Origin of the sequence: Pseudomonas sp. T8, assembly GCF_024610635.1 — a bacterium.
Lineage (GTDB): Bacteria > Pseudomonadota > Gammaproteobacteria > Pseudomonadales > Pseudomonadaceae > Aquipseudomonas > Aquipseudomonas chlororaphis_I.
In genome coordinates, this window is sequence record NZ_CP102374.1 from 1,023,904 (window position 1) to 1,139,246 (window position 115,343).

Annotated in this window: 97 protein-coding genes (2 of these 97 only partly in view); 65 read left to right on the forward strand and 32 right to left on the reverse strand. The window is 63.3% G+C overall.

Going from position 1 to position 115,343, the window contains the following annotated elements; translation table 11 throughout:
• A protein-coding gene (ligD, locus tag NRG23_RS04405; RefSeq protein ID WP_257373831.1) for a DNA ligase D crosses the window boundary here: on the forward strand, window positions 1-1,748 show its 3' portion. Its footprint begins 787 nt before the window's first position; only the last 1,748 of its 2,535 coding nucleotides appear in the window; the start codon falls outside the window, past its left edge; its stop codon occupies window positions 1,746-1,748.
• A gap of 86 nt (window positions 1,749-1,834) precedes the next feature.
• Here the strand turns inward: ligD and lpxO are convergent, their stop codons facing one another.
• Entirely contained in the window at window positions 1,835-2,734 is a 900-nt protein-coding gene (gene lpxO / locus NRG23_RS04410) for a lipid A hydroxylase LpxO (RefSeq protein WP_009048901.1), read from the reverse strand.
• Window positions 2,735-3,271: 537 nt separating this feature from the next.
• Here lpxO and NRG23_RS04415 point away from each other — a divergent pair.
• Together NRG23_RS04415 and NRG23_RS04420 are read left to right on the forward strand one after the other, a co-directional pair.
• Window positions 3,272-4,858 carry an ABC-F family ATPase gene (locus NRG23_RS04415; protein ID WP_009043780.1) on the forward strand — a complete coding sequence of 529 codons (1,587 nt, stop codon included), beginning with the start codon at window positions 3,272-3,274 and terminating at the stop codon, window positions 4,856-4,858.
• A 242-nt stretch (window positions 4,859-5,100) separates the two neighbouring features.
• Window positions 5,101-6,288: an MFS transporter gene (locus tag NRG23_RS04420; protein WP_009048900.1), complete on the forward strand. Its 1,188-nt coding sequence runs from the start codon at window positions 5,101-5,103 to the stop codon at window positions 6,286-6,288.
• A 1-nt stretch (window position 6,289) separates the two neighbouring features.
• On the opposite strand, the gene NRG23_RS04425 is transcribed toward NRG23_RS04420, so the two are convergent.
• Window positions 6,290-7,327 (reverse strand): dienelactone hydrolase, encoded by a 1,038-nt coding sequence (locus NRG23_RS04425; protein ID WP_009048899.1) that lies wholly within the window; start codon window positions 7,325-7,327, stop codon window positions 6,290-6,292.
• A 243-nt stretch (window positions 7,328-7,570) separates the two neighbouring features.
• The gene (locus NRG23_RS04430) at window positions 7,571-8,182 is read right to left on the reverse strand and encodes an FMN-dependent NADH-azoreductase (protein ID WP_009048898.1); all 612 of its coding nucleotides are present in this window, start codon (window positions 8,180-8,182) and stop codon (window positions 7,571-7,573) included.
• A 129-nt stretch (window positions 8,183-8,311) separates the two neighbouring features.
• Here NRG23_RS04430 and NRG23_RS04435 point away from each other — a divergent pair, with 129 nt between their 5' ends.
• A complete protein-coding gene (locus NRG23_RS04435; protein WP_009048897.1) occupies window positions 8,312-9,220 on the forward strand; it encodes a LysR substrate-binding domain-containing protein in 909 nt (302 codons plus the stop codon).
• A gap of 23 nt (window positions 9,221-9,243) precedes the next feature.
• A complete protein-coding gene (locus tag NRG23_RS04440) occupies window positions 9,244-9,588 on the forward strand; it encodes an MmcQ/YjbR family DNA-binding protein (RefSeq protein ID WP_025809028.1) in 345 nt (114 codons plus the stop codon).
• Here the strand turns inward: NRG23_RS04440 and NRG23_RS04445 are convergent.
• Together NRG23_RS04445 and NRG23_RS04450 are read right to left on the reverse strand one after the other, a co-directional pair.
• Complete coding sequence (locus NRG23_RS04445) at window positions 9,585-10,010, reverse strand: DUF1294 domain-containing protein (protein WP_009048895.1); 426 nt, start codon at window positions 10,008-10,010, stop codon at window positions 9,585-9,587. The genes NRG23_RS04440 and NRG23_RS04445 overlap by 4 nt on opposite strands.
• On the reverse strand, window positions 10,010-10,840 hold the full coding sequence (locus tag NRG23_RS04450) for an undecaprenyl-diphosphate phosphatase (protein ID WP_009048894.1): 831 nt from the start codon (window positions 10,838-10,840) through the stop codon (window positions 10,010-10,012). The genes NRG23_RS04445 and NRG23_RS04450 overlap by 1 nt, the downstream gene beginning before the upstream one ends.
• A 285-nt stretch (window positions 10,841-11,125) precedes the next feature.
• Between NRG23_RS04450 and NRG23_RS04455 the strand changes: the two genes are divergently transcribed.
• From NRG23_RS04455 to NRG23_RS04495, 9 genes are all read left to right on the forward strand, one after another.
• The gene (locus NRG23_RS04455; RefSeq protein WP_038632252.1) at window positions 11,126-12,760 is read left to right on the forward strand and encodes a methyl-accepting chemotaxis protein; all 1,635 of its coding nucleotides are present in this window, start codon (window positions 11,126-11,128) and stop codon (window positions 12,758-12,760) included.
• Between the two features lie 107 nt (window positions 12,761-12,867).
• Entirely contained in the window at window positions 12,868-13,434 is a 567-nt protein-coding gene (gene pnuC, locus NRG23_RS04460; RefSeq protein WP_009048892.1) for a nicotinamide riboside transporter PnuC, read from the forward strand.
• Complete coding sequence (locus tag NRG23_RS04465; RefSeq protein WP_009048891.1) at window positions 13,431-13,955, forward strand: AAA family ATPase; 525 nt, start codon at window positions 13,431-13,433, stop codon at window positions 13,953-13,955. The genes pnuC and NRG23_RS04465 overlap by 4 nt, the downstream gene beginning before the upstream one ends.
• A 357-nt stretch (window positions 13,956-14,312) precedes the next feature.
• The gene (locus tag NRG23_RS04470; RefSeq protein ID WP_009048890.1) at window positions 14,313-14,774 is read left to right on the forward strand and encodes a hypothetical protein; all 462 of its coding nucleotides are present in this window, start codon (window positions 14,313-14,315) and stop codon (window positions 14,772-14,774) included.
• Window position 14,775: 1 nt separating this feature from the next.
• Entirely contained in the window at window positions 14,776-15,354 is a 579-nt protein-coding gene (locus NRG23_RS04475; RefSeq protein ID WP_009048889.1) for a hypothetical protein, read from the forward strand.
• Window positions 15,355-15,417: 63 nt separating this feature from the next.
• Window positions 15,418-16,473, forward strand: coding sequence for a hypothetical protein (locus tag NRG23_RS04480; protein ID WP_009048888.1), 1,056 nt, complete (start codon window positions 15,418-15,420; stop codon window positions 16,471-16,473).
• Window positions 16,474-16,536: 63 nt separating this feature from the next.
• Entirely contained in the window at window positions 16,537-17,217 is a 681-nt protein-coding gene (locus NRG23_RS04485) for a C39 family peptidase (protein ID WP_009048887.1), read from the forward strand.
• Window positions 17,218-17,261: 44 nt separating this feature from the next.
• The gene (locus tag NRG23_RS04490; protein ID WP_041984085.1) at window positions 17,262-18,008 is read left to right on the forward strand and encodes a hypothetical protein; all 747 of its coding nucleotides are present in this window, start codon (window positions 17,262-17,264) and stop codon (window positions 18,006-18,008) included.
• Between the two features lie 45 nt (window positions 18,009-18,053).
• Entirely contained in the window at window positions 18,054-19,346 is a 1,293-nt protein-coding gene (locus tag NRG23_RS04495) for a transporter (RefSeq protein ID WP_009048885.1), read from the forward strand.
• Between the two features lie 61 nt (window positions 19,347-19,407).
• On the opposite strand, the gene NRG23_RS04500 is transcribed toward NRG23_RS04495, so the two are convergent.
• Window positions 19,408-20,733 carry a sigma-54 dependent transcriptional regulator gene (locus tag NRG23_RS04500; RefSeq protein ID WP_009048884.1) on the reverse strand — a complete coding sequence of 442 codons (1,326 nt, stop codon included), beginning with the start codon at window positions 20,731-20,733 and terminating at the stop codon, window positions 19,408-19,410.
• A gap of 352 nt (window positions 20,734-21,085) precedes the next feature.
• Here NRG23_RS04500 and NRG23_RS04505 point away from each other — a divergent pair, with 352 nt between their 5' ends.
• Window positions 21,086-21,352 carry a hypothetical protein gene (locus NRG23_RS04505; RefSeq protein ID WP_009048883.1) on the forward strand — a complete coding sequence of 89 codons (267 nt, stop codon included), beginning with the start codon at window positions 21,086-21,088 and terminating at the stop codon, window positions 21,350-21,352.
• Window positions 21,353-21,456: 104 nt separating this feature from the next.
• Here NRG23_RS04505 and NRG23_RS04510 read toward each other — a convergent pair whose 3' ends face one another.
• The 4 genes from NRG23_RS04510 to paaY all read right to left on the reverse strand — a co-directional run bounded on the left by NRG23_RS04510 (window position 21,457) and on the right by paaY (window position 34,678).
• Window positions 21,457-22,164, reverse strand: coding sequence for a 4'-phosphopantetheinyl transferase (locus tag NRG23_RS04510; protein WP_257373834.1), 708 nt, complete (start codon window positions 22,162-22,164; stop codon window positions 21,457-21,459).
• Between the two features lie 65 nt (window positions 22,165-22,229).
• Window positions 22,230-32,282 carry a non-ribosomal peptide synthetase gene (locus tag NRG23_RS04515; protein WP_257373836.1) on the reverse strand — a complete coding sequence of 3,351 codons (10,053 nt, stop codon included), beginning with the start codon at window positions 32,280-32,282 and terminating at the stop codon, window positions 22,230-22,232.
• A gap of 788 nt (window positions 32,283-33,070) precedes the next feature.
• Window positions 33,071-33,994, reverse strand: coding sequence for a phenylacetic acid degradation operon negative regulatory protein PaaX (paaX, locus tag NRG23_RS04520; protein ID WP_009043762.1), 924 nt, complete (start codon window positions 33,992-33,994; stop codon window positions 33,071-33,073).
• 87 nt (window positions 33,995-34,081) lie between these two features.
• Window positions 34,082-34,678: a phenylacetic acid degradation protein PaaY gene (paaY, locus tag NRG23_RS04525; RefSeq protein ID WP_007926481.1), complete on the reverse strand. Its 597-nt coding sequence runs from the start codon at window positions 34,676-34,678 to the stop codon at window positions 34,082-34,084.
• Window positions 34,679-35,035: 357 nt separating this feature from the next.
• Here paaY and paaF point away from each other — a divergent pair, with 357 nt between their 5' ends.
• From paaF to nhaB, 16 genes are all read left to right on the forward strand, one after another.
• Window positions 35,036-35,809, forward strand: coding sequence for a 2,3-dehydroadipyl-CoA hydratase PaaF (paaF, locus tag NRG23_RS04530; protein WP_198918832.1), 774 nt, complete (start codon window positions 35,036-35,038; stop codon window positions 35,807-35,809).
• Window positions 35,810-35,860: 51 nt separating this feature from the next.
• Entirely contained in the window at window positions 35,861-36,652 is a 792-nt protein-coding gene (gene paaG / locus NRG23_RS04535; RefSeq protein ID WP_198918831.1) for a 2-(1,2-epoxy-1,2-dihydrophenyl)acetyl-CoA isomerase PaaG, read from the forward strand.
• Between the two features lie 2 nt (window positions 36,653-36,654).
• Complete coding sequence (gene paaH, locus NRG23_RS04540) at window positions 36,655-38,172, forward strand: 3-hydroxyacyl-CoA dehydrogenase PaaH (RefSeq protein ID WP_257373837.1); 1,518 nt, start codon at window positions 36,655-36,657, stop codon at window positions 38,170-38,172.
• Entirely contained in the window at window positions 38,165-38,614 is a 450-nt protein-coding gene (gene paaI / locus NRG23_RS04545; protein WP_257373838.1) for a hydroxyphenylacetyl-CoA thioesterase PaaI, read from the forward strand. Before paaH ends, paaI begins: the two co-directional genes overlap by 8 nt.
• Window positions 38,607-39,812 carry a 3-oxoadipyl-CoA thiolase gene (gene pcaF / locus NRG23_RS04550; protein WP_257373839.1) on the forward strand — a complete coding sequence of 402 codons (1,206 nt, stop codon included), beginning with the start codon at window positions 38,607-38,609 and terminating at the stop codon, window positions 39,810-39,812. Before paaI ends, pcaF begins: the two co-directional genes overlap by 8 nt.
• 102 nt (window positions 39,813-39,914) lie before the next feature.
• A complete protein-coding gene (paaK, locus tag NRG23_RS04555; RefSeq protein ID WP_257373840.1) occupies window positions 39,915-41,237 on the forward strand; it encodes a phenylacetate--CoA ligase PaaK in 1,323 nt (440 codons plus the stop codon).
• A 177-nt stretch (window positions 41,238-41,414) separates the two neighbouring features.
• Window positions 41,415-42,404, forward strand: coding sequence for a 1,2-phenylacetyl-CoA epoxidase subunit PaaA (gene paaA / locus NRG23_RS04560; RefSeq protein ID WP_016704782.1), 990 nt, complete (start codon window positions 41,415-41,417; stop codon window positions 42,402-42,404).
• A 65-nt stretch (window positions 42,405-42,469) separates the two neighbouring features.
• Window positions 42,470-42,751 (forward strand): 1,2-phenylacetyl-CoA epoxidase subunit PaaB, encoded by a 282-nt coding sequence (gene paaB / locus NRG23_RS04565; protein ID WP_007926505.1) that lies wholly within the window; start codon window positions 42,470-42,472, stop codon window positions 42,749-42,751.
• An 8-nt stretch (window positions 42,752-42,759) separates the two neighbouring features.
• Window positions 42,760-43,521: a 1,2-phenylacetyl-CoA epoxidase subunit PaaC gene (paaC, locus tag NRG23_RS04570; RefSeq protein ID WP_028682385.1), complete on the forward strand. Its 762-nt coding sequence runs from the start codon at window positions 42,760-42,762 to the stop codon at window positions 43,519-43,521.
• A complete protein-coding gene (gene paaD, locus NRG23_RS04575; protein ID WP_028682386.1) occupies window positions 43,508-44,041 on the forward strand; it encodes a 1,2-phenylacetyl-CoA epoxidase subunit PaaD in 534 nt (177 codons plus the stop codon). Before paaC ends, paaD begins: the two co-directional genes overlap by 14 nt.
• Before the next feature lie 24 nt (window positions 44,042-44,065).
• The gene (gene paaE / locus NRG23_RS04580; RefSeq protein ID WP_257373842.1) at window positions 44,066-45,142 is read left to right on the forward strand and encodes a 1,2-phenylacetyl-CoA epoxidase subunit PaaE; all 1,077 of its coding nucleotides are present in this window, start codon (window positions 44,066-44,068) and stop codon (window positions 45,140-45,142) included.
• Between the two features lie 164 nt (window positions 45,143-45,306).
• Window positions 45,307-45,615: a DUF485 domain-containing protein gene (locus NRG23_RS04585; RefSeq protein ID WP_009048869.1), complete on the forward strand. Its 309-nt coding sequence runs from the start codon at window positions 45,307-45,309 to the stop codon at window positions 45,613-45,615.
• Window positions 45,612-47,258 carry a cation acetate symporter gene (locus tag NRG23_RS04590; protein WP_009048868.1) on the forward strand — a complete coding sequence of 549 codons (1,647 nt, stop codon included), beginning with the start codon at window positions 45,612-45,614 and terminating at the stop codon, window positions 47,256-47,258. Before NRG23_RS04585 ends, NRG23_RS04590 begins: the two co-directional genes overlap by 4 nt.
• 33 nt (window positions 47,259-47,291) lie before the next feature.
• A complete protein-coding gene (locus NRG23_RS04595) occupies window positions 47,292-48,545 on the forward strand; it encodes an OprD family porin (protein ID WP_257373844.1) in 1,254 nt (417 codons plus the stop codon).
• Window positions 48,546-48,603: 58 nt separating this feature from the next.
• Window positions 48,604-50,658: a phenylacetic acid degradation bifunctional protein PaaZ gene (gene paaZ / locus NRG23_RS04600; RefSeq protein ID WP_257373845.1), complete on the forward strand. Its 2,055-nt coding sequence runs from the start codon at window positions 48,604-48,606 to the stop codon at window positions 50,656-50,658.
• A gap of 138 nt (window positions 50,659-50,796) precedes the next feature.
• Window positions 50,797-52,299, forward strand: coding sequence for a sodium/proton antiporter NhaB (gene nhaB / locus NRG23_RS04605; RefSeq protein ID WP_038632226.1), 1,503 nt, complete (start codon window positions 50,797-50,799; stop codon window positions 52,297-52,299).
• Window positions 52,300-52,452: 153 nt separating this feature from the next.
• Here the strand turns inward: nhaB and NRG23_RS04610 are convergent, their stop codons facing one another.
• The 3 genes from NRG23_RS04610 to gnd are packed head-to-tail and all read right to left on the reverse strand — an operon-like array spanning window position 52,453 to window position 55,768.
• Window positions 52,453-53,274: an HAD family hydrolase gene (locus NRG23_RS04610; protein ID WP_257375128.1), complete on the reverse strand. Its 822-nt coding sequence runs from the start codon at window positions 53,272-53,274 to the stop codon at window positions 52,453-52,455.
• A complete protein-coding gene (gene zwf / locus NRG23_RS04615) occupies window positions 53,271-54,791 on the reverse strand; it encodes a glucose-6-phosphate dehydrogenase (RefSeq protein WP_041984033.1) in 1,521 nt (506 codons plus the stop codon). The genes NRG23_RS04610 and zwf overlap by 4 nt, the downstream gene beginning before the upstream one ends.
• A complete protein-coding gene (gnd, locus tag NRG23_RS04620) occupies window positions 54,788-55,768 on the reverse strand; it encodes a phosphogluconate dehydrogenase (NAD(+)-dependent, decarboxylating) (protein ID WP_009048862.1) in 981 nt (326 codons plus the stop codon). The genes zwf and gnd overlap by 4 nt, the downstream gene beginning before the upstream one ends.
• Window positions 55,769-56,046: 278 nt before the next feature.
• Here gnd and NRG23_RS04625 point away from each other — a divergent pair, with 278 nt between their 5' ends.
• From NRG23_RS04625 to NRG23_RS04650, 6 genes are all read left to right on the forward strand, one after another.
• On the forward strand, window positions 56,047-56,220 hold the full coding sequence (locus NRG23_RS04625; RefSeq protein WP_007922719.1) for a DUF6026 family protein: 174 nt from the start codon (window positions 56,047-56,049) through the stop codon (window positions 56,218-56,220).
• 284 nt (window positions 56,221-56,504) lie between these two features.
• Window positions 56,505-58,247: a phosphoethanolamine transferase CptA gene (locus NRG23_RS04630; protein WP_009048861.1), complete on the forward strand. Its 1,743-nt coding sequence runs from the start codon at window positions 56,505-56,507 to the stop codon at window positions 58,245-58,247.
• 202 nt (window positions 58,248-58,449) lie between these two features.
• Entirely contained in the window at window positions 58,450-60,696 is a 2,247-nt protein-coding gene (locus NRG23_RS04635) for a TonB-dependent siderophore receptor (RefSeq protein ID WP_257373847.1), read from the forward strand.
• 186 nt (window positions 60,697-60,882) lie between these two features.
• Window positions 60,883-61,104 carry a hypothetical protein gene (locus NRG23_RS04640; RefSeq protein WP_009048859.1) on the forward strand — a complete coding sequence of 74 codons (222 nt, stop codon included), beginning with the start codon at window positions 60,883-60,885 and terminating at the stop codon, window positions 61,102-61,104.
• A 592-nt stretch (window positions 61,105-61,696) separates the two neighbouring features.
• The gene (locus NRG23_RS04645) at window positions 61,697-62,371 is read left to right on the forward strand and encodes a heavy metal response regulator transcription factor (RefSeq protein ID WP_009048858.1); all 675 of its coding nucleotides are present in this window, start codon (window positions 61,697-61,699) and stop codon (window positions 62,369-62,371) included.
• Window positions 62,368-63,786 carry a heavy metal sensor histidine kinase gene (locus NRG23_RS04650; RefSeq protein ID WP_198918819.1) on the forward strand — a complete coding sequence of 473 codons (1,419 nt, stop codon included), beginning with the start codon at window positions 62,368-62,370 and terminating at the stop codon, window positions 63,784-63,786. The genes NRG23_RS04645 and NRG23_RS04650 overlap by 4 nt, the downstream gene beginning before the upstream one ends.
• Window positions 63,787-63,811: 25 nt before the next feature.
• Here the strand turns inward: NRG23_RS04650 and chrA are convergent, their stop codons facing one another.
• The 6 genes from chrA to NRG23_RS04680 all read right to left on the reverse strand — a co-directional run bounded on the left by chrA (window position 63,812) and on the right by NRG23_RS04680 (window position 68,766).
• Window positions 63,812-65,014, reverse strand: coding sequence for a chromate efflux transporter (gene chrA, locus NRG23_RS04655; RefSeq protein ID WP_103331874.1), 1,203 nt, complete (start codon window positions 65,012-65,014; stop codon window positions 63,812-63,814).
• 21 nt (window positions 65,015-65,035) lie between these two features.
• The gene (locus NRG23_RS04660; RefSeq protein ID WP_009048855.1) at window positions 65,036-65,527 is read right to left on the reverse strand and encodes a GNAT family N-acetyltransferase; all 492 of its coding nucleotides are present in this window, start codon (window positions 65,525-65,527) and stop codon (window positions 65,036-65,038) included.
• Window positions 65,528-65,621: 94 nt separating this feature from the next.
• Window positions 65,622-66,227: a DinB family protein gene (locus tag NRG23_RS04665; protein WP_009048854.1), complete on the reverse strand. Its 606-nt coding sequence runs from the start codon at window positions 66,225-66,227 to the stop codon at window positions 65,622-65,624.
• Window positions 66,228-66,259: 32 nt separating this feature from the next.
• Window positions 66,260-67,372, reverse strand: coding sequence for a cell division protein ZapE (zapE, locus tag NRG23_RS04670; RefSeq protein ID WP_257373850.1), 1,113 nt, complete (start codon window positions 67,370-67,372; stop codon window positions 66,260-66,262).
• A gap of 281 nt (window positions 67,373-67,653) precedes the next feature.
• On the reverse strand, window positions 67,654-67,995 hold the full coding sequence (locus NRG23_RS04675; RefSeq protein WP_009043734.1) for a nuclear transport factor 2 family protein: 342 nt from the start codon (window positions 67,993-67,995) through the stop codon (window positions 67,654-67,656).
• A 54-nt stretch (window positions 67,996-68,049) separates the two neighbouring features.
• Window positions 68,050-68,766 carry a YafY family protein gene (locus NRG23_RS04680; RefSeq protein ID WP_009048852.1) on the reverse strand — a complete coding sequence of 239 codons (717 nt, stop codon included), beginning with the start codon at window positions 68,764-68,766 and terminating at the stop codon, window positions 68,050-68,052.
• A 460-nt stretch (window positions 68,767-69,226) separates the two neighbouring features.
• Here NRG23_RS04680 and NRG23_RS04685 point away from each other — a divergent pair, with 460 nt between their 5' ends.
• Window positions 69,227-70,666 (forward strand): nucleobase:cation symporter-2 family protein, encoded by a 1,440-nt coding sequence (locus NRG23_RS04685; RefSeq protein WP_009048851.1) that lies wholly within the window; start codon window positions 69,227-69,229, stop codon window positions 70,664-70,666.
• A gap of 219 nt (window positions 70,667-70,885) precedes the next feature.
• The gene (locus NRG23_RS04690) at window positions 70,886-71,359 is read left to right on the forward strand and encodes an LEA type 2 family protein (RefSeq protein WP_081361648.1); all 474 of its coding nucleotides are present in this window, start codon (window positions 70,886-70,888) and stop codon (window positions 71,357-71,359) included.
• Between the two features lie 280 nt (window positions 71,360-71,639).
• On the opposite strand, the gene glsB is transcribed toward NRG23_RS04690, so the two are convergent.
• On the reverse strand, window positions 71,640-72,548 hold the full coding sequence (gene glsB, locus NRG23_RS04695; RefSeq protein ID WP_009048849.1) for a glutaminase B: 909 nt from the start codon (window positions 72,546-72,548) through the stop codon (window positions 71,640-71,642).
• A 246-nt stretch (window positions 72,549-72,794) separates the two neighbouring features.
• Here glsB and NRG23_RS04700 point away from each other — a divergent pair, with 246 nt between their 5' ends.
• Both NRG23_RS04700 and NRG23_RS04705 read left to right on the forward strand, forming a co-directional pair.
• Window positions 72,795-73,682 (forward strand): LysR family transcriptional regulator, encoded by an 888-nt coding sequence (locus tag NRG23_RS04700; protein WP_081361650.1) that lies wholly within the window; start codon window positions 72,795-72,797, stop codon window positions 73,680-73,682.
• Window positions 73,683-73,823: 141 nt separating this feature from the next.
• Window positions 73,824-75,077 (forward strand): ferric reductase-like transmembrane domain-containing protein, encoded by a 1,254-nt coding sequence (locus tag NRG23_RS04705; RefSeq protein WP_124313487.1) that lies wholly within the window; start codon window positions 73,824-73,826, stop codon window positions 75,075-75,077.
• A gap of 6 nt (window positions 75,078-75,083) precedes the next feature.
• Here the strand turns inward: NRG23_RS04705 and NRG23_RS04710 are convergent, their stop codons facing one another.
• Window positions 75,084-76,607 carry an MFS transporter gene (locus tag NRG23_RS04710; RefSeq protein ID WP_257373852.1) on the reverse strand — a complete coding sequence of 508 codons (1,524 nt, stop codon included), beginning with the start codon at window positions 76,605-76,607 and terminating at the stop codon, window positions 75,084-75,086.
• A 114-nt stretch (window positions 76,608-76,721) separates the two neighbouring features.
• Here NRG23_RS04710 and NRG23_RS04715 point away from each other — a divergent pair, with 114 nt between their 5' ends.
• Window positions 76,722-77,618, forward strand: a complete 897-nt coding sequence (locus NRG23_RS04715; protein ID WP_009048845.1) for a LysR family transcriptional regulator — start codon at window positions 76,722-76,724, stop codon at window positions 77,616-77,618.
• A gap of 39 nt (window positions 77,619-77,657) precedes the next feature.
• Window positions 77,658-78,203, forward strand: a complete 546-nt coding sequence (locus NRG23_RS04720) for a GNAT family N-acetyltransferase (protein WP_257373853.1) — start codon at window positions 77,658-77,660, stop codon at window positions 78,201-78,203.
• Here the strand turns inward: NRG23_RS04720 and NRG23_RS04725 are convergent.
• On the reverse strand, window positions 78,196-79,116 hold the full coding sequence (locus NRG23_RS04725) for a carbon-nitrogen hydrolase family protein (protein WP_180921511.1): 921 nt from the start codon (window positions 79,114-79,116) through the stop codon (window positions 78,196-78,198). The genes NRG23_RS04720 and NRG23_RS04725 overlap by 8 nt on opposite strands.
• Before the next feature lie 85 nt (window positions 79,117-79,201).
• Here NRG23_RS04725 and NRG23_RS04730 point away from each other — a divergent pair, with 85 nt between their 5' ends.
• Window positions 79,202-80,137, forward strand: a complete 936-nt coding sequence (locus tag NRG23_RS04730; protein ID WP_124303897.1) for a LysR family transcriptional regulator — start codon at window positions 79,202-79,204, stop codon at window positions 80,135-80,137.
• Here the strand turns inward: NRG23_RS04730 and NRG23_RS04735 are convergent.
• Window positions 80,109-80,363: a hypothetical protein gene (locus tag NRG23_RS04735; RefSeq protein WP_007928582.1), complete on the reverse strand. Its 255-nt coding sequence runs from the start codon at window positions 80,361-80,363 to the stop codon at window positions 80,109-80,111. The two genes, NRG23_RS04730 and NRG23_RS04735, sit on opposite strands and share 29 nt — an antisense overlap.
• A 155-nt stretch (window positions 80,364-80,518) precedes the next feature.
• Between NRG23_RS04735 and NRG23_RS04740 the strand changes: the two genes are divergently transcribed.
• The gene (locus NRG23_RS04740) at window positions 80,519-80,839 is read left to right on the forward strand and encodes a YqjD family protein (RefSeq protein WP_009048841.1); all 321 of its coding nucleotides are present in this window, start codon (window positions 80,519-80,521) and stop codon (window positions 80,837-80,839) included.
• 75 nt (window positions 80,840-80,914) lie between these two features.
• On the opposite strand, the gene NRG23_RS04745 is transcribed toward NRG23_RS04740, so the two are convergent.
• Entirely contained in the window at window positions 80,915-81,952 is a 1,038-nt protein-coding gene (locus NRG23_RS04745) for an Ldh family oxidoreductase (protein ID WP_257373854.1), read from the reverse strand.
• 381 nt (window positions 81,953-82,333) lie between these two features.
• Between NRG23_RS04745 and NRG23_RS04750 the strand changes: the two genes are divergently transcribed.
• On the forward strand, window positions 82,334-83,332 hold the full coding sequence (locus tag NRG23_RS04750; RefSeq protein ID WP_028682402.1) for a FecR family protein: 999 nt from the start codon (window positions 82,334-82,336) through the stop codon (window positions 83,330-83,332).
• Between the two features lie 52 nt (window positions 83,333-83,384).
• On the opposite strand, the gene NRG23_RS04755 is transcribed toward NRG23_RS04750, so the two are convergent.
• Window positions 83,385-85,733: an acylase gene (locus NRG23_RS04755; RefSeq protein WP_306674803.1), complete on the reverse strand. Its 2,349-nt coding sequence runs from the start codon at window positions 85,731-85,733 to the stop codon at window positions 83,385-83,387.
• 305 nt (window positions 85,734-86,038) lie between these two features.
• Between NRG23_RS04755 and NRG23_RS04760 the strand changes: the two genes are divergently transcribed.
• On the forward strand, window positions 86,039-86,419 hold the full coding sequence (locus tag NRG23_RS04760; protein ID WP_009048837.1) for a hypothetical protein: 381 nt from the start codon (window positions 86,039-86,041) through the stop codon (window positions 86,417-86,419).
• Between the two features lie 19 nt (window positions 86,420-86,438).
• Here the strand turns inward: NRG23_RS04760 and NRG23_RS04765 are convergent, their stop codons facing one another.
• Window positions 86,439-86,627, reverse strand: coding sequence for a hypothetical protein (locus tag NRG23_RS04765; RefSeq protein WP_007928588.1), 189 nt, complete (start codon window positions 86,625-86,627; stop codon window positions 86,439-86,441).
• Window positions 86,628-86,825: 198 nt separating this feature from the next.
• Here NRG23_RS04765 and NRG23_RS04770 point away from each other — a divergent pair, with 198 nt between their 5' ends.
• Window positions 86,826-86,957, forward strand: a complete 132-nt coding sequence (locus NRG23_RS04770; RefSeq protein ID WP_016704758.1) for a hypothetical protein — start codon at window positions 86,826-86,828, stop codon at window positions 86,955-86,957.
• Window positions 86,958-87,049: 92 nt separating this feature from the next.
• Here NRG23_RS04770 and NRG23_RS04775 read toward each other — a convergent pair whose 3' ends face one another.
• Window positions 87,050-87,967, reverse strand: a complete 918-nt coding sequence (locus NRG23_RS04775) for a LysR family transcriptional regulator (protein WP_257373855.1) — start codon at window positions 87,965-87,967, stop codon at window positions 87,050-87,052.
• 119 nt (window positions 87,968-88,086) lie between these two features.
• Between NRG23_RS04775 and NRG23_RS04780 the strand changes: the two genes are divergently transcribed.
• Window positions 88,087-89,082: an aldo/keto reductase gene (locus tag NRG23_RS04780; RefSeq protein WP_257373856.1), complete on the forward strand. Its 996-nt coding sequence runs from the start codon at window positions 88,087-88,089 to the stop codon at window positions 89,080-89,082.
• Between the two features lie 61 nt (window positions 89,083-89,143).
• Here NRG23_RS04780 and NRG23_RS04785 read toward each other — a convergent pair whose 3' ends face one another.
• Window positions 89,144-89,674, reverse strand: coding sequence for a hypothetical protein (locus tag NRG23_RS04785; RefSeq protein ID WP_009048833.1), 531 nt, complete (start codon window positions 89,672-89,674; stop codon window positions 89,144-89,146).
• Window positions 89,675-90,202: 528 nt separating this feature from the next.
• Here NRG23_RS04785 and NRG23_RS04790 point away from each other — a divergent pair.
• The 16 genes from NRG23_RS04790 to NRG23_RS04865 all read left to right on the forward strand — a co-directional run bounded on the left by NRG23_RS04790 (window position 90,203) and on the right by NRG23_RS04865 (window position 110,231).
• A complete protein-coding gene (locus NRG23_RS04790; protein WP_009048832.1) occupies window positions 90,203-90,658 on the forward strand; it encodes an SRPBCC family protein in 456 nt (151 codons plus the stop codon).
• A gap of 122 nt (window positions 90,659-90,780) precedes the next feature.
• A complete protein-coding gene (locus NRG23_RS04795) occupies window positions 90,781-92,613 on the forward strand; it encodes a copper resistance system multicopper oxidase (protein WP_257373857.1) in 1,833 nt (610 codons plus the stop codon).
• Window positions 92,610-93,539 (forward strand): copper resistance protein B, encoded by a 930-nt coding sequence (locus NRG23_RS04800; protein ID WP_124308501.1) that lies wholly within the window; start codon window positions 92,610-92,612, stop codon window positions 93,537-93,539. Before NRG23_RS04795 ends, NRG23_RS04800 begins: the two co-directional genes overlap by 4 nt.
• A gap of 57 nt (window positions 93,540-93,596) precedes the next feature.
• Entirely contained in the window at window positions 93,597-93,980 is a 384-nt protein-coding gene (copC, locus tag NRG23_RS04805) for a copper homeostasis periplasmic binding protein CopC (protein ID WP_009048829.1), read from the forward strand.
• Window positions 93,981-93,983: 3 nt separating this feature from the next.
• Window positions 93,984-94,898 carry a copper homeostasis membrane protein CopD gene (copD, locus tag NRG23_RS04810; protein ID WP_028682406.1) on the forward strand — a complete coding sequence of 305 codons (915 nt, stop codon included), beginning with the start codon at window positions 93,984-93,986 and terminating at the stop codon, window positions 94,896-94,898.
• Window positions 94,899-95,261: 363 nt separating this feature from the next.
• A complete protein-coding gene (locus NRG23_RS04815) occupies window positions 95,262-95,711 on the forward strand; it encodes a DUF411 domain-containing protein (protein ID WP_016704754.1) in 450 nt (149 codons plus the stop codon).
• On the forward strand, window positions 95,708-96,145 hold the full coding sequence (locus NRG23_RS04820; protein ID WP_103331796.1) for a YqaA family protein: 438 nt from the start codon (window positions 95,708-95,710) through the stop codon (window positions 96,143-96,145). The genes NRG23_RS04815 and NRG23_RS04820 overlap by 4 nt, the downstream gene beginning before the upstream one ends.
• Before the next feature lie 133 nt (window positions 96,146-96,278).
• A complete protein-coding gene (locus NRG23_RS04825) occupies window positions 96,279-97,304 on the forward strand; it encodes an alpha/beta fold hydrolase (RefSeq protein ID WP_257373859.1) in 1,026 nt (341 codons plus the stop codon).
• Between the two features lie 22 nt (window positions 97,305-97,326).
• Complete coding sequence (locus tag NRG23_RS04830) at window positions 97,327-98,280, forward strand: D-2-hydroxyacid dehydrogenase family protein (protein ID WP_198918806.1); 954 nt, start codon at window positions 97,327-97,329, stop codon at window positions 98,278-98,280.
• Window positions 98,281-98,767: 487 nt separating this feature from the next.
• Window positions 98,768-100,336: a glycogen synthase GlgA gene (gene glgA, locus NRG23_RS04835; protein ID WP_257373860.1), complete on the forward strand. Its 1,569-nt coding sequence runs from the start codon at window positions 98,768-98,770 to the stop codon at window positions 100,334-100,336.
• Between the two features lie 14 nt (window positions 100,337-100,350).
• Window positions 100,351-102,147 (forward strand): malto-oligosyltrehalose trehalohydrolase, encoded by a 1,797-nt coding sequence (gene treZ / locus NRG23_RS04840; RefSeq protein WP_257373861.1) that lies wholly within the window; start codon window positions 100,351-100,353, stop codon window positions 102,145-102,147.
• Window positions 102,144-104,225 carry a 4-alpha-glucanotransferase gene (gene malQ / locus NRG23_RS04845; RefSeq protein ID WP_257373862.1) on the forward strand — a complete coding sequence of 694 codons (2,082 nt, stop codon included), beginning with the start codon at window positions 102,144-102,146 and terminating at the stop codon, window positions 104,223-104,225. The genes treZ and malQ overlap by 4 nt, the downstream gene beginning before the upstream one ends.
• A complete protein-coding gene (locus tag NRG23_RS04850) occupies window positions 104,222-107,008 on the forward strand; it encodes a malto-oligosyltrehalose synthase (RefSeq protein ID WP_257373863.1) in 2,787 nt (928 codons plus the stop codon). The genes malQ and NRG23_RS04850 overlap by 4 nt, the downstream gene beginning before the upstream one ends.
• Window positions 107,009-107,029: 21 nt before the next feature.
• Window positions 107,030-107,365 (forward strand): DUF2934 domain-containing protein, encoded by a 336-nt coding sequence (locus NRG23_RS04855; RefSeq protein WP_028682412.1) that lies wholly within the window; start codon window positions 107,030-107,032, stop codon window positions 107,363-107,365.
• Window positions 107,366-107,478: 113 nt separating this feature from the next.
• A complete protein-coding gene (gene glgX / locus NRG23_RS04860; RefSeq protein ID WP_257373864.1) occupies window positions 107,479-109,647 on the forward strand; it encodes a glycogen debranching protein GlgX in 2,169 nt (722 codons plus the stop codon).
• 320 nt (window positions 109,648-109,967) lie between these two features.
• Window positions 109,968-110,231 carry a hypothetical protein gene (locus NRG23_RS04865; protein WP_038632173.1) on the forward strand — a complete coding sequence of 88 codons (264 nt, stop codon included), beginning with the start codon at window positions 109,968-109,970 and terminating at the stop codon, window positions 110,229-110,231.
• Window positions 110,232-110,342: 111 nt separating this feature from the next.
• Here NRG23_RS04865 and NRG23_RS04870 read toward each other — a convergent pair whose 3' ends face one another.
• From NRG23_RS04870 to NRG23_RS04885, 4 genes are all read right to left on the reverse strand, one after another.
• Window positions 110,343-111,284: a PoNi-like cognate immunity protein gene (locus NRG23_RS04870; RefSeq protein ID WP_257373866.1), complete on the reverse strand. Its 942-nt coding sequence runs from the start codon at window positions 111,282-111,284 to the stop codon at window positions 110,343-110,345.
• Window positions 111,285-111,402: 118 nt separating this feature from the next.
• A complete protein-coding gene (locus tag NRG23_RS04875) occupies window positions 111,403-112,344 on the reverse strand; it encodes a PoNe immunity protein domain-containing protein (RefSeq protein ID WP_080710537.1) in 942 nt (313 codons plus the stop codon).
• A gap of 4 nt (window positions 112,345-112,348) precedes the next feature.
• On the reverse strand, window positions 112,349-113,905 hold the full coding sequence (locus NRG23_RS04880; RefSeq protein ID WP_257373868.1) for a hypothetical protein: 1,557 nt from the start codon (window positions 113,903-113,905) through the stop codon (window positions 112,349-112,351).
• On the reverse strand, window positions 113,902-115,343 hold the 3' portion of the coding sequence (locus NRG23_RS04885; RefSeq protein WP_257373869.1) for a type VI secretion system tip protein VgrG. It continues 862 nt past the right edge of the window; 1,442 of the gene's 2,304 nt are visible here — the last part of the coding sequence; its start codon lies off the right edge, out of view; its stop codon occupies window positions 113,902-113,904. The genes NRG23_RS04880 and NRG23_RS04885 overlap by 4 nt, the downstream gene beginning before the upstream one ends.

Consider the following 115,343-nt stretch of genomic DNA (forward strand, 5'->3'; position numbering starts at 1 on the left):
GTCACGACTGGACCAGCCGCCTGCCCCAGCAAGCCAAGGCCCTGGCCGCCCTGAAGCTCAAGGACAGCTGGCTGGACGGCGAAATAGTGGTGCTCAATGACCAAGGCCTGCCGGACTTCCAGGCATTGCAGAACGCCTTCGATATCGGTCGCAGCGTGGACATCATCTATTACCTGTTCGATGCGCCCTTTCTGCAGGGCGAGGACTTGCGCGAAACGCCGGTGGAACAACGCCGTCAGGCGCTCAAGCAGGCGCTCGGGCGCAAATCGAGCAAGGTCCTGCGCTTTTCCGAAGCCTTTGCCGCCCATCACCAAGACATCCTCGAAAGCGCCTGTGCCCTGTCCCTCGAGGGGCTGATCGGCAAGCGCGCCGGCAGCCCCTATGTGTCGCGCCGCAGCGCCGACTGGATCAAGCTCAAATACCGGCTGCGCCAGGAGTTCGTGGTGGTCGGCTATACCCGCCCGCAAGGTTCGCGCAGCGGCTTTGGCGCCCTGCTGCTGGGGGTCAACGACGCAAGCGGGCTGGTGTACGCCGGCCGGGTCGGCACCGGTTTCGACCAGAAGACCTTGAAGCAGCTGCATGAGCGGATGCAGGAACTTGAACGGGATTCATCGCCACTGGCCAAGCCCCTGACCGCGGCCCAGGCCCGCGGCGTGCACTGGATCGAACCGCAACTGGTGGCCGAAGCCGAGTTCGCCGAGTGGACCCGCGAACAGGTGGTGCGCCAGGCAGCCTTCATCGCCCTGCGCAGCGATAAGCCGGCCAGCGAAATCGTCCGTGAGCGGCCACAGACCTTCAAGGCCGTCGAGACCCGCAGTCGGCATACGGCCTCCCATTCGGATAAATCGGCCGCCCACAGCGTCGCCGGGGTCAGAATCACCCACCCGGAACGGGTCATCGACCAGCAGTCCGGCACCACCAAGCTGCAACTGGCGCAGTTCTACGCCAGCATCGACCAGCAGATCCTGCCGCACCTGCGCGACCGGCCGGTGTCGCTGCTGCGGGCGCCTGAAGGAGTGGAAGGCGAGCAGTTTTTCCAGAAACATGCCGAGCACCTGGCCATCCCCAATATCCGTCACCTCGACCCGGCGCTGGACCCCGGCCACGCGCGACTGATGGAAATCGACAGTACGTCGGCGCTGATCGGCGCGGTGCAGATGGGCACCATCGAGCTGCACACCTGGGGCGCGACTCACGATCAGATCGAAACCCCGGACCTGTTCGTGCTCGACCTCGACCCGGACCCGGCCCTGCCCTGGAAAAGCATGCTGGAAGCCACCCAACTGACCCTGTCGGTGCTCGATGAGCTGGGCTTGCAGGCCTTCCTGAAAACCAGCGGCGGCAAAGGCATGCACCTGATCGTGCCGCTGGCGCGCAGGGCCGACTGGGAAACGGTCAAGGGCTTCGCCAAGGCCGTCGCGCAGTTCATGGCGCAGCAGTTGCCGGAACGCATCACCGCGACCATGGGCCCGAAAAACCGGGTCGGCAGGATCTTCGTCGATTACCTGCGCAACACCCGCGGCGCCAGCACCGTGGCCGCCTATTCGGTACGGGCGCGCCCGGGACTGCCGGTCTCGGTGCCTATCGCCCGGGATGAGCTGGGCGATGTCCGGCATGCCCAGCAGTGGAATGTGGCGAACCTGAGTCAGCGCCTGGAGGCCTTGACCGAGGATCCGTGGCACGGCTACGCCCATCGGCAGCGGATCACCGCGAAGATGTGGCAGCAATTGGGGGCGGACAAGCCTTGAGGAAGTGATGGCGGACAAACCTCGTTCCTGCAGAACCCATGCAGGAGCGAGGCTTGCCCGCGATCAGCGATTCGCCGTGCGGAGAATCAGATGAAGATGAACAGCAACAACAGCGCAGCGAAGATCGCCCACTTTTCCAGGTAATAAAGCTTGCGGTTGCGCTTTTTCAGCTCTTTACCGCGCAGGCGGATCTTGTACAGCTTGGTGAAGGCGCGGTTCAGGCCCCCGGTGCGGTCGCCGGCATCGTTGGGCGCACCGGCGGCGGCCATCACGGTGCGGCTGAACCAGCGGTTGAAGGCGGCGGCCCAGCGGTACTTCATCGGCCGCTCGACATCACAGAACAGGATGATGCGGTTCTGCTCGGTGGTGTTTTCCGCGTAGTGGATGTAGGTCTCGTCGAACATCACCGCTTCGCCGTCGCGCCAGTGATACTTCTCACCGTCGACATTGATGTAGCAACCGGCGCTGTTGGGCGTTTCCAGGCCCAGGTGGTAACGATAGGAACCGGCATAAGGGTCGCGGTGGCGCACCAGCTTCGAGCCCGGCGGCAGTTCCGCGAACATCGCCGCCTTGATCGAACCGATGCTCTGCACCAGTTCGGTGGTCCGCGGGCACAGCTTCATCGCCGAAGGATGGCTGTCGCCGTACCACTTGAGGTAGAAGCGCTTCCAGCCGGTCTTGAAGAACGAGTTGAAGCCGACGTCGTCGTACTGCTCCGAACGCTTGATCTCCCCGGCCCTGAGCAGGCTCTGGCCCTCGGCGCGGATTTCTTCCCAGTGGGCCTGCAACGGGCTCAGGTCGGGAAAGTCGGCCGGATCGAGGTACGGGCGGTTGGGGATCTTCGAGAACAGATAAAGGAAGCAGTTGATGGGAGCCAGGAAGCTCGAGTGATCACTCAGCTGGCGGCCCAGTTTATGGCGCACGCGACCACGCAGGTGCACATACGCAATGGATAAAACGTAAACAGCGGCAATGATGAGTTTCACGGAAATCGTCACATGTCAGAAGAGAACATACTGCGCCCCCATATGGGCCACCTGGGCCGAGGGGTCATGTGCAGCGTCCGAAAGCGATAAGAGGTCCTGAAGGCACGTCCCTGAGCCCATGCCAATGATGGCATGTGGCAACTGGTCGGCATTTTAGCCACAGTTTGTAACCAAAGGTTAACTCCGATTTGTGAAAATGTGTCCGCCCACGGTGCCACGACCTAAGTCGCATTGCCCGGGACAAATCCGCAGCGGCGACTTTTACAACGGCTGGCGCTGAGCCGCCTGGATGAAAAATCCGTGGCTCGCCGTCATACAACTGCCGGCGCACATATGCGACAATGCGCGCCAAATTCCAACATGACCTCCCACCTTTATTGCCCAGCAACTTGGCCATAGCGTCCAGATGTTGCTGTCTACTTATGCTCGCTGGCTCGACTCTGGCGATGACCGGGGCGAAATGGAAACGCTCCAACATGCCCCAGGAATGGCCCAAGAGCCAACACGATGCTCGCAACCCCTTGATAGGTAAAGTAATTGATCTCCACAGCTAACATCACGATGCAGTTCGGCGCCAAGCCGCTATTCGAGAACGTTTCGGTCAAGTTCAACGGCGGCAACCGCTATGGCCTGATCGGCGCCAACGGTTGCGGCAAATCGACTTTCATGAAAATCCTCGGCGGCGACCTCGAGCCGTCCGGCGGCCAGGTCATGCTGGAGCCGAACGTTCGCCTGGGTAAACTGCGCCAGGACCAGTTCGCCTACGAAGAATTCACCGTGATCGACACCGTGATCATGGGTCACGAAGAGCTGTGGAAGGTCAAGGCCGAGCGCGACCGCATCTACTCGCTGCCGGAAATGAGCGAAGAAGACGGCATGGCCGTGGCCGAGCTGGAAACCGACTTCGCCGAGATGGACGGCTACACCGCCGAATCCCGCGCCGGTGAACTGCTGCTGGGCCTGGGCATTCCCCTGGAACAGCATTTCGGCCCGATGACCGAAGTCGCTCCGGGCTGGAAACTGCGGGTCCTGCTGGCCCAGGCGCTGTTCTCCGATCCGGAAGTGCTGCTGCTCGACGAACCGACCAACCACCTGGACATCAACACCATCCGCTGGCTGGAAACGATTCTGACGGCGCGTAACAGCACCATGATCATCATTTCCCACGACCGTCACTTCCTCAACAGCGTCTGCACCCACATGGCCGACCTGGACTACGGTGAGCTGCGCCTGTTCCCGGGCAACTACGACGAGTACATGACCGCGGCGACCCAGTCCCGCGAGCAACTGCTGTCGGACAACGCCAAGAAGAAAGCCCAGATCGCCGAGCTGCAGACCTTCGTCAGCCGCTTCTCGGCCAACGCCTCGAAAGCCAAGCAGGCCACCTCCCGCGCCAAGCAGATCGACAAGATCCAGCTGGCCGAGGTCAAGCCATCGAGCCGCGTCAGCCCGTTCATCCGCTTCGAACAGACCAAGAAGCTGCACCGCCAGGCCGTGACCATCGAGCAGATGTCCAAGGGCTTCGACGGCAAGACCCTGTTCAAGAACTTCAGCTTCACCGTCGAAGCCGGCGAGCGCGTGGCGATCATCGGCCCGAACGGCATCGGCAAGACCACCCTGCTGCGCACCCTGATGGGCGAGCTGACCCCGGACGCCGGTTCGGTGAAATGGACCGAAAGCGCCGAGCTGGGCTACTACGCCCAGGACCACGCCCATGACTTCGAAGACGACGTCAGCCTGTTCGACTGGATGGGCCAATGGACTCAAGGCGAGCAGATCATCCGTGGCACCCTGGGCCGCATGCTGTTCTCCAACGACGAGATCCTCAAGTCGGTGAAGGTCATCTCCGGTGGTGAGCAGGGCCGCATGCTGTTCGGCAAGCTGATCCTGCAAAAGCCCAACGTCCTGGTGATGGACGAACCGACCAACCACCTGGACATGGAATCCATCGAGGCGCTGAACCTGGCGCTGGAAAACTACCCGGGCACGCTGATCTTCGTCAGCCACGACCGTGAGTTCGTATCGTCCCTGGCCACTCGCATCATCGAGCTGAGCCCGAACGGCGTGACCGACTTCAGCGGCACCTACGACGACTACCTGCGCAGCCAGGGCGTGGTGTTCTAAGGAACGCCCGTTGCTTGTCAGTCTGAAAGCCCCGTCCTGGTGACGGGGCTTTTTTGTCCGGCTATAAAAACATCGCGGGCAAGCGTGCGCACACGTTTCTGTAGGAGCGAGGCTTGCCCGCGATGACGTCCTCCCTGCCCCCACAAATAGCCGGCCATAAAGAAATCGTTAGCCTGCTTCCTTTTATTTCCAGCCCGCGCCATGATGCAGTTCTCCAACCGCCCGCCCGCGAACGAGCCCTCATGTCTGCGCAACAAAAGCCCGTGCCCAGCTCCATGGCGATCACCCTGCAGATCGTCTCCATCGTCTTCTATACCTTTATCGCGTTTCTCTGCATCGGCCTGCCAATCGCGGTATTGCCCGGTTACGTCCACGGCGAGCTGGGCTTCAGTGCGGTGGTGGCCGGGCTGACCATCGGCGCGCAGTACCTGGCCACCCTCCTCAGCCGGCCCATGGCCGGGCGCCTGTCGGACAACCTCGGCACCAAACGTGCGATCGTCTACGGCCTGGCGGGGATTTTCCTCAGCGGGCTGCTGACCCTGGCGTCCACCCTGCTGCTGGCAATGCCGCTGCTCAGCCTGGGCATCCTGCTGCTCGGACGTTTGCTGTTGGGGGTGGCCCAGGGCCTGATCGGCGTGGGCACCATCAGCTGGTGCATGGGCCAGGTCGGCGCCGAACACACCGCGCGCTCGATTTCCTGGAACGGCATCGCCTCCTATGGCGCGATTGCCATCGGCGCGCCGATGGGGGTGGTGATGGTCGCCGACTACGGTTTCGAAAGCCTGGGGCTGGCCTTGTCGCTGCTGGCGGCCCTGGCCTTGCTGCTGATCCGCAACAAGCCGTCGGTGCCGGTGATCCGTGGCGAGCGCCTGTCATTTCGCGCGGTGTTCGGCCGTATCGCGCCGTACGGCGCCGGCCTGAGCCTGGCGTCCATCGGCTACGGCACCCTGACCACCTTTATTACCCTGTTCTACCTCAGCCGTGGCTGGACCGGCGCGGCCTATTGCCTGACGGTATTCGGCGTCTGCTTCATCCTCTCGCGCCTGCTGTTCATCTCCAGCATCAGCCGTTTTGGTGGCTATCGCGCGGCCATCGCCTGCATGAGCATCGAGACCCTGGGCCTGATCCTGCTGTGGCTGGCGCCCTCGACGGCGTTCGCCATGATCGGCGCCGGGCTCGCCGGCTTCGGCCTGTCGCTGGTGTACCCGGCGCTGGGGGTGGAAGCGATCAAGCAGGTGCCCAGCACCAGCCGTGGCGCCGGCCTGAGCGCCTACGCGGTGTTTTTTGACCTGGCGCTGGCGATTGCCGGCCCTCTGATGGGCGCGGTGGCGTTGAACCTGGGTTATTCGTGGATTTTCTTCTGCGCGGCGCTGCTGTCGCTCAGCGCCCTGGGCCTGACCCTGCTGCTCATGCGCCGGGCCGACGCCTGACTCACTGATCCGCGGTCTGCATCCCGGCCCGGCTCGGCTTGCCCAGGGCCTGGGCAAAGAAGCGGCCGGCCTCGGCAATCAGACTACGGTGGATGTCCGCGCGGTCGACGCCATCGGCGTCGGTGCACAAGGCCGGCATGCTCAGTAACTGCTCCTCGGTGCACGGCGCCATGAACACGAAGTGCCCGGCCCCGGCCAACAGCCTGAAGTCCGGCGCCACCGGCAGCTTGCGGGCCAGGGCCGCGGCGTTCTTGTCCAGGGCCACCAGCTTGTCGACGTCGCCGCTGTACAGCAGCACCGGCACATGCACGCCAGACAGGGTCTGCCGCCCGAACTTGAGGCTCAACGGCGCCATCAGCAGCAAGGCCTGGACCCGCGGGTCGGCAACCGGTTGCAAGTCGTCGCGATCGACGATCAGCTCGCCCTGGGTATTGCAGGCATCGTGATCGTCGGGGCGCTCCTGGCAATAGCGGCGCAAGCGATCCAGGTCGGGAGTCGCCCCGGACAGGATCAGCGCGGTTTCACCGCCGGCCGAGTAACCGATGACCCCGACCTGCCCGGCATTGACGAAAGGCGACAGCATCGGGTCGGCCAGGGTCGCGGTGATGGCTTCGGAAATCTGGATCGGCCGGCCATAGAGATTGCTCAGGGTGCCCAGCCGGCTGTGATCCTTGTAGTTGTCACCCGGATGAATCACCGCCACCACCACGAAGCCCTTGCGCGCCAGCGAGGTGGCCAGGTCGTGCAGGGCCAGCGGCGTGCCGGTATTGCCGTGGGACAGCATCAACAGCGGAAAGCGGCCGATGGCGATCTTCGAATCCCGGGAGGCGGCAATCTGGTAACCCTCGACCTTGCTGTGGTGCTCAATGCCGGTGGAGGGATAGAAGGCAATGGCGCGCATCGGCTGCTGGTCCAGCGGGTCGAGAAAGCTCATCTCATGGAAACCCACGCTCCAATGTGGATGGGGCGCGGGCGCGGCGTGCACGATAATCGGGCCGCCAAGCAGGCAGATCAGTGACATTGCCCAAAGACGCATCATGGATGCACCACCTTCCCTACCTGATGAAAACGCCGGTTCATTGCTTCACTGGCCAGGGTTTCGCTGGCCTGATGCCTGGGTTGTCGGCCGGATCACGCCGCTGTATGCGCTGCAATCTGCATAACCCGGGCCAGAACGAAAAAAGCACGAACACGAAAAACTCCGTATCCCGCTGCCTGGAGGACATCAGAATACAGAGTTTAAAGGGCCTTGCCTGGGGCGTAAGCGACTTTTACACAAGCCTTACGCGGCAGCGAAAAGTTGCTCGCTGATTTGCGCCTGGGCGTCGTTCAAGGCCTTGGTGCGGACTTCGTCGCCATAAGCCAGGCCGTGGGCGCGGACGAATTCGATGTCGGTGATGCCGAGGAAACCGAACAGCACTTTCAGGTAGTCCTCGTGAGCCACGCCAGTGGCCTGGCCGGCGTGCAGACCGCCGGAGGTGGAGACCACCACGACTTTCTTGCCACCGCACAGGCCTTCAGGGCCAGCTTCGGTGTAGCGGAAGGTCTGGCCGGCCACGGCGATGCGGTCGATCCAGGCCTTGAGTTGGGTCGGAATGGTGAAGTTGTACATAGGCGCAGCGATCACCACGGCGTCGGCGGCCTGGAATTCGGCGAGGGTCGAAGCGCTCAGCTCGGCTTCGTGCTGCTGGGCGGCGTTACGCACTTCGGCCGGAGTACCGGCGGCCACCAGGGTGGCGGAGCTGAAATGGCTGATGGCGTCGGCGGCCAGGTCGCGGTAGGTCACCTCAACGCTGGCGTCGGCGTTTTTCCAGGCCTTGACCACGCTTTCGCTCAACTGACGGGAAGCCGAGTTGTCACCAAGGATGCTCGAATCGATATGCAGCAGTTTCATCTGGGATTCTCCAAGTGAGGATCGCCACCGGGCGATCAATTGAGGACAATCCTACAGATGAAACCAATAGCTGATTAGTCGGCACAAATGCGATAGTTTGTCCCATCAGCAGGACAGTCGAGTCATTCTATGCAAGACCTCAACGATCTTTATTACTTCGCCAAGGTGGTGGAAGCCGGTGGTTTCGCCGCCGCCGGGCGTTTACTCGGGGTGCCCAAATCCCGTTTGTCGCGGCGTATCGCCGAGCTGGAAGAGCGGCTGCACACCCGCTTGCTGCAACGCACCACCCGCCAACTGAAGCTGACCGCGGTCGGCGAGCGTTACCTGCGCCACTGCCAGGCCATGCTGCTGGAAGCAGAAATGGCCGACGAGGCCGTGGCCAGCATGTCCAGTGAACCTCGCGGGCGCCTGCGGGTGTCCTGTCCGGTCGGCCTGGCCCATCATATGTTGCCGACTGTCATCAGTTCCTTCCTCGAGCAATACCCCCAGGTCCAGCTCGACATGCAGTTGCTCAACCGCCGGGTCGACGTGGTCGCCGAGGGCATCGACGTGGCGCTGCGGGTTCGCGAGCATGGCGACGAAGATCCGTTGCTGGTGACCCGGCGCCTGCGCCAGGCGCAGACTGTGATGGTCGCCAGCCCGGCGTTCGCCCGCGAATGGCCGATCCACAGTCCCGAAGACCTGCACAAGGTGCCGGTGCTGGGTGCCCTGGAGGCCGACCGCATGGTGCATCTGCGCATGCTCGACGCCCAGGGCGAGAAATGCGACCTGGTCCTGGAAGCACGCCTGGGCATCGATGATTTTCTGGTGCGCCGCTCCTGCGCCCTCGCCGGTCTTGGCTGTACCATCCTGCCGATGATGTATTGCGAGGAAGAACTGCAGACCGGGCAGCTGGTGCAACTGCTGCCGCAATGGTCGTTGCCTGGCGGTTGGCTGCAGGCGGTCTACCCTCACCGGCGCGGGGTATTGCCAGCGGTAAGGGCCTGGATCGAGCATGTCAGCGAAGCGTTCAAAGGCTGCGGAGACCGAACGTTATGACGGCCGCGATAAAAGGAAAAACCATGACTGAAGCGGATGTGGCGCAATTCTGCCTGGACTTGCCGGGTGCGCGCGAAGACTACAAATGGGGCGGCGTGCGGGTGTTTTCCGTGGCCGGCAACAAGATGTTCGCCCTGCAGAACCTGCGGGGCGAGTCACTGGCGTTCAAGGTGGACAAGGAGCTGTTCCTCGGCCATGTCGACCGCCCCGGCATCGCGCCGGCGCCGTACCTGGCCCGGGCGCACTGGATCATCATGCAGACGCCCTACCCGCTGGGCGCCGGCGAGCTGCGGGACTTGCTGCAGCGTTCCCACCAGTTGGTGGTGAGCAAGCTGCCCAAGCGGGTACAGGTCGGGTTGTTACTCTAGAACAGCGAGAACAGGCTGCCTTCGAGAAACAGCCGGTCGATCCAGAACACCTGGTGCAGCAGCACGATCAGCCAGAACACCAGTTGATAGGACAGCTTGCGGGTCTTGTGGCGAAAAGCCTGTTGCGCCAGCAAGGCGCCTGGCCAGCCACCGGCCAGTTCCACGGCATGCAGGACGTTTTCCGGGGTCCGCCAGCTGTCGCTGCGGGCCTTGCGCTTGTCGCTCCAGTAGAGGAAGAACGTCAGCACGCTGACCGCGCCGTAGGCCGCCAGCGGCACCCAGGAAATCCCCTTCACACCCAATAGCAGCGAGCCGCACAGGGGCAAGGCACAGAGCAGCAGGAAAACCACCGCCTTGAGCCGTGGCTGCTGGATCCGTGCCCCGGCGGCTTCGCCGGGGCGGTTCTGGTTGCGTGCGTTCATCAGGAATGGACCGCGGTCCAGTCGACCCAGCCGAACTGCCAGGTGGCGAGGATCACCAGGCCGAAGGCAATGCGATACCAGGCAAAGGCCGCGTAGCTGTGGTTGGCGATGAACTTGAGCAGGCCCCTGACCGCGATCATCGCGAAGATGAACGAGGTGATGAAACCAACGGCGAACACCGGCAGGTCGTCCGGCTGGAACAGGTTGCGGTATTTGTAGCCCGAGTAGACCGCGGCACCGACCATGGTCGGCATGGCCAGGAAGAACGAGAACTCGGTGGCGGTCTTGCGCGACAGGCCGAACAGCAGGCCGCCGATAATCGTGGAGCCCGAGCGCGAGGTACCTGGAATCATCGCCAGGCACTGGGCGAAACCGACCTTCAAGGCATCTTTCCAGCTGATTTCGTCCACGCTGTTGGCATGTATTTCATGCTGCCGGCGTTCGGCCCAGAGCATGACCAGGCCACCCACCACCAGCGCCGTGGCGACGGTGATCGGGTTGAACAGGTATTCATGGATCAGGTCGGCGAAGATCACCCCCAGGACCACGGCGGGCATGAAGGCGATCAGCAGGTTGATGGTGAAACGCTGGGCGTTGCGCTGGGTCGGCAGGCCGGTGACCACGTCAAGGATCTTGCGGCGAAACTCCCAGACCACCGCGAGAATGGCCCCCAGCTGAATGATGATGTTGAACGCCATGGCGCGCTCGCCACCGAAGTTGAGCAAGTCCGCAACGATAATCTGGTGGCCGGTACTGCTGATGGGCAGAAACTCTGTCAGCCCTTCCACAATCCCCAAAATCAATGCCTGTACGGCAGTCCAAAGCTCCATCAATCCCCCGAAGGTCATGCCGTAACATGCCTTTTTAGTTTTTCTTCAATGTTCACTGACATGTGCGTCGCGACTTCACAGCCGCAATAGGATCATCAGCACCCCTGAAAATTCCGTGAAAAATCAGCCGGATTCAGGTTTTTCGCGATGAGGCCGAAATCCTAGCAGACAGACGCGAGAAACGCTGTCGCGTTGCGAGAATCCGATGGACCTGACTGCAAGGAGCGCATGACGGATGTACAGGGTGTTTCCATTACAAGAACAACAATCGGGAGTGACAGATTCATGAACAGCTTACGCAGAATGTCGATCAGCCGCCGGCTGTGGCTGATCCTGATTGTGGCGGTACTGATGCTGATGACCCTGGGCATGCTGATGCTCAAGCAGATCAATGAGGACCTGTACCAGGCCAAGGTCCAGAAGACCCAGCATGTGGTGCAGACCGCCAACGGCGTGCTGGCTTATTTCCAGGGCCTGGAAAGCGCCGGCAGCCTCGATCGCGCGACGGCGCAGAAGCAGGCACTGAGCGCCATACGCGGCCTGCGCTACGACCAGAGCGACTACTTCTGGATCAACGACCTGACCCCGGTCATGGTCATGCACCCGACCAACCCCAAGCTCGACGGCCAGAACCTCTCGGCCATTCGCGACCCGGACGGTCTTGCCCTGTTCAACGAAATGGTGGCCATCGCCAAGGCCAAGGGCGCCGGCATGATCAACTATCGCTGGCCGAAACCGGGCGCCAGCGAGCCAGTGCAGAAGACCTCCTATGTCCAGCTGTTCCAGCCCTGGGGCTGGATCATCGGTTCGGGGGTGTACATCGATGACGTGCAGGCCGAGTTCCGCAGCCAGGTGGTGAAAGCCTCGGTCGTCGGTATCGCCATTGCCCTGCTCATGGCCCTGCTGGTGCTACTGATCGCTCGCAGCATCGTCCGCCCGTTGCAGGAAACCGTGCACGCCATGGCCAACATCGCCAGCGGCGAAAGCGACCTGACCCGCACCCTCGACACCCACGGCCAGGACGAAGTCACCGAACTGGCCCGGCACTTCAACGGCTTCACCGCCAAGCTGCGTCTTGTCGTCAGCCAGTTGCAGGTGTCGGCCAGCGCCCTGGCGCAATCCTCCGCCGACCTGGGCAGCAACGCCAGCCAGGCCCAGGAGCGCAGCCAGCAGCAGTCGCAGCAGATGGAGCTGGTGGCCACCGCCATCAACGAAGTGACCTACGGCGTACAGGACGTGGCGAAGAATGCCGAGCACGCCGCCAGCGAGATGCGCGACGCCGAGGCCCAGGCCCGGCAGGGCCAGGTGAATATCGACGGCAGCCTGCAACAGATCGACCGGCTCTCGGCCACCATCGACCAGGCCGTGGAAGTGATTCGCACCCTGGCCCAGGAAAGCACCCAGATCGGCAGCGTGCTGGAGGTGATCCACTCGATCGCCGAACAGACCAACCTGCTGGCGCTCAACGCGGCGATCGAAGCCGCGCGGGCCGGCGAACAGGGTCGTGGCTTTGCCGTGGTGGCCGATGAAGTGCGCCTGCTGGCCCAGCGGACGCAGAAGTCCACCGCCGAGATCCAGTCGATGATCGAGCGCCTGCAAGGGCACTCGGAAGCCGCGGTGAAAGTCATCGGCGACAGCAGCCGGGCTTCGCAGCAGACCATCGAGCAGGCCGGGCTGGCCGGTGAAAGCCTGAACGCCATCGGCCAGGCCCTGCGCAACCTCAATGGGCTGAACGCCTCCATCGCCAGCGCCACCCTGCAACAGGCCCATGTGGTCGAAGACATCAACCAGAACGTGACCCAGGCCGCCGGCCTGTCCCACAGCACGGCCCTGGCGGCCGAGCAGTCCAGTGCCGCCAGCCTGCACCTGAAAGAGCTGAGCGAGCAGCTCAACGGCCTGTTGCGCCAGTTCCGGGTCTGAGACGTTCCGTTGGCGGGGTTCGCCCCGCCACGGTTGCCGGCCTTCACTAACATGCAAGGCCGCTTCTGGTTACAATCCGCACCCTCCTCCGCTTCCAGGTAGTTTTCATGTCCGGGCTTGAACTGTTCGCCGCTGCACTCGGCGTGATCGCCGTCTGGCTGACAGTCAGACAGAACCCCTGGTGCTGGCCGATCGGCCTGGTCATGGTGCTGCTGTACAGCTGGATCTTCTTCGAAGTGAAGCTGTATTCGGACATGCTGCTGCAAGTGGTCTACGCCGCCCTGCAACTCTATGGCTGGTGGCAATGGACCCGTGGCGGCGCCAGCCATCAGGGGCGTCCGGTCAGCCTGCTAGGGCCCCGCTCGATGCTGTTCGGCCTGAGCCTCGGAGCCGTCGGCAGCCTGCTGCTGGGAGCGGCCATGGCCCATTGGACCGATGCCGCGCAACCCTGGCTGGACGCCGCGCTGACCGGCTTCAGCCTGGTGGCGCAATGGTGGATGGCGCAGAAGCGCGTGCAATGCTGGCCGCTGTGGATTGCCGTCGACGTGATTTTTGTCGGCCTGTTCATCTACAAGGACCTGTACCTGACAGCGGCACTGTACGGGCTGTTCACCCTGCTGGCCGTGCAGGGCTGGCGTGCCTGGCGGGCCGACCCGGCGCTGCGCCCGGCATGAAGGTCCTGGTGCTGACCGGCCCCGAGTCCAGTGGCAAAAGCTGGCTCAGCGGCCACTTGCAGGCGCGCTTCGGTGGCATCCAGGTGGGCGAGTACGTCCGCCATTTCATCGAACAGCATCGGCGCGACACCTGCCTGGCGGATATCCCGGAGATTGCCCGCGGCCAGTTGGCCTGGGAAGACCAGGCCCGGGCGCAACACCCGCCGCTGCTGATTCTCGACACGCACCTGCTGAGCAATATGCTCTGGAGCCAGGCCCTGTTCGGCGCCTGCCCGGACTGGCTGGAACCCGAGCTGCTGGCTCGCTGCTATGACCTGCACCTGCTACTCTCCCCGGAAGATGTCGGCTGGAGCAACGACGGCCAGCGCTGCCAACCCGAACTGAGCGAGCGCCTGGCCTTCTTCAAGGCCACCGGTGATTGGCTGGTGCAACACCAGCAGCCCTTCGAAGTGATTCGCGGCGATTGGGAAGCCCGTCGGCAACGGGCATTCGAGCTGGTCGAGCGCCTGCTTCAGGGTTGACCGAATACCTTTCGTGTCCGCGTTTTTTTCTCCTGCGCAAGCAGGACAAATGTCCACTCCTGAAACACCCGCCGCTGCGCAAAGCGGCCAATTCAAAGGGCTTCTCATTGCCCTTCAGCCATCTGTTAAAACGCTGATACAGCCCGACGCGAGCCTCCCGATCCAGAGCGTCGCCACGGTACTGCCGGGCTGCCGGAGGCGGCACCGGTCTCATCGTTGAAACACTCCTGTCCCTGTAACGCCCTTGGTTATTCGTAACCTGTTGAATTTTTGAAACAATCAAAAAAGCGGCACGGCTTCTGCTCTCTACCCTCGCAACGCCGGCTAGGGCCAGCGACAGAAGAAGGGAATGCTGCCGTGGAGAATCGCAATTCAGCTCTGACCCACCTCCTGCTGATCGGCTGCGCCATCGGCTCGCTGCTCAGCCTCCCGGTCCAGGCTGCCGACGACATCAGGGACGGCAGGATCGTTCTCGACCGCGACGTTCAACCTCGTAGCGTCGGCCGCCCTCCGCTGCATCCAGATCCCTACCCGACCACCGTCAATGCCAACCCTTCGGCCCGGGTCAAACAGATGACCAGCAACACCGAATTGAGCGACGGCGATTTTGCCGGGGTCAGCAGCGGTTCCACGATCAGCAGCAGCGTCATGCCCAACGGCGTCAACCTGCAGGGGCTGAACAGCGTCGCCAACCCCAACGGCATGGCCGGCATGAGCGCCGGCCACGGCGGCGGCAGCGGTGGCGCCATCTCCGGCACCATCAACCGCTCGCTGAATTCTGGCCTGGCTCCTTTGGGCAGACTGGCCGGAGGCCAATGAGATGATTCGCACCCTCGTATTGCTTGCCCTGTTCGGCTGCCCTTCGGCAATGGCCGACCCAGGCATCCAGGCGGTGGACACCGCCACCCTTCACAACTCCGGCGCCCGCTACAACGGCAACTTCAACGTCAACCAGGCCGCCGGCGACCAGCAGCAACAGACCAACACGCGCGCCATCGCCATCGGCACCGACGCCCAGGCCACCACCGTGGTCCGGCAGAAGCTCGGCACGCCGGCCAGCAGCGCGATCGACGCCACCAGCAGCATCGGCGGCAACGCTTTCAGCAACGGCAACGGGGTCCTGGGCGTGAACCAGGGAGCCGGGGCCAACAACCAGATGGTCAACGCAATGCGGGTGAGCATCAGTGCCCAGCCGCAAAGCATCGACGACAGCGTCCTGTCCCAGCAGAACGTGGCGCTGTTACCAGGCTCGGGAGCAACTGACGCTTCCAAAGGCAGCCGCCAGGTCGTTACCAGCGACCAGGCCTTCACCGGCAGCCGGGGAGTGATTCAGGTGAACCAGAGTGCCGGGGTGGGGAACCGAATGGCTAACACCCTGAGCATACGGGTCGCTGACTGACCCGCAGCAGTGCGACTGGAAGGTACCAACACTTAACCAACTAAATAAGCACGGAGAAACACCATGAAACCTACAATGGCTCTCAAGCCACTGGTTTTTGCCCTCGCCGCAGTCATGGCGATCGCCGCACATGCGGGCAACGACGACAATCACGGAGGTCACGGCGGTCATGGCGGCCACGGTGGCCATGGCGGTCACAATGGTCACCACGGTGGTCATGGCGGTCATGGCGGTCATGGAGGCCACGACGGTCTAGACCTCAAAACCAAGCTGCAAATCACCGCCGGCGCCGCGGCCAACGTAACCGATGAGCAGTTCAGCTCGGGCAACAGCGTCAGCAACCGCGGCACCAACAACAACGCCGACGCCAGCGACTCGATGAACAACTCCAACGGCAACATGGGCGCCAACGTGGCTGCCGGCGCCGGCAACCAACAAGACAACGCCGTCGCCCTGGCCACCGCCGATGAAAGCTTCATCTTCGGCAGCGCGGTAGCCACTTCCAGCGCTACCCAGACCAACACCAACAACACGGTGAAAAACTGGTCCACGCAAAACAACGCAACACTCGACAATGCTGGCAACGGCGGCTCCGGCAACATCGGCATCAACGTCACCGCCGGCGACCTCAACCAACAGAAAAACAACCTGGCAATCGCCGTATCCGGCGGACGCGTAGCGACCGCATCGGCTTCGGCCGACCAGACCGTCACTGGCCTGGACGTGGACAACAAGGGTGTGCGTACCTACAAAAAAGACACCCTTACCAGTGAGTTCAATGCCTCCGGCACCTACAAAGGCACCGGCTACGGCAAGATCCAGGGCGACGACGATCACCATGGCGGTGGTCATCATGGCTACGGCGATCGTAGTGGTGGCTACGATAACGACGATCAGAAGTTCACCTTCAAGGAACAAGGCACGATCGAACTTTCCGGCGTCTGGACGAAGCAAGTGCTGACCAAAGACGGCTGGAAAAACCCTGTGATCAACAACGCGTCGATGTCTGGCTCGATGAACGGCTTCTCCGGCAACGGCGGCGCCAACGTCTCGGCGGGTGTCGGCAACCAACAAAGCAACTCGCTGTCCATCGCTGCCGGCTGCAGAGCCTGCCTGTAATCACGAGCGTGACGAAAGCCCCGGAAACGGGGCTTTTCCACAGTCCCACAAGGCGTAGCGATCATGCGAATGGCGACCTTCTCCCTTTTGCTTTGTCTGACGGGCCTGGCTCAGGCCGCACAGATGCCAGTGGCCGTATTGCCGGGCGGAAACCTGGTGTACAAGCAGGTGCAAAGCGTGCGGGAGCGCAAATTCGCCGACCTGGTCGAGCAGAAAACCGACTTCAGTTGCGGCGCCGCCGCGCTGGCGACGGTACTGCGCCAGGCCTACTGGCTCGACGTCGATGAGGAGCAGGTCATCAAGGGCATGCTGGCCACCGCCGACCAGGACCTTGTGCGTACCCAGGGTTTCTCCATGCTGGACATGAAGCGCTACCTGGAAAGCATCGGCATGCGCGCCCGGGGCTACCGGATACCTCCCGACAAACTGCAGGCGGTCTCCATTCCGGTGGTGGTACTGATGGACATTCGTGGTTACAAGCACTTCGTGGTCATGCAGCGGGCATACAAAGACTGGGTCTATATCGGCGACCCCGTCCTCGGCCATAAACGCTACTCCCACGAAGACTTTGTCAAAGGCTGGAACGGTATCGTCTTCGCCATCGTCGGCCCCGGCTACGACAAGGCCAACGCCTTGCTCGACCCGCCCAACCCGCTGACCGCAAAGAACAAGCTGGATACCTTCAACCCGGTCAAAGACGCAGAACTGATGGAATTCGGTTTCATTCAGAGCGACTTCTTCTAGGGTCGCCCTAAGGATAAAGGGGCAGGATGCTCCGGGAGCAGCAGATGAAAAGCGCTTACTGGCTGGCCGCTGCCTGCCTGGTCACAAGTTTTCCTGCGTACGCCAACGCAGGGTTCAAGCCTATAGAAATCAAGGACCAGGAACTCTCCGAGCTCCGCGGTCGCTACGTCATGCCGGGGCGGATCATCAGCTTCGGCATTGTCATGAGCAGCACCTGGCGCAACGCCTCGGGCGATCTGATCGGCGCCACGACCTCGATGCAGATCCAGCAATCGACGATCAAGCCGGAATTCTATGTCTCCACGATCACCGAAACCGGCAACGGCTCGACGCCGACCCAGGGCTCGGGCAACGTGATCGGCGGCGCGGGCCTGGCCACCACCCAGGGTGTGACCCAGAGCGTGCGCGCGGCGGGCGACCGCAATAGCGCCTATAACAACGTTTCCATCGACGTCAAGGAAGCCAGCCATGCTCCGGCGCTGGTGCCGGCGCAAGGCCAGCTATTGATGAGCGGGCAAACCATCAGCGGCAGCAACGCCGCGGGCAGCGTGGCCGTGTCCGCCACCGGTGGCGGCATCCAGATGGCCATCCAGGCCAATAACAACCAGGGCTCGGCCGTGCAACAAGTGGCCCAGGGCGGCTTGCTGCAGAACACCCGCCTGCTGGGCGACAGCAACCTGGTCAGCAACATGACCCAACTGAACGTGGTGCTCAACAATAACGGGGCGAGTACTGGCGCGTTGGATTGCAACCTGACCCAGCTCAAGGGCCTTCGCAACCTGGGATATTGAACTACGCTGATTCTCGATCATTAGGCTCAAAGGGACGGCTTACTCATGTATCGATCAGTCTCGCTGCGCGCAGTTGTATGTTTGAGCACGCTCTTCCCGGCTGCACTGCTGCAGGCAGCGCCTGATGCCGACGTAGAGGCCCTGAAACAAGAATTACTGGAGCTCAAGCAACGTTACGAAGTGCAGCAGAAAGCCCTGGCGGTATTGGAACAACGGGTACGCCAGGTCGAGGAGCAACCGGCGGCGCCACCACCGAAACGCCTGGCCAAGTCGCCAGCGGACATGCGTGGCAACCAGCAGGTGGCCGGGACCACGAGCAAAGGCCCGACCCCGGCCGGCGGTAGCTCCTACGGGGAATCGCTCAGGGATGATTCGCAACCGGCACAGAGCGTGTCCAACCTGTACGACGAAGCCAGCGGCTTCTTCGGCGGCGGCAAGTTCAGTGTCGAGACCGGCCTGACCTACTCCCGCTACGACACCCGGCAGCTGATTCTCAACGGCTTCCTGGCGCTGGATTCGATCTTCCTCGGCAACATCAACCTGGACCGGATCAAGGCCGACAACTGGACCCTCGACCTCACGGCCCGCTACAACCTGGACAACCGCTGGCAGTTCGATGTCAACGTGCCGGTGATCTACCGCGAGTCGACCTACCAGTCCGGCGGCGCCCAGAACGGCGCGGCGGGCGTCACCAGCGAAAAAACCGTGTCCAAGGACCCGACCCTCGGCGACGTGAACTTCGGCATCGCCTACAAGTTCCTCGACGAGTCGGTCAATACCCCGGACGCGGTGTTGTCCTTGCGCGTCAAGGCGCCGACCGGCGAAGAGCCGTTCGGCATCAAGCTGCGCCAGGTCCAGGACAACACCAACCTGTTCGTCCCGGATGACCTGCCGACCGGTAACGGCGTCTGGTCGATCACCCCCGGTATCACACTGGTCAAGACCTTCGACCCGGCGGTGCTGTTCGGTACCCTCTCCTACACCCACAACCTGGAAGAATCCTTCGACGACATCAGCTCCACGGTCAACCTGAAGACCCCGGGCAAGGTCAAGCTCGGCGACAGCTTCCAGATCGGCATGGGCATCGCCTTCGCCCTGAACGAGAAGATGAGTATGTCGTTCTCCTTCTCGGACCTGGTCCAGCGCAAGAGCAAGCTCAAGGAAGACGGCGGCGACTGGCAGTCCGTGGTGTCCAGCGATGCCAACGCCGGTTACTTCAACGTCGGCATGACCGTGGCGGCCACCGACAACCTGACCATAGTGCCCAACCTGTCCATCGGCCTGACCGACGATGCGCCGGATTTCACCTTCAGCCTGAAATTCCCCTACTACTTCTAAACACCAGGCAAAAAAAGGCCCGCGGCGATCACCTCGCCGCGGGCCTTTTCGTCGCACCGCCCTAGCGGATCTGATGCTTGTGCAGCAACCGGTAGAAGGTCGGGCGCGATACGCCCAGCACCCTGGCCGCGACACTCAGGTTGTCGCTGTGCCGATTCAACACATCGCACAGGGCCTGGCGCTCGGCCCGGTGCTTGTAGTCCTCCAGCGTGCCCATGGGCGCGATGCTGGCCTGCGGACTGAGCAGCCCCAGGTCCCGGGCCTCGATCTGCCGGCCCTCGGCCAGCACCAGGCCGCGCCGCACCCGGTTGGCCAGCTCACGGACATTGCCCGGCCAGTCGTGCTTGCCCATGGCCACCAGTGCGTCCTCGCTGAAACTGCGCGGCCGGCGCCCGGTCTCCAGGCTATAGAAGTGGGAAAAATGGCTGGCCAGCATGCCGATATCGCCATGCCGTTCGCGCAATGGTGCGGTAACCACCTGCAACACGTTCAGGCGGTAATACAGGTCTTCGCGAAAGCGCCCCTTGTCGATCGCCGCCTCGAGGTCGACGTGAGTCGCCGCCAGCACCCGTACATCCACCGGGATCGGCTGGCTGCCGCCCACGCGTTCAATGTGTTTTTCCTGCAAAAAGCGCAACAGATTGGCCTGCAGCTCCAGCGGCAGGTCGCCGATTTCGTCGAGAAACAGCGTACCGCCATGGGCCGCCTCGATACGCCCGACCTTGCGTTGATGGGCGCCGGTGAACGCGCCCTTCTCATGGCCGAACAGTTCGGACTGGATCAGGTGCTCGGGGATCGCCCCACAGTTGATCGCCACGAAGGGCTTGCTGTGGCGCTGCGACTGGCGGTGCAGGGTCCTGGCCACCAGTTCCTTGCCGGTACCGCTTTCGCCGCGAATCAGCACCGGCGACTCGGTGGGCGCCAGTTTGCTCAAGAGTTTGCGCAAGTCGCGGATCGGTCGGCTGTCGCCCAGCAACTCATGCTCGGGCTGAGCGACATGGATGTGCCCCTGGCCACGCAGGCGGGCCATGCCGAAGGCCCGCCCGAGGGTCACCTGGACCCGCGAGACATCGAACGGCAGGGTGTGGAAATCGAAAAACCACTCGCAGACGAAATCGCCGACTTTCTGCAGGCGCAGCACCTCCGGGCTGAGCACCGCGATCCACTCGGTGCCGCTGCGGCTGATCAGGTCCTTGACCGCTTCCGGTCGCTCCAGGTGAAAAGCCTGCAAACGCAGCAAGCCGACGTCACAGCCGCGATCGACGGCCGCCTCCAGGTCACAACTGTCGACATCCCAGCCCGCCGTGCGTAATCCAGGCAGCAGACGATGGCAATCGTCGCACGGGTCAACCACTAAAAGGCGGCGTAAGGCGGTCGCTTCAAGCATGACTGTTCCTTGGCGCCAAAAAGAGGAAAAGTTATTAGAAACAGTAGTTTGGCAAACCTGGCTGTAACATTAGCAATTACTTGACGGGGGTCTTGTATCGATTGTTTATAGCGCCAATCACCATTTGGACTAACTGTTACATGGATCCAAAAGCCTGGTTTAATTCCGTGCGCCAATCTTTCATTCAGCTTTCAAAAGAAGGCTCTGCATCGCGGGTGTGAACAAAAGTTGTAAATTCTGGTCTTTCTATGTGACCTGATCCCTGGTTCGAGACATCAGTACAAGTAACCAGCCGAACGGTAAGCCCAACCGACGGCACATCATTTGATTGGGCACATAGAGAGAAGACCCCATGAACGCCCCGCTCCGTATCAACGAAGCACTTTTGATCGCCGACCGCGCATTCCAGCCATTCCAATGCGTCGCCTGGGCCCCACAAGACGGTAACGGCGAACTGAGCCTGACCGTCATCGACCGCACCAATACCCGTATTGGCCGCAAACAGATTCCAAGCAGCGCCTACTCCGACCCGGCGCAACTGGAAGACCTGCTGAAACAGGCCCGCGCCGAACTGAGCCAGGAAGGTTACAAACTGCAATCCTGGGCCATGCCGGAATAAACGGAAAAGACGGATCACTACCCAGTGATCCGTCTTTCTTATTCATCTGATATATCCTCCGCGCTTTTAGTACCCCCCCCTGCGACATTTTGACTCACTCAGAATTAACTATCAGGATGAGTCCTGGACTTGGCGATGAGGGTAATTACATGGTTCGACTCGAACAGGTAACTCCCTCGCACCCGCCTACCCTTTCCCCAGGGCGCGCCAAGATCCTTATGAAGCTCGATGGTAAACCCGTCACTATCCATTGCCTGCAGAGACACATCCTTAAAGTCCAGACGGGCATACGTTTGTGGATGGATAAACTTATAAAACGCCTCTTTTGCGGAGAAGATCAGCGTAGCGGTTTCAAGTAAGTTCAAGTGCGATGCCTGCATCTGCAATTTATCCGTCTGGGTGAAGACCAGATGTTCCAGCGACAGGAGCATCTCTGTACCCACGATCTTTTCGATGTCGATACCCAGCCCGCTCCATTCGGACTGCCACGCCACGCAGGCAATAACCCGTTCCTCCGTATGAGACAAACTGCCCAGAACGCCCTCGGGCCAGTCGGGTGCACCATCGGCCTTGCGCCCTACTGCCCATGTAGCGGCTCCCAGCTGGCCAAGCGCTTGGCGGGCACAATAGCGGCCCGCCAGGTACTCGACTCTCCTCGTGTGCACACTATGTTGAATGTCTACAGGCAGTTCAGCACCATGTTGCAATAACTGCCCCAGATCAATACGGCCTCTGTCCAGCAGGAGACAGACCATGCCGATGCCGTCCGTAATGAAATGCGTTGCCAGCTCGATGGGGTCAAGTCCAATCATCTTGTCATACCGTGGCTCTTTTCAGGACCGGCAGCGACCCACATGGCCGCTGCCGAGCTTCCTTCTCAGATTATTGATCCGGTCATGACCCTGATGATCTCGTCGCTGGATTCCAGAATGTTGTGATGATGGCAGGCAAGCGGGACGACGCTCAGCTGCGAGCAAGCCGCGCCCAACCCGTTATCCGTGACAGCAACAAGCGACTTCATCACAGAGCCCGGCAACTGCGGATTGGCCTGCATCGCCTTGAACAACGTGACCGTCGTCGCCTGCAATTTGACGCTCAACTGCCCTTGCGACAACTGCTCCTCCACTTCGGCGACCCTCCGGGCACGTTCGGCGGCGGCTCCCGTAAGCCCCAGCACTGGCAGCAGTGCGGCAAGCGGAATCTCCGCCGTGCCCTGCTGGTAGAAGCTATCGAGCAGATAGAGCGAAACAGCGGTAGCTCCCCGTTGCTCCAACTTGGCGGCAATTTCCAGGGCAATCAACCCGCCCAGCGACCAGCCAAGGATATGCACCCTGCCGGTATCCACCTGCAGTCCATTGACAATCATTTCATCCAGGTACCGGTCAGCCAGCGCCCCAAGTGAGCTGATCGTCGGCTGGTGATAAAGGTTGTGATTATCGATGCCCTGACAGTTCATCCTGCCCTGGAACTCCTGCGCGAGGGGATAGAAGACTTCGGCCCCAACCAGGGCCGGATGAATCATCCACAACACTGGCGCGCCGCTCTCTGCCGGATTCAACGGTATCACCAGGCCACTTTCAGTGACCGCCAACAGGTTTCTCAACGTACGGCACTGGAAAAGCCTGACGACAGGGATCGAGGTTTTCAGCAACTCCGACATCTTCATGCAGACCGAGATCGCCATGAGCGAAGTGCCTCCCGACCTGAAGAAGTCATCCGCCATACCGACCTGCTCGCGCTTCAGGGTGACCTGCCACAGCTCGCACAATTGCTGTTCCAGTCCATTGGCGGGTGCGACGTAGTGGTTCTGCTCTCTCTGCCCGGGGGCGGGCAACGCCTTGCGATCCAGCTTGCCGCTGGAGTTGAAAGGCAGCGCCGGCAGGCGTATCAAGACGGTCGGGATCATGTACAGCGGTAACCGCTGACTCATGGACTCCAGCAGCTCGGACTCCACCAGCGGCTCGTCACAGACGTAGTACAACGCCAGACGCTCTTGAACTTCATCCTTGCAGACGATGGCGCAGCAGGATTTTATCGGGTCAAAGGCCAGAGCCTGGCTTTCCACCTCCCCCAACTCGACCCGGTAGCCATTGATTTTCACCTGGAAGTCCATGCGCCCCATGAACTCCAGGTTACCGTCAGGTAGATAACGTCCCGCGTCCCCGGTCCGGTAAAGCCGCTCGTCCAGTTCAGGGTGGTAGATGAATCGCTCCCGGGTTATCGGCTCATTGCGGAAATAGCCTCGGGCAACGCCTGCCCCACCGATGTACTGCTCGCCGGGCAAGCAAGGCGGCAGCAAGCGCATGTGGCTGTCCAGTACATAAAAGCGCTGATGCGCCATGGCTTTGCCATAAGGCACGCTCGGCGCCAGTATCGGAGCATCCGGAATGTCGTAGAGAATCGACCAGATGGAACTTTCCGTCGCGCCGCCGGCACTGACCACCCTGCAACCTCGGTTCCATTGGCGGATACGCGCCGGTAGCGGTTTGGCAATCACCTCCCCTACCAATACCGCCGTACGTAGCATCGGCCAGCCATTTTCATCGGCCTGGACGGATTCGAGGTACTCCACCAGCAATGTCATCACCGAAGGCGCGGAGTTCCAGAACGTCACCCCATGGGTCACCATCAAACGATGCCAGGCATCCGGTTGGTAACGCTCCGCTTCCGATGGCATCACCATGGTGCCACCCACCGACAGCAGGCCAAAAATATCAAACGCCGAAATATCAAAACTCAGAGCACTAAGGGCCAGGCCACGATCCAGGGCATTGAGATTGAGCTGTTGAATGGTGTCGACAATGCTGTTCACCGCCCCCCGATGTTCAATGGCGACGCCCTTGGGGACACCGGTAGAACCTGAAGTAAAGATGACATAGGCGAGTTCAGACGCGTCGGGGAGCATGGGTTCACCCATACTCGCGGCGGGTAACATGGCAACCGCACCGTATGGATCGATCAATAGCAGCCTGGCCTCGGGTTCCTCCTTCCATGGCTTGCTGCTGAACACCACCCGGGTTTGCGACTGCCTGAGAACATCCCGCCGCCGACCTTCCGGCCAGGAGCTGTCCAGTGGCAGGTAAGCCTTGCCGGACATCACGATCGCCAGCACCGCGATGATCTGGGCCCGACCTTTGTCGACCATGACCGCAATGGTCTCGGCGTCCATGTCCACATGCTGGCGCAGTTGCAACGACAGAGTCAGAGCAGCCTGATACAACTCACCGTAAGTCAGCTCGCCAAGGCCGTCGATAATCGCAATGGCTCGCGGCTGCTGCCGGGCATGCTGGATAAAATCGTGATGGATCGCCCGTTCGAAATCATAGGCTGGCGGGCAGGACTTCCAGGCTTCGCGCTGCCGCCGGACCTCTACAGCGGGTACCAGTTCCAGCTGATTGATCCGCAAATGCCCCTCCCCGACGATCTGTTCAAGAATGCGCAGATAGTACCGAGACAGGCAGCTCATGGTTGGGGCAGTGAAGAGCGCGGTCGCGTAGTTGAATACGGCCTGCACGCGCTCACCTTCTTTCTGTATGTTCAGGGTCAGGTCGAACTTTGCCGCCTGGTACTGCTCCATCAGGCTTTGCGGCTCCAGCCAATCAGGCAACTTCGGGGTCTGCCCGTCATCCTCCAGCACAAACAGCACCTGGAATAGCGGATGCCGCGACAGATCGCGTGGTACCTGCAGAGCATCGATCAACTGCTCCAGCGGCAGGCTCTGATACTTCTGCACCTGAAGCACAGACTTGAAGACTTCGCGCACGTACTCGGACAACGGCATCTCGTCGTTGATCTGCGTGCGCAACGGCAGGGTATTGACGAAGAAACCCACTACCGATCGGGTTTCTGTCGTCGGTCGGTTGGCTACCGGCGTACCGACCAGAACATCCTGCTGGCCGCTGAAACAGCTGAGCAGCAGATTGAATGCCGACAGGAAAAGCGCAAAAGGCGTTACGCCTTCCCGTCGAATGAACTGCTCGGCCCGAGCCATCAGCGCCTCGGGCAATACAATGCCATGGTTGGCCCCGCGGTGGTCAAACTGCGCCGGCCGCACAAAATCGAGCGGCATCTCCAGCGTTTGCCAGCCCTGCAGTTGGTGCTGCCAGAAGGTTTTCAGTTCTGACAACCGAGCCGAATCGAGGTATTCACGCTGCCAGCAAGCGTAATCTCCATATTGTAGGAGCGGGTCCGGCAATGTCGGTTGCTGACCTCGTCGGTACGACTCATAGAGGTTTTGCAACTCCTCCAGGAACAGGTTTTGTGACCAGCCATCGAAGGCCAGGTGATGCACGACAATCAGGCTGTACAAGATCGTACTGCCGTCAGGCTGGCGGACCTCATAGAGACTGGCTCTGAGGGGAATTTCCGAATCGAGAGCAAATGGCCGGTCAATGTCGCCGAGCAACTGTTGTTGCCAGCCAGCGGCATCGAGCCGCAACTGCTGCACCCGCAACTCGTTGTCGGTCAACTTCGACAATGCGGTAAGAGCCGACGGCTGGCAAATGACACTGCGCAGCACGTGATGGCGGGCAACGATGGACTTCAGGCTCTGGCGATAAGCGCTCAGATCGACCTCGGCGCTCAGGCGGAACAGCATCGGTACGTGGTACAGATTGCTGCCACCGTTGAGCTTCTCGATAAACCACAGCTGCATCTGCGAGAACGACAGTGGCCAGGTATCACGCTGCAGCGCCGGAATCAGCAAAGGCCCGGACTCATTGCCGTTAAGCTTGAGGTAACGGCACAAGGCGCGGATCGTCGGATATTGCCCCAGTTCGCCCAGGGTGACCTCCCTCCGTAACCTGCGGCTGATCTGGTAACAGGCCTGGATTGCCAGAATGGAGTTGCCGCCCAGGGAGAAGAAGTTGTCTTCCACGCTGACGCGCTCCAACCTCAACAATCCCCCCCAGATCAGGCAGCACTCGCGCTCCAGATCACTCTCGGCGGCGACCAGGGGGCGTTGTTCGCTCTCGGGGAGCGGCAGCGATTTTCGGGCGATCTTGCCGTTCTCTGTCAGCGGCATGCTGTCCAGCTGGATAAACGCCTTTGGCAGCATGTATTGCGGCAACTCACCACGCAGATACTGACTCAGCGCTTGAATGTCCACCGCCTTGGTAGCGACCAAGTAGGCCGCCAGATAAGGTTGCGGATGCTGAATCAATACCACGCAACACATGGTTATATCGGGATAGGACAGCGTGATGTTCTCGATTTCCCCCAGTTCAATGCGGTAACCGTTGATTTTGACTTGCTGGTCTATCCGCCCCATGAACTCGAGGTTGCCGTCGCTGAGGAAACGCCCGGCATCCCCGGTACGGTAGACGCGTTCCTGCAAGTGCTCATGCCAGAAGAAGCTGTCGGCGGTGCGCTGTGCATCCGCGTAATAGCCGCGCGCCAACCCTTCACCGGCGATATACATCTCGCCTTTCACCCCCACAGGCAGCGGTCGCATTTCGGTATCCAGAACATAGAAACGCTCGTGTGGCAACGGCTTGCCATACGGAATGCTGACCGACCGGACTGGCTCCGGCGGGACCTCATAAAGAATCGAGAAGACCGCCGCCTCCGTTGCGCCACCGGCGCTGCAGAAACGGCTGTGCGGGGCCCACTGCCGACAGCGTTCAGGCAATGACGTGGCAATCCAGTCCCCCCCTACCATCACCGCGCGCAACGCGGGTACCGGGCCGGAGAGAAGTCCGGCATTGCCGACATAGTCCAGCAACAGCTCCAGCAGCGCGGGCGCGCTCAGCCACACCGTAACGCGATGGTTGATGATCGATTGATACCAGGCCTGCGGGTTGACCCGATCGTTCTCGGCCGGCATGACGACCGCGCCCCCCACTGAAAGAGGGCTGAAGATGTCAAAAATGGCCAGGTCGAAACTCAGCGCGCTGAGGGCCAGGCTGCGGTCGTACGCGTCGATAGCGAAATAACGACGGGTACCTTCGAGCATATTCACCACACTGCGATGCTCGATCGCCACGCCTTTTGGCGTGCCTGTAGAACCAGAGGTAAAGATGATATAGGCCAGGCTGTCCGCAGCGGCATCGACGGCAGGCAAGAGCCGCGCCGGCGGTGGTTGCGTGAGGGCCTGCCCTGTGGCGCTCAGGCTGACGACATTGATCTGCGACGTCTCCCATGGCTCGCTGCTCAACAGGGTATTGATGCTCGCCTGGGCCATCACGCCCAGGCGGCGCTGCAACGGCCAGCCTTTATCCATCGGCAGGAAGGCTTTGCCACACATCAGCGCCGCCAGTATCGCCACAGGCTGCAGGCGTCCCTTGTCCGCGAGTATCGCAATCGCCTCACCTGTCATGCCGCCCTGCAAGCGCAACTGGGTAGACAGCGTCAGGGCCGCCAGATACAGCTCTCCATAGGTCATTTCACCCAGCTCATCGATCACCGCCACGGCCTGCGGATGCTGCTGCGCGTAACGGATGAAATCGTGCTGCAGAGTACGCTCGAACGAATACTCGAAACGCCGCTCCTCAGCCATCGCAAGCTGCGTCTGCATGTGCGCGGCGCTCGCCAGGCCAAGGCTTCTCAGCGGCTGCTCGGCCCCCTCGACCATCTGCTGCAAGACCGTGACGTAGTAGCCGGCCAGGCGACTGATCGTGTCCTGGCTGAACAGCGCGGTGGCGAAGTTAAACCGGGCATTGATCCGCCCGGCAACGGGCGTCAACGTGAGGGTCAAGTCGAACTTGGCCGTTTGCTCATACGCACTCAGATCCACCACCGAAAGCCAATCCGGGCAAGCGGCGCCCACCGTGCTTTCCAGAGCGAACATCACCTGAAACAGTGGATGCCGCGAAAAGTCCCGTGGCACTCCCAGGCGATCCACCAGTTGCTCCAGCGGAAAGCTCTGATGTTGTTGCACTTGCGCCGTATTGGCCGCGACCTGGCGGATAAACTCGCACACCGAGAGTTCGTCAGGCACCCGATTGCGCAGCGGCAAGCTATTGACGAAAAAGCCGATTAGGCTTTCCAACTCCGGCTGGCTGCGGTTGGCCAACGGTGTCCCCACCACGATGTCATCCTGGTTGGTATAACGTGCCAGTAACAGGGTGAAGCCGGCCAACAGCACGGCATGCAGCGTAACCCCTTCCTTGCGGGCCAACGACTCGAGTGCTGCCACCAAGGATGCAGTCAGCAGGACCTCGCAGTGACTGCCGCGTGCATCAAAAAACGTGGGGCGAAGGTAATCCGGAGCAATATCCAGCTGCTGGTAGCCATCCAGCGCCTGATCCCAGAATGCCAGGGCCTCGGCACTGGCCCGGTCATCGGACTGCTCACGCTGCCAAACCGCATAGTCGAGATATTGCACATCAAGCGCCGGGGGAGCTTGTTCCGTTTGCCCGAGGAAATATTGATAAAGCGCCGCCAGCTCCCGCAGCAGCACGTCCATTGACCAGCCATCGAAAGCAATGTGATGGAACACCAGAAGACTCACCGTAACCTCTGCCCCGACCTCATTCCGGTAGCGGTAGATCGCTGCCCGCAACGGCAGATCGCGCAGCAGGTCAATCGGCTGCTGCAGCGCCTGTTGCAGGCAGGCAGTGAACTGCACTTGCGTCACCGAATGGATCGGTACCGCCAGCTCCTGCTCGGTGACATGCAGATACGCCTCGCCCGTTTCATCCTGGCGAATCAGGCTCCGCAGCACCTGATGACGAGCCACCACCGCCTGTAAACTTTTGATGTAGGTCGCGCAGTCGGCATCGGCGGACAGCTGCAACAGCACCGGCGACAGGTAATGCGTGGCGCCACCCGACAGATTCTCCATAAACCACAAGCGCGACTGCTGGAAAGACAGCCGCGCCTCGCTGCGCCCGCTCCTTGCGATCGAGGGTTCCGACAGCGTCCGCTCTTGCTGGGCAAGATGCTCACTCAGCAGCGCCACCGTCGGATACCGGTTCAGTGTCAGCGCCGATACTTTTATGCCAAGGGCCTTATAGATTTCATGGCACAACCTGATCGCCAGAATCGAGTTGCCGCCCAAGCGGAAGAAGTGATGGTCAATGCCTGCGTGGCTACCAAGCAGGCGGTTGAACAACGCCAGCAACCGGCTTTCCAACTCATTGCCAGGCGCGCGGAAAGGGACACTCTGATCGATCATCGCCGGCTCGGGCAACGCTCGGTAATCCACTTTTCGACTGACCGTCAGCGGGATCCTCGGGATCGCCATCATCGCCGTTGGCACCATGTGGGCCGGCAATTGGGTACTCAACTGCCGCCACAACCCCTCGACCGTCAGATCGCTGCCGGAAGCGACGACGAACCAGGCCTGAAGCTGCGGCGCAGGCTCCTTGCGCGCCGTGACCAGTGCTTCGGCCACTCCCGGCACGGCACGCATCACACTCTCGATCTCACCCAACTCGATGCGGTAACCGTTAATTTTCACCTGCTGGTCCGCTCGGCCACAGTATTCCAGGCTGCCATCAGCCAGGCGCCGCACACGATCGCCGGTGCGATACAGCCGACGGTAGTCCGGATCCTGGCTGAAGGGGTTTTCGATAAACGCCGAGGCCGTCAGTTCCGGCAAATTGAGATAACCGCGGGCAAGGCCGACTCCCGCCAGGCAAAGCTCGCCTTCAACCCCCAATGGCAGCGGGTGAAAATGCTCATCCACCACGTAGCAGCGCATATTGGCAATGCCCAGGCCAATATTGCGGGCACCATTATTTCGATACAGGTTGATGCTCACACTGACCGAGGCTTCGGTGGGCCCATACAGGTTGGCAACCCGCAAACCCGCCGCCAGATAGTGATCGAGCACATCCTGCGAAGTCGACTCCCCGCCTACGGCAAGGCAACGCAGAGAGTCCGGCAATAGAGGACGGGGACCCAGCAGTGCGGGCGGCAGAAGGCAGAAGTTGATTTGCCACTCGCGCATCTGCGCGGTGAGCAGCTCAAGATCCAGGCGCTGGGGTTCGCTGGCGATACACAGGCGATGCCCGTTGTTAAGAGCGATGAAGACTTCGAACACATGCGCGTCGAAGGCCAGGGTGGCAAATTGCAGACAGTTCAGAACACCCTGCTCACGACTCAGCAGCCGGCGGCCATGACCCAGAATCATGTTCGCGGCACCCCGATGTTCGCACAGCGTGCCTTTGGGCTTCCCTGTTGTCCCGGAGGTATAAATGACATAAGCCAACTGCTCGCCGCTCACCTCGGGAAGCAGTATCGGCTCTTTGCCAGACACTCGGTCTCCCGGCCGATCGATCAGCAGGCAGTAGCTATCGGCCGTACTTTCCTTCAATGAGTTCTCAAGAGCCGTTTCGGTCAAGACAATGGGGCTGCCCACATCGCTCAGGATATACGCCAGCCGTTGCGCGGGGGCGTAAGGGTCCAAAGGCACATAGGCCGCGCCAGCCTTCATGATTGCCAGCATGGCCACGACTGCGTTGGCCCCCCGCTGCACATACAAGGGGATCAAGGTATCGGCCGGCATTTCCTCGCCGCAAATACGCAGATATTCCTCACGCAACCTACGCGCCAGGCCGCTGCTACGCTGCGCGAGCTCCCCATAACTGAATGCCTGCCGGCTGTCGACCAATGCCATCCGCGTGGGGTAAAGACGGGCATTTTCCTCAAAACCGGCGAACAGCGTCGTGACGTGCTCCAGCGGCACTTCACTGTCGTTATTGGATTGATTTTCTAGACGCTGCGCCTGCTCTTCGGATAAATATGGCAGCGTGGAAAGCGGCCGATCCGGCTCGCTTAGTGACGACCACAGCAAATGTTGGTATTGCTCCGCGAGTTCAGCCATTTGTACCGCGTCGAATAGATTCGCGTCATACCTGAGCCTGAACTCAAAGGCGTCTTTCGACTGCTGATACTCCAACAACAATTCAGTGCCTGCCAGGTCGTCATTGAAGCGATGATTGACCTGTGCCCGGCAACCATCAAATGTCAACGGAAAATTCTTCAGAAAACCCTGGGAAAAACTGACGTTCAATTCGGCAACCGGACTCTCGCTGAGCATGTAATGAACCGGCAACTTGGAGTGGCGCAGCCGTCCCGAGACCTTAAGTTTTTTCGTATAGTCGAGGGTCGTTTTATACAAGCTTGAAAAGTTCGAATCAGCAAGTAACGCCAAGGGAAATACCGCGGTATTCACCTGCCCGCCATAATAGACTTTTTCCCCTCCTTCCGCTGCGACAGGATAGGCGATGCAAACTTTTTCCTGCCCCGTCTGACGGGCAATCAAGATCGCCCACAACGTCTTGAATATTAGAAAATGATTGGCATATTTGATCCCGGCCTTCAGATCTCGCCAGTCGGCGAACGAGACATCAAAACGCACTTCGCCCGCTGTCTCTTGCCTCTGTCCGGAGGATATGCAGGGCAACTCGGCACGCCGCGGACAACCAGACAACAAGTCGCGCCAGAACCCGGTCGAGTCAAACCGCCCACGCAATTGAGCAACGTCATCTTCATAGCGCGCATATAAATCGAGGAGATCACTAAACGCCTCTGCCGGCGCGAGCCCAAGCGGGCCCTTGTTGTAATATTCAGATAACAAGGCATAAAACTCGTCGCCAGACAGGCCATCCAGTAGCACGTGGTGTACGACGACAAGAAAGTTGTAACGTCGTTCGCCAGTCTTGATCAGATGGAAGCGACAGAGAGGCCCTTGGCGGAGGTCAAAGGGAGTACGTACCAGGGATTGGGCATCGCAGGGTGAATCGAAATACTCGAGGGTTATGGGGTTATCGGCTTTCACCCAGAAAAGCTGTCCATCTTTTTCATCGAGAACATGATTAAACAGAATATAGTCTCGACTTATACCCTCTACGGCCAAACACAGCCTGTTTAAATCCAGATCACCTTCGATGTCCTGATCCAGAACCAGGTTATATTCGCATGACTGCGGCTTGATAATATATTCATCCCAGAAGATCCTGGTGTAAGGCGAGGCAGAAAACATACGATATCCTTAAGGTTTATTAGAGTGAGCCTTCACGTCTAAACTGATCGCCGCATTTTAACGAGAGACTCTCTCGCCACTAAAAACAAGACTACGATTAAAAATCCTTTGCCTTGGGCCAAAGCCGAAAAGCGTGCCTGTTTCTTAATTCAATTATGTTCCTCTTACCCCCAGCCCAACCCTTCATCTGCCTTTCACCAGCACAGACTCCAAGTTAAATAAATATTTATGATCACCAATCGAGAAAGATACGCACTCACGAATTCTCGCGAAATAATATATTTAACGAAAACCCAATATCTATAAGATATTTCCTTTGCACTCATAAGATAAAACTTAATTAAAAAAGAGAATCAAGCAGAATCTCCACGGCAATATCTGAACACAAGGACTGGGTCCTATCCGGGGTTATCGCTCCGATCGACAGCCGTTCGCCGCCGCCCCAACTCTGTATCGGGGCGCAAGTCTTTGATGGAGGGGGAGAAACCGGGAACAGTTTTGTCCGGCGAGCACTTCTATCCGGGAAGGTTGACGAGATCGCGGCCAGGGCTGTCGACGATCCTGAGGGTCATTTACAACAGGCAGGACATCCGGAGGTGGCTTATATCAGCGATGGCGACCAGTACGTCTGCTGCTCGTCGAATTCAAGTACGAGGGTTCGCACCACAAGTGACAAAACCGCAGCTGCCGGATCGGCAAGCGGGCTGATGCCATCCTGCACGACCGTGGCGACACCCTGCGGCCAAGAACCTGATCAGTCAGTATCCGGGGGACACTTTGCGAGCGCCTTACTTCAAACCGCCAAACCGTCGATAGAAACTTTCGCCGACGTCGGGCAACGGACCGTCGGCGTTTTCCAGCGCGTCGTTGAGCCATTCCTCGGCCTTGGCGTAGATCAGACGATAGATGTTGCGGCAGAGCTGGCGCGCCGCTCGGCCTTCCCAGTCACCAGGGAGCAGCTCGTCCGGCAGCTGCGGATCGCGCAGCAGCAGTTTGCGGTATTCGTGGATCAGCAGCAGGCGCGCCAGGAAACAATCGGCCGGCTGCAGTTGCTCCTGCTCGCGCAGCGCTTGCCACAGCGGCCGGAACAACTGGATGAACTCGCTGTAATGAGCCGCCAGCTCGTCGATATTCCAGCTTTCGCGCACCTGCAGGCGCAGCGCCTTGGAGGCCAGCACGTCCTGGGCGGTGGTCTCGAACACAATGGTGTCTTCCTGGGCGCCGAGGTCCACCAGGGTCGCGTTGATATCCGCCCGATCGCTGCGCGGACAGGCCAGCAGCACCGGCGAAATCGCGCCAAAACCTTGCCACTCCAGCTCTTCGCGCACCTGCTTGCGCTTGTCCTGGCCGAGCTGCGACAGCATCACCAGGCACCAGGAACCGTCCCAGGCCGGCACGCTGGCGTTGTAGACCCGCTTGAAGGCCTTGTCGAAACGCCGGCGGCCGGTACCGGTCAGACTGTAATAGCTGCGGCGCCCGACTTTCTCGGCGGTCAGCCAGCCTTCCTTGGTCAGGCGGAAGATCGAGGTGCGGATCAGTCGCTCGTTGATGCCGATGGGTTCGAGCAACTGGATCAGGCTGCCCAGCCATACCGTACCGCCGTGGGGTTCGATGGCATCGCCGTACAGGGTAATGATCAGGGAGCTGGCGCGAATCGGCGTCTGCTCCTGGAAACGGGTCACAAGATGATTCAACGGTGCTAGGGACGACATGGGCGTACCGGACAAAAAGGAAGAAATATACCGGGTTTCACCGGCTTGGAGTGGCCTGGAGCGCGCGACCCACTGTGCCCTGGTTGTTCACTGACCGGTATTTTTCGGGCGCAGGCCGCTGTCGGTGATGCGCGGGCGATTGGCTTCGGGTTCCGCGAGCGGCTCACAGACCTGCATCTGCTCCAGGCAGCGCCTGGCCAGCTGCTGATATTCACGGGTGCCAGCCTGCTTCCAGTGCAGCTCTTCGTCGCTGAGGCGGCGTTTGACACTGGCCGGGGCGCCCATGACCAGCGACTGCTCCGCACACTCGAAGCCGGCCTTGACGAAGGCCGCCGCGGACACGAAGCAGCGTGGCGCGATCCGGGCGTTGTCCATCACCACCGCGTTCATCCCCACCAGCGCATCGGCGCCGATCCGGCAACCGTGCAGCACCGCGCCGTGGCCGATATGGCCGTTGCGCTCGACCACCGTGTCGCTGTCGGGAAAACCGTGCATCACACAGGTGTCCTGCAGGTTGGCCCCCTCCTCCAGCACGATCCGCCCGAAATCGCCGCGCAGGCTGGCCAGCGGGCCGATGTAGCAATGGGCACCGACTATCACGTCGCCGATCAACACGGCGGACGGATGCACATAAGCACTGGGATGGACCACCGGAGTCAGGCCGTCGAGGCTGTAGCAGGTCATGAGGTACTCCTTGGCTAGGCGGCAGTCGACATAGCGCGCAAAGCGATGCCGATCAGGATTTATTTTGTATCACATAAAACTTAAACGAAAAAGCGGAAAAACAGTATCACGTCTCTACTCAGCGAAGGCCGCCAGACAAAGGCCACAAACCCCAATAAAACCTGGAAAATCACGACTTGATCGCCCCTCTTCGTCCTGGCGCAACAGACTCAAATCCTCAACATAAAGACACACTAATCATATTTTTACATTGCATTTATGTATCGCATTGGCGATATACTCGGCGAAAACCGGCTCCCCAGCCGATCCAATAATGACCCGGCCCTGCGCCGAGCGTGCACCGTGAGGGCATCCGCCATGCCTCAAACCCTTGCTGTCGAAAGCCTCGATGGCGGCGTTCGACTGATTACCCTGCAACGCCCCGCCGCCCTGAATGCCCTGACCACCGAATTGCTCGGCGAACTGGCAGCCGCCCTGGACGCCGCCCAGGCCGACAGCGAGACCCGGGTCGTGGTGCTGACCGGCAGCCGCAAGGCATTCGCCGCCGGCGCCGACATCAATGAAATGGCCGAGCGCGACCTCACTGGCATCCTCAACGACCCGCGCCAGGCTTCCTGGCAGCAGATCACCGCCTTCAGCAAACCGCTGATCGCCGCAGTCAATGGCTTTGCCCTCGGCGGCGGCTGCGAGCTGGCCATGCACGCCGACATTCTTATCGCCGGCGAGGACGCCCGTTTTGGCCAGCCGGAAATCAACCTCGGGATCATGCCCGGCGCCGGCGGCACCCAGCGCCTGCTGCGGGCGGTCGGCAAATCCCTGGCCATGCAGATGGTCCTCGGCGGCGAGTCGATCGATGCCCGCCATGCCTTGCGCGCCGGCCTGGTCAGCGAGGTCACCCAACCGGAACTCACGGTCGAGCGTGCCCTGCAGCTGGCGCGGCTGATCGCCGGCAAGGCACCGCTGGCCCTGCGCCTGGCCAAGGAGGCGCTGCTCAAGGCGCTGGACACCGACCTCGCCAGCGGCCTGCGCTTCGAGCGCCACGCCTTCACGGTGCTGGCCGGCACCCGCGACCGCGAAGAAGGCATCCGCGCCTTCCAGGAAAAACGCCGGCCCAGCTTCACCGGCCACTAGGCCGCCGCAGCGGCCAACGACTCCCACGACCCGTCAGAGAGCGCCAGAACCATGAACTTCGAACATATCCTGTTTTCCGTCGAGGCAGGCGTCGCCCTCCTCAGCCTGAACCGCCCCGAGCAGCTCAACAGCTTCAATGCGCAGATGCATGGCGAGGTCCGCGAAGCGCTCAAGCAGGTGCGCGCCAATCCCGAGGCCCGGGTGCTGCTGTTGACCAGCGAAGGCCGTGGCTTCTGTGCCGGCCAGGACCTGAGCGACCGCAACGTCGCCCCCGGCGCGGAGGTGCCGGACCTGGGCGAGTCCATCGAACGTTTCTACAACCCGCTGATCCGCCAGTTGCGCGACCTGCCGCTGCCGGTGATCTGCGCGGTGAACGGCGTGGCCGCCGGGGCCGGGGCCAACATTCCCCTGGCCTGCGACCTGGTGCTGGCCGGTCGTTCGGCGAGCTTTATCCAGGCGTTCTGCAAGATCGGCCTGATCCCCGACTCCGGCGGAACCTGGACCCTGCCGCGCCTGGTCGGCATGGCGCGGGCCAAGGCCCTGGCCCTGCTGGGCAATCGCCTGACGGCCGAACAGGCCGAGCAATGGGGCCTGATCTATCGCTGCGTCGAAGATGCCGAGTTGCGTGACGAAGCCCTCAAGCTCGCACGCCACCTGGCCACCCAGCCGACCTACGGCCTGGCGCTGATCAAGCGCAGCCTCAACGCCAGCCTGAACAACAGCTTCGACGAACAGCTGGAACTGGAAAAAGACCTGCAACGCCTGGCCGGGCGCAGCGAGGATTACCGCGAAGGCGTGAGTGCCTTCATGGACAAACGCACACCGACCTTCAAGGGGCGCTGAACATGAGCGCACTGACACTCCAGGCCCGTGTCGCGGTGATCGGCGCCGGCGCGATGGGCGCCGGCATCGCCCAGGTCGCAGCCCAGGCCGGCCACCCGGTCTGGCTGCTGGACAACCGCCCGGGCGCCGCGGCGCAAGCCATCGCCGGCATCGACCGGCAACTCGCCAGGCGCGTGGCCAACGGCAAGCTCGACGCCCAGGCGCACAGGGCAACCATGGCCCGGTTGCAGGCCGCCGAATCCATCGAGCAACTGGCCGACAGCGAGCTGATCGTCGAAGCCATCGCCGAGAACCTCGAAGCCAAGCGTGAGCTGTTTCGCCAACTGGAAAGCCTATGCCGCGACAGTTGCATCCTTGCCAGCAACACCTCTTCGCTGTCGATCACCCGCATCGCCGCTGGCCTGAAGCATCCCGAACGCCTGCTGGGCCTGCACTTTTTCAACCCGGCGCCGGTCATGCCGCTGGTTGAGGTCGTCTCGGGGCTGGCCAGCGACCGGCAACTGGCGCAGCGCCTGTACGACACCGCGACAAACTGGGGCAAGAAGCCGGTGCACACCCGCTCCACCCCGGGCTTTATCGTCAATCGCGTGGCCCGGCCGTTCTACGCCGAAAGCCTGCGCCTGTTGCAGGAAGGCGCCAGCGACTGCGCCACCCTCGACGCCCTGCTGCGCGAAGCCGGTGGTTTTGCCATGGGTGCCTTCGAGCTGACGGACCTGATCGGCCATGACGTCAACTACGCAGTGACCCGCTCGGTCTTCGAGGCCTATTACGGCGACATGCGCTTTCAGCCGTCACTGATCCAGCAGGAACTGGTGGATGCCGGGCATTTCGGCCGCAAGAGCGGCCAGGGCTTCTATTCCTATGCCGAGGGCGCCGAACGCCCAGCCCCTGTCGAGCTGCACAGCGATCAGCCCATCGAACACTGTGTGGTCGAGGGCGACCTGGGGGTTGCCCAAGGTTTGCTGCAACGCCTGCGCGAGTCCGGCGTGCGCCTGGTCGAGCGTGACGGCCCTGGCCTGTTGCGGGTCGGCGACGCGGTACTGGCCGTCAGCGACGGGCGCCTGGCCAGCGAGCGCGCCCGCGACCACGGCTTGAGCAACCTGATCCTGCTGGACCTGGCCCATGACTATGCCAGCGCCGGTCGCCTGGCCATCAGCTGCTGCGCCGGCACCAGCCCACTGGCCCGCGACCAGGCGGTGGCACTGTTGCAACGCGCCGGGTTCAAGGTCAGCCAGCTCAGCGACAGCCCGGGGCTGCTGGTCCTGCGCACCGTGGCGATGCTCGCCAACGAGGCCGCCGACGCCTTGCTGCAAGGCGTGGCCTCGGCGGTGGACATCGACCTGGCGATGCGCGCCGGGGTCAATTATCCAGAAGGCCCCCTGGCCTGGGCCGACCGCCTGGGCCTGCCATGGGTGCTCGAGGTCCTGCAAAACCTGCAGGCCGCCTACGGCGAGGAACGTTATCGACCGTCCCTGCTGTTGCGCCGCCGGGTTGCCGAAGGGAGGACGCTGCATGCTTGATCACCCTGCCATGAGCCTGGCCAGCGCGTGCGCCCAGAGCCTGTTCAAACGCGACAACGCCAGCCAGGCGCTGGGCATGCGCCTGCTGTCGGTGGCGCCCGGCGCCGCCCGGCTGGGCATGAGCGTGCGCGAAGACATGCTGCAAGGCCACGGCACTTGCCACGGTGGCTTGCTGTTCACCCTGGCGGACTCGGCCTTCGCCCTGGCCTGCAATACCTACGACGAAGCCACGGTGGCCATCGGCTGCAGCATCGACTACATCGCCCCGGCCCGCCTCGGCGACACCCTGACCGCCGACTGCATCGAGCAAAGCCGCAGCGGCCGCACCGGCAACTACGACGTGCGGATCGAAAACCAGCATGGCGTGCTGATCGCCCTGTTCCACGGCAAATCCTACAAAGTGCGCGGCCCGGTGCTGCCGCAGGAGAACCCCAATGAATGACGCCCTGATCATCGATGCAGTCCGCACCCCCATCGGCCGTTACGGCGGCGCCCTGAGCAGCGTGCGCGCCGACGACCTGGGCGCAGTGCCGTTGCGCGCCCTGATGCAGCGTAATCCCGGAGTCGACTGGAGCCGGGTCGACGAAGTGATCTACGGCTGCGCCAACCAGGCCGGCGAAGACAACCGCAACGTGGCGCGCATGTCGGCGCTGCTCGCCGGGTTGCCGGTGGAGGTCCCCGGTACCACCCTCAACCGCTTGTGCGGCTCCGGCCTGGACGCCATCGGCACCGCCGCCCGCGCCCTGCGTTGTGGCGAGGCCCGGCTGGTGCTGGCCGGCGGCGTCGAATCGATGTCCCGCGCGCCGCTGGTGATGGGCAAGGCGCAGACCGCGTTTTCCCGCCAGGCCGAGCTGTTCGACACCACCATCGGCTGGCGCTTCGTCAATCCGCTGATGGAACAAGGCTTCGGCATCGACTCGATGCCGGAAACCGCGGAAAACGTCGCCGCGCAGTTCGGCATTTCCCGCGCCGACCAGGACACCTTCGCCCTGCGCAGCCAGCAGCGGGCCGCGGCGGCGCAAGCCAGCGGACGCCTGGCCAGGGAAATAGTCGCGGTGCCCATTCCCCAGCGCAAAGGCCCGCCGACCCTGGTCGAGCAGGACGAACACCCAAGGGGCGACACCACCCTCGAACAGCTGCAGAAGCTCGGCACGCCATTCCGCCAGGGCGGCAGCGTCACCGCGGGCAACGCCTCGGGGGTCAACGACGGCGCCTGCGCCCTGTTGCTGGCCGATGCAGCAACCGCACAATGCTACGGCCTCAAGGCGCGTGGTCGGGTGGTCGCCATGGCCACCGCCGGGGTCGAGCCACGGATCATGGGCATCGGCCCGGTGCCAGCCACGCGCAAGGTGCTGGAGCTGGCCCGGCTGAGCCTGGCGGACATGGACGTGATCGAACTCAACGAAGCGTTCGCCGCCCAGGGCCTGGCGGTGCTGCGCGAGCTGGGCCTGGCGGACGACGACGAGCGGGTCAACCCCAACGGCGGCGCCATCGCCCTGGGCCACCCCCTGGGCATGAGCGGCGCGCGCCTGGTGACCACCGCGCTGCACGAACTGGAACAACGCCGGGGTCGCTACGCCTTGTGCACCATGTGCATCGGTGTGGGCCAGGGCATCGCCCTGATCGTCGAACGAGTTTAAGACCAGATACACCCGCGCCCGGAGCCCCCGAGGGTATCCTGGGCGCAGGCACTCAGGAGCCGCCCACCGGCGGCTCGACACAACAATAATTCGAGTGAAGCCATGAACATGCCAATTGCCAAAGCCGTGCTTGACCCCCTGCTGGACCCGCTGGAAACCGCCAGCGTCGACCAGTTGCGCCAGCATCAGCTGGAACGCCTGCGCTGGAGCCTGAACCACGCCTACCGGAACGTGCCGCTGTACCGTCAGCGCTTCGACGCGCTGGGCGTGCACCCCGACGATGTGCGCAGCCTGGAGGACCTGGCGAAATTCCCGTTCACCAGCAAGTCCGACCTGCGCGACAACTACCCCTACGGCATGTTCGCCGTGCCGATCCAGGACGTGGTGAGGCTGCACGCCTCCAGCGGCACCACCGGCAAGCCGACGGTGGTCGGCTACACCCAGAACGACATCGACACCTGGGCCAGGGTGGTCGCGCGCTCGATCCGCGCCGCCGGCGGCCGACGTGGCGACAAGGTCCATGTGTCCTACGGCTACGGCCTGTTCACCGGCGGTCTGGGGGCGCACTACGGCGCCGAGCGCCTGGGCTGTACGGTGATCCCGATGTCCGGTGGCCAGACCGAAAAACAGGTGCAACTGATCAAGGACTTCCAGCCGGACATCATCATGGTCACGCCCTCCTACATGCTCAACATCGCCGACGAGTTCGAGCGCCAGGGCATCGATCCGCAAAAGCTCGCCCTGCGCCTGGGGATCTTCGGCGCCGAACCCTGGACCGCCGAACTGCGCAGCGCCATCGAGCAGCGCCTGGGCATCACCGCGCTGGATATCTACGGGCTCTCGGAAATCATGGGCCCCGGCGTGGCCATGGAATGCGCCGAGACCAAGGACGGGCCGACCATCTGGGAGGACCACTTCTACCCCGAGATCATCGACCCGGTGACCGGCCAGGTGTTGCCGGATGGCCAGATGGGCGAGCTGGTGTTCACCTCGCTGAGCAAGGAAGCCCTGCCGATGATCCGCTACCGCACCCGCGACCTGACCCGCCTGCTGCCCGGTACGGCGCGGCCCATGCGGCGTATCGACAAGATCACCGGGCGCAGCGACGACATGCTGATCATTCGCGGGGTCAACGTGTTCCCCACGCAGATCGAGGAGCAGGTGCTCAAGGTCCGGCAACTCTGCGAATGCTACGAGATCCACCTGTACCGCAACGGCAACCTCGACAGCGTCGAGGTGCATGTGGAGCTCAAGAACGAGCACCGACAGCTGGGCGACGAGCAGCAGAAAGCCATCTGCGACGAACTGAGCCGGCACATCAAAACCTACATCGGCATCAGCTCGCGTATCGTTTTGCGCCCAGCCTTTTCCCTCAAGCGCTCCGAGGGCAAGGCCAGCCACGTGGTGGACAATCGGCAGAAATAGGCCTTTCCAAGCTTAAAGCCCCGCTTCGGCGGGGCTTTTTTTGCCCGAGGGAAAACCCTTGCCGGGCAAAGCGATACAAAAACATATACGACACGTTATTTTGTGTTTGATATTTATTTTTGTATCACATATAAAGTTCTCCATGCCCAGGCAATCCTTCACGGCAGGAGACGCACCATGTACGCACAGCTGGTAGAGACCGGAGTCAAAAGCATCAAGCCCCGTTCGGAGATGTCCGAACAGGAACGTGCCTTCCAGGAAAAAATCGATTCGGAAATCAAGATCGAAGCCAAGAACTGGATGCCGGATGCCTATCGGCAAACCCTGATCCGGCAGATTTCCCAACACGCCCATTCGGAAATCGTCGGCATGCTGCCCGAAGGCAACTGGGTAACCCGCGCCCCGACCCTCAAGCGCAAGCTGCAACTGATGGCCAAGATCCAGGACGAAGCCGGCCACGGCCTGTACCTGTACAGCGCGATGGAAACCCTGGGCGCCGACCGCGACGAGGAAATCGCCAAACTGCACAGCGGCCGCGCCAAGTATTCGAGCATCTTCAACTACCCGACGCTGAACTGGGCCGACATGGGCGCGGTGGGCTGGCTGGTGGACGGCGCGGCGATCGTCAATCAGGTGGTGCTGCAGCGCACCTCCTACGGCCCCTACTCCCGGGCCATGGTGCGCATCTGCAAGGAAGAAAGCTTCCACCAGCGCCAGGGTTACGAAATCCTCCTGACCCTGATGCGCGAGGGCAACCAGGCGCAGAAGGACATGGTCCAGGACGCCATCAACCGCCTGTGGTGGCCGGCCCTGATGATGTTCGGCCCCAGCGACGAACACTCGCCCAACAGCGCGCAGTCCATGGCCTGGAAGATCAAGCGCCAGAGTAACGACGAACTGCGCCAGCGCTTCATCGACCAGACCATCCCGCAGCTGGAACTGCTCGGCTGCACCTGCCCGGACCCGGACTTGAAGTGGAACGCCGAACGCGGCCACTACGACTTCGGCGAGATCCAGTGGGACGAATTCTACGAAGTGCTCAAGGGCAACGGCCCGTGCAACCAGGAACGCGTCGCCACCCGGCGCAAGGCCATCGAGGATGGCGCCTGGGTCCGCGAAGCCGCGGTCGCCCACGCCCGCAAGAAAGCCAATAAAAACGCCGCGTGAACCCTGGCCGCGGCAACCCGCGGCCAGGGCCACAGCGCTTCAGCCCCTGATGTGGAGTCACCCTTATGTCTGAATGGACCCTCTTCGAAGTCTTCGTGCGCAGCAAGCACGGGCTCAACCACAAGCACGTCGGCAGCGTGCATGCCGCCGACAGCGCCATGGCCATCGAGAACGCCCGCGAGCTCTACACCCGCCGCAGCGAAGGCGTGAGCCTGTGGGTGGTGCCCTCGGCGCTGATCGTCGCCTCGTCCCCGGATGAAAAGGACCCGCTGTTCGACCCGGCGGACGACAAGGTCTATCGCCACGCCAGCTTCTACGAGCTGCCGGCCGAAGTCGGGCACATGTGAGGTCGACCATGAACACGCAAAACGAATTGATCCAGTACCTGCTGCGCCTGGGCGACAGCGCCCTGGTCCAGGGCCAGCGCCTGTGCCAGTGGTGCGGCCGCGCGCCGGCCCTGGAAGAAGAACTGGCGCTGATGAACGTCGGCCTCGACCTGGTGGGCCAGGCCCGCAACTGGCTGGACTACGCCGCCGAACTGCTGGACGACGGCCGCGACGCCGACCACCTGGCGTTCCGCCGCGACGAGCGCGCCTATCGCAACCTGCTGCTGGTGGAGCAGCCCAACGGCGATTTCGCCGTGACCCTGCTCAAGCAGTTTCTCTACGACGCCTGGCACCTGGAAGTGCTCAAGGGCCTGGCCCGGTCCAGCGACGAGCGCATCGCCGGGATCGCCGCCAAGGCGGTGAAGGAAGTCACCTATCACCTGCGCCGCTCCAGCGAATGGGTCGAGCGCCTGGGCGACGGCACCGAGCACAGCCACCAGCGCATGCTGGAGGCGATCCCCCTGCTCTGGCGCTTCACCGTCGAACTGATCAGCGGCGACGACAGCGAAAACCACCTGCACGACGCCGGCCTCATCGCCGACCCCGCGCAGGTCGCCAGCGCCTGGCAGGCCACGGTGACGCGGATCTTCGCCAGCGCCACCCTGCCCCTGCCAGCGCCCCCCAGCCATTTCTACCTGGACGCCCGCCGCGGCCTGCACAGCGAACACCTGGGCATTCTGCTGGCGGAAATGCAGGCACTGCCACGAGCGTACCCCGATGCAACCTGGTGAGCTGATTTCCAGCGACCGTGGCGCCCGTGCCCTGCAACCGGGCGACCTGGAGGCGGCCTGGAACATCCTCGGCGCGGTCATGGACCCGGAGGTGCCGGTGGTCAGCGTGGTGGAGCTGGGCATCGTCCGCGACCTCGGCTGGCACGACGGCCACCTGCAGGTGGTGGTCACCCCGACCTATTCCGGCTGCCCGGCCACCGAGGTGATCGAGGGCGATATCCGTGCCGCCCTGGAACTCGCCGGGTTTCCCGCGCCCCGCCTGCAACGCCGACTGACCCCGGCCTGGAGCACCGACTGGATCACCGCCAGCGGCCGCGAACGGCTGCGGGCCTACGGCATCGCCCCGCCTGTGGGCAGTAGCAGCAAGCGCAGCCTGCTGGGCGAAAGCGCTGCCATCTGTTGTCCGCAATGTGGCAGCAGCCACACCGAACAGCTCAGCGAGTTCGGCTCGACCGCCTGCAAGGCGCTGTATCGCTGCCGGGACTGCCTGGAGCCGTTCGACTATTTCAAGTGCATCTGACGCCGTGTCAGTGGGAGAACAACCATGAGCAAATTCCACAGCCTGACCATCAAGGATGTGCGCAGCGAAACCCGCGACGCGGTGTCCATCGCCTTCGAGATTCCGCAGCACCTGCAGGACAGCTTTCATTTCACCCAGGGCCAGCACCTGGTAATGCGCACCCAACTGGATGGCGAGGAAGTGCGCCGCTCCTATTCGATCTGCGCCGGGGTCAACGACGGCGAGCTGCGCATTGCCGTGAAGCGCGTGGCCGGCGGGCGCTTTTCGGCGTTCGTCAATGACCGGCTCAAGCCCGGGCACTGCCTGGACGTGATGCCGCCCGCCGGGCACTTCCATGTCCAGCTCGACCCCGTGCGCCATGGCCAGTACCTGGCGGTGGCGGCCGGCAGCGGCATCACGCCGATCCTGTCGATCATCAAGAGCACCCTGGAAACCGAGCCCCACAGCCGCGTCACCCTGCTGTACGGCAACCGCGCAAGCTCCGCCGCCCTGTTTCGCGAACAGCTGGAAGACCTGAAGAACCGCTACCTGCAACGCCTGAACCTGATCTTCGTGTTCAGCCGCGAACAGCAGGACATCGACCTCTACAACGGCCGGATCGACGCCGACAAATGCGCCCGGCTGTTTTCCCGCTGGCTCGACGTCAAGGCCCTGGACGCCGCCTTCATCTGTGGCCCGCAGGCGATGACCGAAACCGTGCGCGACAGCCTGAAAGCCCACGGCATGGCCGCCGAGCGCATTCACTTCGAGCTGTTCGCCGCCGCTGGCAGCCCGCACAAGCGCGAGGAGCGCGAGGCGGCCCGGCAGCTCGATGCGGCGGTCAGCCAGATCACCGTGATCAGCGACGGTCGCGCCCTGGCCTTCGACCTGCCGCGCAACAGCCAGAGCATCCTCGATGCCGGCAATGCCCAGGGCGCCGAGCTGCCCTATTCGTGCCGCGCCGGGGTGTGCTCCACCTGCAAGTGCAAGGTGATCGAAGGCGAAGTGGAAATGGACAGCAACCACGCCCTCGAGGACTACGAAGTGGCGGCCGGGTACGTACTGTCGTGCCAGTCGTTCCCGGTCAGCGACAAGGTGGTGCTGGACTTCGACCAGCTCTGACCTGTGGCCGCTGCCGGAGGCTGCGATAAGACCGAAGGCCTTCAGCGATCTTAAGACCGTGCGCCCGCTTCGCGGTCGATCGCAGCCTCCGGCAGCGGCTACAGAAGCAAAAGAACCACACCGCGTTTCAACCAAAACAAAAACAACATCAAGAGAGCGCTCCCATGACCCCGCAAGACATCGAACAGATCCGCCAGCACCCCGACTTCGTCCAGCTGGTGCGGCGCAAACAGAACCTCTACTGGTCCCTGACCCTGGCCATGCTGGTGATCTACTACGGCTTCGTGCTGCTGGTGGCGTTTTCCCCCAGCACCCTGGGGCGCTCGCTGAGTGGCGGGGTGACCACGGTCGGCATGCTGGTGGGCGTGGCGATCGTGCTGCTGGCCTTCGCCCTCACCGGCTTTTATGTCTATCGCGCCAATAACGTGATCGACCCGCTGAACGAAAAGCTCAAGCAGGAGTGCGCCCAATGAAGCGCTTATTGGCGTTGTTCGCCCTGCCGTGCGTGTTCGCCACCGACCTGGCGCTGGCCGCCGAAGGCAGCGCCCGCCCCTTGAACTGGAACGCCATCGGCATGTTCCTGGTGTTTGTCCTGTTCACCCTCGGCGTCACCCGCTGGGCCGCCCTGCGCACCCGCTCGGCCAGCGATTTCTATACCGCTGGCGGCGGCATGAGCGGCTTGCAGAACGGCCTGGCGATCGCCGGCGACATGATCTCCGCGGCGTCCTTCCTGGGCATCTCGGCGATGATGTTCCTCAACGGTTACGACGGCCTGTTGTACGCCCTGGGCGTGCTCGCCGGCTGGCCGATCATCCTGTTCCTGATCGCCGAACGCCTGCGCAACCTGGGCAAGTACACCTTCGCCGACGTGGTGTCCTACCGCCTGGAGCAGACCCCGGTGCGCCTGACCTCGGCCTTCGGCACCCTGACCGTGGCCTTGATGTACCTGGTGGCGCAGATGGTCGGCGCCGGCAAGCTGATCGAACTGCTGTTCGGCATCAGCTACCTCTACGCGGTGATGCTGGTGGGCGTGCTGATGGTGTTCTACGTGACCTTCGGCGGCATGCTCGCCACCACCTGGGTGCAGATCATCAAGGCGGTGATGCTGCTGTTCGGCACCAGCTTCATGGCCTTCATGGTGCTCAGGCATTTCGGCTTCAGCACCGAGGCGATGTTCGCCGGGGCCAGCGCCGTGCATGCCAAGGGCAGCGCGATCATGGCCCCCGGCGGGCTGCTGTCGAACCCCATCGATGCCATCTCCCTGGGCCTGGGCATGATGTTCGGCACCGCCGGCCTGCCGCATATCCTGATGCGCTTCTTTACCGTCAGCGACGCCAAGGAAGCGCGCAAGAGCGTGTTCTACGCCACCGGCTTCATCGGCTACTTCTACCTGCTGCTGATCGTGGTCGGCTTCGGCGCGATCGTCATGGTCGGCACCGACCCGGCGTTCCGCGACGCCAACGGCGCGATCATCGGCGGCGGCAACATGATCGCCGTGCACCTGGCCCAGGCGGTGGGCGGCAACCTGTTCCTCGGCTTCATCTCGGCGGTGGCCTTCGCCACCATCCTCGCGGTGGTCGCCGGCCTGGCGCTGTCCGGCGCCTCGGCGGTGTCCCACGACCTGTATGCCTGCGTGCTGCGCAAGGGCCAGGCCAGCGAGCAGCAGGAAATGCGCGTGTCGCGCATCGCCACCCTGTGCATCGGCGTGCTGGCGATCGTCCTCGGCCTGCTGTTCGAGTCGCAGAACATCGCCTTCCTGTCCGGGCTGGTGCTGGCCATCGCCGCCTCGGTGAATTTCCCGGTGCTGTTCCTTTCGATGTTCTGGAAAGGCCTGACCACCCGCGGCGCCGTGACCGGCAGCCTGGCCGGGCTGGTGTCGGCGATCGTGCTGCTGGTGCTGAGCCCGGCGGTCTGGGTCAACGTGCTGCATCACGAACGGGCGCTGTTCCCCTACTCCAACCCGGCGCTGTTCTCCATGAGCCTGGCGTTCTTCAGCGCCTGGCTGTTCTCGGTGACCGACACCTCGGCGCGGGCCGAACTGGAGCGTGGTCGCTACCTCGCGCAGTTCATCCGCTCGATGACCGGCATCGGCGCCTCCGGCGCCAGCAAACACTGAACCCGTTCCGATCGATGACAGGGAATAACAACAATGAACCCCGTTTCCATCGCCTCACCGAAACACCTGCTGCCGGCCATGGCCTCGCTGGGCCTGGGCCTGCTCACCTGCAGCGTACAAGCCAACTTCATCAGTGACAGCAAGGCACGGATCGAAATGCGCAACCACTACATCAACCGTGACTTCCGCCAGGCCAACGCCGCGCAGTCCAAGGCCGAGGAATGGGCCCAGGGCTTCACCGCGCGGATCGAGTCCGGCTACACCGAGGGCACCCTGGGTTTCGGCCTGGATGCCCTTGGCGAGCTCGGGCTCAAGCTCGACTCCAGCCCGGATCGCCGTGGCACCGGCCTGCTGCCGTTCGGCCCCAACAGCCACGAACCGGCGGACGAGTTCAGCGAACTGGGCCTGACCAGCAAGCTGCGCCTGTCGAAAAGCGTCTTGAAGATCGGCACCCTGCAACCGCTGCTGCCCGTGGCGACGTACAACGACACCCGCCTGCTCGGCTCGACCTTCCAGGGCGGCCTGCTGACCAGCCAGGAAATCAGCGGCCTGACGGTAAATGCCGGGCGCCTGACCGAAGCCAACCTGCGCGATTCCTCGAGCAACGACGACATCGGTTATGGCGCCGCCCGCAGCGATCATTTCGACTTCGCCGGCGCCAGCTACGCCTTCAGCCCGCAACTGAGCCTCAGCTATTACTACGGCAAGCTCGAACAGATCTATCGCCAGCACTACCTCGGCCTGCTGCATACCCAGCCCCTGGGCGGCGGCTTCAGCCTGCGCAGCGACCTGCGCTACTTCGACAGCCGTGGCGACGGCGCCGAGCGTGCCGGGCGGATCGACAACCGCAACTTCAACAGCATGTTCAGCCTGATCAAGGGCCCGCACAAAATCAGCGCCACCTGGCAGCAGCTGTCCGGCGACAGTGCCTTCCCGTTCCTCAACGGCGGCGATCCCTACGTGGTCAACCTGGTGACCTACAACACCTACACCCGCGCCGAGGAAGACTCCTGGCAGCTGCGCTACGACTACGACTTCGCGGCCATGGGCCTGCCCGGCCTGACCTTCATGACCCGCTACACCGACGGCCGCCACGTCAAGGCGGGCGCTGTCGACAACGGCCGCGAAACCGAACGCGACACCGACATCACCTACGTAATCCAGAGTGGACCGCTGAAGGACCTGAGCCTCCGCTGGCGCAACGTGACCTTTCGTTCGGGCAACGGCCTGGCCACCGACCTCGACGAGAACCGCCTGATCCTCGGCTACACCCTGGCTCTTTGGTAAACCCCGCCGGCGCGGTCGTTGGCCGCGCCGGCCTCATTCATCATCCGGAGGAATCGTGATGCCTCACGCCCCTACCCTGCAAAGCTTCATCGCCGGCCGCTGGATCGGCCAACACGGTGCCCAGGTGCTGCGCAGCGCCATCGACGGCCACGAACTGGCCCGCACCCACGAGGAGCGCCTGGATTTCGCCGAGGCGCTCGACCATGGCCGGCGCCAGGGCATCGCCTCCCTCATGGCCCTGGACTTCCAGCAGCGCGCCCAGCGGCTCAAGGCGCTGGCGCTGTACCTGAGCGAACGCAAGGAACAGCTGTACGCGATCTCCCACCACAGCGGCGCCACCCGCGCCGACAGCTGGATCGACATCGAGGGCGGCAACAGCACCCTGTTCACCTATGCCAGCCTGGGTTCGCGGGAACTGCCCTCGGGCAATATCGTCCACGAAGGCCCGGCGCTGCAGCTGAGCAAGCTCGGCAGCTTCGCCGGCACCCATATCCTGGTGCCCCGCGGTGGCCTGGCGGTGCATATCAACGCGTTCAACTTCCCGATCTGGGGCATGCTGGAAAAATTCGCCCCGAGCTTCCTCGCCGGCATGCCGTGCATCGTCAAGCCGGCCACCGCCACCAGCTACCTGACCGAAGCCGCGGTACGCCTGATGGATGAATCGGGGCTGTTGCCCGCCGGCAGCCTGCAACTGGTGATCGGCAGTACCGGCGACCTGCTGGACCGCCTGCAGGGCCAGGACGTGCTGACCTTCACCGGCTCGGCCGACACCGCGGCCAAGCTGCGGGCCAATCCGCAGCTGATTCGCAACTCGGTGCCGTTCAATGCCGAGGCCGACTCGCTGAACTGCGCGATCCTCGCCCCGGACGTGAGCCCGGACGACGAAGAGTTCGAGCTGTTCATCAAGGAAGTGGCCCGGGAAATGACCACCAAGGCCGGGCAGAAATGCACCGCCATTCGCCGCGCCATCGTGCCGGCCAGGCACATCGACACGGTCGCCAGCCGCCTGCGCGACAGGCTGGCCAAGGTGGTGGTCGGCGATCCGGCGGTGGAAGGCGTGCGCATGGGCGCGCTGGCCTCCCACGACCAGCAACGGGACGTGGCCGAACGCCTGGAAAGCCTGCTACAGAGCAGCGACCTGTTGTTCGGCGCCCGCGACGGCTTCGAGCCGCGCGGTACAAACACCAGCCAGGGCGCGTTCTTCGCCCCGACCCTGTTGCAGGCTCGCGACCCGCATGCCGAAGGCGGCGCCCACGATATCGAGGCCTTCGGCCCGGTCAGCACGCTGATGGCCTATGACGACCTCGACGAAGCCCTGGCCCTGGCCGCGCGAGGCAAAGGCAGCCTGGTGGCCAGCCTGGTGACCCGCGACCCACAGATCGCCGCCAAGGCCATCCCAGCGGCCGCGGCCTGGCACGGGCGCTTGCTGGTGCTGGACCGCGAATCCGCCGCCGAATCCACCGGCCATGGCTCGCCGCTGCCGCAACTCAAGCACGGCGGCCCGGGTCGCGCCGGCGGCGGTGAAGAGCTCGGTGGCCTGCGCGCGGTGAAGCACTACCTGCAACGGGCGGCGGTGCAAGGCTCGCCGAGCATGCTGGCGGCGGTCACCGGTGAATACGTGCGGGGCGCCAAGGTCATCGAGACCGAGGTGCATCCGTTCCGCCGGTTCTTCCAGGACCTGCAGATCGGCGAGTCGCTGCTGACCCACAGGCGCACGGTGACCGAGGCCGACTTGGTGAACTTCGGCTGCCTGTCCGGCGACCACTTCTATATGCACTTCGACGAGATCGCGGCCAAGGAGTCGCAGTTCGGCAAGCGCATCGCCCACGGTTATTTCGTGCTGTCGGCGGCAGCCGGGCTGTTCGTGTCCCCGGCGCCGGGCCCGGTGCTGGCCAACTACGGCCTGGATACCCTGCGCTTCATCAACCCGGTGGGCATCGGCGACACCATCCAGGCGCGCCTGACCTGCAAGCGCAAGATCGACCAGGGCAAGAAGAGCCCGCAAGGCATCCCCCAGGGCGTGGTGGCCTGGGACGTGGAGGTCAGCAACCAGTTGGGTGAGCTGGTGGCCAGCTACGACATCCTGACCCTGGTGGTCAAACGCGAAGACTGACCGACGCGGCCCGCAGGAGCTGGCTTATCGGCTCCTGCACGGGCCTCGGTGGCATTTGTGGCAAAAGATTTCAGAGTTTCTTGATCTTCACCGGTGCTTGCGGCAAGTTGCGCGCTTCGTCAATACAAGGAGCAGCCAATGTCCGGTTCACTGGCCCAGGCTTTCACCCACAACTTTCTCGGCCATTCACCGCGCTGGTACAAAGCCAGCATCCTCGCCTTCCTGCTGCTCAACCCCTTGCTGCTGTTCACGGTCGGACCGGTGGCGGCCGGCTGGATGCTGGTGGCCGAGTTCATCTTCGCCCTGGCCATGGCCCTCAAGTGCTACCCGCTGATGCCCGGCGGCCTGCTGGTGCTGGAAGCCGTGGCGCTGGGCATGACCACGCCCCAGGCGCTGTACGACGAACTGGTGCACAACTTCCCGGTGATCCTGCTGCTGATGTTCATGGTGGCCGGCATCTATTTCATGAAGGAACTGCTGCTGTTCCTGTTCTCCCGGCTGTTGCTGGGGGTGCGTTCCAAGGCGCTGCTGGGCCTGCTGTTCTGCTTTCTCTCGGCCTTCCTCTCGGCGTTTCTCGACGCGCTGACGGTCACCGCGGTGATCATCAGCGCCGCGGTGGGCTTCTATTCGGTGTATCACCGGGTGGCCTCCGGCAACGACCCGCGCCAGGACAGCGAATTCAACGACGACCAGCACCTGCCTCAGTTGCATCACCAGGACCTGGAACAGTTCCGCGCCTTCCTGCGCAGCCTGCTGATGCATGGCGCGGTGGGCACCGCCCTGGGTGGCGTCTGCACCCTGGTGGGCGAACCGCAGAACCTGCTGATCGGCCATGAAATGGGTTGGCACTTCGCCGACTTCTTCCTCAAGGTCGCCCCGGTGTCCCTGCCAGTGCTGGTGGCCGGGCTGGTGACCTGCGTGCTGCTGGAGAAACTGCGCTGGTTCGGCTACGGCACCCTGCTGCCGGACAACGTGCGCGCGGTGCTGGCCAACTACGCCGCCGAAGACAACGCCGAACGCACCGACCGGCAACGCGCGGCGCTGCTGGTACAGGGCGTGGCCGCGCTGATCCTGATTGCCGCGCTGGCCCTGCATATCGCCGAGGTCGGCCTGATCGGCCTGATGGTGATCGTGCTGATTACCGCCTTCACCGGCATCACCGACGAGCATCGCCTGGGCAACGCCTTCAAGGATGCGATGCCGTTCACCGCCCTGCTGGTGGTGTTTTTCGCGGTGGTGGCGGTGATTCACGACCAGCAGTTGTTCACCCCGCTGATCCAGTGGGTGCTGGCGCTGCCGGCGGGCCAGCAGCCGGGCATGCTGTTTATCGCCAACGGACTGTTGTCGGCCATCAGCGATAACGTGTTCGTCGCCACCATCTACATCACCGAAGTGAAGCAGGCCTTCGTTTCCGGGCAGATGAGCCGCGAGCACTTCGAGACCCTGGCGGTGGCGATCAACACCGGCACCAACCTGCCCAGCGTGGCCACGCCCAACGGCCAGGCGGCGTTCCTGTTCCTGCTGACCTCGGCGATCGCGCCGCTGGTGCGCCTGTCGTATGGACGCATGGTGTGGATGGCGCTGCCTTACACCCTGGTGATGGGTGTGCTGGGCTGGTATGCGGTGAGTTACTGGCTGTAAAGGACTGTAGCCGCTGCCGAGCCCGCGAGGCTGCGATCGGCAACGCAGTTGCCGCAAAACCTGCCTCCGCGATCTGCATGAATGAAGGCGTTCGCCGGGTTGCGACGGCTGCGCCGCCGATCGCAGCCTGCGGCAGCGGCTACAGGTTTTGCATTAGCGCGGCAGGATAAATCGTTCGATCGCTTCGGCGGCGCCATCGGCGACATTGCTGCCCGTCACCAGGTCGGCCTGGCGTTGTACCGCCGCTTCGGCCTGGCCCATGGCAATCGACAACCCGGCCTGCTGGAACATCGCCGGGTCGTTGCCACCATCCCCCAGCGCCGCGGTGCGCTCCAGCGGCACTCCGAGAAACTCCGCCAGGGTGATCAGCGCCTGCCCCTTGTTGGCCTGCAACGCCGTCACATCCAGGTACACCGGCTGCGAACGGGAGATTTGCGCCTGCCCGCCGACCTGCTCCAGCAAACGCGCCTCCAGCTCCACCAACAGCTCGGTGTCGGCACTGGCGGCGACTATCTTGTCGATGCGCGGCAGATAGTCATCGAAACACTCCACCACCACGGGCGGATAACCCAGGCCATGCTGCTCGCGCGGCACCATCGGCCCGTGGGGATTGCGCAGCAGCCATTCACCGTCGGCAAACACCCAGACCTCCACTTCCGGCTGCGGCGACAGCAGCGCCAGGACCGTGTTGGCGACCGCTACCGGCACAGGGTGGCGCACCAGGAAACTGCCATCGGGATTGACGATGGTGCCGCCATTGAACGCCGCGGTCGGCAGGTCGACGCCCAAGGCTTCGATCTGCTGCAACATGGCCCGCGGCGGCCGCCCGGTGGCCAGGCTGAAGTACACCCCGGCTTCGCGCAGCGCGCGTACCGCGGCGATGGTGCGCTGGCTCAGGCTGTGATCGGGCAGCAGCAAGGTGCCGTCCATATCACTGAGCAGGAACTGGATGGGATGCTGCCCCTCGCCCCTCATCCGAGGCTGTGCCATTCACGGCCGTCGCGGGTCAGCAACTCGTCGCCGGCCGCCGGTCCGTCTTCGCCGGCCCGGTAGATATGGACCTTGGCCTTTTCCTTCCAGGCATCGAGGAACGGCTGCACCGCACGCCAGCCGTTCTCGATGTTGTCGGCGCGCTGGAACAGGGTCTGGTCGCCGGTCAGGCAATCGTAGATCAGCGTCTCGTAGCCGGTGGAAGGCTGCATCTCGAAGAAGTTCTTGTAGGCGAAACCCAGCTCGATATTGGCCATCTCCAGGGTCGGCCCGGGCTTTTTCGCCAGCAGGTCGAACCACATGCCTTCATTGGGCTGGATCTGGATGCGCAGGTAGGTCGGCTGCAAGTGGTCGACCTCGGTATCGCGGAACTGCGCGTACGGCGCAGGCTTGAAGCAGATGGCGATCTCGGTGTCGCGCACGCTCATGCGCTTGCCGGTGCGCAGGTAGAACGGCACGCCGACCCAGCGCCAGTTGTCGATCATCACCTTGAGGGCGACGTAGGTTTCGGTGTTGCTGTCCGCGGCCACGTTGGCCTCTTCGCGGTAGCCGGCCACCGGCTTGTCGCCCGCCTTGCCCGCCACGTACTGGCCACGCACCGAGTTGGCCAGGGCATCTTCGGTGCTCCAGGGACGAATCGCCCCCACCACCTTGGCCTTTTCGCCGCGCACCGCATCGGCGCCAAAGGCGGCCGGCGGTTCCATGGCGACCATCGCCAGCAGCTGGAACAGGTGGTTGGGCACCATGTCGCGCAGGGCGCCGGTGTTTTCATAAAAGCTGCCACGGGTTTCCACCCCGACGGTTTCCGCCGCGGTGATCTGCACGTGGTCGATGTAATGGTTGTTCCAGAAAGCCTCGAACAGGCTGTTGGAGAAACGGCTGACCAGAATGTTCTGCACCGTCTCCTTGCCCAGGTAATGGTCGATCCGATAGATCTGCTTCTCGCTCATCACCTTGAGCAGGCATTCGTTGAGCGCTTGCGCCGTTTGCAGGTCGGAGCCGAACGGCTTTTCGACCACCACCCGGCGAAACGCATTGTCGCCTTCGACCAGCAACCCCGACGCGCCCAGGCGCTGCACCACTTCACTGAAGAAGCGCGGTGCGGTGGCCAGGTAGAACACCGCATTGCCGGTGCCGCTGGCGGCGATTTTCGCCGCCAGCGCGTCGTAGGTGCTGTCGTCCAGGAAGTCGCCCTGGACATAGCTGATGCCATTGGCCAGCTTGGCCCAGAGCGCCGGGTCCAGCGCTTGCGCGCCGTTGCCGACCTTGCCGGCGGCCTCGGTGCGAATGAAGTCCTCGAGCTTCTTGGCGAAGTCCACATCGCTGATCGCGTTGTGATCGACGCCGACAATCTTCAACCCCTCATCCAGCAAGCCGTCACGGTTGAGGTTGTACAGCGCCGGCATCAGCAGGCGCTTGACCAGGTCGCCATGGGCGCCGAACAGAAACAGTGTGGTGGGTGGAGCGGGTTGAGCCTTGGACTTCTTTCGCGAGGAGGTCATTTTTTCGGAGTCTCCACGTGGCCGCCGAAGCCGAAGCGCATGGCCGACAGCATCTTGTCGCCATAGGTGCTCTGCTGGCGGGAACGGAAACGGGCGAACAGCGAGCTCGACAGCACAGGAACCGGCACTGCCTGCTCGATGGCGGCTTCGATGGTCCAGCGACCTTCACCGCTGTCGGCCACTTCGCCGGAGAAACCGTCGAGTTGCGGATCGCTGGCCAGGGCATCGGCGGTCAGGTCCAGCAACCAGGACGAGACCACGCTGCCGCGGCGCCAGACTTCGGCGATATCGGCGACGTTGAGGTCGAAGCGCTGGTCTTCCGGCAGGCTTGGCGAGGCTTTGGTCTTGAGGATGTCGAAGCCCTCGGCGAAGGCCTGCATCATGCCGTACTCGATGCCGTTGTGGATCATCTTGACGAAGTGCCCGGCACCGGCGGGGCCGGCGTGGATGTAACCGCGCTCGGCGCGATCGTCTTCAGCCACCCGGTCCTTGGTCCGCGGGATGTCGCCCATGCCCGGTGCCAGCGCATCGAACAGCGGGTCCAGGCGGCGCACCACCTCGGCGTCGCCGCCGATCATCATGCAGTAGCCGCGCTCCAGGCCCCAGACGCCGCCGGAGGTGCCGACGTCGATGTAGTTCAGGCCCTTTTCCGCCAGCGCCTGGGCGCGACGAATGTCGTCCTTATAGTAGGTGTTGCCGCCATCGATGATCACGTCGCCCGGTTCGAGCAACTGGCTGAGGGTTTCGATGGTGTCTTCGGTGGGTGCGCCAGCCGGCAGCATGACCCAGACCGCGCGTGGCTTTTCCAGGCCAGCGACCAGGGCCGGCAGGTCGGCGACGCCCTTGGCGCCTTCGCCGCTCAGGGTGCTGACAAAAGCGCTGTTGCGGTCATAGACCACGGTTTCATGCCCATTGAGCATCAGGCGCCGCGCAATGTTCCCGCCCATGCGGCCCAGTCCGATAATCCCCAGTTGCATGTGCTGATGCTCCTTACTACTAAATTGTGTCAAAAGGTTATAGCCCAACGAGGCCAGTGAGGGTTAGTCCAGAGCGGCCGGACTAAGTTTCCTAAAGCAGTGTTTCCCAAGCAGTGAGTGGATAACGACGCGAATCGCCGCGAAGGCACAACGACCGCTGAAAATAAAAAAGTTCCCTTTGCCGGCAAAAGAAATCAAAATTGCCGCCGATAGTGTTTCAGGCCCCGAAATTCGAGCGGCCGGACCACAGTTGATGCACGCCATTTGCGAGGTGAGCAATGGGCACAGTACTACCGGCACGACCTGCACAAACCCTCTACGTCACTATCCGTCGTGACGAGTTGCGCGAACTGAAGAACGAGCGCGACCAGTTGAAGCAAGAGCTGGCGCAACTGCGCCTGGCATTGCAGAACCAGGGTCAGGTGGCTGCCGTCACCCAGCTCCACGCCTGAGGATCCGAGGAACCCGCCCGCCGTGGCCGGTCCTTGCAACAGGTTGTTAATGAAGCCGGCCGAGTCCTCGATGGATCGCCGGCTTCTTTTTGCCCGTCGCCTTTTACCCTACCCGCCTCCTGGCGACGGCATTATCTGACACGCAGGTACCAACTCACAAAGTTTTCACACCTTCTTATGGATACTCCGGCGCAATATTGCCGCCCCCACGGGCGCGGCGCGCGTTCGCCGAGGTAGTCGAAGCTTTCCGGCGAATGTCCTGTTCAATGAAGCTGGAGCGCTCGATGGCTGTGTTTAAACGCGACAAGACGTCCGCGAAAGGGTTTGACTGGGCGGGCCTGGGCTGGCTCTTCCTGTTCTTCTGGTACTTCTCCGGCATCACCCAGTTACTGATCCAGTTGACCGACACTTCCGGCTTCGCCGGTTTCCGCCAGGCGTTCATCATGAGCGCGATCTGGCTGGCGCCGATGCTGCTGTTCCCGGCCCGCACCCGCGCGATGGCCGCCGTCATAGGCGTGGTGCTCTGGGCCTGTTCCATGGCCAGCCTGGGTTACTTCTTCATTTATCAGCAGGAGTTCTCCCAGAGCGTCATCTTCATCATGTTCGAGTCGAACCCCTCCGAAGCCGGCGAGTACCTGACCCAGTACTTCGCCTGGTGGATGGTGCTGGCGTTCCTCGCCCATACCGCTTTCGCCATCTTCCTCTGGACCCGCCTGCGCCCGGTCTACCTGCCGCGCGGCCGCGCGCTGGTGGCGGCCATGGCAATCCTGATCGCCGTCATCGGCTACCCGCTGATCAAGCAGACCGCACGCACCGGCAGCTTCGCCGGCGGTCTGGAGAAATTCGAGACGCGCATCGAGCCCGCGGTGCCATGGCAGATGGTGGTGGCCTACCGGCGCTACCGCGAGCAGTTGGAAAACATGCAGGGCATGCTCGACAACGTGAGCAAGATCCCGCCGCTGCACAACCTCAAGGACAGCATGGCCAACCAGCCGTCGACCCTGGTCCTGGTGATCGGTGAGTCGACCAACCGCCAGCGCATGAGCCTCTACGGCTACCCGCGCCAGACCACGCCGGAGCTGGACAAGCTCAAGGACCAGCTGGCGATCTTCGACAACGTCATTACCCCGCGCCCCTACACCATCGAAGCCTTGCAGCAGGTACTGACCTTCGCCGACGAAGAAAACCCCGACCTGTACCTCAAGACCCCGTCCCTGGTCAGCGTGATGAAGCAGGCCGGCTACAAGACCTACTGGATCACCAACCAGCAGACCATGACCAAGCGCAACACCATGCTCACCACCTTCTCCGAGCAGGCGGACGAGCAGGTGTACCTGAACAACAACCGCAACCAGAACGCCCGCCAGTACGACGGCGACGTGCTGGAGCCGTTCTCCAAGGCGCTGGCCGACGGCGCGCCGCGCAAGTTCATCGTGGTCCACCTGCTGGGCACCCACATGAGCTACCAGTACCGCTACCCGCCGAGCTACGACAAGTTCACCGACCGCAACGGCGTGCCGGCCGGCGTGCGTGACGACCAGGTACCGACCTACAACAGCTACGACAACGCGGTGCTGTACAACGACTTCGTGGTCTCGAGCCTGATCAAGGACTACGCCAAGACCGACCCCAACGGCTTCCTGCTGTACCTGTCGGACCATGGCGAAGACGTGTTCGACTCCGCCGGCCACAACACCCTGGGCCGCAACGAAGGCAAGCCGACCGCGCCGATGTACACCATTCCCTTCATCGCCTGGGCCTCGCCGAAGTGGAAGCAGGACCATGACTGGAACTTCGCCGGCGACCTCGGCCGCCCCTACAGCAGCTCGCACCTGATCCACACCTGGGCCGACATGGCCGGCCTGAGCTCCGACGAGCTGGATCGCAGCAAGAGCCTGGTCAGCGACAGCTTCAAGCCGCGCCCGCTGCTGATCGGCAATCCTTATGAGCGCAACGAGAAAGCCCTGATCGACTTCAGCCTGATGAAGCCCAAGGCGCCGCCACCCACAGCGGTGGTACAAAAATAAGTGGCACAGAAATAAGCGATGCCAGAATAAGCCTTTTCCTACGGGGCTCACGCAGCCCCGTACTACCGGCCTTCAATGCCCCTTCATGGGGCATTGTTGTATCTAAAAGATAATAATTATTCTCGTTTAGCCTAAATACCCTTCCTCCTTTTCGTCTCAGTGCAAACGGATTTTTTCCCTCGACGACAAGGAGACGGCAGCGATGTTCGCGCCATTCACCCGTTCCATGACTTTGACATTCGGCCTGTGCGGCGCGGTTCTGAGCCCCGGGCTGCTGGCTGAAAACGAACCCGCGCAGAGTGCCGAGCCTGGAACCCAGGCCCTGGAGCTCGATGCCACCAGCGTCACCGCCCAGGGCCTGGGCGCGACCACGGAAAACAGCGGTTCCTACACCACCGGCAGCATGAGCACCGCCACGCGCCTGAACCTGTCGATCAAGGAAACCCCACAATCGGTGTCGGTGGTGACCCGCCAGCAGATGGACGATTTCAAACTCGATACCTTGTCCGAAGTGCTGGGGCAAACCACCGGGGTGGTGGTCCAGCACCTGGACTCCGACCGGGTGATCTATTCCTCCCGCGGCTACTCCATCAACAACTTCCAGATCGATGGCATGCTCAACACCTTCAACCGCATGAAGTCCGATTCGGACACCATCATCTACGACCGCATCGAGGTGGTCCGCGGCGCCACCGGCCTGACCACCGGCGCCGGCGACCCTTCGGCCACGGTCAACATGGTGCGCAAGCGGCCGACCCACGAATGGGCAGCCAAGGCCGGCGTCAGTGGCGGCAGCTACGACAACTACTACAGCTACGTCGATGTCGGCGGCCCCCTGGGGTTCGACGGTCGCCTGCGCGGGCGCACGGTGCTGGCCTATCGTGACAGCCAGTCGTTTCGCGACCACTACCAGCTGCAGCGGGAAGTCGGCTACGGCATTCTCGAGGCCGACCTGACCGACAGCACCACCCTGGCCGTGGGCTACGACTACCAGGACAAGCAGGTCCAGGGCACCTCCTGGGGCACCGTGCCCTACTGGAACGCCTCGGGCGGCAAGGCCAACCTGCCGCGCGCCACCAACATGGCGGCGCACTGGAGTTCCTGGCCGCTCAAGGACAAGACCGCCTTCGCCACCCTCGACCAGCGCCTGGGCCACGACTGGCACCTGAAAGCCGCCTACACCCACCGCGACAGCGACAGCGACGGCAAGGTCTATTACGGCGGCGCCGGTTTCCCGGAAGCCGACCGCTCGGGCATGACCGCCTGGGCCAGCCATATGATCGGCACGCAGAAAATGCGCGTGTACGACTTCAACCTGGCCGGCCCCTACAGCCTGCTGGGCCGCGAGCATGAGTTGATGCTGGGCTACGGCGAGGCCGAGCGCCGCGAGTCGTCGCCCTACACCGTCGACGGCCCGACACCGCCGGGCTACGCCAGCATCACCGACTGGAAATACATGGGCGGCATCGCCAAGTTTCCCGACACCGTGACCAACCTGCCCGGCTCCGGCGACAGCACCCGGCAAAAGGCCGGCTACCTGGCCACCCGCCTGAGCCTGAGCGACGACCTGCATGCGGTGCTCGGCAGCCGTTACGGCAGCTGGAGCGCCCACAGCCGCTCTCGCAGCTACGACGCCAACAACCAGTTGACCAGCCTCGAGGACCCCCGCCAGCAGCACAACGACATGTGGACGCCCTACGCCGGCCTGCTGTACGACCTCACCCCCGAATACACGGTGTATGTCAGCTACACCGACATCTTCAAGCCCCAGACCGAGCGCGACGCCAGCCGCAAATACCTCGAACCGATAGTCGGCAGCAACTACGAGCTGGGACTCAAGGGCAGCCTGCTGGAGGAACGCCTGAACCTGGCCACCGCGGTGTTCTGGAGCAAGCAGGACAACGTCGCCGAACTGGACAGTTCGGTGCCGCCGGACCCGGTCACCGGCGAGGAGTTCTACAAGTCGGGCGGCAAAGGCGGCAAGGTCCAGGGGTTCGAGGCCGAGGTCTCGGGGGAAATCCTCCCAGGCTGGAACCTCACCGCCGGCTACACCTACACCCACGCCCTGGACGGCGAAAAGCAGCGCGCCAACGGCGGCGAGCCGATGAACATGCTGCGCCTGTCCACGGCCTATCGCCTGCCGGGCCAGTGGCGGGCGCTGACCGTCGGCGGCAGCCTGAACTGGCAAAGCGAAATCTACGGCAGCAGCCGGCGGCCGGTGGGGCGCGACGGCGACGGGCGTATCGTCACCGAAAACACCCGCATCCATCAGCAGGCCTACAGCGTGGCCGGGCTGATGTCGCGCTACGAGTTCGACCCGCACCTGTCGGCCTCGCTCAACGTCACCAACCTGTTCGACAAGAAGTACTACGAACGGGTCGGCTTCTATAACGGCGTCTACTGGGGCGAACCGCGCACCATGACCCTGAGCCTGGACTGGAAGCTGTAACCCGCCCTTCTTCCTACACGGCCCATATCAGTGGGCCGTCAGTGCCTCTCATCCGGGATGACAGAATTGTCATCCCGCCTTCAGCGCCCTGTTAACCCCGCGTTAATAAGATCGCGCCATACTTCTATGACTGCTTCGTCACAGGGACGCGACGGAATTCCGATAACCGTCAATGGGACACCGCACATGAAAGCCTCCACACTCCTGCTCGCCGGTCTGATGATTGCCAGCTCGGGTGCAGCGTTCGCCGAAGGCGGCGCTGAACGCATGAAGCACTACTGGGACAACTTCCCCATCAGCCAGCAGATACCCCGCACCGATAGCGAACAGACATCCTCCGAGAGCGGGAAAAAACCCCAGGCACCCGTCGAGGATCCGAGCCGCACCCCTGCGCAACCGGACGCCTGAAACGCCCCGAGCTCTACTCCTCTCTAGCGATAATGCTCCTTTGGCAGAGAGGATCTTCCGGCGCCCTTTCACGGGCGCCTTTTTTATCGCCGTCGATATCAGCGACATGACCATGGGCTATCAACTTTCTGACGTCAAAATGACAATTACGCCATATAGGCAACCGTCACTGCCCGCTGTATTAACATAAGTTTCCGGCAAACTTTGACATATATTGAAACAGTAAATAACACATGATCAGTTTGTAGGAGCGAGCGGGCGGCGATCCGACTTGCCCGCGATGAACTTGAGAGCACCGCGTACTCCAGTCAATACGCAGTATCGTTAACGATCATCGCGAGCAAGCTTCGCTCCTACAATGAATCACCTCACTTGGGGTAGTCAGCGACCGACTGTCGAGAACAAGCACAAGCCATTGATATCAGGCACTTTAAATCTTGACCCTAAAGCCACTTCAGGCTTGAGCATTCCCCTACCCGAAGGCTGAGGCTATTTATCAGCAGCAACTTCGCGGGTTTTTATGGCTGGTCCAACAACAACTTCATATCCAGCGCCATTGAATTCTTTTTAATGATCAAGAGGTCACTTCTCCATGCGCATTCTGGTTGTCGAAGACGAGCGTAAAACTGCCGATTACTTGCATCAGGGGCTGACCGAAAGCGGTTATGTGGTCGACCGCGCCGCCACCGGCGTCGACGGGCTTTACCTGATCGAACAGCAAAACTACGAACTGGTGATTCTGGACGTCAATCTGCCGGAAAAGGACGGCTGGCAGGTGCTGGAAGACATGCGCAAGGACAGCAGCACCCGGGTGATGATGCTCTCGGCGCGCGGGCGCCTGGCCGACAAGGTCAAGGGACTGGACCTGGGGGCCGACGATTACCTGGTCAAGCCATTCGAGTTCCCCGAACTGCTGGCGCGGGTGCGCACCCTGCTGCGGCGCAGCGAGAACCTGCCGGCGACCGACACCCTGCGGGTCGCCGACCTCGAGCTCGACCCGCGCCGGCACCGGGCCTATCGCGGTTCGCGGCGCATCGACCTGACCACCAAGGAATTCACCCTGTTGCAGGTGCTGATGCGCCAGTCGGGCGAGGTGCTGACCCGGACCCAGATCATTTCCCTGGTCTGGGACATGAACTTCGACTGCGACACCAACGTGGTGGAGGTCTCCATCAGCCGCCTGCGGGCGAAGATCGACGATGCCAGCGATATCAAGCTGATCCACACCATCCGTGGTGTCGGCTATGTCCTGGAAGTGCGCCAATGAAAGCCGCGCAACGCACCGCCAGCAGCCTGTCCATGCGCCTGGGCCTGACCGTCAGCCTGATGGGCGCCGGCCTGGTTTTGCTGCTCGCGACCCTGGCCTACCTGGCCCTCAGCCATGAACTGGGCAGCCTGGCGCGGGAAAGCCTGGACAGCAAGCTCGAACAGATCCGCCACACCCTGACCAGCGACCTGAAGACCGGCGATATCGCCGCCCGCCCGCATTCGCTGCTGGACCTGGTAATGGGCCACGACAACCTGCACCTGAGCATTTTCGGCACCGAGCCCCAGGCCGAAGCGCTGCTGAACATCGGCAATCGCAACCTGGGTCCGCTGCCCGAAGCCCTGACCCAGCCGGAAAGCCCGGCGTTCCTCGACTGGCTCGACAGCGCCGGCAACCGGTTGCTCAGCGCCTCCAGCCTGATAACCCTGCGCAATGGCGAACAGGTGCGGGTGGTGCTGTCCCTGGACCGGGCCAACGACCAGGCGCTGCTCAGTGCCTACCTGCGTTCCACGGTGATCGCCCTGCCCCTGCTGCTGATGCTGATCGGCATCGGCGCCTGGTGGGTGGTGCAGCGTGGCCTGGCGCCGTTGCAGCAGTTCAGCCGGGTCGCCGCCAAGGTCACCACCCAGGACCTGACCCATCGCCTGTCGCCGGACAACCTGCCACGGGAGCTGGCCGAGCTGGCCCACAGCATCAATTTCATGCTGCACCGGCTCGACGGCGGCGTGCAGCAACTCTCACAATTCTCCGACGACCTGGCCCACGAGCTGCGCTCGCCCATCACCAACCTGATGGGCAAGGCCCAGGTCACCCTGTCCCGGGAGCGCCCGCCCCATGAGTACAAGGCGGTGCTGGAATCAAGCACCGAAGAGCTGGAGCGCCTGACCCGGATCGTCAGCGACATGCTGTTCCTCGCCCAGGTCAGCCACCCGGCCTCCCAGGTGGCGTTCGAAGAAATCTCCCTGGGCGATGAAGCGCGGCGGGTCATGGAACTGTTCGCCCTGAGCGCCGAGGAAAAACACCTGGGCATCAGCCTGTCCGGCGATGGCCTGGTGTACGGCGACCGCCTGATGATCCAGCGGGCAATCTCCAACCTGCTGTCCAACGCCATCCGCCACAGCCCCCGGGCGTCGAGCATTTCGATCCTGGTGGAGGAACACGATTCGAGCGTGTCGCTGTCGGTGGGCAACCCCGGCGCCGGCATCCCGGAGCAGCACCTGGAGCACCTGTTCGAGCGCTTCTACCGGGTCGACAGCAGCCGCTCGCGCGCCGAAGGCGGTACGGGACTGGGCTTGGCGATCGTGCGCTCGATCATGAACCTGCATCAGGGGCGGACCGAGGTCAGCAGCGTACCGGGCAGCTTTACCTTGTTCCGCCTGGTGTTTGCCCGGCTCAATCATCCGCCGCGGGCGTAATGCTCCCGATTGCAGGAGTGTGGCGTCAGGCCCCCAGCAGCAGGCCGACGGCGCCACCGGCGAGCACCACCAGCCAGGGTGGCAGCTTCCAGCGCATCAGCGCGGCCAGGGCCAGCAGCGCCAGCCCCAGGTCCAGCGGCTTGAGGATGGTGCTGGCCCACAGCGGGTCGTACAGCGCCGCCGCCAGCAGGCCGACCACCGCCGCGTTGACTCCGGCCAGCGCGGCCTGGACCCGGCCCAGGTGGCGCAGGTTCTGCCAGAACGGCAGGACACCGACGATCAGCAGCATGGCCGGCAGGAAAATCATGACCAGGCACAGCAGCGCGCCGCTCCAGCCGTCGATGGCCGCGCCGAGAAAGGCCGAGAAAGAAAACAAGGGCCCCGGCACCGCCTGGGCGGCGGCATAACCGGCGAGGAACAGATCGTTGCTCAGCAGGCCCGGGGCGACCACCTCGCTCTGCAGCAACGGCAGCACCACATGACCGCCACCGAACACCAGCGCGCCGGCGCGATAGAAACCGTCGGCCAGCACCAGCGGCAGGCTGGGCCAGAACCCGGCCAGCAACGGCAAGCCGGCCAGCAACAGGGCAAACAACGCCAGGGCCAGGTAGCCCGTGCGCTTGCCGACTGCGATTGCCAGGCCGTCTTCGCGGTCGTTGAAGGTCGGCTGGAGCAGACCCGCGCCGACCATGCCCGCCAGCAACATGACGCAGACCTGGCCGAGGGTGCTCGGCCAGAGCAGCACACTGGCCGCCGAGGCCAGCGTGATCAGCATCCGCAGCGGCCCGCGGCACAAGGCACGGGCCATGCCCCACAACGCCTGGGCCACCACCGCCACTGCGACTATCTTCAGGCCATGCACCAGCCCACCGGGCAGCCCCGTGCCGCTGCCGGTCAGGCCCATGGCCAGGGCAATCAGGATCAGCGCCGACGGCAAGGTGAAACCCAGCCAGGCGCTCAGTGCACCGGCCAGCCCCGCCCGCGACCAACCGAGGGCAAAGCCCACCTGGCTGCTGGCCGGCCCTGGGAGGAACTGGCACAGGGCGATCAGTTCGGCATAGGCCGCCTCGCTCAGCCAGGCGCGGCGCTGGACGAACTCGGTACGAAAATACCCCAGGTGCGCCACTGGCCCGCCGAAGGAACCCAGCCCCAGCCGCAGGAACACCAGGAACACCGCCCAGGCGCTGTCACGGCGGGTCACGGTGGCATCCTGGGGGCGTGAATTCATCGGCCGGCGGGCTCCAGGGGCTTACAGGGTCTTGTTCCAGAACAGCATCCGGCCATGGCTCGGGTCGAGCATCGCATCGTCGAAGCCGAACTTGCGGTAGGACGCCTGGGCCACCGCGTTGCCCTCCAGCACTTCCAGGGTGATCTTGCAGCAGCCGCGCTGGCGGGCGATCTCCTCGACCTTCTGCAGCATCTTCTGGCTCAGGCCCAGGCCGCGGAATTTATCGATCACCGACACGTCGTGCACATTGACCAGCGGCCGGCCGGCAAAGGTGGAAAAGCCCTCGAAGCAATTCACCAGCCCGGCCGGTTCGCCTCCGACAAAGGCCAGCACGCTGAAAGCATGGGGGCGCTTGGCCAGTTCGCCGGGCAACTGCCGCAACAGATCGGCGTCCAGCGGCTGGCCGCCGCCCATCGGGTCCTGGGCATAGTGATTGAGCACCAGGGCGATTGCCTCGGCGTGTACCGGATTGGTGTAGCTGGCCTGGAGTACCAATACGTCTGCAACGTCCATGTCTGTCCTCAACAGTGATTGATCCGGGCGGGTCCCCGGGAGAGCGATTGTAAACACCGGCACATGACCAAACGAGCGGCTAGCGCGTCAAGCGCTACCGTTCTTTGTCCTCGACCGCCTCCGCGCCCCAGATCTGCGCTTCGCTCCAGCCCAGCTCGGCAAAATCCTCGGCGCGCAGGGCCGCCTCGCCCGCACAGAAAAACTCGTCCAGCTGCGGCGGCGCCACCCGGGTGCCGCTGAGCATGGCATGCACCTGGCCACGGTGATGCAACTGGTGCTCGAACAGGTGCGAAAGCATGCGCAGCCGGGTATCGCGCTGCGGCTTTTCCCGGGCGATGGTGACGATCCGCGCAAGGTCCACATCCCGTTGCTGCTCGCAATAGGCGATCAGCCGGCGGTCCACCAGCGCCTGTTCGCGCCGCAGGTCGGCGGCCTGGTCGAAAGGCTCCTCAATCTCGAAAAACACATAGCAGTCGGCCCGTGGCGCCTCGCCGCGCAGCTCCCGCTCCAGCGCGTCGACGTAGAACCAGTCGCAGGTGAGGATGTGGTTGAGGGTGGCTTTCAGGCTGGGAAAGAAGCTCACCCGCGGCGCCGCCAGCTCGCTCGGGGTGAGTATTTCCCAGGCCTTGCCCAGGCGGTGATTGGCCCAGGCGTTCTGGTAAGCCATGGTCAGCAGATGATGGGACAGGGGCTGGTTCACGGTCAGGTCTCCCTTGTGATGATCAGGCGTGTTCAGCCGAAACGCTGCAGCTGCATCTCCTTCAGACGACTGAGGGTACGGCGGAATGGAAACTCCAGGTAGCCCTCGGTGTACAAGGCCTCCATCGGTACTCGCGCTTCGAGGTACAGCGGCACCTTGCGGTCGTAGCACTCGTCCACCAGGGCGATGAACCGCCGCACGCTGTCATCGTGGATCGACAACTGCGGCAGCTCGCGATCGCCGGCCACCACTCGCTCGGCGCCGTCCTCGGTGCCCCGGGCAATCCGTCCCGGGCGCTGTTGCGCGCTGAGCTCGGGCACTTCGCTGAGCAGGATCGCGCTGAAACGGTCGCACAGGGCCATGAAGTCCATGGCGGCGAACGGCTGCTCGCACAGGTCGGCGAAACGACACCAGAGCACCCGCTCGCTGGCCTTGATCACCTGGACCTCGCGGTAGCCCACCGGCAGTACCGCACTGGACGCCGCCTGCCCCGCCGCCAGCTGTTCGAACACCGGGCCCAGGGCACTCGGTTGGCCGGCCGGGGTCAGCCAATAACGCTGGGTCAGCGCCCCCGGGTGCAGGCGATGGTCCTGGGCGCCGTCCACCGCCACCACCTGCAGATGCGCCTCGATCGCCGAGATTGCCGGCAGGAACCGCTCGCGGTTGAAACCGTCGGCATACAGCTGTTGCGGCGGCTGGTTGGAGGTGCAGACCATCACCACGCCCTGTTCGAACATCACCTGGAACAGGCGCCCGAGAATGATCGCGTCGCCGATGTCGTTGACGAACAGTTCGTCGAAACACAACACCCGCACCTCTTCGCTCAGCTCGCGGGCCAGGGCTTGCAGCGGGTCGGCGGTGCCGGTCAGCTGGAATGAGCGCTGGTGGACCCAGCCCATGAAATGGTGGAAGTGCTGACGTCGCGCCGGCACCTCGAGGCTTTGATAGAACTGGTCCATCAGCCAGGTCTTGCCCCGGCCCACGGGGCCCCACAGATAGACCCCGGTGATCGACTTGCGCCCTTCATGCAGGGCGACATGGCACTGCTGCAGGGCCAGCATCGCCCGCTCCTGGGCCTCGTCGGCGACAAAACCGCGCTCCTGGAGGGCGTACTGATAGGCGCTGAGGGGAGAATCGAAAGGCATGGGGTCCACGCATCCGCAAATGGGCCGCGCAGTATGCCATGCCTCGCCTGGCGACCGCTGCGTCGGGATGCCGCCCAGGTCGATCGCAGCCTCGCTGTCGCTCCGCAGCGGCTACAAGGAGCACGGCGCCTATGTAGCCGCTGCCGAGCAGCGCGAGGCTGCGATCGGCAACGCAGTTGCCGCAAAACCCGGGCACGCGGTGTGTCAGGCAGAACGCGCACGGCAACTGCTTTGCCGATCGCAGGCTTCGCCAGCGGCTACAGCGAGCGCGGGCGCGACGGCTACAGCGAGATATCCAGCCGGGCGATCTTGCCCTGCTCGTCGAGGCGGAACACGTAGCGCAATTCCAGCGGGCTGCCGGGGAAGCTGCCGGAAATCAGGTTGTCCACCAGCACCTTGCCGGTGCGCTGCTGGACCTTGAGCACCTCGAGCCGTGGCTGGTAACGGCGGGCGGTGTCCTCCATCCATTGGGCGATGGCGCGGGTGCCGGCCTGATGCTGGCCCTCATCGAACACCTGGGCGTCTTCGGCGAAGAAACTGGCGACCGCCGAACTGTCACGACCATTGGTGGCTGCGAGGTAGGCGGCGATGGCCGGTGCGAGAGAAGTGGCTGTGCTGGACATGGTACTGCGGCTCCTTGTTTATCGTTGCTGGAGCCATGCTAAAACGCCGTCGCGTCAGTTCTTGTCAGGAGTGAAACGCCCGGCATCGTCCAGTTGCATGCGCTGGCGCCAGGTGCGCAACAGGTCGCTGCGGCGCCCCGGATATCGCTGGCCCTGCTCGCTCGCGGCGGCGATCCGGTCGGTGCGAAAGGTGCGGAAATCGTCGCGCAGCTCACACCAGGCGACTATCACCCGCGCCTCGTTCATGAAGCCCAGGGCCAGCGGCCAGATCAGGCGCTGGCTGGGGGTCTTGTTCACATCGGCGTAATCGATGTGCAGCTTGGCCTGCTCGCGGATCGCCTGGCGAAACACGTTCAGCGGCACCACGTTTTCCGGGTAGCAATAAGCCGGCGGGCCGGGCAGCACCGTCGGGTTGTGCAAGGCTTCCTGGGCCGCCGGGGCCAGCACCGCGGCGATCTTCGCCAGGGCATCGGCGGCGGCCTTGCCCAGCACCTCGTCGCCACGCTGGTCGACATAACGCAGGCCGAGGACGATGGCTTCGGTCTCGTCGGCGTTGAGCATCAGCGGCGGCAGGAACAGGCCGCTGCGCAGCACATAGCCGATCCCCGCCTCGCCATGGATCGGCGCGCCCAGGGCCGTCAGCTCGGCGATATCGCGGTACAGGGTGCGCTCGGACACCTCCAGCTCGGCCGCCAGCGCCGCGGCGGTCACCGGGCAGCGCTTGCCGCGCAGCACTTGCAACAGGGTCAACAAACGAGTGGTGCGCGACACGTCATCAGGCTCGGCAGGGAAGGATCGGCGCAGCTTAACAGAGCCCCCTGTCAGGATCTGTCAGTAGCGAACTCTGACCTCGCTGGAGAAACGCGGTGTCTGGTTTGGCGAGCGCTTTGTCGGAATGCCGCCCAGCTCGATCGCAGCCTCGCTGACGCTCGGCAGCGGCTACGGACGCGGTGCCTTTGTAGCCGCTGCCGAGCCCGCGAGGCTGCGATCGGCAACGCAGTTGCCGCAAAACCTGAGTCCGCGGTGGATCAGGAGGAACGCGCGGCCTGTAGTGCGTTGTGGCGCGGCGTTAAATCAACCCTTCTGGCCCCGACGCCTTTCTGGCATCCTGCGCCTCCATTTTTCTGACCGGGTTCGCAGATTTTGCCTTACGTCCTCCGACAGCCCGCGTCGCGCCCCTTTTCTCCACGTGTTTCATGCCCTATCGACACGTCATTGGCAGGCTTTTCCCATGACCGCACCTGATCGCTCCACGCCGCGCTACAAGTCCGACCTGATCTATGGCCTGGAGGACCGCCCGCATTTCAGCGCGGCGATCTTCGCCGCGCTGCAACATGTGCTGGCGAGCTTTGTCGGCATCATCTCCCCGACCCTGATCTTCGGCGGCGTGCTGGGCCTGCAGAACGAAACGCCCTACCTGATCAGCATGGCGCTGTTCGTCTCGGGCCTGGGCACCTTCGTCCAGGCCCGGCGCCTGGGGCCGATCGGCTCCGGGCTGCTGTGCGTGCAGGGCACCAGCTTTTCCTTTATCAGTGTGCTGCTCAGCGCCGGCCTGATGGTCAAGGGCCGTGGCGGCAGCAACGAAGAAATCCTCTCGACCATCTTCGGCATCTGCTTCTGCGCGGCCTTTATCGAGATGTTCCTCAGCCAGTTCATCGGCAAGCTGCGCAAGCTGATCACCCCGGTGGTCACCGGCACCATCATCACCCTGATGGGTCTGTCGCTGATCAAGGTGGCGGTCACCGACATGGCCGGCGGCTTCGGCGCGCCGGACCTGGGCGCCGCCAGCAACCTCGGCCTGGCCGCCCTGGTGCTGCTGACCATTGTGGTACTCAACCGCTTCAGTCATCCGATGCTGCGCCTGGGCTCGATCGTCATCGGCCTGACCCTGGGCTTCGTGGTCGCCTGGCTGCTGGGCCGGGTCGACCTGGCGACGATGCCGGAAGTGCCGATGGTCAGCGTGCCGGTGCCGTTCAAGTACGGTTTCTCCTTCGACCTGATCGCTTTCATTCCGCTGGCGGTGATTTTCCTGATCTCGCCCCTGGAAGCGGCCGGCGACCTGACCGCCAACTCGATGATTTCCCAACAGCCGGTCAAGGGCCCGCTGTACATCAAGCGCATCAAGTCCGGGCTGCTGGCCGACGGTTTCAACTCGATGGTGGCGGCGGTGTTCAACAGCCTGCCGATGGTCACCTTCGCCCAGAACAACGGGGTGATCCAGCTGACCGGCGTGGCCAGTCGCTACGTGGCGTACTTCATCGCCGGCCTGCTGGTGCTGCTGGGGCTGTTCCCGGTGATCGGCGCGGTGCTGCAACTGATGCCCAAGCCGGTGCTGGGCGGCGCGACCCTGATCATGTTCGGCACCGTGGCCGTGGCCGGGATCAAGATCCTCGCCGAAGCCGGGCTGCATCGACGCAACGTGCTGATCGTGGCGATTTCCCTGGGCATGGGCCTGGGCGTGGCGGCGGTGCCGGAAGTCCTGCGCGAACTGCCCAAGGCGCTGCACAACATCTTCGAATCGCCGATCACCGTGGGCGCGATGTGCGCGATCCTGCTGAACATCTTCCTGCCGGAAGAGTTCATCGAGCTGGAAGAAGACGAGTTCGACCCGGAAGCGGCGACCCTCAAGGTCATGCAGGACCCGGATGTAAGCGCCAAAGCCAACGCGTAAGCGCAATGTGTTTCTGTAGGAGCGAAGCTTGCTCGCGATGGCGTCGGTGGCGACACCACCAGACGGCAGGCCTCAAGCTCACTACCAGCCCTGCCGGCCTCATCGCCGGCAAGCCTGGCTCCTACAGAAGATGGCGCCCCTCAAGCAACCTTCGGTTTGTGGTGCAGACCCGGGCGCGATAGATTCAACACTGCCTTCTTTCTTTGCAGAGAGCTTCCAATGCGCAGATTCCTCGGCCTCACCCTTTCCTTGCTGTTGCTCAGCCTGAGCGCCTGCGCCCTGTTTCCCCAGCACGATCCGCTGAATATCAATGTGGTCGGTATCGAGCCGCTGCCCAGCCAGGACCTGGAAGTGCGCTTCGCCGTCAAGCTGCGCCTGCAGAACCCCAACGAAACCACGATCAACTACAACGGTGTGGCCCTGGACCTGGAGGTCAACGGCCGGCCGCTGGCCTCCGGGGTCAGCGACCAGAGCGGCAGCATCGGGCGTTTCTCCGAAGGCGTGCTGGTGGTGCCGGTCAGCGTCTCGGCCTTCACCGTGCTGCGCCAGACCCTGGGCCTGAGCCAGACGCAAAGCCTCGACGACCTGCCCTACGTGCTGCGCGGCAAGCTCGCCGGCGGCCCGTTCGGCACTATGCGTTTCGTCGAAAAAGGCCAGCTGAGCCTGCCGAAGACCGCCAACTTCACCTGGTAATCGCACGCGCAGTGCTCGCAAAACCAACCGGCACGCTTATCCAGGCAGATCGTGGATCTCAGGCTTTGCGGTTGCTGCGTCGGAATGCCGCCCAAACCGATCGCAGCCTCGCAAGCTCGGCAGCGGCTACATAGACACCGCGCCCCTGTAGCCGCTGGCGCAGCCTGCGATCGGCGGCGCAGCCGTCGCCAGCCTGCCAACGGGGTTATCCAGACAGACCGCAGACTCAGGCTTTGCGGTTGCTACGCACCCGCAACCGGCCGCAATGCTCCCGCCGCCCTTAGAACACCGACCAGCCGATGCGCTGGCTCAGCAATTCCAGTGCCGCCATGCCCACCAGGGAATTGCCTGCCGCGTTCAGCTCCGGCGACCACACGCACACCGTGAACTGCCCCGGCACCACTGCGACTATGCCGCCACCCACGCCGCTCTTGCCCGGCAGGCCGACGCGGTAGGCAAAATTGCCGGCTTCGTCGTACAGGCCGCTGGTGGCCATGATCGAGTTGACCTGCTGGGTCTGGCGCGCCGTGAGGATCTGCTCGCCGCTGTGCTTGCAGAAGCCATCGTTGGCCAGGAAGCAGAAGGCCCGCGCCAGGTCGACGCAGCTCATGCGCAGCGCGCAGTGGCTGAAGTAGCTGCGCAGCACCGACTCGACGTCGTTGTGGAAGTTGCCGAAGGACTGCATCAGGTAGGCCATCGCCGCATTGCGCGCGCGGTGCTGGTATTCCGAATCGGCAACGCGGCCGTCCACCAGCACCTGCATGTTGCCGGACAGGCGCCGCACGAAATCGCGCATGGACAGCGCCGGCGCGGCGAAACGCGACTGGTTGATATCGCAGATCACCAGCGCCCCGGCGTTGATGAACGGGTTGCGCGGACGGCCACGCTCGAACTCCAGCTGCACCAGCGAGTTGAAAGGCTGCCCGGAAGGCTCATGCCCCAGACGCTGCCAGATCGCCTCGCCGGAATGGCCGATGGCCTGCACCAGGCTGAACACCTTGGAAATGCTCTGCACCGAGAACGGCGTATCGGCGTCGCCGGCGCTGAACACCTGGCCATCGTTGCCATACACGGCAATCCCCAGCTGGTTGGCCGGCACGTCGGCCAGCGCCGGAATGTAGCTGGCCACTTTGCCCTGGCCAATCAAGGGACGGACCTCGTCGAGGATCTCGTTCAACAACGCTTGCATGTTCAGACTCGCACTTCGTGCCTCGCACCGCCGCGAAGCTACCGCTGCTAGACGCACTCAGCCGGGTCGAGAACACAGTTGTCGTGGTTATCCCTCATACGGCCCTCACACGGCCCTCACCCGCCCCTCGTACAGCTCCCCGCGCGGGCGAAAAACCGGCGATAAAAATCGCCCGCGGACCGCGCATTTTTGATCGGGCAGAGCCGCAGCTGATAGGCTTTCCCCTACATTCGACAGGGAGCGCTCATGGATCTCAACGCCGCCAGGATGTTTGTCAGCGTGGTCCAATGCGGCAGCATTTCGTCCGCCGCCAACCTGCTGCAACTACCGCTGGCCACCATCCGCCGGGGCATCCGTGAACTGGAACGCAGCCTCAACGTGCAACTGCTGGAACGCTCCGCCCGCGGCACCCGGCTGACCGCCGCCGGCAGCCAGCTCTACGAACACGCCAGCCGCGGTATCGAGGCCCTGGCCGAGGGCGAACAGGCTGTCAGAAATGATCGAACTCACTTGCAGGGCCGCCTGAGCGTATCGGTGCCGGCGGCGTTCGAGAGCTGGTGGAAACTGCTGGCCGAGTTCCAGCGGCGCCATCCCGAGATCCAGGTCGCGGTCTACACCAGTGAGCGGGAAAGCGACCTGGCGCAGGATGGGGTCGACGTCGCCCTGCGTGCCGGGCCGCTGTTCGACGAGGATCGCCCGGCGCGCCTGCTCGGCAGCTACCGGCATCTGCTGGTCGCCAGCCCGCTGCTGCTGGAGCGCCTCGGCACCCCGCAAACCCCTGCCGACCTTCGCGGTTTTCCCTGCGCCGTCTGGTCGCGCCATGCCGATGCCCGGGAACAGTGGCAACTGGGCGACCAGTCCTACAGTCCCGCCCCGCTGTTCGCCGCCAACGATTACCTGCACCTGCGCCAGCTGGCGCTGACCGCCAAGGTGGTCACCGAGCTGCCGGCCTTTCTCGCCGCCGAAGCGCTGCGCGACGGTCGTCTGCACGCCCTGCTGCCCCATCTGCCGATGCCGGAACAACAGCTGCACCTGCTTTACCCGAACCAACACCCGCCCTCGAACATCGTCCGCGCCTACCTGGATTTCGCCCAGGACTGGCTGGTGGAAAACCCCTTGCCATATCCACACTGAGCAGGCGCTGATGCAGATCAGCCCAGGACTGCCGCTTCGCCGGTAAAATCCCCCTCACCCCCGGCTGCGCCCTCACCCGCCCGCAGCCCGCGACCCATCCTGTGCGCCGACACCGGCGCCATCTTTCTGGAGGTGTCCCCCTTGAAAACCTGGTACTCGGTGGTCGGCGTCCTGCTGATCACCACCCTCACCGTGCTGCTGGAAATCCCCAGCGATACCTGGCTGACCTCCGCCACCCTGAGCCTGGTCCTCGGCGCCACGGCGCTGGCCTATATGGCCCTGTCCTGCCTGCTGGCCAGCCGCTGGCGCTGGGTCGAGCGGTTGTTCGGCGGCCTCGACCGGGTCTATGAAAGCCACAAGTGGCTGGGCATCTGGGCGCTGGTCTTCGCCAGCTATCACCTGGTGTTCAAGGCCAACCTGGATCTCTGGCAAAGCGTGCCGATCATCGAGCTGTCCAAGTACTGGACGCGCATGGTGCGGCAGCTGAGCTACGTCGCCCTCGGCCTGATCGTGCTGCTGGCGCTGAACCGCAACATTCCCTACGGCCAGTGGCGCTGGTGGCACAAGCTGTCCGGGCCGCTGTTCGCGATCGTCATCCTGCACTGGCTGAGCTTCAAGTCGCCGATCGCCCTGGACAACCCCTCGGGCATCTGGCTCACCGCACTCTGCGGCCTGGGCCTGCTTGGCGCCCTGTACAAGCTGCTGCTGTATCCGTTGCTGGCCAAGGCCGGTGAATACCAGGTCAGCGCGGTGACCCTGGAGAAAAACTCCCTGCACCTGGAGCTGACCCCGCTGCACCGCGGCTTCGCCTTCAAGGCCGGGCAGTTCGCCTTTCTCGCCATGCGCGAAAAAGGCCTGCGTGAACCGCACCCCTTCACCATCGCCAGCGCCCACGCCAGCGACGGGCGCATCGAGTTCGTGATCCGCGCCCTGGGCGACTACACCCAGAAGCTGCGCCAGCAGGTCAAGGTCGGCATGCTCGCCGACCTCTACGCGCCCTATGGCCGCTTCAAGCGCCGGCTCGATGCCGGCCGGGAGATCTGGATCGGCGGTGGCGTCGGCATCTCGCCCTTTATCTCCTGGCTGCAGGATGCCGCCGCCGGGCGCTTCGACCGGGCGACCCTGGTCTACTGCTGCAACCCGTCACGGGCCTTCCCCAGCATCGAAACCTTGCAGGGCCTGGCCGAGGAACGCGGGGTGGACTTCATCGGCCACACCGACGGCGCCGACCGCCTGGGCGAAACCCTGAAACGGCTGGCCAGCGAAACCGATCCGCAACAGATCCAGATCAGTTTCTGCGGGCCCAAGGGCTTGCTGGCGCGGGTCAAGGCGTTGATGCGCGAATACGCAATTCCCGAGCGCAACCTGCACTACGAGTTCTTCGAGTTCCGCTGACCGCCCTCAAGCCCGGCGCGGCTCGTGCAGCATCAGCCGCACCACCAGCGCCGCAACCAGGGTGATGGCGATCAACGCATACAACAGCCAGGTGAAGGCCTTGGCGTACAGCCCGAGCAACAGCTCCCGGCCCAGCTCGGGCAACAACGCTGCGCTGGCCTGCAGGTTGCCGCTGGCCAGTTGCTGGGCGGCCAGCGGCAACTGCGGATGCTCCGGCAGCGTCGCGGCCATGGACAGTTGCAGCAAGCCGGCCAGCAGGGCCACCACCAGGGCCAGGGCAATGCCCTCGCCCGCTACCCGGGTGGTGCTGAAGATGCCGGTGGCCATCCCCGCCCGTTCCTTGGGCACCACACTGACCGACAGCCCGTCCATCAAGCCCCAGGGCAAACCGGCACCGAGGCCGATCAGCAGCATGGGCAAGACATTGGCCGCCGGCGCCTGCCCCGGGGCGATCCGGCTGAGCAGATAGAGCCCGAGCGCGGCAATCACCAGGCCGACGCTGGATAGAGTCCCGGCGCTGAACCAGCGGGTCAGCCACGCCGCCAGCAACGGCACCACCACCATAGGTGCGGACAAGGCGATCATCATCAAGCCGGCATCGATCTCGCTGTAGCCTTCCACGCCGATAAAGCGGATCGGCAGCAGAATCAGCAACACCACGAAGCAATAGCAGGTGGCGATCGGCAGCAGCTGCACGCCGATAAAGCGCGGGTAACGAAACAGCGACAGGTCGAGCATCGGCCGCTTGACCCGCAGCTCCACCACGATGAACAGCAACAACGCCAGCAGCGCCACCAGCAGCAGGCCCCAGACCCACGGGCTGCCCCAGCCGCTTTGCGGCGCCTGCAAGATGCCCCAGGTCAGCGCCACCAGCGCCGCGGTGAAACTCAAGGTGCCGGGCCAGTCGACACCCGCCGCGTCCGGGTCGCGGGACTCATGCATGCGCGGCGCGCCAAACAGCAGCGACAGGCCGCCGATCAAGGTCCCGGAGACGAAGATCGAGCGCCAGCCGTAGGCCTCGATCAGCACCCCGGCGAGGATCGGCCCGAATGCCAGGCCGACGCCGAAGGTGGTGCCCAGCAGGCTGAAGGCGCGGGTCCGCGCCGGGCCCTCGAACTCCTGGGCCATGGCCGCCGAACCGCCCGCCAGCGCCGCCGCGCCGGCCAGCCCCTGCACGGCCCGCAACAGGTCGAGCCAGAGCACCGAAGGCGCGAAGGCCAGGGCCAGCGACGTCAGGGCGAACAGGCCGACACCGAGGCTGAACACGCGCTTGCGCCCGTACTCGTCGGCCAGGGTGCCAGCGGCCATCAGTACGCTGCCGAAACTCAGCATGAAGGCATTGGTGATCCAGCTCAGGGCCAGGGGGCCACCGCCCAGCTCGCGGCCAATGGCCGGGGTCGCCACCGCCACGCCGACGAAGGTCAGCGGCAGGATCAGCGCCGCCAGGCATACCGCGGCCAGCACCGCGTAGGAAGAACCGCCCGCGACAGCGTCAGCGAACGCGGCAGGCACATCGGTTGGCGAATTCATCGGCACCTCAGGGGGGAACGTTAAAGTGCGATCAATGGTAGATTCGCCGCAATCACCCACAAACAGGGCTCAAGTCCGTTCTTTACGGACATAAACGCTCCAATCGAGATTCCCATGGACAACCTCAGTGGCATGCTGGCCTTTGTGCGCACGGTGCAGGCCGGCAGTTTTGTCGGCGCGGCGGAACGCCTGGGCCTCTCCGCCTCGGCGGTGGGCAAAAGCCTGGCCCGCCTGGAAGAACGGCTCGGCGTGCGCCTGCTCAATCGCAGTACCCGGCGCATCAGCCTGACCGACGAAGGCACGCTGTTCTTCGAACGTTGCCAGCGCATCGTCGGCGAGGTGGAGGACGCCGAGGCCGAGCTCGCGCGCATCAGCGACAAGCCCCGCGGCAAGCTGCGGGTCAGCCTGCCCGCGATCGGCTATCGCATGCTGCTGCCGATCCTGCCGGAGTTCGCCGAACGCTACCCGGACATCGAGCTGGACCTGGACTTCAACGACCGGCTGATCGACGTGATCGCCGAAGGCGTCGACGCGGTGATCCGCAGTGGCGAGCTGGCGGACTCCCAGCTCAAGTCCCGCACACTGGGGCCGTTCCGCTTCGTGCTGGTCAGCGCCCCGCACTACTTCGCCCGCCATGGTGTGCCCGAGTGCCCCCGGGACCTGGAGCGGCATGCCTGCCTGCGCTACAAGTTTCCCGGCACCCCGCAGCTACAGGAGTGGAAACTGCGCCTGCCCAACGACGCGCCGCCACTGGTGCTGCGCAGCGCCCTGACCAGCAACAACCTGGAGTCACTGATCTTCGCCGCCACCCAGGGCCTGGGCCTCGCCTTCGTGCCGGATTTCGTGGTGCGCCCGGCGCTGGCCGACGGCTCGCTGGTGTCGGTGCTGGACGACTATCAGATCGACAGCGGCAAGTTCTCGGTGCTCTGGCCCGGCAGTCGACATCTGCTGCCGAAACTGCGAGTGTTCGTCGACTTTCTCAGCGAACGCCTGGTGTTGGGCGGACGCTGAAAAACCACACCGGATCCACACAAGGAATGTGCTGCGAACATGAAGCCGATCCCCACCCTCTACACCGAACGCCTGATCCTGCGCCCGCTGGAGCTGGCCGATGCCGAGGCCATCCAGCAGCAGTTCCCGCACTGGGAAGTGGTGCGTTATCTCAATGCGCGGGTGCCCTGGCCCTATCCCGCCGATGGCGCCCTGACGTATCTGCGCGACCTGGCGCTGCCGGCCATCGAGCGCGGTGAGGAATGGCACTGGTCGATCCGCCTGAACAGCGCGCCGGAGCAACTGATCGGCAATGTCAGCCTGATGGACCAGACCGACAACAACCGCGGCTTCTGGCTGGCTCCGGCATGGCAAGGCCAGGGCTACATGAGCGAGGCCAGCGCGGCGGTCACCGAGTACTGGTTCGAAGTGCTGGGGCGCGAGCTGATGCGGGTGCCCAAGGCCGCGCCGAACCTGGCCTCGCGGCGGATTTCCGAGCGCAGCGGCATGCGCTTGATCCGCAGTGACGAAGACGACTTTGTCTGCGGGCGATTGCCCCGTGATATCTGGGAAATCACCCGCGAGCAATGGCGTCGCCTCAGATAAAACGCACGCCGGCCTTGGCCCGTTCGTCCACCGTCAGCTCGAACACATCCGGGCGCGCATAGTGGCCGACCACGTCGTAGTCGTAGCGCGCCCGCACCAGCTCGGCGGTGTCGATCTGCGCCGTCAGCAGGCCGGCACGGCCCACCAGCGGCCCGGCCAGCACCTCGCCCATGGGCCCGACAATCACACTGCCGCCGGCAATCAGCGGGCGCTCGGCCGGCCAGTTGGCGATCTCCAGCCCCAGTTCCTGGGGTGACGCCTGTACCTGGCAGGCGCTGACCACAAAGCAGCGGCCTTCATGGGCGATGTGGCGCATGCTGACCTGCCACATCTCGCGCTCGTCCACGGTCGGCGCGCACCAGACGTCCACGCCCTTGGCGTACATCGCGGTGCGTAGCAGCGGCATCATGTTTTCCCAGCAGATCACCGCGCCGACCCGGCCGACCTGGGTGTCCAGCACCGGCAGGGTCGAACCGTCGCCCTTGCCCCAGATCAGGCGCTCGGTGCCGGTGGGCATCAGCTTGCGGTGCTTGCCCACCAGGCCATGCTGCGGGTCGAAATACAGCGCCGTGCAATACAGGGTACTGCCGGCGCGCTCGATCACCCCCAGCACCAGGTTGGCCCCGGTGCGCGCCGCCAGGCCGGCCAGGGCCTCGGTCTCCGCGCCCGGCACCTCGACGGCGTTGGCGAAATAGCGGGCAAAGGCCTCGCGGCCTTCCGGCAGGCGATAGCCGAGCTGGGTGCCGAAGCCCTCGCCCTTGGGGTAGCCGCCGAGCAAGGCTTCGGGCATCACCACCAGCTGCGCGCCGGCCTCGATGATGGCGTCCTCATAGGACAGGATCTGCTCCAGGGTATCGGCCTTGCCTCCAGGCAGGGAGCCGATCTGCAACGCGGCGACAACGGACTTGGACATCGGGAAAACTCCTGTGGCGGTGAAGTGTTGCCCATTGTCCGGCGCTCGCCGATCATGCAGAAAGCCCATCCTGATACTGAATGATATGAACCAGATGAATATCGCCCAGGTCGATCTCAACCTGCTCAAGGCCTTCGAAGCCCTGCACGACGAATCCAGCGCCAGTCGCGCCGCCCTGCGCCTGGGCGTCACCCAATCGGCCATGAGCGCGGCGCTGCGGCGCCTGCGCGGGCTGTACGGCGATCAGTTGTTCGTGCGCACCGGGCGCGGCCTGGCGCCGACCCTGCGGGCCAACCAGCTCAAGCCGGTGGTCAGCGAGGCCTTGAACAAATGCCGGCAGAGCCTGGCCATGGTCGATCCCCATGCCAGCCATTATCAGGGCCGCTCGGTGGCGATCGGGCTGTCGGACGATTTCGAGATTGCCTACGGCCGGCGCCTGATCGAGGAAGTCGCCCGGCGGGCGCCGAAGCTGCGCCTGATCTTTCGCCAGAGCCACAGCCAGATCGTCGGCGAAGCACTGTTGCAGCGCAGCATCGACCTGGCCATCAGCGCCGGCGGTTTCGCCGAACGCATGCTCAGCCGTCAGGTATTGGGGGAAGGTGGTTATCTGTGCCTGGCGGACCCGGCGAGCCTGAGGCCCGGACAGCAGGCCATCGACCTCGACGAGTTCGTCGCCCGCGAGCATGTGCTGGTGTCGTCGCAAGGGTTTATCGGGATTACCGACGAGGGTCTGGCGGCCCTGGGGCTGAGTCGCCAGGTCTGCGCCTCGACCACGCATTTTGCCGCGCTGCCCCATCTGCTCAAGGGCAGCCAGGCGGTGGCGACCATTCCGGCCCATGCCGCGCGAAGCATCGCCGAACTGACCGGGCTGGCGCTGCTGCCCTGCCCGCTGGACCTGCCGCGTTACCCGATCGAACTGGGCTGGCGCACCAGCGCGCAGATCGATCCGGTGGTGCTGAAAGTGCGCGAGGCGATCGTCGCCAGCTTCGAGCTTACTTGTTCGCCGCCATCAGGCGATTGACTTCACTGCGCACCATGTTGGCGTATTCCGGCGGCGACATGCCGTCGAGCTCGGCACGCACCCATTCGGCCCATTTGCCCTTGCGCTTGCCGCGCTCGCCGAACAACCGTGCGGCTTCGCCCTTGGCCTTGCCCAGGTTGCTCTGCCACAGCTCGAACAGACGGGACTTTTCATCTTCGATCTCTGCACGCTCGGCGAGAGTCTTGTTGGCCAGATTGAAGCTCATGGGAATTTCCTGCTGCGTAAAATAGCCGACATCTTACACTGTGACGGCTGGGGTTTTCCCGCCGGCATGGCGCGGGTGGAGAAAATATCTGCAACTTTTCGCCAGCCCCGCGACTCCATTGTTCATCGCATCACTGACCCGCAAGGAGTAACTCAATGGCTCGTAAAACTGCTGCGCAAGCGGCTGACGAACAAATCAAGGACCAGGAATTCAGCGAGCTCCAGGCGTTGATCGAGGAATCGGAAAAGCTTCTGAAAAGCAGCGCATCGCTGGTCGGTGAGGAAGGCGAAAACCTGCGCCAGCAGGTCGGGTTGAAACTCAAGCAGGCGCTGGACTCGGTGTCCAGCGTGCGCGAGCGCAGCAAGCCGGTGGTGGAAGCCACCGAGCAGTACATCGGCGGCCACCCGTGGCAGACCGTGGCCATCTCCGCCGGCGTCGGCCTGGTGGTGGGCCTGTTGCTGGGACGTCGTTCGTAACAAGCCTTGCCGCCCGTGAAAAAAGGACCAGGCCAGCGTCATGCTCGCCTGGTCCTTGCGTTTTGAAACCGCGTTTTAAAGCCCGGCCAACTCCCGCAGTTGCTTGAACTCCGCAGCGTCCAGGGCAATCCCCTCGCGCAGGGACTTTTCCCGCTGGCGATGGCGGCGATCCCCCGGCAGGCGCTTGAGCCCTACGCCGTGCATCTGCCGGATCAGCTCCTGGCTGCGCTCGGCGAAATTCTGCCCGGCGCCCTTGCTCGGATCGATGACAATCAACAACTGGCCAGTCCAGGGCGTCTTCGCGCCGGGATGGTTGGACCAGTCAAACTCGAACGAGAAATGGCCACCGGTCAGCGCCGCCGCCAGCAGCTCGACCATCATCGACAGCGCCGAACCCTTGTGCCCGCCGAACGGCAGCAGCGCGCCGCCTTCGAGGATGGCTTTCGGGTCGTCGGTGGGCTGGCCGAGGCCGTCCACGCCTATGCCCGGCGGCAGGCGTTCGCCCTTGCGCGCGGCGATCTGTACGTCGCCATGGGCGATGGCGCTGGTGGCCAGGTCGAAGACGATCGGATCGCCAGCGGCCTGGGGCGCGGCAAAAGCGATCGGGTTGGTGCCGAACAACGGCCGATCGGCGCCGTGGGGCACCACGCAGGTCATGCTGTTGACCACGCTCAGGGCGACCAGCCCTTCCTCGGCGAATGGCTCGACGTCCGGCCACAGCGCGGCGAAATGATGGGAGTTGCGGATGGCCAGAATGGCGATCCCGGCGTGGCGCGCTTTCTCCACCAGCAGCGCCCGCGCCGCCGCCAGCGCCGGTTGGGCGAAACCGTTACCCGCATCGACCCGGACAAAGGCCGGGGCCACGTCTTCGACCACCGGCACGGCCTTGCCGTTGACCCAGCCGCTGTTGAGGGTCGACACGTAACCGGGAATACGGAACACGCCATGACTGTGGGCGCCGTCGCGTTCGGCAGCGGCACAGTTCTGCGCCAGGCAACGCGCCACTTCGGCGCTGGTGCCATGGCGCAGGAAGATCGTTTCCAGCAGCGTCACCAGTGCCTCGAGCGACAGGTGTTCCTGCGGTGTTTCAACAGCCGGGGGTGATACAGACATCTGGAGCTCCGGATTAATTATTGGAATGGGCTACAGCGTATGAAGATGCACGTGGGTGAGTGCGCCCGACGATTAAACAACGCTTTGCGCGCGCCCTGTCAACCACGGCCATGACCTCGCACAGGCGATGCCAGGAACTGACAGAGTAGCCGCGAACAGGCTGTCAGCCGAGGATGGCAAACAAAGGTGGCAGTAGCGATGACAGCCGACCGTGTGTTTTTGATCATTTTTTCACTCCAACTGTGGATACTGCTGGCCAAAGCCCTGTGTTGCAGGGGCTTCGAGGCAAAAATAAGTGCCACTTTTGATAGGCATCAGCCATGACGGCGGTTCTACAAGCCTGGCTGCGAAGGGTAGAATGCGCGAAACCAGGAAGAGCCAATGAGCGAACAGCACCTTACAGAAGCCGAATACGACGCCATCACCGATGCCGCCGCGCAGTGGTGCATGCGTCTGCATGCCGCGGACTGTACGGCCGCCGAACGCCAGGCCTTCGAGCAATGGCGCGACGCCCACCCGCTGCATGCCTTCGAATACGAAGCGATGCGGGAAATCTGGGAAGTCGCCGACCATCTGCCACGTCCGCCAGCCACCACCGTCCTGCCCCTGGCGCCACGCAAACCCTGGCGCGCCTATGGCATGGCCGCGGCGATCAGCGCCCTGGCCCTGCCCCTGGCCGCCTACAGCGGCTGGAGCCTGGGCTGGCTGCCCTCCTCCTACGAACATTTCCAGGCCGACGGCAGCATGCGCCAGGTGACCCTGGCCGATGGCAGCCAGGTCGAACTCAACCTGGGCACCGAGCTGACCTACAGCAACTACAAGGATCAGCGCCGGGTCACCCTGAAAAAAGGCGAAGCCTTCTTCAAGGTCAGCCATGACAGCAGCCACCCGTTCGTGGTCAAGGCCGCCAGCGGTGAGGTCCGGGTCACTGGCACCCAGTTCAACGTCTGGATGTACGAGGATCAGGTACGGGTCACCCTGCTCGAGGGTTCGGTGCTGGTGAACAGCGACAACAGCCACCCCGATGGCGGCTTCCGTCTCGATCCGGGCATGCAGGCGCGTTATCGCCAGGGCGATCACCAGCCGCAGATCAGCCAGACCGATGCCAACGACAGCTCGCTGGCCTGGCGCCAGGGCAAGCTGGTGCTGGACAACCTGGCCCTCGGCGAGGCCCTGCCGCTGATCAACCGCTACCTCAGCAGGCCGGTGATGCTGGCCGACAGCGCCACAGGCAACATTCGGGTCGGCGGCATCTACGACGTCAGCGCGGTCAAGAGCCTGGTGACCACGCTGCCCAAGGTGTTGCCGGTGTACCTGACCCGCAACCAGGACGGCAATCCGGTCATCAATTCGCTGCCAGGCACCACGCCAAAAAGCTGAAGGCCGCTACCCTCGCGGGTGCGGCCTGCGCTTGATGCCCGGTTGAACGCGCTTACTGGGTCGCGAGCTTGCGCAACCGATCGTCCACTTCGTGAATCACCTGCAAGCGGTACTGCGGGTCCGCCTGGATCTGCTGCTCGGTGAACGGCAACACACGCCACTGCTTCTTCGAGAACGCCTCGGTCTGGTCCCGCGAGTACGGCGACGCCGGGTCGCTGGACAGCGAGAACGCCAGCAGGCCCTGGGCATGCGGGCCCTGGTCATCGAAGGTCACCACTTGCAGGTAGCTGGTGCCGCTGACCACCTCACGCTTGCCGTCGGCCGCGGGGACGCTCTGGATCGCGTTGTACACGCCCAGGCTGGCCGGGCCGCCATGAATCGGCGTCTGTTGGCCGCCGCTGCTGACCACCTGGATATCGCCCCAACGGCTGTCGGCCTTCAGGCCCGACTCGGCCACCTGTTGCACCGAAGCCAGCATCGCCTCGCGCAGCGCCTTGGCCACCTGCGGCCGGTCGATCGCCAGGCCACGCGGCGTGTGCTGCGGGTCCCGGGCATCGAAGGCCACGCGCCAACGGTCGTCGACCGCCTCCAGCTGTTCCATGACGTTCTGGAAATGCACCAGGCCCAATCCGCTTTGCAGGTTGGCGCTGCGGTCCCAGGCCTTGAGGCTGGCGCACAGCGGCGCCAGGGCCCGGGCATCGCTGCCCAGGTCGGCGGCACAGAACTGCAACAGGTCCGGCATCACCTGCCCGGCCTGGTACACCAGGTCGTCCATCACCATGTGCTTGAGGTCGGCGGCGCTCAGCGGCGCGGCCTGGCCCGTGCCGATCAGGCGATTCAGGGCAAAACGCGCGCGCTGCCCCAGCGGCAGGTCCTGCTGGCTGATCAGCGGCGAGAAACCTTGCAACGGCGCGGCCGGGTTGACCATCCATGCCGAGTCGTTGGAGTTCTGCACGTAATCGCTGCGCAGCAGTTGCGGCAGCTGGCTGGCCGGGTAGATGCCCTTTTGCGCGGCAGCAGGGTCGATGTCCCAGGCGCAGGCCGCGCGGGAACCGTCGAGAATAATCAGCTGGGTGCCGATCCGCGGGTCGCTGCAACGCGCGAGTTTTTCCGCGCTGACGTTGGGCACCACCGACTGGTTCATGTACAGGGCCTGGCCCTGATCATCCACCGCCAGGGTATTGACCCAGGGAATGCCCTGCAGCTGATGCACCGACGCTTGCAGCTCCTTGAGGCTGTGGGCCTGGTTCATCGCGTACCACTGTTGCAACACCCGGTCGTTTTCCAGGTTGGCGTCGCGCAGGCTGTAGGCGAAGCGGTTGTCCCAGTCCAGCTTGCCGGGCCACTGCACCAGCGGGCCGAATTGCGAGCTGTAGACGCTATGGCTGACAGTGGTGAGCTGGCCGTCCTCACCCTTCACCTTGACGCTGAGCGTCTGTTTGCCCAGCGGCAGGGACTGGCCGTCGAGCAGGTAGCGGGTCGGATCCTTGGGGTCCAGCTGCAGGCGGTACAGGGTGAAGTGCTTGGAGGTGTCCACCGTGTGGGTCCAGGCCAGGTGCTGGCTGAAGCCGATGTTGATCATCGGCAGGCCGGGCAAGGCGGCGCCCATGACATCCAGCTTGCCAGGAATGGTCAGGTGCATCTGGTAGAAGCGCATGCCGCCCACCCACGGGAAATGCGGGTTGGCCAGCAGCATGCCGCGGCCATTGAACGAGCGCTCGCGCCCCACGGCCACCGCGTTGCTGCCGCGGTCCAGGGCGAAACGCTGGCCGCGGGCATCCGCCTGGGCGAAGACCTGGGCCGATTGCTTCAGCTGCGCCGTGGCCGATGGCGGTGTCGCGCCCACCAAGGCTTCGGCGAACTGGCCGACGCCGCCTTCCACCAACAGCCGACGCGTAAGCTTGACCAGGTCCAGGGCGGTCAACGGCCGTACCCAGTCACCCTGGCACTGCTCGGGCAGGCCCTGGGCCCGGCGCTCGGCCAGGGAGCGGTTATAGCCGGCGACATACCCTTCGATCAGTTGCCGCACCTGCGGCGTCTGCGCCTGCCAGAAACCGAACACCGCCTGGGGCGTGTTCAGCCAGTTGAAGAACAGGTCGCTGGTGAGGTTTTCCCGTTGCTCGACGGTCTGTTGCTGCGGGCCGAAGTACTTCGAGCGCTCGCCATTGACCGTCAGCACTTCGTTGGCCAGCAGGCACAGGTTGTCCTGGGCGTAGGCATAGCCGATGCCATAACCCAGTCCACGTTCGTCGGCGGCGCGAATATGCGGGACACCAAAACCGGTACGGCGAATATCGGCACTCGCCTCGCCGCCCTGTACCTCGCGTCCCTGAGCCCCCAGGCTCAACCCGAGAAACAAACCCGCAAGGCAAAACCTGGGCAACTGCCTGGAAATAATCACGCCGACTCCTGATCGAAAAAACGCAGAACCCGAGCTGGCGCGAGATGCGGCACAAGGACACGGATTCCAGCCTGGAAAGGACGGCGCCGCCCGGCATCAGCCAAGGCCCGCCTGCCCTTACAGACGAAACCGCCACGGAAAATTTAGCGGCTCGGCGCCAGGCGCGGATCGCCCGCCGACCTGGCGACGACAAAGGCCTGACAAATTTTCTACATCTGATTCCTCATGATTTGCGCGGCTCATTCGTCTAGTTATATGAGAGCACCCGTCATTTTCCTGATCAGGCTCTGAAAAGGAGTTTTTGCATGTACGACCCGCAACTGCCAACGGATGGCCACACCGCACAACCTGCGTCCTCCCTGAACGCCGGCGCCGGTGTCTTCGGCAAGCAAGCCGAGCGCAACCGCAACGAACGCATCAGGCACCTGCTCAAGAGCTTCGGCCTGCGCACCAGCCTGATTCGCCTGAAAGTCATCGATGCCTTGCTGCAGGCAGCCGAAAACCAGCGCGCCCTGGGGGTGCGTGGCATTCACAGTCATTTGCTGGAGCTGGATATCCCGCTGTCGTTCCTCAGCGTGCGCGAGGTGTTGAAGCGGCTGTGCAGCGAAGGCGTGATCACCCTCAATGCAGACAAGAGCTTCAGCCTGCATCAACAGGCTGAAGCCATACTCGACGGCCGCGACTGAGGCCGCCGGGGGGTGTATCTCAAGGCTTGACCTTGCGCCGCATCACGCCATTGATCACGACCACGGTCACCGCCACGCCAATGGCGATGTACTGGAACATTTTCTCGGTGATCATCCCGGCGTTCTGCAGGTAAGAAAGGCCAAGCATGATTCCCAGTACCACCAGGGAAATCACAATCGAATAGATCAAGCGTTGCTTCTGGGTCATTGCGGGTTCCTGAACCTGTAAAGGTGCGGCCTGAAAATGCCGCCTGAAAATGTATCGATTCTGTATCGAAACAGATGCCAAACGCCTACCGAGAATCGGGGATGGGCGCGGGTAAACGGGGTCTCATGTTACAGCCGCCGAAAAGTTTTCGCTGCATCGCGGCGGTTAAAACCCCAAGAGCCCTTTGAGGACTGCACGATGTTCCGTCGAATCACCTGGCTGATTCCCCTGCTGGCGATGCTGAGCCTGTCCGGCTGCATCATCTTCCCTCACGACGGCTGGCATCACCGCCATTACGACGGCGGCCCCGGCTACCACTACCCTCGCTAAGTCACCCAGCCCGCCAGTATTTCCCCCTTGTAACCCCACCACGAAATTGCCCGACGCCCGCCTCGCCGCGGGCGTCTGTCTTTACTGTCGAGCTACGCCAGCCGGGTGTTGTGAATCCCCGGCTGGGCGAACAGCTCCACCAGCCAGTCGACGAACACCCTGACCCGCGTCGACAGGTGCCGGTGCGGCGGGTACAGCGCGCTCAACGGCATCCTGGGTGGCGGGATGTGCCGGAGCACCTCGATCAGCCGACCTTCGGCCAACTGCTGGGCGACATGGTAATAAGGCGTCTGCACCAGCCCGTAGCCCGCCTCGCAGGCGGCCAGGTAACCATCGGCGCTGTTGACCGACACCTGCTTGGGCAGCTCCGGCAACAGCACCTGGCCCTGCACCTCGAACTCCAGGCCATAACGCTTGCCGCTGACGCTGGAGAAGTATTCGATCATCTGATGCCCGGCCAGGTCGTCCAGGCTCTGCGGCACACCGCGCTGGCGCAGGTAGGCGGGACTGGCGCACGTCACCTGCTCCAGCGCCAGCAACGGCCGGGCCACCAGTGAATCGTCGAGGCACAGGCCACCGCGCAACACACAGTCCACCCCTTCGCGGATCAGGTCCACCGGCCGGTCGTTGAGGCCGATTTCCAGGTCGATCAACGGATAACGCTCGGAGAACGCCGGCAGCGCCGGGATCACCACCAGCCGCCCGATCCCCGCCGGCATGTCGATGCGCAAGGTGCCGCGCGGGTTGTGCCGCGTCACGGAAAACACCGCTTCGGTTTCCTCGAGGTCGGCCAGCAGCCGCACGCAACGCTGGTAATAGGCGGCGCCGTCCAGGGTCGGCGTGACCTGGCGGGTGGTGCGCAACAGCAGTTGCACGCCCAGATGCGCCTCCAGCTGCTTGATCAACACCGTCACCGAAGCCCGGGGCATCTGCAGGCTGTCGGCGGCCTTGGCGAAACCGCCGAGGTCGACGATACGGGTGAACACACGCATGGCGTTAAAACGGTCCATTGGCTTGGCCTGTCACGGATTATTTAGAAATAACGAATAGTGATAGCGCTTTTAGCCGGTTTATCTTGTTTTTGTCGAGGAGAACAATGGCCGCCACATCATCCAACGGAGCTTCTCCTATGCAAACCCGTCAACTGGGCAAGAACGGCCCGCAGGTGTCCGCCATCGGCCTTGGCTGCATGGGCATGACCGACTTCTACACCACCGGCACCGATACCAAGGAGGCCACCGCCACCTTGCATCGCGCCCTGGAGCTGGGGATCAACCTGCTGGACACCGCCGACATGTACGGGCCCCACAGCAACGAAATCCTGATCGGCCAGGCGATCCGCGGCAAACGCGACCAGGTGTTCCTGGCCAGCAAATTCGGCATTGTCCGCGACCCCGGCGACCCGGCGGCGCGCGGAGTGAACGGCCACCCCGACTACATTCGCCAGGCGATCGACGGCACCCTGCAGCGCCTGGGCGTGGAAACCCTGGACCTGTATTACCAGCACCGCATCGACCCGGACGTGGCCATCGAGGAAACCGTCGGCGCCATGGCCGAGCTGGTACAGGCCGGCAAGGTTCGCTACCTGGGCCTCAGCGAAGCCTCGGCGGCAACGCTGGAGCGGGCCCACAAGGTGCATCCGATCAGCGCCCTGCAAAGCGAATATTCGTTGTGGAGCCGCGACCAGGAAGACAACGGCTGCCTTGCGGCCTGCCAACGCCTGGGCATCGCCTTTGTGCCCTACAGCCCACTGGGGCGAGGCTTTCTCACCGGCGCCCTGAAGAGCCCGGAAGATTTCGCCGCCGACGACTACCGGCGTTTCAGCCCACGCTTCCAGGGCGAGAACTTCACCAAGAACCTGCTGCTGGTGGAACAGGTCAAGCAACTCGCGGTGGCCAAGGGCATCACCACCGGGCAACTGGCCCTGGCCTGGGTGCTGGCGCAGGGTGATTACCTGATCCCGATTCCGGGCACCAAGCAACGCAAGTACCTGGAAGAGAACGTCGCCGCGCTGCAGGTCCACCTCAGCGCCGATGAACTGCTGGCCCTGGAGCGGATCTTCAGCCCCGACGCCACCGCCGGCGAGCGTTACCCGCAAGCGGTGATGGCCCTGCTCGACCGGTAGACGGCCGGCCACAAAAAAGGCCCTCGACCGGTTGATCGGTCGAGGGCCTTTGTTTGTCGCCTCACGCCTTGGCGGAGTGATTCTTGTCGGTCACCGTAGTGCCGTTGCCCTTGCCGTAGCTTTGCAGGTTCTGCAGCACGTAGATGGCTTTCTTGTACTCGGGGATCAGGTAGCTGGCGTACTTGTTGCCCTTGAGGTTGTTGGTCTGGATGTTGTCCAGCTGGATCGCGAAGTACTCCAGGGCGTTGAACTTGGCATCCGGGTCGGACTGCACGCCGAAGCGGTCGAACTTGTCGCCGGCGTTGAGCAGGGTCATCGCCGTCACGTCGCTGATCAGGCCCTTCTGCTTGAGGAAGGTGCTCATGTTGCCCAGTTGCTTGGCGCTGACGTTCTCCGGATCGAACCCCTTGATCTGCTTGTGCAGCTTCATTTCGTCCATCTTGAACACGTTCAGCGCCAGCGGGTTCTGGCCGACCAGGGCCAGCATCTGCTTGACCTTGACGCTCTGGCTGACCGGCTTGCCCCGGGTGCCAGTGTCCTGCACCAGCAGACCGGCTTTGCTGGTCCAGCCGCCGACATATCCAATTGTCATAAAAGACTCCTGTGTACGGGTTTTTCCATAGCCTTATATCCACTTGCACAGCCAACTAGAGGGTTGCGCAAGTTCAACTAATAAGCGTCTGAAAAGCCTGATTGAGGGAAACGATGCCCGTGAGTATCGGCGCGCCAGAGCACCTCTCCAATAAATATTTCGGCTTTTTACAATTTTTGTACATTTCCGATACAAATGCCTGGAAGCCACGGTTTTGCTAGCTGAAACAATTGTTTAACAATCCAGCCCATGACAACTAAGCGACAACTTATGGGCATTAATGTACCGAATGGTTAGTTGTGACCAAGTATTCTTAAGAGCCTTCATGACGCCATCTTGCAGGGATCTTCCACGACATTGCTGCGCAACGACCCGACTGTGCATGACGCCCTTCCTTTACAACGGGAAAAGCCTTGCATCGCCCTCTTGACGAGCTACCTCGAAATCCGCTGAACGGCTGATTTGCGCGCCTCCATGGCAGGCGCGCGGGCAACTATATTTGATGCTCCTACTGCAAGGAGGTGCATCATGGAACAACGTCAGCAGCACCTTTTGGACGAGCTCATCTTCCATGAGCTCTACATCGACGCGCCGATCGATACCGTCTACTACTACGTGACTCAGCCGGATCGCTGGCACGAGTGGCATCCCGCTTCCCTGCGCGCCGACACCGGCCTGGCTGGCTCGTTGCCGGCGGGGCATCGCTTCAGCAAAACCATCGATCTGCTCGGCCTGCAGATCCACATGAGTTGCCGGGTACTGGTCGCGGTATTTCCCAAGGAGTTCAAGATCGTCTTCAGTTCTCCGCCAGCAGACGGCTCGATCCACTATCAGTTGTGCAAATACGGGGATGGAACCCTGTTCAAGCGCACCCTGCATTACTGCTCCGACCTCAACCTGGTCAGCCTGCGCCCGCGTATCGAGCACTTGTCCCAACTGGCCATGGTCAACCTCAAGCGCAACCTGGAAAAGATCGCCCACTGATCCGGCAACGGGTGGCGCCGCGCTGGCTGACAAATCTGTAATCTTCACCTCAGTTTTCTGACAGGCCGCGCCGCTTAAGGTCGTCTCATACCTGACCAGCAGGATCGAGGGAGCCTTGGGGCATGCATGTAAAACCCACACGACGCAGTTTTATCAAGGGTCTGGCCGCCGGTGGCGTACTGGCCGGCACCGGGCTGTGGCAACAGCCGCTCTGGGCACGCAGCGAGGACGGCCAGCTGCCCGCCCTCAGCGGCCAGCAGTTCGACCTGTTCATCGGTGAATCCCAGGTCAACTACAGCGGCACCTCGCGCACCGCGATGACCATCAACGGCGGCCTGCCCGGCCCGCTGCTGCGCTGGCGCGAGGGCGACACCGTGACCATCCGGGTGCGCAACCGCCTCAAGGAGGACACCTCGATCCACTGGCACGGCCTGATCCTGCCGGCCAACATGGACGGCGTGCCGGGCCTGAGCTTCCACGGCATCGCCCCCGACGGCCTCTACGAATACCGCTTCAAGGTCCGGCAGAACGGCACCTACTGGTACCACAGCCACTCGGGGTTGCAGGAGCAGGCCGGGGTCTACGGGCCACTGGTGATCGAGGCCCGCGAGCCGGAACCCTTCCAGTACGACCGCGACTACGTGGTGATGCTCAGCGACTGGAGCGACGAGGCGCCCGAACGGCTGATGCACATCCTGAAAAAGCAGCCCGGCTACTACAACTTCCACAAGCGCACGGTCGGTGACTTTATCGAGGACGTCAGCCGCGACGGCTGGGCGGCCACCCTCGCCGATCGCAAGATGTGGGCGCAGATGAAAATGACCCCCACCGACCTGGCGGACGTCAGCGGCTATACCTACACCTACCTGATCAACGGCCAGAGCCCCGGCGGCAACTGGACCGGGCTGTTCAAGCCCGGCGAGAAGCTGCGCCTGCGCCTGATCAACGGCTCGGCCATGAGCTACTTCGACCTGCGCATTCCCGGCCTGAAGATGACCGTGGTCGCCGCCGACGGCCAATACGTGCAGCCGGTCAGCGTCGATGAGCTGCGCATCGCCGTGGCGGAAACCTACGACGTGCTGGTCGAGCCCGGCTCGCAGGAAGCCTACACCCTGTTCGCCCAGGCCATGGACCGCAGCGGCTACGCCCGCGGCACCCTGAGCCAGCGTCCGGGGCTGAGCGCGCCCGTGCCGCCACTCGACCCGCGGCCGCTGATCAGCATGGCCGACATGGGCATGGATCACGGCAGCATGGCTGGCATGGACATGGGCGCCATGCCCGGCATGGATCATGGCCAGATGCAAGGCATGGACCACAGCCAGATGCAGGGCATGGATTCCAGCAACATGGCCGGTATGGACCACAGCGGCATGGCCGGAATGTCAGGCATGGACCACGGCGCCATGGGTGGCGCCATGCAAAACCACCCGGCCTCGGAAGACGGCAACCCGCTGGTGGACATGCAGACCATGAGCCCGACGCCGAAACTCGCCGACCCGGGCATCGGCCTGCGCAATAACGGGCGCCGGGTGCTGACCTACGCCGACCTGCGCAGCACCTTCGAAGACCCGGACGGGCGCGAACCGAGCCGCACCATCGAATTGCACCTGACCGGGCACATGGAGAAATTTTCCTGGTCGTTCGACGGCATCAAGTTCAGCGACGCCGAGCCCCTGCGCCTGACCTATGGCGAGCGGGTGCGCATCACCCTGGTCAACGACACCATGATGACCCACCCCATCCACCTGCACGGCATGTGGAGCGACCTGGAAGACGAACAGGGGCGCTTCCTGGTGCGCAAGCACACGATCGACATGCCGCCGGGCAGCAAGCGCAGTTACCGGGTGACCGCCGATGCCCTGGGGCGCTGGGCCTATCACTGCCACCTGCTGTTCCACATGGAGATGGGCATGTTTCGCGAAGTACGAGTGGACGAAGCCGGGAGCGCCGCATGATGCCGAAAAACGCCTTGACCCTGTTCGCCACCCTGCTCGGCCTCAGCGCCGGGACCCTGCAAGCCGCCGAAAGCATGGATCACTCCAGCATGGATCATTCGTCCATGCCGGCCTCCTCCATGCCAGGCAACCCGATGCCGGGCATGGACCACAGCCAGATGACCGGCATGGACGGCGAACCCTTGCAGACCATGGAACCCGCGGCGCCCAGCCAAAGCCGCACGCCGATCCCGGTACTCACCGATGCCGACCGCCGCGCGGCCTTCCCGCCGGTGACCGGCCATGGCGTGCACGACAAGGCGATCAACTCGCTGTGGCTGGTCGACCGCCTGGAATACCAGGACGCCGATGATGGCAGTGCCCTGGCCTGGGAAATGAACGGCTGGATTGGCGGCGACATCGACCGGCTGTGGCTGCGCAGCGAGGGCGAGCGCACTAACGGCCGGACCGAAAACGCCCAGGTCGAAGCGCTCTGGGGCCATGCCATCGGCCCCTGGTGGGATGTGGTCAGTGGCGTGCGCCAGGACTTCAAGCCCGGCGCGCCGCAGACCTGGGCCGCCCTCGGGCTGCAAGGCATGGCCCTGTACAACTTCGAAAGCCAGGCCACCGCCTACCTCGGCGAAGGCGGCCAGAGTGCCCTGGGGCTCCAGGCCGAATACGACATCCTGCTGACCAACCGTCTGATCCTGCAGCCCAACGCGGAGGTCAGCCTGTACGGTAAGAACGACCCGCAACGCGGCATTGGCTCGGGGCTCTCCTCGCTGGAAGCCGGCCTGCGCCTGCGCTACGAGCTGCACCGCCAGTTCGCGCCCTACGTCGGCGTGACCTGGAGCCGCAGCTACGGCAAGACCGCGGACTACGCCCGTGAAGAAGGCGAAGACAGCAGCGAAGCCCGCCTGGTGCTCGGTGTGCGCCTGTGGTTCTGACCTCCCTTCAATAGATAACTAAAAACATCACGCGGCCAATGCCGCCTGGAGCCTTGCATGTCCTACCTCAAGCATCTCGCCATTGCCGTCACTTTCGGTGCCGGCCTGACCCTCGCCGGCGTCGCCCAGGCGCACCCCAAGCTGCTGGCCTCGACCCCGGCCGAAGGCGCCAAGGGCGCGGCACCGGCGAAGATCGAACTGCAATTCTCGGAACCCCTCACCACCAAGTTTTCCGGGGCCCGATTGCTAATGACCGGCATGCCCGGGATGAGCCACGCACCGATGCCGGTCAAGGCCAGCGTGGCCGGCGGCAGCGATCCGAAAAGCATGATCATCAGCCCCGCCACCCCGCTACCGAAGGGCAGCTACAAAGTCGAGTGGCGGGCGGTGTCCGCCGACACCCATCCGATCACCGGCAACCTGACCTTCGAAGTCAACTGAGCCATGGGCGAACTCATCAACGTCGCCCTGCGTTTTGCCCTGTACCTCGACCTGATGCTGCTGTTCGGCCTGGCACTGTTCGGCCTTTACGGGCTGCGTGGCGCGCAGAGCCTCCGGCGTTTTCGCCGGCCTCTGGCGACCACCCTGGTGCTGGGCGTGCTGCTGTCGGGCGCCGCGCTGCTGCAACTGGTGCTGTCGATGAGTGGCGCCACCCGCCTGGCCGAACTGGACCCGGCGCTGGTGCCCGTGCTGGTGCTGGAAACCGATGTCGGCCAAAGCTGGCTGCTGCGCCTGGCGGCGTTGCTGCTGGCGGGCGTGCTGCTTCTGTTCAGCAGTGGCTGGTCGAGATTCACCCTCTACGGCCTGATTCTGTGCACGGCGACCGCCCTGGCCAGCCTGGCCTGGGGCGGCCACGGGGCGATGAGCGAAGGTGGCCAGCGTTACCTGCACCTGGGCAGCGACATCCTGCATTTGCTGGGCGCCGGCGCCTGGCTGGGGGCGCTGGCGGCTTTCGTCCTGCTGCTGCGCCGTGGCGCCTGCGAAGGCGAACAGCAGGCGGGCCACCTACTCGATGCCCTGAAGGGGTTTGCCAGCCTGGGCACGCTGATCGTGGTCAGCCTGAGCCTCAGCGGGGTGCTCAATTACCTGCTGATCGTCGGCCCGGACCTGGCAACGTTGAGCGCCAGCACCTACGGCCTGCTCCTCAGCCTGAAGGTGGCGGTGTTCGCCAGCATGCTGGTGTTCGCCGCGTTGAACCGCTTCCATCTGGTTCCGCAGCTGGAACAGGCGCTGCACCGGGCCTCGCCCCAGGCGGCCCTGCCCGCCTTGCGTCGCAGCATGCTCCTGGAACTGGCGGCGGCCCTGCTGATTGTCGGCCTGGTGGCCATGCTCGGCATCCTGAGCCCGGCTCCCGAATGAACACGGAAATGATGCGACCGCTATCGCGGGCAAGCCTCGCGCCTACAGAGAATGCACATGCTTGTGTAGGAGCGAAGCTTGCTCGCGATAAACGATAACGCGCAGTGCCAGACAAACCGCGGCGCCCCCATCGTGGGCAAGCCTCGCGCCTACAGAGAATGCACATGCTTGTGTAGGAGCGAGGCTTGCCCGCGATGAACGATAACGCGCAGCACCAGACAAACCGCGGCGCCCGGACGACAAGCGCTTGGTATAACGTTGAAACACAAGCGCCGCGCCGCGCTCGAGAAAAGTAGCAAAATACGCCACCCTGTCGGCCCAAGACCGCGCCCCCGAGGCGCCCTGATGATCAAGAGACTCCCTATGCACAACACTCTGCGCCTGGCAGCCCTGTCTGCCCTGCTCGTCGGCTCCCTGGCCCAGGCCGCCGACCTGATCCCCATCGACGTGCACCGCGACGCCAACTGCGGCTGCTGCAAGAAATGGATCGAGCACCTGCAAGCCAACGGCTTCAAGGTCAACGACCATGTCGAAAGTAATATGAGCGAAGTCAAGCAGCGCCTGGGCGTGGCCCCGCGCCTGGCGTCCTGCCACACCGCGGTGATCAACGGCAAATTCGTCGAAGGCCATGTGCCGGCCGACCAGGTGCTGGCCCTGAGCAAACGCGACGACCTGCTCGGCGTCGCCGCCCCCGGCATGCCCATGGGTTCGCCCGGCATGGAAATGGACGGCATGCCCGCCGATGCCTACCAGGTCATCGGCCTGACCAAGGACGGCAAGGACGTGGTGGTCGCGGACTACCCGGCCCATTGATCCTCACCGCCTGCCTCGGCCTGTTCCTGGCGGCCTTCGGCGCCGCCACCCTGCTGCCGCTGCAATCCGAAGCCGTGCTGGTGGGCCTGCTGCTCAACGGCCAGTTCAACCTGTGGTTGCTGCTGGCCGTGGCCACCTTCGGCAATGTCCTCGGCTCCCTGGTGAACTGGTGGCTGGGCCAGCGCCTGGAACGCTACAAGGACCGCCGCTGGTTCCCCGTCGGCCCACGCCATCTGCAAACCGCCCGCAACCATTACCAGCGCTATGGCCATTGGTCCCTGCTGCTGAGCTGGCTGCCGATCATCGGCGACCCGTTGACCCTGGTGGCCGGAGTCATGGGCGAACCGCTCAAACGCTTCCTGCTGGTCGTCACCCTGGCCAAGGGTGCGCGTTATGGCGTGCTGGCCTGGATGACCCTCGGCTGGGTCGGTTGAGCTGACGGGGCCAGCCTCCAGGCTCATAAGCATGACCACGAAGGGAACGTTTCGCCCTGGCGATGGCCTCTGCTTATTAATGTCGCGCTAATCGCGCCGCTCCAGGATCGCCCCATTCTCTCGGAGGTCATGTATGTCCCTAAGCCCCACCCGCTGGAGCCTCACCCGCTGGTTACCCGGCCTGCTGCTGACCGCCGCCCTGCCCGCCCTCGCCGCCGAAGGCCCGGCCTACGGTCCCGAGTTGCAAGGCTTCGACTATCCCTACCCGTTGCAGCACTTTGCCTTCGAGTCCCAGGGCCAGGCCCTGCAGATGGGCTATATGGATGTGCCGGCCAAGGGCACGCCCAACGGCCGCAGCGTGTTGCTGATGCACGGCAAGAATTTCTGCGGCGCGACCTGGGACAGTTCGATCAAGGCCTTGAGCGACGCCGGCTACCGGGTCATAGCCGCAGACCAGATCGGCTTCTGCACCTCCAGCAAGCCCGAGCACTATCAATACAGCTTCCAGCAGCTGGCGCAGAACACCCGGCAGTTGCTGGACCGGCTGGGCATCCAGCAGATCAGCCTGCTGGGCCATTCCACCGGCGGCATGCTGGCTACCCGCTATGCCTTGCAATACCCCGAGCAGGTGCAGCAACTGGCGCTGGTCAACCCGATCGGCCTGGAAGACTGGAAGGCCCTCGGCGTGCCCTACCGCAGCGTCGACCAGTGGTACGCCCGCGAGCTCAAGCTGTCGGCCGAGGGTATCCGCAACTATGAGCGCAGCACCTATTACAGCGGCCGCTGGAAGCCGGAATTCGAGCGCTGGGTGGACATGCTCGCCGGCCTCAACCAGGGGCCTGGGCACACGCGGGTGGCGTGGAACTCGGCGCTGATTTACGACATGATCTTCACCCAGCCGGTGTACTACGAGTTCAAGGACCTGAAGATGCCGACCCTGCTGTTGATCGGCACCGCCGACACCACGGCAATCGGCAGCGACATCGCGCCGCCGGCGGTCAAGGCGCGGATCGGCAACTACCAGGTGCTGGGCAAGCAGGTGGCCGGGCTCATCCCGCACTCGACCCTGATCGAGTTCCCGGGCCTGGGCCACGCCCCGCAGATGGAAGAACCGGCGCAATTCCACCAGGCCCTGCTGGGCTGGCTGGCGTCACATTGATGCGTTTTCCCCTGGAGCCTTCATGAGTGTGCAGATCGCGGTAATCGATGATTGGCAGGACGTCGCCCGTGACGTCGTCGACTGGTCGGTGCTGTCGGGCATTGGCCAGGTCAGCTTTATCCATGACTACCCCAGCGACACCGCCGCCATGAGCGAGCGCCTGGCGCCGTTCGAGGTGATCTGCGTGATGCGCGAGCGCAGCCGTTTCGACGCGGCCCTGCTGCGCAGCCTGCCGCGGCTCAAGCTGCTGCTCACCGGCGGCATGCGCAATGCCGCCATCGACCTCGCCGCCGCGGCCAGCCTGGGTATCCAGGTGTGCGGCACCGACAGTTACAAGCACGCGGCGCCGGAGCTGACCTGGGCGCTGATCATGGCCCAGACCCGCAACCTGCTCAGCGAAGCCAGCGCCCTGCGCGCCGGCCTCTGGCAACAGGGGCTGGGCGGCGACCTGCACGGCAAGACCCTGGGCATTCTCGGCCTGGGCAGCATCGGCCAGCGGGTGGCGCAGTTCGGCCAGGTGTTCGGCATGCGGGTGATCGCCTGGAGCGAGAACCTCACCGCCGAGCGGACCGCGGCGGCCGGTGTGACCTACGTGAACAAGCAGCAGTTGTTCGAACAGGCCGACGTGCTCTCGGTGCATCTGGTGCTCAGCGAGCGCAGCCGCGGTCTGGTGGACGCCCAGGCGCTGGCCTGGATGAAACCCTCGGCGCTGCTGGTCAATACCGCCCGTGGGCCGATCGTCGATGAAGCGGCGCTGATCAGCGCCCTCGAACGCGGGCGCCTGGCCGGCGCGGCGCTGGATGTGTTCGAGCAGGAGCCGCTACCCCTCGACCATCCGTTGCGCCGCCTGCCCAATGTGCTGGCCACGCCCCATGTCGGTTATGTCAGCCAGCAGAACTACCGACAGTTCTTCACCCAGATGATCGAGGACATCCAGGCCTGGGCCGCCGGCCAGCCGATCCGTCAGCTGGGCTGAAACCACCTCGGGCATTGCGCCAGCACTGCCCTGCACCATCATCGGGCGCGGGTGGTTTTTCCCCGCACCGCCTGCTTGCATCCCCCTCACCGTTTTCGCGCCCGTGCCAGAAAGCCTCGCCCCCGGCCGGTGCGCGAGACTGCCTTTCGTCGGCTTTATTCCAGGGCAGCGCAACCTTCGCCCCGAGAAAACCTAATCGTCATGCCCGCGCTCTAACTTCTGTCCTAGACTGGAATTCAAAAAGTGACCGGACAGTCACCCCCGAGGAAATAAAGTCGAAACTTTTGGCTCACGCCTTGGGTCAGGTTAAAGGTAGGGCCTTCGCGACTGGTGCAATCCTTGCAATGGCCCCTTCACCCTCTTTGCGTCGACGCATGAGGCTGCGTTCGGCTTTCGCATGTGCAACGTTTTTGTGCCCGGCCACCGGATTGGCCTTTTGACACCGCCGGCAGATGCCAGGAACAGATCAATAAAACGGGAGAAACAGATGACCAGTGCCGTATTGCAAACCCAGGGAAAGCATCCTCTGCCGCTGGCCGGTGAGACGGCCTCCACATCGATTCTCGCCCCAGGTGGCAAGACGTCACTGCCCTTGATCCACCACAACCCCAATCGCAAGAAGGTCCTGTTCGTCACCTCGGAAATCGCCGACCTGGTCAAGACCGGCGGCCTGGGCGACGTCTCGGCGGCCCTGCCCCGCGCCATGGCGCACCTGCACGATGTACGCCTGCTGATCCCCGGCTACCGGCAGGTGATGCACAGCGAAAACCCGATTCATATCATTGGTGAGCTGGGCGGCCACGCGGCCCTGCCGGCCTGCAAGATCGGGCGCATGGACATGCCCGACGGCCTGGTGATCTATGTGCTGATCTGCCCCGAACTCTATGAGCGCGAAGGCACGCCCTACGGCGCCAACAACGGCCGCGACTGGCCGGACAACCATATCCGCTTCGCCCGCCTGGGCCTGGCCGCGGCCGACATCGCCGCCAACCTGGCGCAGATCCACTGGTGCCCGGACCTGGTGCACGCCCATGACTGGCCCGCCGGGCTGGCGCCGGCCTATATGCACTGGCGCGGGCAACGCACGCCGACCCTGTTCACCATCCACAACCTGGCGTACCAGGGCGTGGTCAGCCTGGCCTCCTGCCCGGAGCTGGGCATTCCCGAACACGCCCTGCAACAGGAAGGCATGGAGTTCTACGGCAAGCTGTCGTTCCTCAAGGCCGGCATGGCCTACGCCAGCCACATCACCACCGTCAGCGCCACCTATGCCCAGGAAATCACCACCCCGGCCTTCGGCTGCGGGCTTGACGGTTTCCTCGCCAGCAAGACCCAGCAAGGCCTGCTCAGCGGCATCCCCAACGGCATCGACGAAAGCTGGGACGCCGCCACCGATCCGCACCTGTCCACGCCCTTCGCCATCGGCGACTGGCAAGGCAAGGCCGCCAATGCCACCCATGTGCGGCGGATGTTCGGCCTCGACCCCGGCAGCGGCCCGCTGTTCGCCGTGGTCTCGCGCCTGGTCTACCAGAAAGGCCTGGACCTCACCGAAGGCGTGGCCGAGTACATCGTCAAGTCCGGCGGCCAGATCGCCATTATCGGTCGCGGCGAACCGGAAGAAGAACAGGCCATGCGCGCCCTGGCTGCGCGTTTCCCCGGGCGCATCGGGGTGAATATCGGCTTCAACGAAACCGACGCCCGCCGCATGTTCGCCGGCAGCGACTTCCTGCTGATGCCTTCGCGCTACGAGCCCTGCGGCCTGAGCCAGATGTACGCCCAGCGCTTCGGTTCGTTGCCGGTGGCGCGCAATACCGGCGGCCTGGCCGACACCATCGAGAACGGCGTCACCGGCTTTCTGTTCGACGAGTCCACGGTGGCCAGCTACGAAGAAGCCCTGAGCCGCGCCTTCAAGGTGTTCGCCTATCCGCAGTTGCTCAACGCCATGCGCTGCCGGGCCATGGCCGCGCCCTTCAACTGGTGCAAGGCGGTGGAACCCTACGCCGAACTCTATGAACAGCTGGTGGCCAAGGCCTTGGGAAAATCGGCCAAACCCTGAGAGGGCACCCCAAGATGCCGTCAAGGACACTGGAAACCTGGCCCCACGGCACCGTTCCACTCGATGCCCAGCGCACCCGCTTCGCCCTCTGGGCGCCGGATGCGCAGCACGTCAGCGTCGAACTCGAACACGGCGTGTCGCTGCCCATGCTGCCCCAGGCCAACGGCTGGTTCATGGTCGTCGGCCATTGCCCGCCCGGCACCCGCTACCGCTTCAACATCGACAATGAGATCCGCGTCCCCGACCCGGCATCCCGGGCCCAGGACGGCGATGTCCATGGCCCCAGCCTGGTGGTCGATCCCCGGGCCTATCGCTGGCGGCACCCGCACTGGCAAGGCCGGCCGTGGCACCAGGCGGTGATCTACGAGTTGCATGTGGGGGTGCTGGGCGGTTACCGCGAAGTGGAAAAACACTTGCCGCGCCTGGCCCAGCTGGGCATCACCGCCATCGAGCTGATGCCCCTGGCGGAGTTTCCCGGCGATCGCAACTGGGGCTACGACGGCGTCCTGCCTTATGCGCCGGAAGCCTCCTACGGCTCGCCCGACGACCTCAAGCACCTGATCGACTGCGCCCACGGCCTGGATCTCGCGGTGATGCTCGACGTGGTCTACAACCACTTCGGCCCCGACGGCAACTACCTGCAGCACTACGCCAAGGCCTTCTTCAGGGAAGACCGGCATACGCCCTGGGGCGCGGCCATCGACTTTCGCCGCCAGCCGGTACGCGACTTCTTTATCGACAATGCCCTGATGTGGCTGCTGGAGTACCGCTTCGACGGCCTGCGCCTGGACGCGGTGCATGCGATCGACGACCCGGACTTCCTGTCCGAACTGGCGCAGCGGGTACGCCAACGGATCGACCCGGCGCGACAGGTCTGGCTGACCGTGGAAAACGAGTACAACCAGGCCAGCCTGCTGGAGCAGCACTTCGATGCGCAGTGGAACGACGACGGCCACAACGCCCTGCATGTGTTGCTCACCGGCGAAACCGACGCCTACTACGCCGACTTCGCCAAACGCCCCACCGAGAAACTGGCGCGCTGCCTGAGCCAGGGCTTCGCCTACCAGGGCCATGTCACGCGCCACGGCACCGCTCGCGGCGAACCCAGCGGCCACCTGCCGCCCAGCGCTTTCGTGCTGTTTTTGCAGAACCACGACCAGATCGGCAACCGCGCCTTCGGCGAACGCCTGGTGCGCCTGGCCGAGCCACAGGCGTTGCGGGCGGCCACGGTGCTGTTGTTGCTGTCGCCGATGATTCCGCTGCTGTTCATGGGCGACGAGCTGGCGGCGCCGCAGCCCTTCCTGTTTTTCACCAGCCACCACGGCGAACTGGCGGATGCGGTGCGCGAAGGCCGGCGCGACGAATTCGCCGCCTTCAGCGCCTTCGCCGATCCGCATAAACGCGAGCAGATTCCCGACCCGAACGCGCCGGCCACCTTCCTCGCGTCGAGGCCGCAGGCGGACCCAGCCCAGGGCGAACAGACCCTGGCGCTGTATCGCCAACTGTTGCAACTGCGCCGCGAGCACATCGTGCCCTGCCTGCCCGGCGCCGAAGCCCTGGGCGCCGAGGTGCTGGCCGAGGGTGCCCTGTGTGCCCGCTGGCGCCTGGGCAATGGCCAGGAGCTGCGCATCGACCTCAACCTGAGCCCGCACCAGGTCGAACAGCGGCCACCGAATACCACGCAGCGCCTGTTCGATTACCCGGCCCAGGCGTTCGAACGCTTGCAGCAAGGCTATCTCGCCCCCTATAGCGCACTGGTCAGCCTCGGCGCGGCCGCCCCACTGCCTGACCTTGACGGAGAACGCCCATGAGCGACGCGCAACTGGAAATCCTTGCCAGCCGAGCCGGCCTGGCCGTCGACTGGATCGACGCCAACGGCCGCCCGCAACGGGTCGAGCCGCGGGTGCTGCGAAGCGTGCTGGCCAGCCTCGGCCATCCGGCCGACAACGACCGGCAGATCGAAGCCAGCCTGCGCCAGCTGCTACAGGTGCAACAGAGCCGGCAACTGCCACCGCTGCTGACCGCCGATGCCGGCCAGGGCCTGGACCTGGGGCATTACTTCGCCCCGGACACGCCCTGCGAAATTCGCCTGGAAGACGGCAGCGTGCTCAACCTCAAGCTGGACGCCAACTCCATGCTGCCGGGCCTGGTGCCAGTGGGTTACCAGGAGGTGAGCATCGCCGGCCAGCACTTCACCCTGGCCGTGGCGCCCGAGCGCTGCTACAGCGTCGCCGATGCCGTGGACCAGGCCACGCCCCGCGCCTGGGGCCTGAGCGTGCAGCTGTATTCGCTGCGCCGCAGCGGCGATGGCGGTTATGGCGATACCCAGGCGCTCGAAGACCTGGTCCGGGTCGCCGGCGAACGGGGCGCCGAGGCCATTGCCATCAGCCCGCTGCATGCCATGTTCAGCAGCGATACCGGACGCTACAGCCCTTATTCGCCGTCCAGCCGGCTGTTTCTCAACAGCCTGTACGCCGCGCCCGGGACCATTCTCGGCGAGCGGGCCTGGCGCAGCGCCATCGACGCCAGTGGCCTGGGGCCGCAGCTGCAACAGCTGGAACAACAGCCGATGGTCGACTGGCCGGTGGCGGCCCAGGCCCGGCAGAAAGTCCTGCGCGCGCTTTATGAAGGCTTCTGCCAGGGCGAACATCCGCTGCACCAGGACTTCGCCAGTTTCCGCCACGCCAGCGGCGAGGCCCTGGAAAACCACTGCCGCTTCGAAGCCATCCAGGCCCAGCGCGCGGCCCGTGGCGAAAGCCTCGACTGGCGCGAATGGCCCGATGCCTGGCGCACCCCGCGCAGCCCGGCGCTGGCACATTTCGCCGTGGAACACGCCAGCGACATCGGCTTTTATGCCTTCTGCCAATGGTTGATCGCCCGTTGCCTGGAGCGCGTGCAGAGCACCGCCCGCAGCAGCGGTATGGGCATCGGCCTGATCGCCGACCTGGCGGTGGGCGCCGACGGCGGCGGCAGCCAGGCCTGGAGCCGCCAGGACGAACTGCTGGCGGCGCTGACCGTCGGCGCGCCGCCGGACATTCTCAATCGCCAGGGCCAGGGCTGGGGCATTTCCGCTTTCTCCCCGGAGGGCCTGGTGCGCAATGGCTTCCACGCCTTTATCGAAATGCTCCGGGCCAACTTCGCCCATGCCGGCGGCCTGCGCATCGACCATGTGATGGGTTTGCAGCGGCTGTGGGTGATCCCCCTCGGCGCCCCGCCCTGCGACGGCGCCTACCTGTATTACCCGGTGGACGACCTGTTGCGCCTGCTGACCCTGGAGTCGCACCGGCACCAGGCGATCGTCCTCGGCGAAGACCTCGGCACGGTGCCCGACGGCCTGCGGGAAAAACTCAGCGCGCGGGCCATGCTCGGCATGCGCGTGCTGCTGTTCGAGCAGGAGCACGGCACGCATTTCCGGCCGATCCTCGACTGGCCGGACAATGCCCTGGCGACCACCAGCACCCACGACCTGCCGACCCTCAACGGCTGGTGGCAGGGCCGCGACATCGACTGGAGCGCGCGCCTGGGCCTGGTGGACGCAAGCGGCGAAACCCATTGGCGCGAACACCGCCAGCGCGAACGCGAGGGCCTGCGCCACGCCCTGAGCCGCGATCCGCAGAACTTTCGTGAGGACACTCACGAAGCCGACCAGGTGGTGGACGCCAGCGTGCGCTTCCTCGGCCATACCCGTGCGCCGCTGGTGCTGCTGCCCCTGGAAGACGCCCTGGGCATCGACGAACAGGCCAACCTGCCCGGCACCCTCGACAGCCATCCCAACTGGCGCCGGCGCCTGGCCGGCAGCAGCGCGGCCTTGCTCGACGACCCGGACGCCGCGCGCCGCCTGGAACTGCTGGCCTGCGCCCGGCTGCAAGCCCACGAGCGCGACCGATGAACCAAGCGACGACCCGGCCTGTGCGGGCTACCTTGCGCCTGCAGTTTCATCGCGGCTTCAGCCTCGACGACGCAGTGCCGCTGGTGCCCTACTTCGCCCGCCTGGGCATCAGCCACCTGTACGCGTCGCCGCTGCTGTGCGCCCGCGCCGGCTCGATGCACGGCTACGACGTGGTCGACCCGACCCGGGTCAACCCCGAGCTGGGTGGCGAGGCCGCGCTGGAGCGCCTGGTCCGCAGCCTGCGCCAGCACGACATGGGCCTGCTGCTGGATATCGTCTCCAATCACATGGCGGTCGGCGGCGCGGACAACCCCTGGTGGCAGGACCTGCTGCGCTGGGGGCGCCTGAGCCCCTATGGCGAATTCTTCGACATCCAGTGGCACTCCCCCGACCCCTTGATGGAAGGCCAGTTGCTGCTGCCGTTCCTCGGCAGCGACTACGGCGTGGCCCTGCAGGAGGGCACGCTGCGGCTGTGCTTCGATGCCGAACGGGGCGAATTCCATGTCGAGCACTACCAGCATCACTTCCCGATCTGCCCCAGCGACTATGGCGAGCTGCTGCGGGTCCCGGGCGAACTCGACGCCGAATCGGCCGAGCGCCTCAAGCCACTGGCCGATGCCTTCAGCACCCTGCGCTACCAACCCGACGCCCACACCCAGGCCGACCCCTTGCAGCGGCAATTGCAGGACGCCGCCAGTGCCCCACAGGTCCGCGCGGCCATCGAGCAGCAGCTGGCGCAGTATGACGCGCGCCAGCCGGAGGGCTTCGCCCGCCTGCACGCCCTGCTGGAGCAACAGAGTTATCGCCTGGCCAGCTGGCGCACCGCGGCGGACGACATCAACTGGCGGCGCTTCTTCGACATCAACGAACTGGGTGGGCTGCGGGTCGAGCGCCCGGCGGTGTTCGAGGCCACCCACGGGAAAATCTTCCAGCTGATCGCCGCCGGCCTGGTGGACGGGCTGCGCATCGACCATATCGACGGCCTGGCCGATCCCCGCGGCTACTGCCGCAAACTGCGGCGCCGGGTCGACGCGCTGCGCCCCGGCCAGCACCTGCCGATCTACGTGGAAAAGATCCTTGGCGCCGGCGAAACCCTGCGCCGCGACTGGTGCGTGGACGGCAGCACCGGCTATGAATTCATGAACCAGCTGTCGCTGCTGCAACACGACCCGCAAGGCGCCGAGCCTCTGGCCGAACTCTGGAGCCGGCACAGCGAACGCCCGGCGGCCTTTCTCGAAGAAGCCCGGCTGGCGCGCCAGCAGTTGCTCAACGGCTCGCTGGCCAGCGACTTCGAAAGCGTGGCCCAGGCCCTGCTGCAAGTGGCGCGCAACGACGTGATGAGCCGCGACCTGACCCTGGGCGCCATCCGCCGCGCCTTGCAGGAACTGATCGTGCACTTCCCGGTGTACCGCACCTACATCGGCGCCTGTGGGCGCTCGGCGGCGGACGAGGCGTTTTTCCAGCAGGCCCTGCAAGGCGCCCGCGACACCCTGGGCGAAGCCGACTGGCCGGTGCTGGCCTACCTGCAACAGTGGCTCGGCGGCCGCGGCTGGCGCCAGCTGCCACCGGGGCGCCAGCGCAAGGTGCTCAAGCATGCCTGCGTGCGCTTCCAGCAACTGACCTCGCCGACCGCGGCCAAGGCGGTGGAAGACACCGCGCTCTATCGCTCGGCGGTGCTGCTGTCGCGCAACGACGTGGGTTTTTCCACCGAGCAGTTCTGCGCCCCGGTGGAAGCTTTCCACGCGGTCTGCCGCGAGCGCCTGGCGACCTTCCCCGACAACCTGCTGGCCAGCGCCACCCACGATCACAAGCGCGGCGAAGATGCCCGCGCGCGCCTGGCGGTGCTCAGCGAACTCAGCCCCTGGTACGTCGCACAGGTCGAACACTGGCGCAGCCTGGCCCAGGCCCTGCGCAGCGATCCCCAGGCGCCCGGCGCCGGTGACGAGCTGATTCTCTATCAGGCCCTGCTCGGCAGCTGGCCACTGGAACTGCACAGCGACGACAGCCAGGGCCTGCGGGACTATGCCCGGCGCCTCTGGCAATGGCAGGAAAAAGCCCTGCGCGAAGCCAAGCTGCACAGCAGCTGGGCGGCGGCCAACGAGGCCTATGAAAGTGCGGTCCACCAGTTTATCGAGCGGCTGTTGCTCAGCCCCGAGGGCCTGCCGTTACGCAGCGCCATAGGCGCGGCCGTGCAGCGCATCGCGCCCGCTGGCGCCCTCAACGGCCTGGCTCAATCCTTGCTGCGCATGACCGTGCCCGGCGTGCCGGACCTGTATCAGGGCAACGAGTTCTGGGACTTCAGCCTGGTGGACCCGGACAACCGTCGCCCGGTGGACTTCGCCACCCGACAGCAGGCTCTGGACCCCTGCGGCGAAACCATGGAACTGTTGGCGAATTGGCGCGACGGGCGCATCAAGCAGGCCCTGATCGCCGCCACGCTGAAGCGCCGCGGCGAGTACCCGCAGCTGTTTCGCCGGGGCACTTACCTGCCGCTACCGGTACAGGGCCGACACGCCGACAAGGTGCTGGCCTTCATGCGCGAACACCAGGGCCAGCGCGCCGTGGTGATAGTGCCCAGGCTGGTCGCCGGGCTGCTGGAAAGCGGCGCGCATCCCCGGGTCGACGCGCCGGATTGGGGCGATACGCGAGTGCATCTGCCATTCGCCGCACCAGGGCAAAACCTGAAGGGACTTTTTTCCACGGGGGCAGTCACACCCCACAAGGATCTGATGATCAGCAGCGCATTGCGGGATTTCCCGGTCAACCTCTTCATCCAAACTTGAGTTCAGTTCAGGAGCATTGCGATGAGTACCGACGACAAACGCATTCGTGAGTTCGCCTATCAAATCTGGGAATCGGAAGGCCGGCCCGACGGCCAGGAACACCGGCATTGGGAAATGGCCCGCAAGCTGGCCGAAGCCGAGGCCCTGGCCCCGAGCAAGCCGCCCAAGGCGACCCGCGCCGCCAGCGCCAAGCCTGGCAAGCCCGCGGCAAAGCCCAAGGCCGTCGCCAAACCCGCGGCGGCGGCACCCCTTGTGCCTCCTGGAGAAAGGACGCCTCCTGGAGAAAAGGTGCCGCCCGGAGGCAAAAGCAGCGCGGCGAAAAAGCCACGAGCACCGCGCAAGCCAGCGGCCAGCTGACGACCTTTCGCCAAGGCGCTCGCGCCACCCTCCACTGCCGGCCTTGCCCATGTGCGTGGCGCGCCCGTGCGCCACAGGGAGCCTGTTCGCCCATCTGATTCCCAGGAGCCTCCATGACCACGTCCAAAACAGCCACCACGCCGAAAACCTCGCCAGCGACCGAGCCCTCGCGCATCCGCGAAGGCCTGCCCTTCCCGCTCGGCGCGACCTGGGACGGCCTGGGGGTCAACTTCGCGCTGTTCTCGGCCAACGCCACCAAGGTCGAGCTGTGCCTGTTCGATGCCACGGGCGAAGTCGAACTGGAACGCATCGAACTGCCGGAATACACCGACGAGATCTTCCACGGCTACCTGCCCGACGCCCATCCCGGGCTGATCTACGGCTACCGGGTGCACGGCCCCTACGACCCGGCCAACGGTCATCGCTTCAACCCCAACAAACTGTTGATCGACCCCTATGCCAAGCAACTGGTGGGCGAGCTGAAATGGTCCGAGGCACTGTTCGGCTACACCATCGGGCATCCCGATGCCGACCTCAGTTTCGACGAGCGCGACAGCGCGCCCTTCGTGCCGAAATGCAAAGTGATCGACCCGGCCCACACCTGGGGCCACGATCATCGGGTCAGCGTGCCCTGGGACAAAACGATCATTTATGAGACTCACGTGCGCGGCTTCACCATGCGTCATCCCTCGGTGCCGGAAGCGGTGCGCGGCACCTTCGCCGGGCTGATGATCGACGATGTGCTGGAGCACATTCGCAAGCTCGGGGTGTCCTCGGTGGAGCTGTTGCCGATCCATGCCTTCGTCAACGACCAGCACCTGCTGCACAAGGGCATGACCAATTACTGGGGCTACAACAGCATCGCCTTCTTCGCCCCCGACCCGCGCTACCTGGCCAGTGGCAAGATCGCCGAATTCAAGGAAATGGTCGCGCACCTGCACGAAGCCGGGCTCGAACTGATACTCGACGTGGTCTACAACCACACCGCCGAGGGCAACGAGCAAGGCCCGACCCTGTCCATGCGCGGCATCGACAATGCCTCCTACTACCGCCTGATGCCCGACGACAAACGCTTCTATATCAATGACTCCGGGACCGGTAATACCCTCGACCTGAGCCACCCCTGCGTGCTGCAGATGGTCACCGACTCGCTGCGCTACTGGGCCACGGAAATGCACGTCGACGGTTTCCGCTTCGACCTGGCGACCATTCTCGGGCGTTATCACGATGGCTTCGACGAGCGCCACAGCTTCCTCGTGGCCTGCCGCCAGGACCCGGTGCTGCGCCAGGTGAAGCTGATCGCCGAGCCGTGGGACATCGGCCCCGGCGGTTATCAGGTGGGCGGGTTCCCGCCGGGCTGGGTGGAATGGAACGACAAGTTCCGCGACACCGTGCGCGCCTTCTGGAAAGGCGACGACGGCCAGCTCGCCGATTTCGCCGCGCGCATGACCGCCTCCGGCGAGATGTTCAACCAGCGCGGCCGGCGGCCTTATACCTCTGTCAATTTCGTGACCGCCCACGATGGCTTCACCCTGCACGACCTGGTGTCGTACAACGACAAGCACAACGAAGCCAACGACGAGGACAACCAGGACGGCAGCAACCACAACCTGTCGTGGAACCACGGCGTCGAAGGCCCCACCGACGACCCGCAGATCAATGCGCTGCGCCTGCGCCAGATGCGCAATTTCTTCGCCACCCTGCTGCTGGCCCAGGGCACGCCGATGCTCGTCGCCGGCGACGAGTTCGCCCGCACCCAGCACGGCAACAACAACGCCTATTGCCAGGACAGCGAAATCGGCTGGGTCAACTGGGACCTGGACGACGACGGCAAGTCGCTGCTCAAGTTCGTCAAGCGCCTGGTCAAGCTGCGCATGGCCTATCCGATCCTGCGCCGCGGACGCTTCCTGGTGGGCAACTACAACGAGGACATCGGGGTCAAGGACGTCACCTGGCTCGCCCCGGACGCCAGCGAAATGACCATCGAACAATGGCAGGACAGCCACGGCCGCTGCCTGGGCATGCTGCTCGACGGCCGCGCCCAGGAAACCGGAATCCGCCGCCCCGGCGCCGACGCGACCCTGCTGCTGGTGGTCAACGCCCATCACGACATCGTCAACTTCTGCCTGCCGGAAGTGCCCGATGGCGGCTTCTGGACCTGCATGCTCGACACCAACCAGCCTTCGGTGAAAGGCCAGGAACGCTTCGAGTTCGGCCACCCGTACTCGGTGACCGGGCGCTCGCTGCTGCTGTTCGAACTGCAGCACGAGGGAGAGGACTGACTACGAAACTGATCCTGCAAGATTTGCAAATAACCTCGATTTGCGCCTCCTGAAGCCGGCACCTTATAGTCCCCGCTCGCCCATATGGCGACCGGGTTTGGCGACCTGGAAAAGAAATTTTGGAAAAGCACCTCAGTGCCTTTAGCCTTCTGCGAAGCTATGCCTTCGCAAAAGCTCAATGGTGGCTGTGCGTGGGAGACCTTCGGGTCTGCCGGTTCTTTCCTTGAGTTTCACCGGTTCGCCAACCCGCGCACAGCTGCCACCCTCATTTGTTTGGCGACGGATACCGGGCGGCTTCTTGAAAACAAGGAGAGTTACCCATGAACAAGCAATACATCCCCCTCACCAGCATCGACTGCACGATCCCCTGCCTGCTGATCGACAGAAACGCCCCGCTCGATGTCCTCCACGCCAATAGCAGCGCCCGCCTGCTCGCCGTCACCCAATTGATGGAAAGCCTCGCACGGGTAGAACTGAAAGATGCCGACTGCGTCGATCTGCAACACATGGCCAACGCCAGCGCCATTCTGCTTCGCGACAGTTGCGACCTGATGGACGTGATGGGCTGGAAGGTTCGAGCTTAATCACAACCACTGGATGAACTCGAAGTGCCCCTGTTTGCGGGGCACTTTCAGTCAAGACACGGTGTCTGTGATGATTCGCTTAGAGAATCCTAAAAGAGCCCCTGCTCAGTTCTACTTCTCGCCTGACCAATACCAAAGCGTATCGCCCCAATTCGAACCACTGAAGCAAGGCATGATATCCCCTTGATTGAAATAGCGACGAGAGCCAGTCTGGGCAGGTGTAAACCAGTAGCCCGAGCGACTGCTGGGCTTGCCTGACTCAATACGTCCCACCAGCCCTCCCGACTGCTCCTTATAGTTTTTAGCGTATTCGACCAAATCCCTTGGATAGACCATATGGTCGACTTCGCGATCATCGATTCCATATAGAAAAGCAACAGCAGCCGCTTCAAATGCCCAATAGCCAAAGTAACTACCTTCTTCGCCATCCAGATGGCTGTCATGCCAAGGTGCCTGTTCAAACGCGGGGTACCACTCGTTGCAGTACTGTTTCAACAGTTGCGAAGCTTCGCTTTTGGTTTCGCTGTAGATCGCTCGGATCAGAGGGGTATAGACCGCGTGATACCACTCATCGACGTCATAACGCTCAGGCAGGCAGGGACGAAGCAGGTCTTCGTAAAGGGTATCCTCACCCGCATAGCCAGCCTGATCAAAAAGCCTGACAAAGCGGGATAACAAGTCGTTTCTATGCAGCAATATGCACAAGCTTACAATCTGGACAAACTCTTCGAATTGATGCGGATAGTCTTCGATGTTCAGAGGCGAAATATTTGCGATATTTTCGTAGGCTGCCAAGGTCGATTGATAATGCTCATAACTGGTGATCACCTTCTCCAGTTGTGGCCTAAGGGAGTCGATAGCCTCGCCAGCGGTGTACTGAATAACCAGGGCTGCCAGGGTTGAACGCTGAATACGCCGTGCCTTGAGCGCATTCTCCTGCTCAGGCGAGTCAGTTTCCATGGCGTGGTTCTGCCAGTAACTTTCTTCCTCCGCGAAGTAGGCCAAGGTATTTTTATACTGTCTTTCAGTAATGAAACGTTGTCTTCTTTTCATATTCAAGCTTCTTCTCTCAGCGAGCACTGATGCATCATATTTACTCGCTAGGCTTTTGCTTGCTCAGCTTTTTTCAAGGCATGTGTAATGCATTCTTATAAACCAGCCCCCTGTCTTTTTACTTCTCGCCTGACCAGTACCAAAGCGTATCGCCCCAGTTGGAGCCACTAAAACTCGGCATGATCTCACCTTGGTTGAAATAGCGCCGAGAATTGGATTGAGCAGGGGTAAACCAATAACCTGACTTACTGCAGGGCTTGCCTGACTCAATACGATTAACTTGAGGTGAATTCAGCGATTTATAGTTTCTAGCGTACTCAGTCAAGTCTTTTGGATAAACCATGCTGTCAATTTGACTGTCGTCAATATCATACAAAAAAGCTACAGCCGCAGCTTCAAAAGCCCAATAGCCGACATAATTGCCTTCGTCACCCTGTAAGTGAGAGTCATGCCAAGGCGCCTGTTCAAACTCAGAGTACCAGTCTTTACAATAGTTTTTTAATAGTTCAGATGCTTCATTTTGACTGCTTGCATAAATAGCACGAACCAAAAGAGTATATGAGTCATGGTACCACTGATCCACGTCATGTCTTTCTGGAAGGACTTTTCCAAGTAGATCTTCGTATAGCGTATCGTCGCCTGCATAACCTGCTTGATCGATCAAGGCTACAAAACGCTTCAATAAGTCCTTGCGGTGCAGCAAGATACAAAGAGAAATAACTTGAACGCACTCTTCGTATTGGTAAGACCAGTCATCAATTGCAAGAGGCGAAATATTTATGACTCCCTCATGTAAGGCCAGTGCTCTCTGCCAAGTCTCGTACCCTTCAATTACTTTCTCCAATATCGGCAAAAGAGCCTCTATTGGCTGGCCTGCGGTATAGGTGATGAATAATCTATCAAGAGTCAATAGTTGAAAGTGTCTTGCTCTGAGAGACTTTTCTTCTTCGTCAGTTTCAGACTTGAAACGATTGGACTCAAAGAACCTGATTACCTCATCGGACTCCTTCAAAAAAATTCCATACTGACTGTCACTTAGAAATTTTTGTCTTTTGGTCATTTGTTTAAGCCTCGATCTTTAAATTTTTTGATGCGCCATATTTTTTTGTTAGCGACCTCTTGCGCTTATTGACAAATGACTTTATTTCGCCTTCGCCATAATGGAATGCTTCATGTTTTGCATGAGCACTTTCAATATCACCGTCCAGTCGTGCTTGTGCGTGCTCTTTGGGGCTCAAGCTAGGGTGATAAAGCGGAGCATAAAAGAGATGGCGGCTGTAGGAGTTGATTACCTGTGCTGCTAATAGACGCCCTGATACCGCTTTACCAATGTTTTCAGCTATCCATTCTGAACTCATTTGAACCAAAATATTTTTAGCTTTGCCCGTTGTCCCTTGACTGACTTTTTGCGGCGAGGCGCTTTTCTTTCCTTTGACAACTGTGCGGGTGTTTTTCCCTGGTTGAGTCGAGCTATCTTCAACCGGTTCAATCAGCTCACTAGGATCGCTTAGGCCAGATACGCCGAGTCGAGATCCAACTCCGGGCTTACGTGTATTATTCGGCTTGCGCATGAACTTCGGAGCATCCTCATCGCGACTCGCTTTTGCCTCAACAATGGCAAACTTTTCTCCATTGTTGGTTGCAGGATTGGCACGCCACACAGCATCGATACCCGTACCGTTTGCGCCATCCGTTAGTTTGTAAAGAACATGCCTTGTCTTTGGACTTCCACCTTGTGAAAGTTTGCCCTTCTTGGATGCATCAGGGGTTCCTTCAAGCCATTTTCCATCACTGCCCTTATCATGCCCGTCCCAGTCCTTCCCCCATCCAAACTGTACAGCACAAATATAGTCAGCAATGTGCTCACCACTTACACCCAGCCCTTCATTAAGGATACTAGACAAGGCCTGAGTTCCGACATTGGAACTATCAATCTTATTTGAGTGAGTGCTGCTCGCCCCATCTTTACCACTATTGGCAACAGCTGCATCTCTGTTCGCCGGCTTTTTCCCTTGAGCAGGCCGACTTGTACCGGATGAGCTTGCTGAACTGTTACGTTGCATGCCTTTCCACTTTTTTAATCGCTTTTCAACGATTCCAATCATGGCTGGCATGTTATCACGCGATGTTGCAAGCACTGTTACAACGGCTGATTGAGTCCAGTTGGGTAGACTTTTGAAGGCACTGGAACCTTTAACTCCACCGATGATGTCGTCGATTTCTGCTTTCAGCTTTCCAGCATTGAACATCTGTTCGAGCAATGCCTCAGGGCTGGATTTGATGCCGCACTCATCAAGGACAAAGCGTAGAAGGTCGAATAATACTGGGGCAAATCGTTGTGGGTTGCGATTGACGATACGCAGACTTTTTTTCAGCCCGTCTCCAGGTCCAGGCACCCATCCGATAATTGCCAGCAACAAGTCGAACTGAGCATCTTCCTTTGCGGACTCGCTATTGGATTTGTACAACAGCACGCAGGACTCTACGGTGTCGTAGGCATCAATCGCTTGACCGAGAAAGGGGACAGCCCCCAAGGCAATGCCCTTGGCCAATTCGACCGCCGCCTCCTTGTAGGCCTCCTTACGATCATTGGTTCCTGAAATATTTGTGACACCGCTCATACCAGCCTCCCTGCCGCTTGCTCAATCAATGCCTGCAAATCTATCTGATCAGGATCCAGCCCCAGCTTGCGCAAGTCTTCGTTGATCTTTTCATCAGAACTTTCAACGACCTTGACTGCCTCTCGATCATAAGATCGTGGGTCTTCGCCGTAGTAAACTTTGGCGGGACCTTTGGGGACATCTTTCAGACGGGCAAAACCATCTGCATCCAAAACACCTTCACGAGTAGAACCATCGGCAAACTCGACGCGATAGGACGCACCAGGAACAGGTTCAAGGTTTTTATAGTGCAGGTTCAGTTCGAGCCAGGTTGGATTGGCCTTGGCGCTTTCCATCAAGTTACCGGCACTGTCTACAGCGACTGCGCCGGGAATGAGTGGTAAGAGAGAAGCAATACCTGTCCCCACCCCCGGTGCGCCGCCGGAATTGACCTTCACATTCGCCCCGCTGATGGTCACGCCACCGCCGTCGAGCTTGACGAAGCTGCCGCCAGCCTTGGCCGTCAGTTCGGCGCCGGCTTCCAGCACGGCCTTGCTCCCGGCCTTGTAGTGAATCTCCTGGCCGGCCTCGACGAATTGCGCGGTGCCGATGTTGGCGTGCTGGGTGACGGCCACGGTGAGGTGGTCGTTGGCGCGGATTTCGCTCTTGCGGTCGAGGTGGGTGATGCGGTGTTCTTCGGCCTTGAGTTCGGTCAGGGTGTTGGCTTCGACTGTGTCGTGGCGTTCATTGCCGACGCGGATCCGCTGGTCGTGCTCGACGTTTTCGTCCCAGTCGCGCTGGGCGTGCAGGTAGATCTGCTCGGCGCCTTTCTTGTCTTCGATGCGCAGTTCGTTATAGCCCTTGCCACCCGGCGAGCTGAGGGTCTTGAAGGTGCTGCGGGTCTTGTTCGCCGGCAGGTCGTAGGGGACCACGTTTTCCTTGTGGTACAGGCAGCCGGTGACCAGGGGCTGGTCGGGATCGCCTTCGAGGAAGGTCACCAGCACTTCCATGCCGATCCGCGGGATGGCGATGCCGCCGTAGGCCTTGCCGGCCCAGCCGCTGGCGACGCGGACCCAGCAGGAGGTGTTGTCGTCGGCCAGGCCATCGCGGTCCCAGTGGAACTGCACCTTGATCCGCCCGTACGGGTCGCAATGGATTTCTTCGCCCTTGGGCCCGGTGACCACCGCGGTCTGGCTGCCCAGGGACTTGGGTTTCGGGTGTTCCAGCGGCGGGCGGTAGTGGGCGTCCCAGGGCGTGGCGAGGAAGCGGTTGCGGTAGCCCTGGTGGAAGTCGTCCTTGTGGCTGGTGACATCGCTGGTGATGTTCTCGCCCAGTACCTGCGGCTGCTTGCCCTCGTGGATGACTTCCAGCAGCAGCCACAGGTCGTTCCATTCGCTGCGCGGGTGTTCGGCCAGGGTCAGGAAGTGGCCGCTGAGCAGGCTCGGCTCGTCGCCTTTGC

Bases quoted from the DNA above. Each gene is read 5' to 3' on its own strand.
- NRG23_RS04795 (WP_257373857.1), top strand. From the start codon at position 90,781: ATGCATGTAAAACCCACACGACGCAGTTTTATCAAGGGTCTGGCCGCC.
- NRG23_RS04475 (WP_009048889.1), top strand. From the start codon at position 14,776: ATGATTCGCACCCTCGTATTGCTTGCCCTGTTCGGCTGCCCTTCGGCA.
- NRG23_RS04515 (WP_257373836.1), bottom strand. From the start codon at position 32,282: ATGTTTTCTGCCTCGCCTTACACCAGGATCTTCTGGGATGAATATATT.
- NRG23_RS04715 (WP_009048845.1), top strand. From the start codon at position 76,722: ATGGACAACCTCAGTGGCATGCTGGCCTTTGTGCGCACGGTGCAGGCC.
- NRG23_RS04700 (WP_081361650.1), top strand. From the start codon at position 72,795: ATGGATCTCAACGCCGCCAGGATGTTTGTCAGCGTGGTCCAATGCGGC.
- NRG23_RS04480 (WP_009048888.1), top strand. From the start codon at position 15,418: ATGAAACCTACAATGGCTCTCAAGCCACTGGTTTTTGCCCTCGCCGCA.
- glgA (WP_257373860.1), top strand. From the start codon at position 98,768: ATGACCAGTGCCGTATTGCAAACCCAGGGAAAGCATCCTCTGCCGCTG.
- NRG23_RS04625 (WP_007922719.1), top strand. From the start codon at position 56,047: ATGGGCACAGTACTACCGGCACGACCTGCACAAACCCTCTACGTCACT.
- paaK (WP_257373840.1), top strand. From the start codon at position 39,915: ATGAACATGCCAATTGCCAAAGCCGTGCTTGACCCCCTGCTGGACCCG.
- NRG23_RS04635 (WP_257373847.1), top strand. From the start codon at position 58,450: ATGTTCGCGCCATTCACCCGTTCCATGACTTTGACATTCGGCCTGTGC.
- paaY (WP_007926481.1), bottom strand. From the start codon at position 34,678: ATGACCTGCTACAGCCTCGACGGCCTGACTCCGGTGGTCCATCCCAGT.
- NRG23_RS04830 (WP_198918806.1), top strand. From the start codon at position 97,327: ATGAGTGTGCAGATCGCGGTAATCGATGATTGGCAGGACGTCGCCCGT.
- glgX (WP_257373864.1), top strand. From the start codon at position 107,479: ATGACCACGTCCAAAACAGCCACCACGCCGAAAACCTCGCCAGCGACC.
- NRG23_RS04490 (WP_041984085.1), top strand. From the start codon at position 17,262: ATGAAAAGCGCTTACTGGCTGGCCGCTGCCTGCCTGGTCACAAGTTTT.
- NRG23_RS04875 (WP_080710537.1), bottom strand. From the start codon at position 112,344: ATGACCAAAAGACAAAAATTTCTAAGTGACAGTCAGTATGGAATTTTT.
- NRG23_RS04440 (WP_025809028.1), top strand. From the start codon at position 9,244: ATGACTGAAGCGGATGTGGCGCAATTCTGCCTGGACTTGCCGGGTGCG.
- NRG23_RS04870 (WP_257373866.1), bottom strand. From the start codon at position 111,284: ATGAAAAGAAGACAACGTTTCATTACTGAAAGACAGTATAAAAATACC.
- NRG23_RS04800 (WP_124308501.1), top strand. From the start codon at position 92,610: ATGATGCCGAAAAACGCCTTGACCCTGTTCGCCACCCTGCTCGGCCTC.
- copC (WP_009048829.1), top strand. From the start codon at position 93,597: ATGTCCTACCTCAAGCATCTCGCCATTGCCGTCACTTTCGGTGCCGGC.
- glsB (WP_009048849.1), bottom strand. From the start codon at position 72,548: ATGCAAGCGTTGTTGAACGAGATCCTCGACGAGGTCCGTCCCTTGATT.
- NRG23_RS04675 (WP_009043734.1), bottom strand. From the start codon at position 67,995: ATGTCCAGCACAGCCACTTCTCTCGCACCGGCCATCGCCGCCTACCTC.
- paaB (WP_007926505.1), top strand. From the start codon at position 42,470: ATGTCTGAATGGACCCTCTTCGAAGTCTTCGTGCGCAGCAAGCACGGG.
- NRG23_RS04595 (WP_257373844.1), top strand. From the start codon at position 47,292: ATGAACCCCGTTTCCATCGCCTCACCGAAACACCTGCTGCCGGCCATG.
- paaF (WP_198918832.1), top strand. From the start codon at position 35,036: ATGCCTCAAACCCTTGCTGTCGAAAGCCTCGATGGCGGCGTTCGACTG.
- NRG23_RS04850 (WP_257373863.1), top strand. From the start codon at position 104,222: ATGAACCAAGCGACGACCCGGCCTGTGCGGGCTACCTTGCGCCTGCAG.
- NRG23_RS04770 (WP_016704758.1), top strand. From the start codon at position 86,826: ATGTTCCGTCGAATCACCTGGCTGATTCCCCTGCTGGCGATGCTGAGC.
- paaZ (WP_257373845.1), top strand. From the start codon at position 48,604: ATGCCTCACGCCCCTACCCTGCAAAGCTTCATCGCCGGCCGCTGGATC.
- treZ (WP_257373861.1), top strand. From the start codon at position 100,351: ATGCCGTCAAGGACACTGGAAACCTGGCCCCACGGCACCGTTCCACTC.
- NRG23_RS04815 (WP_016704754.1), top strand. From the start codon at position 95,262: ATGCACAACACTCTGCGCCTGGCAGCCCTGTCTGCCCTGCTCGTCGGC.
- NRG23_RS04465 (WP_009048891.1), top strand. From the start codon at position 13,431: ATGAAGGTCCTGGTGCTGACCGGCCCCGAGTCCAGTGGCAAAAGCTGG.
- NRG23_RS04495 (WP_009048885.1), top strand. From the start codon at position 18,054: ATGTATCGATCAGTCTCGCTGCGCGCAGTTGTATGTTTGAGCACGCTC.
- NRG23_RS04500 (WP_009048884.1), bottom strand. From the start codon at position 20,733: ATGCTTGAAGCGACCGCCTTACGCCGCCTTTTAGTGGTTGACCCGTGC.
- NRG23_RS04780 (WP_257373856.1), top strand. From the start codon at position 88,087: ATGCAAACCCGTCAACTGGGCAAGAACGGCCCGCAGGTGTCCGCCATC.
- pnuC (WP_009048892.1), top strand. From the start codon at position 12,868: ATGTCCGGGCTTGAACTGTTCGCCGCTGCACTCGGCGTGATCGCCGTC.
- malQ (WP_257373862.1), top strand. From the start codon at position 102,144: ATGAGCGACGCGCAACTGGAAATCCTTGCCAGCCGAGCCGGCCTGGCC.
- NRG23_RS04420 (WP_009048900.1), top strand. From the start codon at position 5,101: ATGTCTGCGCAACAAAAGCCCGTGCCCAGCTCCATGGCGATCACCCTG.
- paaG (WP_198918831.1), top strand. From the start codon at position 35,861: ATGAACTTCGAACATATCCTGTTTTCCGTCGAGGCAGGCGTCGCCCTC.
- paaI (WP_257373838.1), top strand. From the start codon at position 38,165: ATGCTTGATCACCCTGCCATGAGCCTGGCCAGCGCGTGCGCCCAGAGC.
- paaE (WP_257373842.1), top strand. From the start codon at position 44,066: ATGAGCAAATTCCACAGCCTGACCATCAAGGATGTGCGCAGCGAAACC.
- NRG23_RS04735 (WP_007928582.1), bottom strand. From the start codon at position 80,363: ATGAGCTTCAATCTGGCCAACAAGACTCTCGCCGAGCGTGCAGAGATC.
- NRG23_RS04645 (WP_009048858.1), top strand. From the start codon at position 61,697: ATGCGCATTCTGGTTGTCGAAGACGAGCGTAAAACTGCCGATTACTTG.
- NRG23_RS04630 (WP_009048861.1), top strand. From the start codon at position 56,505: ATGGCTGTGTTTAAACGCGACAAGACGTCCGCGAAAGGGTTTGACTGG.
- paaH (WP_257373837.1), top strand. From the start codon at position 36,655: ATGAGCGCACTGACACTCCAGGCCCGTGTCGCGGTGATCGGCGCCGGC.
- NRG23_RS04790 (WP_009048832.1), top strand. From the start codon at position 90,203: ATGGAACAACGTCAGCAGCACCTTTTGGACGAGCTCATCTTCCATGAG.
- NRG23_RS04640 (WP_009048859.1), top strand. From the start codon at position 60,883: ATGAAAGCCTCCACACTCCTGCTCGCCGGTCTGATGATTGCCAGCTCG.
- NRG23_RS04745 (WP_257373854.1), bottom strand. From the start codon at position 81,952: ATGTCTGTATCACCCCCGGCTGTTGAAACACCGCAGGAACACCTGTCG.
- paaC (WP_028682385.1), top strand. From the start codon at position 42,760: ATGAACACGCAAAACGAATTGATCCAGTACCTGCTGCGCCTGGGCGAC.
- NRG23_RS04430 (WP_009048898.1), bottom strand. From the start codon at position 8,182: ATGAAACTGCTGCATATCGATTCGAGCATCCTTGGTGACAACTCGGCT.
- NRG23_RS04740 (WP_009048841.1), top strand. From the start codon at position 80,519: ATGGCTCGTAAAACTGCTGCGCAAGCGGCTGACGAACAAATCAAGGAC.
- NRG23_RS04505 (WP_009048883.1), top strand. From the start codon at position 21,086: ATGAACGCCCCGCTCCGTATCAACGAAGCACTTTTGATCGCCGACCGC.
- NRG23_RS04610 (WP_257375128.1), bottom strand. From the start codon at position 53,274: ATGAGGGGCGAGGGGCAGCATCCCATCCAGTTCCTGCTCAGTGATATG.
- paaX (WP_009043762.1), bottom strand. From the start codon at position 33,994: ATGTCGTCCCTAGCACCGTTGAATCATCTTGTGACCCGTTTCCAGGAG.
- NRG23_RS04775 (WP_257373855.1), bottom strand. From the start codon at position 87,967: ATGGACCGTTTTAACGCCATGCGTGTGTTCACCCGTATCGTCGACCTC.
- NRG23_RS04880 (WP_257373868.1), bottom strand. From the start codon at position 113,905: ATGAGCGGTGTCACAAATATTTCAGGAACCAATGATCGTAAGGAGGCC.
- NRG23_RS04585 (WP_009048869.1), top strand. From the start codon at position 45,307: ATGACCCCGCAAGACATCGAACAGATCCGCCAGCACCCCGACTTCGTC.
- NRG23_RS04435 (WP_009048897.1), top strand. From the start codon at position 8,312: ATGCAAGACCTCAACGATCTTTATTACTTCGCCAAGGTGGTGGAAGCC.
- chrA (WP_103331874.1), bottom strand. From the start codon at position 65,014: ATGAATTCACGCCCCCAGGATGCCACCGTGACCCGCCGTGACAGCGCC.
- gnd (WP_009048862.1), bottom strand. From the start codon at position 55,768: ATGCAACTGGGGATTATCGGACTGGGCCGCATGGGCGGGAACATTGCG.
- NRG23_RS04485 (WP_009048887.1), top strand. From the start codon at position 16,537: ATGCGAATGGCGACCTTCTCCCTTTTGCTTTGTCTGACGGGCCTGGCT.
- paaD (WP_028682386.1), top strand. From the start codon at position 43,508: ATGCAACCTGGTGAGCTGATTTCCAGCGACCGTGGCGCCCGTGCCCTG.
- NRG23_RS04510 (WP_257373834.1), bottom strand. From the start codon at position 22,164: ATGATTGGACTTGACCCCATCGAGCTGGCAACGCATTTCATTACGGAC.
- nhaB (WP_038632226.1), top strand. From the start codon at position 50,797: ATGTCCGGTTCACTGGCCCAGGCTTTCACCCACAACTTTCTCGGCCAT.
- NRG23_RS04425 (WP_009048899.1), bottom strand. From the start codon at position 7,327: ATGATGCGTCTTTGGGCAATGTCACTGATCTGCCTGCTTGGCGGCCCG.
- copD (WP_028682406.1), top strand. From the start codon at position 93,984: ATGGGCGAACTCATCAACGTCGCCCTGCGTTTTGCCCTGTACCTCGAC.
- NRG23_RS04855 (WP_028682412.1), top strand. From the start codon at position 107,030: ATGAGTACCGACGACAAACGCATTCGTGAGTTCGCCTATCAAATCTGG.
- NRG23_RS04865 (WP_038632173.1), top strand. From the start codon at position 109,968: ATGAACAAGCAATACATCCCCCTCACCAGCATCGACTGCACGATCCCC.
- NRG23_RS04760 (WP_009048837.1), top strand. From the start codon at position 86,039: ATGTACGACCCGCAACTGCCAACGGATGGCCACACCGCACAACCTGCG.
- NRG23_RS04660 (WP_009048855.1), bottom strand. From the start codon at position 65,527: ATGGACGTTGCAGACGTATTGGTACTCCAGGCCAGCTACACCAATCCG.
- NRG23_RS04725 (WP_180921511.1), bottom strand. From the start codon at position 79,116: ATGTCCAAGTCCGTTGTCGCCGCGTTGCAGATCGGCTCCCTGCCTGGA.
- NRG23_RS04685 (WP_009048851.1), top strand. From the start codon at position 69,227: ATGACCGCACCTGATCGCTCCACGCCGCGCTACAAGTCCGACCTGATC.
- paaA (WP_016704782.1), top strand. From the start codon at position 41,415: ATGTACGCACAGCTGGTAGAGACCGGAGTCAAAAGCATCAAGCCCCGT.
- zapE (WP_257373850.1), bottom strand. From the start codon at position 67,372: ATGCCTTTCGATTCTCCCCTCAGCGCCTATCAGTACGCCCTCCAGGAG.
- NRG23_RS04730 (WP_124303897.1), top strand. From the start codon at position 79,202: ATGAACCAGATGAATATCGCCCAGGTCGATCTCAACCTGCTCAAGGCC.
- pcaF (WP_257373839.1), top strand. From the start codon at position 38,607: ATGAATGACGCCCTGATCATCGATGCAGTCCGCACCCCCATCGGCCGT.
- NRG23_RS04750 (WP_028682402.1), top strand. From the start codon at position 82,334: ATGAGCGAACAGCACCTTACAGAAGCCGAATACGACGCCATCACCGAT.
- NRG23_RS04785 (WP_009048833.1), bottom strand. From the start codon at position 89,674: ATGACAATTGGATATGTCGGCGGCTGGACCAGCAAAGCCGGTCTGCTG.
- NRG23_RS04710 (WP_257373852.1), bottom strand. From the start codon at position 76,607: ATGAATTCGCCAACCGATGTGCCTGCCGCGTTCGCTGACGCTGTCGCG.
- NRG23_RS04590 (WP_009048868.1), top strand. From the start codon at position 45,612: ATGAAGCGCTTATTGGCGTTGTTCGCCCTGCCGTGCGTGTTCGCCACC.
- NRG23_RS04690 (WP_081361648.1), top strand. From the start codon at position 70,886: ATGCGCAGATTCCTCGGCCTCACCCTTTCCTTGCTGTTGCTCAGCCTG.
- NRG23_RS04765 (WP_007928588.1), bottom strand. From the start codon at position 86,627: ATGACCCAGAAGCAACGCTTGATCTATTCGATTGTGATTTCCCTGGTG.
- NRG23_RS04720 (WP_257373853.1), top strand. From the start codon at position 77,658: ATGAAGCCGATCCCCACCCTCTACACCGAACGCCTGATCCTGCGCCCG.
- NRG23_RS04825 (WP_257373859.1), top strand. From the start codon at position 96,279: ATGTCCCTAAGCCCCACCCGCTGGAGCCTCACCCGCTGGTTACCCGGC.
- zwf (WP_041984033.1), bottom strand. From the start codon at position 54,791: ATGACCTCCTCGCGAAAGAAGTCCAAGGCTCAACCCGCTCCACCCACC.
- NRG23_RS04650 (WP_198918819.1), top strand. From the start codon at position 62,368: ATGAAAGCCGCGCAACGCACCGCCAGCAGCCTGTCCATGCGCCTGGGC.
- NRG23_RS04450 (WP_009048894.1), bottom strand. From the start codon at position 10,840: ATGGAGCTTTGGACTGCCGTACAGGCATTGATTTTGGGGATTGTGGAA.
- NRG23_RS04445 (WP_009048895.1), bottom strand. From the start codon at position 10,010: ATGAACGCACGCAACCAGAACCGCCCCGGCGAAGCCGCCGGGGCACGG.
- NRG23_RS04455 (WP_038632252.1), top strand. From the start codon at position 11,126: ATGAACAGCTTACGCAGAATGTCGATCAGCCGCCGGCTGTGGCTGATC.